The following is a 115,343-nucleotide window of genomic DNA, read 5'->3' on the forward strand; positions in this document are numbered from 1 at the left end:
TGACGGTGACCGCCACACGATTGCTGACAATATCGCCCAGGCTGGCCGTGACGGTGGTGCTGCCGATCGCCACGGCCCTGAGTTCGCCCAGGGTATCCACGGAGGCGATATCGGTATCGTCACTGGCCCAATTGACGCTGTTGGTGAGATCGGCGGTGCTGCCATCGTTATAGCGGCCCAGGGCGGTGAATTGCTGGCTGTTGCCCCTGGGCAGCTCCACCACCGCCGGTGTCACCTGGATACTGGTCAAGACCGGGTCGGTGACGATAATGGTTACAGCATTGCTGACAATACTGCCTAAACTAGCCGTAATCTGTGTACGGCCCGCACGGATCGCGGCAACATTGCCATCGGCATCCGCAGCCACTATCGCCGTGTTGTCACTGTGCCAGTCGACGCTGCTGGTGAGATCGGCGCTGCTGCCGTCACTGTAGCGACCCAGGGCAATCAGTGCCTGGCTGTCGCCCACGGTCAAAGACACCTCGGCCCCGATGTCGGTGGCGTCCTCGGCAGTCAATACCTGGATGGACTCCAGCGTGACCGCGGGGCGATTCCACTGCTCGGAATCACAGCCGGCCAGCATCGTGCTGATCAGGGTGGCCAAAGTGAGTAAAAGAAATTTGGTAAACGACATTGCCGGTCCTGCGGTGCTCACGGTGAGCAACACTTTTTCTGGTTAATTTTTGTTCTACACCACCCATCGGGTGCGGATGCGAGTACAGGGGTTCCTGGCCGCGAATGATGACGCAGTCTTTATCCACAGTGTTTGGAAGCTTGCCTGGAAACAGGCGAGATGTAAGAAGACCACAGGACCCGGATTCCAATAGTCGATTATATTGGAATTCAAATTGGCCCCGCAACCCGGGCAAGCCAAACCGCGTTCTAGGGTGCGGGTGGGGTGTTTGCTGTTGGCCGCTGAATAGGTTGGTAAAACAACAAACCCCGGCAAGTTGTCACTGCCGGGGCTTTGGCGCCACTTTTAGACCGGTTGGCTCAGGAAGTCTCTTACTGGTGACTGTATAGAAACAGCTTTAGGGGCTCTTCAATGTGTAATGTCAAGACTTGACCCCTTCATGGTACAAGATTGGAGAAATGGCCTTTTTAATTTCTTTTTTTGGTATTTTTACTGTTTTAGACTCGTAGCCACCAAGCATAGACTTTAACTCCAAAAAGAGACATATATCTCGCGGATTTTTAACAAGGTCAAAAGCCTCTAGCGTAATGCTGCCACCGTCAATTTCCGGGGAGTACAGTCCAATTTTTATTATATAAATGTAGTCCCCAGACCTATTAGTGTTCAGGCTATCTATTGGTGCATTGCTCAGCAAAAGATCATCCAACGATTTATCGCCTATAAAAACACCCCCTCTTTTCAATAAAACTTCCTCATTCGGATTTTCACAGAAATAAACATTAGCGCTTACACGAACCCCCTTTTTTTTGGCAAAAGAAAAAATATTTTCCTTAGAAGCCAGCTTCACCATAAGTCTCGGGATATAACCACTTCTCAAGGTATATCGCCCACGATCTATTTCTTTTCCAGTTACTTCAGGAACCTCAATAAGCTCCACCCCAGAAAAACGAAGGTCACCGGGCATCGTCGATATACAACCTAGAAGACCGAACGACAGCAAAATTAGAGCAGGAATTCTAAATAGGACTCTGGTCATAATCATGGCCTGCAATATTTAATACAGATGGACATATGATTTAGAGAGCTAGCCGTGTGGTTGGTTGCATATCCATCAGGGCGAGAATTCCATGCACCACCAACGGTGGCTATGAAATTACTCTGGTGTGACCACATACCGCCAGTTGAATCATAGTTATTCCAAATCACTGCATTTTTTGCTATCGCCTGCATACTGGGCCTAGTCCACCCAACTGGATCAACGGTAACCAACTTGTATACTTGTGAACCACCCGCAACTATATGCGTAGCTGTATCAGCACCATAGCTATGAGCTACAACTGTAACCCTGCCTTTGTGATCTGAAATATAGGTTGAAAGAGCATCGGAGTCAGTCCATTCAAAATACTTAGCACTCTCTTCGCCATATTCTTCAATGTATGCTTTGTACTTATCCTGGACAACAGGGTCGCTCAACCCGCTCCCATCCCCTGCACCGCCCACAAACGCCACTTTATCGCTCCCAGTAATATTGGGTTTTTCGGTGGGCGGTGTTCCTGATCGAGCTATCGAACCCATTGCCATTGCAAAGGCCGCGGTCGCTGCCCCATTGGCAAATTTGCCCCCGGTTGCCTCCGATATAGACCCCGACACCAGCATCCTTGTCGCCAGTTGGGTATCTTTGCCAAACCCGCCGCCGACACCGGCCGATACAAATCCGTGCCCGAATTTCCCGCCTCCAATCACAGACAGTACACCGCCAAACGTGCCCCGCAACGCAAATGCGGTTGGACTCCAGCCGCCCGGCATACCCGCGAATGCGCCCGCGGAGATGCCCCCGAGCACCCCGTTTTTGAAAGCTAACGCCCAGCTACCGGTAACCTGGTAGGTCTGCACGGCATTGTAACCAGCCAATACCGCCGGGCAGGCGGCCTGTGCCATTATACAAACGCCCACCTGGACTACAGCGTTCAGTGTAGGGTTCTGTGACAGCTTATAGTGTATGGCCCGGCCATTCAGCCAGCGGTCCCGAAAACGCGTCCACTTGCTGTAGCCGCTGGGGTCAGTGTAACTGAGGGGGTTATTGTGCACGTAGGCGTAGCGGTTGTAGCCCTGCACACTGGCCACATCATCAATCACGGGATCGGCGGAGACAAACCTTGAAAGTGTTGGGTCGTAAACCCGACCATTCATGTGTATCAGGCCCACGGCGTCGAGCATTTCGTGGCCGGTATAGCCCCGGTTACTGGTGAGGTGATTGAAGCTGCCCACCCCAAGTGTGGCGATGATATTTTCCGGTGTGCCGAGCTGTTCCCAGGAGAACGGGGCCCTGCGCTTGCCCCAGGGGTCAAAACTATAGACCAGCTTATTGCCCAAGTGGTCTTTTGCCACCTGGCCGGCTTCGGTGGTAATCACATCCAGGCTGCCTTGCAGGTCCTTGAGCAGGTAGCGGATCTCTCTGCCGGTAACCTGATCCGATTGATCCAGATCCACAGTTTCCATTGCCACTCCGGCAAGGCTTCTGCGGTAATAGGCTTTGACAAAGCTGCCATTTCGGGTCCGTTCAATGACTTTTTCAACACCGCCGAGCTGTAAGGTGGTAACGCTGCCATTGCCGTTGTCATCCACCCGCTTGTAGCGGTTGCGGTCCGGGCCGTAGAGAAGGCGGGTACTGTGGCTGCCCTTTTCAATCAGGGTGGGCTTGTCGAAAACGCTGTATTGCAGGATGCGACCGCTGCCGTCACCCACCAGGTTGCCATTGTTGTCGTACTGGTAACTGATGCTGCCGATGCTGGTGCCGGTGACGGCGTGGGGCTGTGGGCCGTTGTAGCTGTAGTTGCCCACACCGGTCTTGAAGGTGATGTTACCGCCGCTATCGTACCGGACCTCCTGTACATCTGCCTGGCTTCCGCTGTTATAGAGGTAGGCGTAGCGCAGGCGGTTGAGATCGTCGTACTGATAGACTTCTTCCAGACTTTTTTGGTAGCTGCCATCGCCGCTCTGGTCGGTTTTCGACATCAGGTTGCCAATGGTGTACCAATCATAGTGCAGGTTCTGTATCTGACCGATGCCGGGGGCAATATCGGTGAGAATATCGGTAAGACGATGGCTCCGGGGATCGTACTGATAGGTTGTGGTGAGACCGTTACCCAGCCTGACCTCCCTCACCTGGCCATGGGTGGTCATAGCTTCCACAGTGTAATAAAAACCGCTTCCGACCGGGGCCCGCAAGTCGCGCACGCCCTGTTTGTAGCCATAGGCGTTGTAAACGGTCTCCACACCATAGAGGTAGTCGCCCTGTTGGCCCACCTGCTGGTTGCTGGCGTCGAAGTTTTTTACAGCACGGCTGTACTTGTCGTAGGTGACTTTTTCGAAGAAGTCACCGTCACCGCCGATCAACCCCAGGGAAGTGGTGGTTTCCCCCAGGCGACCGTACTGGTCGTAATGCAGTAACTTGAGGTGACCGAGATCTTCCAGGTTGGGGCTGCAACCACCTTGAATGGCCACCGGCGCTTGGGCGACGGCCACCAGTTTGCCATCGAACCGGTAGAGGGAATCGCAGCCCGGGTCTTGATCGTAGTACCAGCGGGCGAACTGCTGCAGGTCACCGTTTTGGCTGAGCGAGTCGAAGTTTTTGTAATCCGCACGGGTGATCATACGCCCCAGGGCGTCGTAGGTCATGGCGGTACCCTGAGCCTTGGCATCCCTCTGCCAGTGCAGTTCGCCAAAACCGGTGTAGCCGTAGGTCCAGGTACCCTTGTCCGGGTCGATCATTTTGTCTTTGCGGCCCAACTGGTCGTATTCGATACTGGTGAGTGCCGTCTGCAGGCCGCTGCTGTCGAGTACCTTGACGTTTTTCAGCTTGCCGTCAGCGTAGTAGCTGTATTGCAGCTTGCCACCGATAGCGTCCGTGATTTCAACCGCCTCACCGAGGAGATTGTTTTGCGTGGTTTTACTCTGGCCACAATTGGTCACTGTGATCGAAAGCTCATTGTAAACCGTGGCAACATCGCACTGGCCGTCCGGTGCATCCACCAGGGTGGTACGGCCGAGTAAATCATAGTGGTAGAAAGACCAGCGCGGATTGCTGCCGGTGTGGGGTTCCGACACCGCCTTGACCCGCGACTGCGCATCGTATTGGGTATCCACATAGATCGGGTTGCCGTTGAAGCCCTGTGTCTGTTTGCGAACCTCCCGCCCCAGGCGGTCGTGATAGGTGATAACCCGGGTCTGGTCGATACCGGTCGTGGTAGATTTGTAATGGGCAGGAACACCGGCCACCGTGGGACAAGTCACGGTCGCACTGCACAGTGTTTTCAGGGTGGTGCTGTGGCTGCCGGTTTCAACATATTCAAAATAGGCATGGCCATATTGTGAATAAGCGCGGCTGGTGGCCACGCCACTGATATCCAGTGCTTTCCCTGCTGCACCGAAGGCATTGAAGTCCTGTAGCTGTGCGGTGGTCTGGTTCAGGGCGTTGATCCGGGTGGTCGCGTAGCGGCCATAGCCATCGTAAAGAGTCCGGGTCATGCGGCTGTTGCCAACGGCATCCGTGACTTTGACAGAGGTTCGATTGCCAAAGCGGTCGTGTTGATATTGGGTATGCAATTCGAGCCCGGTGCCCTTTGCTACCCATTCATCGGTGAGCAATCCGGTGATCGGATCGTAGCCGAAGTCTGCCTGGCGGGTAATGGCGAGCGCTGCCAGCCTGCCGAATCGCTCGGTGGTGACCGTGCTTTTGATTAAGCGCCCCGTGTGCCAACGGTTGCTGTCCGCCACATTGTTATAGTTGTTCTTGGTGGTCTGGTTTTGCAAGCGGTTGCCGGCTGCATCGAAGTTTTCAACGATCACCTCGGAGACATTGCCATACAGCAGGTCGGCCGTTTTGGCACGGTCGTAAATGGTCTGGGTGGCTTTATTGCCGAGGTAAGTGCCATCAAGCTCGTACAATTTATCGATGGCCTTACTAATATAGGGGAAAACCGTTTTACCGGTTGGCGCAAACGCATCCAGTTCGTTCACTGAGCAACTGATCAAAATTTGGCTGGTATCGCTACAGGCAGCAGGAACGGCAATATTGCCCAGGCTCGGTTCGATGACCTTGGCCGTTTCCTCTGGCATGCCGATATAAGGGTAGTCCTGGCGGTAGTAAGTGGTGGTCTTGACCTGGTTCTGCGGGTCGTAACTGGTGACCTGCTCGAAGCCCAAAAAGCCGCGGCCCCCGCCCTGCATGCGACCCTTGGCGTAGTGATAGTGCACTTCTACCGTGTTGGCGTCATTGTTGGCTGCCGGCGCATCCGAGGTAACCTTCTGTACCACATACATGGGGGAGTAGAGATCGAATACCGGCGAACCATTACCGTAATCCAACCCGGAGGCGCCCGTGGTGCGGGTGTAAACATTACTGGAAGCGTCATTCAGGCGGGCATACCGGATCTCGGTTTTCACCCCGAAACCATCGGTAATACGGCTCAATACATCTATTGGCCTGTTTTTGTGCTTGGGCTTGAGAATGCGCAGGTACTTCTCTGCAAACGGCACCCGGTTGTCGCAGGGATTACCCGAGGTAACGTCCTCAAGTTCCGAGCAGATTTCCAGAATTTCCCCACGGCCATCGCCATCCAGGTCCAAGGTGTAATGAAAGATGTCGGTCTCGTGCACACCCCAGACAAAGCCGGTATTCAAGGAAGTACCAAAACCGGTGGGCGTGTTGAGAAGAACATGCAGGGTGCCAAAGCTGCCGCTGACATCTTTTGGATACAGGATATCTGTAAGGCCATCATCATTCCAGTCATAGAGTAGAGGGTCTTCATCGACCTGGGAGGCCAGCGTTCCGGCACGAACAAAATTATCACCCGTAAAATGATATAAAGCCCATTGGGATTCATCATCTGAGCGATACAGCATATCTACCAGGCCATCCCCGTTAATATCTGCAAAACGCTGTTCTGATTTAAAAGCCTGCCAATGCTCTTGCTGCTGGAAGATGACACTGTGGCTGCCTGTTCCGGATGAGATAAGAATGGCGAAATGGTTCCAGATCAAAACCGGCGTATTGTTTGGGCATTCAAAGTGGGGGGGATCACATATCCATTTGGTGGTTACAATTGCACTGAAATCCGCAATGCCGTCATTGTTCAAATCAGAGACAATATCATTGTCCCTAATTGAGATGGCAACTCTCTGCCGGTCATAACCGGGGGGATAGGGAATCTCAGGCAGGTTCAGTATTTCCCGGGTCGTCTCTGCAGAGGCAAACTGGAGACCTCCACCCGGTTTCCGCTCCGTGAGCCGGACAACGGCGGCCACTTCTGCTTCATCACCGTACATCCCGTCATCGGCCTGAATTTTTAAATAATCCGGCAGTCCATCCCCGTTAAAATCATACATATTGCCTTTTTGATCGGGCTCATAGGGAATTGCGGTGGTGAGTTCGGTGCCGGAGAAGGCACTACCCAGTGATAGATTCACTTTCCAGGCGCTACCACTGCCTGCCGGTACGTGTAGCAGATCACTTTTGCCATCATCGTTGTAGTCCACCAGATGCCATTCTTTGTGGACATTGGAGCGCGCGCGGATCTGCGTATTCTGTGGGTTCAGGCCCCCATTGCCATCACCCAGGGCAATACGAAAATAATAGCGGTCATCATCATTGGTCCATGGATCTCCCGGCGATAATTTAATCCATACCAGGTCCTGTATGCCGTCACCGTTGATATCACCAGCCTTACCGCCTATAAAGTTACGGGAGAGCAAACTCGTATTGGGTGCATCGTCGCCAACTCCCATTGCGGTCAGCTCGGTGTACTTAAAACTGGTCGATGGCCGACAATTGTCACCAACACATTCCTCGATGGCCGCCATGCGCAGGCGGCCAGTGGCACCGGTCTCATAGGTGGGTACATAACGGCGCAGCTCGGTGCCATTGGCTTTAGAAGTGACGGAGGTGAGACGGCGTGTCAGGGATTTACTTTCGCCAAAAGCATAGCCATAAAGTTTGTCACTGCGGCTGCTGTCATAAACAAACCGGATCTCGTTGAGTGGGGCATCACTGGCATTGGCTGCATAATAAATAGTGTCAATCACATGTTCGCCAGTATCCGCATCCTTCAGGTAACGGTATTGAATATAGTTACCCGCGCTGTCCTCTTGCCGATTCAAGTGCCAGACATTGGCGGTATAGGCATCCTCGCTCAAGCCATAGTAGGAGATGGAACCATCCTTGCGATAAACCTCGAAGCCTTTGCCAGTGCCCACATTGGTGGAAACCAGTTTCACACGTATAAAGGAATCCAGCGAGGGTCGATACAGCGAGCCTACGCTACCCAAAGTACCGCTGATCAGTTTGAGGCGATGACCATCCAGGCAATACCGATCAAAGGCACTGCCGTTGACATTGTCCTCTTCCTGCGTGCGGCGACAGGCAGTGATTGCGGAGAGACCACTGATGCTCCACCCCATACCCAGAAGGCCATTGCCCCTTTCACTGTTGTAAGACAGTGCTACCGAGGGTACGGCGCCGCCGGAGGCGGGGCCGGTTATTATGGGAACGGTGTAGTTGGCCGCTCCGGATTCGGTGACCCGGAACTCACCGCCAACGATGCCTACCCGATCCGATGCCAATACCCCAGTAGCGGTATTGGGCAGTGCGGTCTCCCTGTGTGGCGGTACTTCAATAGCCACCGGCGGCTCGGATATTGCGACCTCCACAATGTCGGAGACGGTGTCTCCGGAACAGGGGGCATAGGCGGAAACCTGATTACAGGCGCGTACTTTGAAGGCATGGAAACCATCGTTAAGGGTATAGTCCCGGGATAAGCTCTGTAAATCCGTATGGGCACGCTTGTCGCCTTCATGCCAGGTGATGGGACCATCAGATGCATTTGCGCTACCGGGGATCACTTCGTAGTATTTTACATTGCCGCCGGCAGCCCCCCAGTTGAGATTGATGAAACCGGTACGGGTAAAAGTGGCCGATGGCTTGACTTCTCCCGGAGGGCTTGGACGCTCGGCAACAATCACACTGACGGCACTGCTGGTAGGGCAGTTGTTCTCACGTGAGCAACGTAAATTGAAAGCTTTGACCGTATAGGTATAGTTACCATCACTGCGCTTGGGAAGGGTGTAAGTATGCGGCGCATTGGGTGTTTGCGGGTCACTGGCCAGGGTTTTTGCTAATTGCCCGTTCTGATAGATTTCGTATTGATAGACGTCTTGGTTTTTTAAATCCGTCCACCGCAGGGAAATAACGCCGTCATCATCGTTGGGCAGTGACTCTATCGCCGGTTTGGTGGGTATAACCTGATTCCACACCTCAAGGGATACCGGATTGCTCCAGCTGCTGCTACAGCCGGCACTGTTACAGTTTTTGGTGCGAAATTCCCATGTTCCATCCCCCAGCCCGGTTACTTCGAAAGAATGGCTTGCCGCGGTGGAGTAATTACCCTCCCCTGGCCAGCTACCACTCTGGCGTTTTTGCCAGCGCACCGTGTTGATGGGCCCGGAGCTGTTGGAGGTAATAACAGTATTGCCATCATAGGAAACGGTGTGCTGAGCAGAGACTGTCGGCTTGCCCGGTGCCAGCACGATAGTAATTGAATCGCTTGCACGCCCTAAATCGATACATTCACTACTGGGGCATCGATAACTTTCCAGGCGATAGTGATAGGTACCACTGGCAGGCACTGTATCGATATAAACGCCGTTTTCCACTCCGGCGGCCCGAAACAATTGCTCGCTGTTGCGGGACAGCACGAGATATTGTCCTCCCGCCCATTCGGCATCCCACACCAGTGTCACCTTTGCGCCCTGGTGAGATTGTATAAAGAAATCAGGAAAATCCGTATTTACCTGCTTGAAGCCAGTAAAGTTTCCACAGGACCGTACCCCCGAATAAGTACTGCATGCGCGGACCCTGTAGGAATAGGTTCCGCTTTTCGTTTTGGTATATGACCTGGATGTCCCACTTTGAGTCCAGCTTGCGGAAGTTTCACCGGTTTCCTCGACTCGGTAGGTTATATCGCCATCTCCGCTAACGGCATTCCAGCGAATCGCATAAATGCCATCTGCGGATGACGAGGGTACAGTGAAACCGCCAGGGACCCCGGGGGCCCTGGAAACAATCAGGTTATCGGAGGTTTTATAATTCCCGGTTACACCGTTTTTAACCGCAGCAACCCGATACCGATAGGTGCCGGTTGAGCGTCCAGACAGGGTCTTACTGGTTGAGGAGCCGGTATAAACCGAAGACCAACTGCCACCGTTTCTCTGCTCCCGCAGTATATAGCTGTCGCGCCCGGATACGGCATTCCAGGAAACCGTGAAGCTGCCACTGGTTGAAGACCCGGGCAGGTTAATGGCGCCTGGGGTTCTGACAACGGTGATCGCCTTGATTGCCGTATAACCACTACAAGCCACATAACAGGCTCTGACTTGATATTCGTACACGCCGGAAAGACGGCCGGAAACCGAGGTTTGTCTGCCGGAACCACTATAAACCGTAGCCCAACTCCCTGCGTTTTTTCGCTCTCTCAGTTGGTACTTACCCGGATTTCCAGGGGCAGCGCCCCAGCCGATAGTAAATGCACCGGTTTTATTGTTGGCAGCAAGCGTGATCCCGCCGGGCTTTGGGATACTGACCTTGACCGTATGGCGACCACTCAATATCCAGGAACCCCCCGGATTATTGAATGTGCCCTGCGGTTCTGGGTTCAGCCTCTGCGGAGCCAGTGGTACATTTGCACCAATTTTATTGTCACTCCCAGGAATAGAAGAAAGCAGGCAGGTTGGGCACGGGTCGTACCAATTCTTGTAGTAAAATTCCACTTTGTAACTGGCGGAATTGGAAACTGAAAAAGTAAAACTGCCCCCTCTTGTGCTCGCGGTATGGGTTGACTTTAAACTGCCATTGCGAAAAAGCCGGAGTTCAGCAGCAACCGGGGTGGCGGAAGGATTTACAGAGTAATGGATTGTAAACTGGCCGGTGGTGTTACTGGCAGGTCCGCTTACATCAGCCAACACTGTGCCAGATATCAGCCCAAGGGCCAATATCAAAATAGATCGTACTACAAACACCTTACCCACTCCAAAACTTTCAAGCTGTTATTTTTTACGTACCCAATCCAGCAAGGTGGTTAAAATCAGCCTGTTTGGAGTGAACCGCGCTATAATTTTGAGCTTCCCAAATCACCATTTGGGAACCATCTTAGAATTTTTGGCTTTATGAATTGAATACCCGGAAATTCCCGCAACAGGAAAAGTGAAGTGGTAAAAGCGTACGCTTTACAGGCCCTTCAAGTACCGAAACAGCAGAACCCCTGGCAATCAGATGTTTCAATTCAGCAAACGCAAACTTATCAGATTTTTTTCATTTTACTTGCTATACAGATATCAAGGAAATGAAATAAGCGCCAAATTTAATTATTCCCCTATAACGAGATACAAATATTTTCCTAATTGCCACTCTTGCCAAGCCACACAACCCTGCCTATAAAGACAGTTATCTTGTTGATCCGCAAGGGAGTCTGCCATGGTCTACAACAAAGCGCAGATTTAGAAAGGTATCAACCTGAGTGTGTTCCACAAACAGTGCGGTACAGAAAAGCATTGCTTCGGCGCACTTCATTGCGGGTGGTGGTCGGAAGGTTTCCGCTGTCCTTGATCAGCCCCACCGTGGTGATCCAGTTTAAATGTTAGTGCATTGTGGGCCAGTGCTCTTTCTCTACAGTCGTTTCCGGGGCTGGTGGGCGGTAGCCCAATGCACTGTGTGGCCCCTTGGTATTGCAGTGCGCCTCCACTCTTCAATGATAATCTCCACCTCTTGTGGCATTAGGATATTTCACCGTTCAGGAACTCATCGCTTAGCCGGGCGTTGAAGCTTTCACAGTACCCATTCTCCCTGGGCGAGCCTGGCTCTGTGTAAGCCGCCTATGCGTCAAGAGAGGCAAGCCTCTGATCGCCTGTGCAGTGAATCCAGGACCACTGCCCAATACCTGCCTGCGATACAACCAAAATATGCACAACGCATCTGGCGGAGTTCCAGTAACATTTTAACCGTAGACTCGACCTGGTGGGTTTATTTCCCGGCTTACCTACATTTCTCTGCGGACGCCGACAACGCCATAAAGATGACTTAAGCTTGGCCTATCTTGGATGGTAATTAGATAAAATGATGAATTTCAAAAAAGCTCTCGGGTTTTCAGCAGCCCGCCAGGGTAATCGCAACCCATCCAGTGCGGTTCTACATTTTTGCAAGACACTCCCAAAGTGACAAGGCTACAGGCCCGATAGACAGTGCCGAGGACCGGAAAGCATATAGATTCAGCTCCACAGGATAACGTGTAAAGTTCAAGGGTATTTCGCGCAACCTGTCTGCGCACAGCTCGTTTTCAATAAGGTGACGTGGCAATCGCCCCCAACCAAGTCCTGCAAGCAGCAGCTCCTTTTTCATTTTCAGGTCACTGACATACCAGACACGCTGTCCCTTTTGAACCCCGAAATCTCTATCAAATTCTCCCTGCGGGGTTACAGAGTCGCTTATCAGGATTTGGTGAAACTTCCGCAAATCCTTAATATTCTTGATGTCGGTTGGGGAATTACAAGCCCTGGGTGCTGCAACATTGACTAATTCAATTTGTTTCAAAGGAATATAATCAAACTCTTTTTCTTCAAGAGTAGTCAAGTGAATGGGTGCGATGCCAATATCGGCGGTGCCGCTCTGTACACTCACGACCGCACCAGAGAGGATTTCAGTACGGATAATAACCCTTGTCTCGGGATAATCGGTTTGCAGCGATTGCAAACGGGGAGCGAGAACCGAAATGTCGCACATGGCATCCACTGCAATTGTAATCTGCTCTTCATTGCTCTGTTCAAAGTGCTCAATAAGCTGGCTAAGGTCATCGACTTCTGTCGTCACCCGCAGCGACTGCAGATACACCCTTTTTCCAATTGAAGTTAGCTCGAGGCGATAACCCGTTCTGTCGAATAGGTCTGTATTCATTTGGGCTTCCAAAGCCTTTACTGCCAAGCTAATGGCCGGCTGGGTTTTGTTGAGTTTTTCAGCTGCCGCTTTGACGGAGCCTGTTTCCACAACCGCTTGCAGAACCTTCAGTTGGTCTAGCTTCATAACGATCTTTATTAGCAAAATTAATATTAATGTTAAGTATTATTAAATATATTTTATACTATAGTTTATTTATGGTGGCCAGCAACAATAACCTATTAAGGGATAAACCATGAAAAAAGCCACACTGAAATCTGCCGTAATTATGGGCATTACCATGCTACTAGCGTTGACATTTCTTGCTGCAGGCCTGACGAAATTTGCGGGGGTCACACAAGTTGTTCTGCCTTTTGAGCGCCTCGGGATGCCGTTTATGGCCAAAGTCATCGGCTTGCTTGAAATCGCAGGTGCCATTGGCCTGCTTATCCCGCGCTTGCGCCATTTAGCCGCTCTTGGACTATCGGCGATTATGCTAGGGGCAATTGTCTATCACCTAACGCTAGACCCGGAGAAAGCAGCACTGCCTGGCATCATCCTCTTGATTTTTTGCGGGTCCCTGGCCTGGATTCAACGCCCTGCGCCCTCTGATCCCATTTTGGGCTAACTCAGCCAAAGGAAAAAGACAATGAAACACATTATTGCGAGGAGCACCGCCCAACCTGAGAAGGTGGGACCTTTTGATATTGTGCGAGCCCTGCCGAATCACTCAGTGCAAACTGTCGGGCCAGTCATCTTTCTCGACCACATGCCCGAAAAAGAATTTGCCCCTAATGCGCTACCTGCTTTAGATGGGTCTTTTGCACACCCTCACCGGGGCATCGCAACCTTTACCTACCTTATAAAGGGCGAGCTAGCTCACCTCGACAGCCAGAGTGGCCGCGGGATTATCCAGGAAGGTGGTGTGCAATGGATGAACGCCGGGAATGGCATTATCCATGACGAGGGCTTTCCGGATAACTTTCGTGCCCGTCGTGGATCTTTTTATGGTTTCCAGTTTTGGGTGAATCTTCCTTCCAAAAACAAGGCCGCAAGGCCCGATTATATGCCGGTACAAGCAAAAGATTTGCCTGTTATTGAGTTGCCAGCAGGAGCAGGTACGCTCAAAGTCCTGCTTGGGGAATACAAAGACCAGAGATCACCAATTCCAGCTTTCACCGAACAGTTTATTTGGCATATTCATTTGATTTCTGATCAGGTGGTGGAGGTTCCAACGAAATCCGGCTTCGAATATGGAGGCTATCTTCCCACTGCGACTGCCAGGATCAGCGGCGAAGAGGTTTCCCGTCGTGAGTTCTTTTTATTCGAAAATAACAGCGATGCAATTTCTCTCCAAAGCCCGTCAGGACAGAGCATGGATATACTGCTCTTTGGTGGCGAGCCTTATCTTGAATCAATCGTCTCGCATGGTCCTTTTGTTATGAATACACCTGAAGAAATCACACTGGCCTATTCTGATTTCCGCAGCGGAAAATATGGAAAAATCAACTATAAGGCGCTTTGAATTTATACTGCTTTATTCACAAAACTCAGCAGAAACGCATCTGGGAAATAGTTTGATAGCATCATATGCTGAAAACTCCAAGGCTATTGTCGTAAACGCCATTGGCGAATGCACCGTGTATCGGTATTGCATATCCCTATGAAATGTATGAAAAATTTGTGATTTAAAATTAATCCTGAAATCCCAAATATCTTTGTCAAAGCCCAATACATATAGCACTACTCAACCGCTATTTTTATTGACGCCAATCCATTTGAGTGAAATTGAAAAATAGGAAGTATCCATGAATAATCTACTCCCCGGACAAGCAGAAGCGATAGCGGAAGTCAATGCATTGCGTGAGCGAATTTCCAGGGCAGATATCGACACGATGTCCCTGCTTCTTGGTCAAGCCTATACGCACCATGCATGGACAGATAAGCCGGTATCCAATGCGAGCTTGAAAGATGCATATGATCTAGCCAAAATGGGGCCGACCGGTATGAATATTCAGCCGATGCGACTGGTTTTTTTACGTGGTGAAGCAAAAGAAACTCGACTTGTTCCACATATGCTGGATTCTAACCAGACCAAAACAAGCGCTGCACCGGTAACCGCCATCTTGGCAAACGATCATGCCTTCTATAAAAATATGAGTCGTACATTCCCGATTATTCCAAACGCCTCAGAAATGTTTTCAAACCATAAATCCTTTGCGTATGAAAATGCAGAGCGGAATGGTACCTTGCAAGCCGCTTACTTCTTGCTTGCTCTGCGCTCGGTTGGTCTGGACGTTGCACCCATGTCAGGCTTCGACTCTGACAAAGTCAATAAAGAATTCTTCGAGGGTACCGAGGTTACCGTCAACTTTATTATGAATATTGGATATGGCGACAGTAACGCCGTATACCCCCGGTTACCGCGCCTCGATTTCGAGGAAATTTCGCAACTGTTTTAAGCAATGCATCAAATTATGGGATTTAAATGAGGCAAACCCGCTTTGTTGGCACCCTTGGCGCATCCAGGCAGGAAGCAATCTTATGGGGCATGGTTTGTAGCAGGTCATGATTGAGGGCGGATCACGATGCCTTACCATCCGCGCCAGGAATTGCCTCTAGTGGTCCATTATTTCCCCCTAGTTAGCTAAGTTTATCCCCTGCCCTAGCGGGCGGGATACCATCATTGTACTGATGGAGACGCTGCCAGTTGTGGTAGATCATCAGCTAGTCACTGGTGTTTCGACCAGTCCCTGCGATAAAAAGTAACCCGGCACCAGTGCCCACCCGCCTTTCAGGCTGCGCAATAGCCGCTCCCTCGGGGCATGGTGCCAACCGTTTCCACGGCGACTCATACCCTGCGCCATCTGATACCCGCAAAAGCCAGCGTCCAGTTGCCGCTACCCGGGCCGGTCTGCACGGCATTGTCACCAGCCAATAGCCGGGCAGGCGGCCTGTGCCCTTATAACAAAACACACCGGAACTCCAGCGTTCAATGTGGCGTGATCCCTGTGGCGATCAGGGGGTGATCCGTATGCTGGCACAGGTCCAGCAAAAGGCCATGCGCCCCATCCCGAAAAATACGATACTCAAGGGGCGACCGCCTACCCGGATGCCCACGGTGGAAGCTTTCTGGCCTTTGCTGCTTATAAGATTGTGGCCTCACAGGAAACATTCAGGTTTATGGCGGACCCTCCCCACTGAGAGAGGCAACTTCTAAAGGGTTTCCATTGCCCAGCGCCCGCTCCTTTTGGATACGCAAATACACTTCTTCCCGGTGCACGGGCAGGGATTTAGGGGCCGCGATGCCCACCCTGACCTGGTTACCCGTGATACTCAATACGGTGACGGAAACATTGGTTCCGATTCTGAGGTTCTCGCCGGGCCGGCGTTTTACAACCAACATAAGCCTTTCCTTCCGGGTTGCAGATCCCGGGCTGACTTTTTTTGTGATGGGCGTATTTGAACAGTCACAAAAGAAAGCGGAGGGGCGCGGGAACGGTAAGCGGTAAAGCAGAACCGGCGGACGCAACGCGCCCAGGGCCTGGGTAACTGCGACAGGCGCTTGCAGGGGCCCCGCTTTATTGAAGACGAGCGGGCTTCTAGCGTATTATCCATATAGCCATTTTGATACTTAGGTTATCAATTTGGTTAGCTGGCCCTTTGGTGCTCCCACACCTTGGGTCAGCGCCTTTTACTTACGCTTAGGTCACGTACCGTTCTCCTGCTGTCGGGAAGGCTCTTTCAGAAAATGCCCGGGCTGGAAACTGCCCGGGCTTTTTGGGCCCCTTGCGCTACTGGCTCGCAAAAACCGGCCCAAATACCGATAAAAGTCTTAGGATTCTACGCCGCTTTGACACGAAAGAAAACGCAATGCAATCCAATAAGATCATTTGGATGCCTATATTTCTTACCGTAAGGACCCGGGAAAACCGCAGTGCCCTTTTAAAAAGAGCCGGTGCCACCAAGGGCTGTTCCCGCTTCATATAGGCAACCATAGGAAGGCACTGGCCATAGCGGCTGTGTTTGATAGCACTGTTTGAATTCCTCGAAACGTGAGGCATTCGCGTGGTTGTGCCTCAACCGTGCATCCGCATTCTCTACCAGAGGCCGATTTGGTAGAGTTCCCTACCGAAATCCGCGTTGCGTTGCGCATTGCGGGCATCCCCGCCTTGGCACCCTGTTGCGCTTTAGGGTAACGTCCATGCACAGAAACCCATTCCATCGCCGGATCTACAACCAGTGCTTAAAAGACTGTCTGTCTCTTGCCTGACGCGGACCAGGCATCGCTGCACTCGTACAGCGTATCTCAATATTCAAAGACTTTTGGTAGATTGCTCCAGGGGCAATCGGTACGATCTGGATAAAACCTGCCCATAAAAATCAAACCGAAACCACGTATTATATTGTAAAAACCTCCCCCCAGTTTTGACCGGTATGAATCACTGAATATTCATCCGGGCATTGCACGCTCACTTTATCGCGATGCCAGCACTTCAACAATGTGCGCTGGTTCTTATCAATTCATAAGCTACATCCAAACAAATTCAGCCCAAAGTACCTTATTTCATTACAGACTCCAATTTGTTACCTTATTTTTAAACAGACCACTAACTGTATGATAGGCAAGCCCCATGGGGGAGAGCACAGGCGGTAGCCGGTACTTATTCTGGGTAAGATACCCGTTGTGCCCCAAAAATTTATCGATTGGCGCCCGGCCAACCTGATCAGGAGATGTACAAAAGCAGAATGAAATAGAACGTCTGTTCCAGCGGCTGAAGCATTTCAAAAACGCTGCAGGCGCTTTGATCATCTGAAGGTAATATATCAATTTTTTTCGCATTGCTGGCAGGGTGATTAAGTTCACAAGAATTTGCCATCACAGAAAATTCTATTGCCCGCCTATATCCCCCGGTATAGCATTCTGTTATGACCAAGATGCATCTGCTCACTACCAGCCTATTATTGTGCTTGCCCATGGTTTGTTTTGCCCAACAAACCCTGCCACCTCAGATGTACTTAAAACATCATCACATAATTCCCAAACCCGAAGGTACTATCACTTACCATGGCAATAAACCGGTTTTTAAAAATTCAAGGGTTGATTATCAATCTACTCAAATAATATCAGATAGCCATGGCTGTAAAATAAAGATATTGAGACTTTCACCGAAAATCGCAGAAAAACGCTGTGCAAACCCCAAACCCTATACCAGCCTGCTATTTGGCCCCCAATCTGAGCGCTCTGTTCAGTTAGCGCCTGGTCAGTATTTATCTAATAGTGGAGCACGGTTTGTTTATTTGTCAGATGGAACCGTGCTTTCGAGAAAGACCGGTGACACTGTTAAGCCGCCTCTCAGTGGAAATCTCAAGCGATTGGTAAATACGAGTAAAAAAATTTATTGGCCCGGCAAAGATCGATTACTTTTTTATAGACTTTTTGGCGAAAAAAAACTCAGGGGCTGGTATCAATATGACTATCGCCAACGGCAGTGGCAGCATCTGGCAAAAATAGAAACCCATCGACGGGGTATTTGGTTTGGTATCCCGAGGGTGGTTGATTCTATGGTATTGGTTGATGATCAATGGCTGGTGGCACTGGAAAGCGATAATTTCAGAGGGGATACATGGCTGGATATCAGCCTGTATCACGCCGAAACCATGGAGCTGGAACAGAGAATACGCCTCGAAAAGGGCGGCACACCGGGGGTAAAAGTTTTGGAAGTATTTGGTGAAAATCAATTGGTAGCTGCCTACTACCTTGGAGGTACCTATCATCTGCGTATCTTTGAGTTGAAATAACTATGGCCTAGAGAATAACTGATAGATATTACAATCTTTGAGCAGGAAACTGAAAAATGATTCGTTGACAATAAATATCATGAGCACGATACGACTTAATGATAGATAGAGGGAGCCACTGACTATGGCTATTTTTTGCTGGTGGTTTCCATTTACATAGACTGACTTTATTCAAAGTTACATGGAGTAGTTATGGGTCTTACGATTGAGAGGCTGGCAACTATAGTTGCTTTATCCTGGGGGCTGCTGTGGAGCAGTGAATCTTTAGCATTCAAACAAAGATATCATGAAGAAATGACCGAACAACTCCTGCAGCAACAGGAGTTTGACCGGCAATCTTCTGATGAAGCAGGGGATGCCAACTGGTATACCGATGTCAAAGAACAGCTAGACCCCAGCGCCCACGCAGATAACAACCTCCTGGATTCGGCTTCTGCCCGCCTGGCAGAAAAACGCGATCTTATTGTTGAGGCCCTGTTACAGTGCGATAAGCGGGAAGCCCTGGATCAGTTGGGCCGCGCCTTGCACACAGTGCAGGATATCTATTCTCATTCCAATTCGGTTGACAACAATATCCCAGTGGGGGATATCTTTGAATTAGCAAACGGAAGTCAATACCAGTGTGACAGCAATAATAATTTTGCTCCAGACGGCCTTGTAACGGGATATTTTTCGCTTTCCGGAATTTTAAGTGGCAACCAATGCCGGGGTATGCCCGATGGCATGTGTTGTCACAGAGAACTCAACAAAGATAGCCCCAGTGAACCAAACGGCAACCAGCATGCAGCGGCCTATAGTGCGGCAGAGCAGGGTACACAGGCGTTTTTAGATAGTGTTGTTGAGCAATTAAATGCTCGCGCCTCATCACCGGAGCAGGCGCAGCAGTTGATTAAAATTCTCAAGAAACGTATGCGTCGCACGGCATTTGTTATTGATGTATCGGGCAGTATGGATACGGAAATTTCTGGCGTCAAAAGTTACCTCGCCGGTGAAATAGCCAACATGAAGACCAACCCGGAGGAATCTCATAAACTCGGACTGGTCACCTTTGCCGATCATGTAGACAGTACCGGATTCAGTTGTGATCTGGATGAGATTTTAACCGAAGTGAATGCACTGAAGGCGGGCGGAGGGAGCGGCTGCGGCGAGGCCTCGAACCGAGCACTGCTTTCTGCTTTAAGGGATTTTCCTCGCGGTCGCAGCGATATGTATGTACCTGGCGGATCGATAATATTCGCTTCAGATGAGCCAGCCTATAACCCTAGCCTGGGCTATCAGATTGTGCAGTTGGCCCGGCAAAAGCGCATTAGGATTAATACGATTGCCACCGTTGATACCTCCTGTGATCAGCGTTCAGCGCAGGCTAGATCTTTGTCAGCGATGGAGATGGCAGATAGTGTTCCTGATCCTCTGACTTCCGCTTCCACCTATGCCCAATATGGGGCTATTGCCAAAGAAACCGGCGGTATATTTCTCGGGGTCAATAAAGCGCGGGCGGAAGCTGCCATTGAGCTGTTAATGGAAATGGATAATGCCAATCGCGCTTTAATTTCAGAACAGGTGATCAACACGCAGGCAACCGACACACTGATGATTGTCATTCCTGTCGATGATTCTCTGAGTGATAAACTGCAGCTATTATTTACCAGCGATGAAAACACTGAGTTTCCGGATATCAGTGTCGAAGACCCCGCCGGGCAGTTGTTGGATATATCAGATCCTCAATTAAACCCACAGCGCCTGGGCTCTGCCAATATTATTGAAATTGACTCACCTCAGGTGGGCCTGTGGAAACTGCATCTTACCGGTGCCTTTGAAGCCCGCCTGCAGGCTTACAGTTACAGTGCTCTTCAGACACAAGATATCCGCTTATCCAGCCTAACGAATGGGCTTAACGCCAGAGATGGTTTGCTGATACTCGATCGCATTCCGGTGAGTGGCGAGTCATTGGCCTTGCAAATCGGGTTATCTGAAAGTGTCAGCGAAGCCAGGTTGAGTGTACGTAATTTGCAGGGCCAGGTTTTAGCACAACCGGCAACGGTGTTGGACACCAATGGCAGGGTTATCAGTGCCACCTTTACGGTACCGGATGAAGCATTCTTGTTAGTGGCCGAGGGCAACACGGAATTGGGAGAGGCTTTTGCCCGTGTCGCCGCCACTATTGAACCGGAGCGCTTGAGCCTGGACCTGTTGGGCAATGAAGAGTCGGATCTCAATCAGCGTACATTGGTTGCTTTGAGTCAACCTGTGCTTAAATTTGAAATCACCAATGGCTTTGCGACTGCACAGGAGATTGAGTTTAATCTTTCCGGAGCAGAATCTGTAACCCTGGAATATCCAGCTACGGTGACGATTCCGGCCAATCAGAGCCACACCCTTGAAGTTTTGGTCACCATTGATCGGGCGGCGGAATGGAATAAGGTCACTACCTGGGTTGCCACCGTATCTTCCGTAAACGATCCCACGGAACGCCAAAGCCTTGTGATCGACGTCAAACTGGTACCTCCTGTGGAGATCATTGGGGACGAACAGGAGAATGTACTCACGGGATTTTATAACGATAATACGTTAATGGGTTTTGCTGAAAACGATATCCTGAGCGGAAGAGGTGGCAATGACACTTTGCTCGGCGGTGAGGGTGATGATGTGCTTCATGGTGACTCAGGCAGTGACCACCTTTATGGTGAAACTGGTGACGATGAACTGCACGGCGGTGACGACGATGATCAATATTATTACCAAGCCGGCGACGGTAATGATCGTGTGTTCGATACCCAGGGTTATGACCTCCTCAATCTTATGAATATTTCGCCTTCGCAAACTCTGTTACGGCGTCGTGGGAATGACCTGCTTGTCACCTTTTTGGGTCCTGACAGCAGTACTGAAAACAGTGTTCGGATCAATTCCCATTTCAGCTATACCGCCGGCCAGGTCTCTGCTGGTGCTTTGGAAGAAATCACCTTCGATGGTGGTATGAGTTGGGATTACCAGACGATTTTTATCAAGGCCATTGAGGGCTATGACGCTGACGATATTATCGAGGGCCATGCAGAAGACGATGTTATCAACGGCGGTAACGGACAGGATCAGATCGATGGTGGCAGGGGTAATGATATTATTCATGGAGAAGCGGACAATGACACTCTCAACGACTATTTGGGCAACAATCAACTCAATGGCGGCGCTGGCGCAGACACTATAGCCGGGTCTGGTGTTTTGCATGGCAATGAAGACAATGATAGCCTGAGCGGTAGAGGGGAACTTTACGGTGATAACGGCGATGATACGCTGACCGCTGAATCTGCATCCCGACTCGATGGTGGCGCTGACAATGATCAGTTATACGGTAGTGATGGAAATGATCAATTGTTTGGCGGAACTGGTGACGATATCTTGCAAGGCGATGTAACGCCCTTTGATTACGGTGATAATGCGTTTACCGGTGGCCCGGGAAAAGACATTCTCTATGGCGGTTATGGCCGTGATACCTATTATTATTACCGGGGTGATGGTGAAGATATCTTGACCGAAACCAAAATCGATGAAGCCTATAGCAACTTTGAAGCCTCGATCGACAGCCTGGTATTCGGCCCGACTATTAAAACCGAAGACGTTGAGTTTTATCGCATTGGTGAAAATCTGGAGCTGCGTTTTTCACAAGCAGGCGACAAGATTACCATTACTCATTGGTTTTTAGGCTTTAGTAACAGTGATCAAGACTATTTTAAAGTCAACCGTTTTGTTTTTCACGACGGCACTATCTGGAGTGATGTCGATGTAGAAAATAACATCATCTATCTGGGGACGCCTGGTGACGATATTCTTTTCGGCTACCGGGACAGATCAGAGACATTAGTCGGCCAGGGTGGGAATGATCAACTGAGCGGTGGTTCAGGCAATGATATCCTACAAGGGGGCGATGACGATGATCGTTACTATCACCACCCGGGGGATGGTTTGGATGTGATTATCGAACAACATGGCAATGATATACTCGTGCTGCGCGGTGGCATCACGGCATTCGACGAAAGAATCGAATACCTGAAGCAAGACGATGACCTAATCATTCGCTTTGATCAAGACTCGCAACAAATGATTCGTATCAAGGATCACTTCGCTGACGAGGCTAATGAAATAGAGCTACTCGGCCATTCTGAACGGGCCGTTGACGACAATCGGTTTGAGTTCGATATAATCCCCATGAGTGGTATTTACTCGCGTTTAGTGGATTTCGAAACCTGAGAACCTGTGACACTGGATAACGGTGGCAGCAACGTTTGTGCTGGAACCGACCAGGGTGAGTAAATCACCAATAGTATCAATGCCAAGGATGGCAATACTAGGGTATTTTTATTTGCCGAAAACAATAGACACAGTGGTAAAGCCGGAGGCGATTGGCTTGATGGAGGCACCGGTCAAGACACGTTCAAGAATGGGGTTCACACTACTTCCCCTGTGGGAGTAGAGGAAGATGGCCAGTCAAGGGTGTATAAACACGAAAAGCGCCTCATTGATGGCATTGCGTCACGGGATTATTTCCCACTTGCTAGGGCTGTTCCCGTTTGGATCTCCCCTATTGCTCAATAAGGGCAGGCTCGCATTGTTGAGGTTCTAACAAAGCGAGCTTGCAATGCCCCGATTAGTGCTCAGCGATCAGCACTGGCCAAAACTGTAGAGAATTTTACGATATAACACTCCGGTCTCTTGATGACCATTGTGGGCATTTTCTAACATAGGCGTACCGGCTGCCCATAGAGAGGTTAACCGAAGGACTTCGTAGACTGGAGAAAGCTGTATAAGCGCTTCATTGCCTGGGCCGTTGCACGGTTGAAACACGATCGCACGACTGCCCCCCCGCAGACAAACTCAATAAGGACTTTCAAACACAGCCGCTATGTCTTGTACTTTACTATGGCTACCTAGTGAAACGGGCATAGCCCCTAAAATATCACTATTAAAGGCGCTGATTTTTAGAGCGCCGAAACTATTCTGAACTCCAGTGCTTTTTGTTTATCTCTCTGTCTGGCTTCCCTCAAAACGGCAACCCTGCTGCTTGCCAGGGATTGCCATACCGCCCAGCCCCTAAGCGCTGCTCTATAGCGGGAGGTCTTTTACAGCCCAGTCAGTGACATGCGCGATAGGCTGGCGCCGTATTACCGGGTTGTGTATTTTCTACATTCTTATACACTCGGTAATAGCATTTCTTTCGTGTTTCTGTTTTTCGATTTTATCGAATCTTCTGATCAAAAAATAATGATCATCAAGGCCTTGTCACTCACAGCACTGGCAGATATCTAAATTAATATACCTGCGCCGTGGTTGAAAGATTTGTTCAATAAAAAACGTGTAACACTTGCGCCAAGGCGTGACTTGGCGCCTTAATTTTTTAAATTGGCCCAACGGGGTTCAGGGAAATGACTTTAAGGCTCTTTTGGATTATTTTGCTCGGTGCCGTTCTTGTTGGCTGTGACTCCAATAATAATAACAATCAGGTTCCCAGACTGTTATCCATCTCAATATTTCCCGCAGAAAACGCCGCGCGCGACCTGACCCTGGCGCCGGGCGAGACACAACAATATATTGCCCGGGCCAATTTCAGCAATGGCACCAGCTCCAATATTACCAACAGTGTGAATTGGCGAAGTGAAGATACCGCAGTGGTGACCGTCAATAACAGTGGTGTGGCCACGGCCGTAGCCCCGGGGAGTACCCGTATCTTCGCCAGCTTGGCGGGTATTTTCAGCAACCGAGCGCCGATCACTGTGAGCGGTGTTGTGCTCACCAGTATTCAAGTGACGCCAGCGGTGGTGAGCCTGCCCAAGGGCAACAGCCAGCAGCTCACGGCTCTGGGAACTTTCAGCGATGGGAGTACTGCCGATATCACCGACAGTGTGGCCTGGCGCAGTGACAACACCACAATTGCCACGGTGGATAGCCTGGGTGAGGTGGTGGCGCTGGCAGTGGGCAGTACCAGCATTTTTGCCAACCAGGGGGGCATTGTCAGCAATGCGGTGTCGGCGACCGTGACCAATGCCGTATTGACCAGTATCCAGGTGACCCCGGCAGTGGTAAGCCTGCCCTCGGGCAACAGCCAGCAGCTCACGGCCCTGGGCAATTTCAGCGATGGCAGCACTCTTGATATTTCCACCAGCGTGGACTGGGACAGCGACAACACCGCAATTGCCACAGTGGATAGCCTGGGTGAGGTCGTGGCGGTGGCGGTGGGCAGCACCAGCGTTTTTGCCAGCCAGGGGGCTATTGTCAGCAATACGGTTTCGGTGACCGTAACCAATGCGGTATTGACCAGCATCCAGGTCACCCCGGCAGTGGTAAGCCTGCCCGCGGGTAACAGCCAGCAGCTCACGGCCCTGGGCAATTTCAGCGATGGCAGCACCCTTGATATTACCAACAGCGTGGACTGGCACAGCGACAACACCGCAATTGCCACGGTGGATAGCCTGGGCGAGGTGGTGGCCGTGGCGGTAGGCAGCACCAGCGTTTTTGCCAGCCAGGGGGCTATTGTCAGCAATACGGTTTCGGTCACCGTAACCAGCGCAGTATTGACCAGTATCCAGGTAACGCCGGCGATGGTGAGCCTGCCCGCGGGCAACAGCCAGCAGCTCACGGCCCTGGGCAATTTCAGCGATGGCAGTTCCCTCGACATTACCACCAGCGTGGACTGGCACAGCGACAACACCGCAATTGCCACGGTGGATAGCCTGGGTGAGGTGGTGGCGGTGGCGGTGGGCAGCACCAGCGTTTTTGCCAGCCAGGGGGCTGTTGTCAGCAATACGGTGTCGGTCACCGTGACCAGTGCCGTATTGACCAGTATCCAGGTGACGCCGACGGCGGTGAGCCTGGCCCAGGGCGATAGCGAGCAACTCACCGCCACGGGCAATTTCAGCGATGGCGGCAGCGCCGATATCACCACCAGTGTGGATTGGCACAGTGACAACACCGCAATCGCCACGGTGGATAGCCTGGGTGAGGTCACAGGCGTGGGTGTCGGCAGCACCAGTGTATTTGCCAGCCAGGGTGGCATTGTCAGTAACACGGTGCCAGTCACAGTGACCAGTGCTGTTGTCCTGTGTAATATTGCCTCTTTTCAGGGAACGCAAGAGGATGTGGACGGCAATCTGGTGACGAAGACTTTTTATTGTGCACCGACACGTGCCCAGGTCGAGGCTACGGGAACCTTCGCTTCCCTGGAGACCTTTACTGAAGGCGGTGTGGAGTTTGCCACACTCGATTTTGATGACATGCTGGACTATTGTTTCGCCGCCTTTGGTGGCCTTCCCCCCTTCTCTGACTCGGCCTCTTTTGTCAATGCCAATTTGGTGGCGGGGTTCGGCGCGCCGCCCTTCTCCTGGCCTGTCTCGGAACCCTACCTTACCGTTAATGCTGCATTCGAGTATGTACCCATTACCTTGACCGGCGCTGGAGGGGCAATTGAAGGTCCGCCTGAACCGATCACACCGGCAATCCGGGCTGTGCCTATCTGCACCACCTCCCCCTAGCCCGGATTGGCATCTGCCGTCAGGTTCCGAAAGGGGGTCGCCAGGACTCTAACGCCGGGCTGTCCAGCAACAGCCCGGTCTCAATTAGCGTGTTATCTTGCACGGCCTGCTGCCGATCCGGAAGGCAGTTTCGCCCGAAGAAGTCTGACAGAACCCACCCTGCTGCTTATTGCAGCAATGGGCGGTCTGTGCGGCATTGGGCATTCGGCGTCTCCTGTCCACAGGATACTACCTGGCCGCACCGCAACCTATGCCCGTCGCAATTTCGTGATAATCTCATCCAGCTCTTATGGTATTTGAATTGCCTATTTGGCTCTCTGTTTCTTATTTGTGTGGAATGACTATTTCAATCGGGAGGACCTGGTCACTATATAGGATTTTATTTCCTGAAATTTCAGTGAAAAGCACATACTCTATTCCCCACTCAGATTCCCTGAGTGCAGACCTCCATATTCCAAAATTGATGCATTGACGGCTTTCTGCTAGCCTGACAGGCATGAATGTTCGATACGGTACCCAGAGCCCCCCACTCAGGTGATACATTGCATGCCCATATGGCAGAAGCCTGCGATTTAAAGTTTTAGCTTTTAATGGTGATCGATGCCCATTAAAAACCAGGGAATTTCTGTTCAGTCAATTTGACTTGCGTAGTCCAGCATGGAAATTTATCAAATCAAAACGTTCGTTGCCGTGGCCAGAGAGGGCAGCATTACCCGGGCGGCAGAGTGCCTGTATCTCAGCCAGCCTGCGGTGAGTGCACATATCAAAGCCATTGAGGAACAGCTGGGACTGGTATTATTTGAACGCAATACCAAAGGCATGCGCCTGACTGACGATGGCAAAAGACTGCTGAACAAGGCAGAAAAAATCCTTGCTACCCATCGGGATTTTATTGATGAGTCGTCTCGCATCAAAGGCGCACTGACTGGGAAATTTGTTGTTGGTGCCGGGAGTGAATCCTCCACACCAGCCATTGGCCACCTCCTTTCGAGTTTATCAGAACGCTGCCCCGGAGTGGATGTCAGGCTTCAATATTTTGAGCAGTCTATTGAGATGCTGAAGAGTTTGCGCAATGGTACTTTAGATGCCTGCTTCTATAACGAACCCAATGACCCTGCCCCCGACATTCACACGCTGGAAGTCTCCCGGTTCGGCATATTTCTGGCGGCACCGGCCGGGCTTGTGGTGAATTCACAGCCCCTGAATTGGCAGAGTCTCAGTGCAATGCCCTGGATTTCTCCCAATGCGGCCACCTGTTGTGGCCGGGCGGCAGAGAACTTGTTCAAGTTACACAATTTTCGCCCCAAGCAGATCATCAATGTGGATAGAGAAAACGTAATCCGCACGTTAATTTCCGGCGGGGTTGGCATTGGATTGCTGCATACCGACACCGCCCGTGAAACCCTCAATAATGGAGAAATCGATTTAATCTGTGAGGTACACAAGTCTGTCAAAGTTCTGTTTGCCTACCTGCCCACAAGAGAGCAGGATCCCCTGCTTGAAATTGCCAGTTCGATATTGCGCAGCAAAGCGCCCGGGTAGTACTGCCCGCCTGCTTTTCCCCAAGCGGCAGGCGCGCAGAGAGTGAGGATGGCGGACACCGGCGTAACAACCCCTGTAATACAGCGATTGGGCGCACCGTTTGGAGCTTGATAACGCACCCTGGTGGCCATTACCACTACGCCTCTTTTCGCGGTGCTTTGGAGGCACGTGGTTTTCCTAAAAAATCACCACAGGGCGTATGCCCGCACCCCCCCTACGACTGCTGAACCTGCATACACTGCCGGATTGTGGCCTGTACTGTCCTGCAAAGCCATTTCTGCAAATTCGCCCAATATGCCATTACTGGTGCTATTGCCGGGTGCTTTCACCGTGCCGGCCTTTCGGTGCCGATACCACTGGCCAGGGTCACTGGCTCAGGAATGCTGAGGTTAACCCTCACAAAATCCAAATTGTTGGGCCGGGAGGATGGAAAGATAATGTGATCCCGTTCGGGTCTCTTTTTTTTCGCAAGGAAAAGAAACCATGGAGTCAAGCAGTATGAAGGCAAACATTCCGGGCACTATTGCGTTGCACCCTATTGGTACGATACATACGGATTTCAATGCCCTGGGGCAATGCCCGCGGTCTGGCCGGTTTAACACCAACCACTCGGTCATTGAAATTGATGCGCAGTATCTGGAGGGCCTGTACAAAATCGAGTCTGCCACACATTTATTTATTTTATACTGGTTTGATCAATCTGATCGGACGCAATTGCAGCGGTGTGGTCGAAACGGCAAGGATGTCCGCGGTGTTTTTGCGAGCCGGTCCCCCAATCGACCCAATCCCATTGCACTGAGCCCGGTCAAGCTGATCCGTATTGAGGGCACTCGCCTCACCGTCAGCGGCCTCGACTGCCTGGATGGCACCAAGGTGGTGGATATCAAACCGTATATTCCCGCCGACGACAGGATTGAAGAGGCAAAAATAGGGTGGGACTATCCGGGCACTGAAGGGGACAAGGTGGAAAAATCCTCATACTCCAGCAGTAATCCGGACAAATGCCAATGCCATTTATTCAGAGATTCCTGAGGGAGATACTATGGAAAATTTTATTGGTTATGCAATATCCGGGTTATTAGTCTTATCGGCGGTATTACTCGGCTTGCTAATTCCAGGTGGTCCAATTGAGAACAGAAATTTTTCACATATAGCGCCTGCAATACTCGGTATGTTTAATACTTTTTTAACCGTGTTAGGCATTGCCAGCTTGTCTTTAGCTTATTTTTCCATTGGTGCAGGTAATCTTGCGCTCATTGCTTCCGCTATATGTGGAATATCCTATTTTCTGGTCTATGCCTTGGATTTAGCGAAGATTTTTCCTGTATCCCCAGATAAGATGCCTATAACACTATTCATTATCGAGGTTGCAGGGCTTATTCTCGCTATTCCTCTTACACTTTTATCGCTCTATTACCTATCATTGCCTAGGTCTGGAATACCTGAAATGGATATCTCAGCTTCAACTATAAATTCAATTCTAGTTGTTTTGCTCATTATTGGTATTGGCATTATAGCTTTTGCTACAAAAGCAGCAATGAGAAAATAGCAAACGGTTGTTGTCGCCCCTTCGGTGATCAGCCCCACCCATTGGCTGACCTAACGGTGGCCAGTGGTGAAAAATGGTTGGCAGAACTATCAGTAAAGAGTTAAGGGAGTTGGTTTTTCCATAAGATTGTTGGTTTTTCGTAGATCTGTGTGAAACCCCGGTTATATTCCCATTGACGAAGTGCACTTGCTGGATTTGTCGGTGTTACGTAAACTGAGACTGCTGTTTGAGCGCTTTTTCGAAAAATTACAAAAAGCTGAGCGGAAGATTACTGGCTCGCCGTCCTTCAGATACGCTGCTTTCTTTCAAGCCCTCAAGCACCAGAATGGGTTATACCTCCCTGAGAGTGCAGCACGCCTGTTTTTATCCGAGCTACAGGCGCTCATGTAGAGTATAACTTTGGTATCCAGATCGTTAGAATGCTGGGCATCGGTTTAACTACACCCCCTTCATTATAGTGATTTAGATGTTTTTGGCTTTCCCGAAAAATCGCTACAGAGTGTATGCCAGCACCACCTTTTCGACTGCTGAATCAGCACGAACCGCCAGAATGGGGGGCTGTGTTGCCTTCCAAAGGCATCTCTGGGAATTCCAAGCATTGTGCAATCATTGAAGCTATTACCGGGTTCTTTCACCGTGCCGGCTTTTCGGTGCCGATACCACTGGCCAGGGTCACTGGCTCAGGAATGCTGAGGTTAGCCCTCACAAAATGCAATTTGTTGGACCGGGAGGATGGAAAGATAATGTGATCCCGTTCGGGTCTCTTTTTTTGCAAGGAAAAGAAACTATGGAGTCAAGCAGTATGAAGGCAAACATTCCGGAAACAATTGCGTTGCACCCTATTGGTACGATCCATACGGATTTCAATGCCCTGGGGCAATGCCCACGCTCAGGCCGGTTTAACACCAACCACTCGGTCATTGAAATTGATGCGCAGTATCTGGAGGGCCTGTACAAAATCGAGTCTGCCACGCATTTATTTATTTTATACTGGTTTGATCAATCTGATCGGACGCAATTGCAGCGGTGTGGTCGAAACGGCAAGGATGTCCGCGGTGTTTTTGCGAGCCGGTCCCCCAATCGACCCAACCCCATTGCACTGAGCCCGGTCAAGCTGATCCGTATTGAGGGCACTCGCCTCACCGTCAGCGGCCTCGACTGCCTGGATGGCACCAAGGTGGTGGATATCAAACCGTATATTCCCGCTGACGACAGGATTGAAGAGGCAAAAATAGGGTGGGACTATCCGGGCACTGAAGGGGACAAGGTGGAAAACTCCCAGCACCCCAGCAGCAACCCGGACAAATGCCAATGCCATTCAGCCGCAGAGCATTAATCCAATACACGGCGTTATGGCCGTTTCTGGGCTTTGCCCTATCCCCTACAGGTGCCAATGGACGTGCAAACCGCCTTGTCATTGCCGATGAGGGGGGGGATCGCGGCCTTCCGGCCCCTTTTTTGCACCATAAGGATGGGATTGGCTATCTCTATACCAGCTATATTTTCGATACCCTGATTGCGCAAGACCGCACCGGTAAACTGGTTGGGGGCCTTGCCCGTGCCTGGCAGTTGTCCAGCGATGGTTTGAGTTGCACGATTACCCTTCGGGACAATATACGCTGGCATGACGGGAGTCCTCTGACCGCAAAGGATGTGGTGTTTACTGTTGCCTATATGGCAAAACATCCCTACCTGTTTGTCTCGACAGTAAAAATAGCGCGGGCAGTTGCGCTCAGTGCAAACCGGCTGAACATCCTCTTGCGGGAGCCCGATGCCGGGTTGCTGTCGGGTACCCTCCTCAACCTCCCCATACTGCCTGAACACCTCTATGCCGGGCACGCTTCGCCAGAGCGATTTACCAGCGGTTCGGCATTGATGGGGAGCGGGCCATATCGCTTTTCAGGCTACGACCGGGCGGAGGGTCGTTATTTTTTCAAGGGCAATACTGATTACTACCGGGGTGATCCCCTGTTTGACCAGATGGCTATCGTCACTATGGGACCAGACGCCGCACTGCGCGCCATGCGCTCCGGCGAGGTCGATCTCATCCCATTTTTACCCTATGACAGAGTCACACAAGCCAGATCCATGGGGTTTCAGGTTGTCACGGCAGCGAGTAATCACGTGGTACGGTTGCTCTTTAACAACCGAAACCGGTTTCAGGATCGTGACAGGCGCCATGCCTTGGCGTTTGCAATCCATCGAAAAGCGTTGATTGAAACCGTTCGCCAGGGCGAGGCAGCCCCGGCCGAGACCGGGTTTTTTCAGCCAAATTCTCCCTGGGGGGGAGACACTGCACTGCCTCCCTACGCCTTTGATCCGCAACAGGCACAAACCCTGCTGAGCAAATCCGGTTGGAGCAGGGATCAACACAAACGGTGGTGCTCGGATGGAGAGGTGATCCATCTGACACTGGTGACAGATACCCCATTAAGGCGCGAGGCGGTTGTTGTCTCCGAACAGCTGGAAAGTATCGGCCTGTCGGTTGATGTCCGCATTCTTGAGCGCACAGCGCTGCGGGAGGCCTTGCGCTCGGGTAATTTCGACTTGTCACTGCTGTCCACAAGCACCATGGGGGATCCCAGCGATCTGGCGCGTTACCTTGCGGGTGATTTCTGGAACGGTGATTATTTTGCCGGCAGCAGGGAGATGACGGCGCTTTTGGAGCAGCAGGCACAGGTTGTGAGTCTTCACCAACGCAAGGCATTGCTGGCGAAATTCCAGGCGCTCTACGCCTATGAACTGCCTTCCTACATGCTGTTTAACCCAAACTACGCCACGGCACACAACCATAAGATTGCACCGCGCTTTTTACCCGATGGTGTCGCCATCGGTATTCCTACCTCCGTCCACAAATCGGTTCTTGTGGGTTGACCGCGGTGTGTTCGGGGTTGAGCAGATCCAGGGTATAGCCGGGCTTTCCGCAGTAACGATATGGGCAATCCAGCTGTTTTAGCGACTTTTACCATGGTATTGATTGGATTCGTCAATCGATTATTGATCTTTGCCCTTTTACTCGTCATTACCTTTTATCTGCCCCGCCTGCTGCCGGGCGATCCACTGGAGGTCATGGTCGCCTCGGAATACACCCGTGGGCTGAATGCAGGGGAAATACAACAACTGCGCATTCACATGGGGTTCGAGGGGTCGTGGCTCGATCAACTGGCAGCCTACGGCTTTGGTATTTTACACGGGGACCTCGGCTACTCATTCCGACACGCTGCCCCGGTTGCCGATATTATTATCCAACCGCTGGGGTGGACGCTGTTTCTGATCCTGCTCGCCTTGCCGATTTTTCTTGTTACCGGCGTTGCCTGCGGGATTGAAGCGGGGCGTCAACCCCATGGTGGGATTGATCGGTTTCTCACAGGCGCGATGACTCTGCTCGCAAGCCTCCCCCCCTTCGTTATGGCGATCGGCTTGCTACTGGTATTTGCCATTCTGTTGCCGATACTGCCGGCAAGCGGGGCTCAACCCCTGTTTCCGGCCCAGGGTATGGTTGCGCATGCGCTACAAATTCTCCGTCATGCCCTATTACCCGCCCTCGCCCTGGCGATGCATGAAATTGTCAGATTTTTTTTCGTGGCCCGTAGCGAAGCCATCAGTTTATCGACCCGGCCTTTCCTTTTGAACGCACGGGCGCGTGGAATTTATGGAGTGCGTGAAAGGGTTGACTACTATGGCAGAAATATTTTTCCCGCTATTGCATCGCGCTTGAGCGATGCTTTTTCAGGATTGATCAGCGGTGCCTTATTTGTCGAGATCGTTTTTTCCTATCCGGGCATTGGCCTCGTGCTCTATAAGGCCATTGGTGAGCGGGATTATATTGTTATTCAATCGACCGTACTGCTGCTCTCTGTATTTATACTGGGCTTCAACTGGATAATCGACACCCTTGTACTGCTTCATTCCCGGAGAGGATAGGCTATGGCGGAGAATCGGATGATACGGCCTGTCCAGGTTAAACTCATTGTCCTGTTCACCCTGGGCCTTTGTTTGCTGCCAGCGGTGGTTTATTTTCTGCCGGGCTATCAAACGAGCCTGGATACACTGGCAGCACCGAGTCTCGAGCACTGGTTGGGCACCAATGATATTGGCCAGGATATTCTCACGGGCCTGCTCATTGCCACACCGAACACCATTGGTATTGCTGTCATCGCTGCGCTGTTGACCTTGCTGCTGTCCATTGGCGTTGGTATTTTTGTGGCGACTGCAGGCAGAAAACTGTCTGGCCTGGTACTGAGGTTCATCGACATCCTTCAGTCCATACCCTCCATTCTCCTGATACTGCTGGTTTCAGTCTGGTTGAGCCCCGGCATGATTGCGCTTGTTGTACTGCTTGTTGCAACCGGCTGGTATGACGATGTGCGTGTCTTGCGTGCCGTGTTTTTGCGGGAGCTGACACGGGAAAATGTACGCTATGCCAGCATCGGGGGGGAAAGCGGGTATTACTGTATGACCGTGCACGTCTTACCGGCGGTATCCCCTGTGTTGGTGGGGTTGTTTATCCAGCATATCCGCCGCGCAGCCTTGATGACCGCGGGGCTCGGTTTCCTCGGGATCACAGATACGCGATTGGTCACCTGGGGTTCCATGATTCAGGATTCCCTCAACTATCTGTACACGGACGCCTGGCTGTGGCTGCTATTGCCACCGACACTGGTGCTTTGCCTGTTTCTCTGGGGCTGCCTTACGTTTGGGCAGAGATTCGAACGCTACGTGATGACAGGGGCCAGACTGTCGGTATGATTGCAATCAACCAGCTGTGTCTCTCTACCGGCGAAGACACAGTGCTCGACAAGCTATCCTTTGACGTGCGCTGCGGGGAAACGGTCGCCCTGCTGGGCGCCTCCGGTGCCGGCAAGTCAACCCTCGCAAAGCTCCTGCTCGGACTGGTTCCGGGCCGCTTGGCCGATTCCCAAAACCGCCAGCCCCTTGCGAAAGGACAGTTTCGCTGGTCAGGCAGCGCGTGGATCGATGGTGTGGATGTTTTGCGTGCAAAGCCATCGGCAATACGCGCATTGCGCGGTAGCCGGGTAGGCATGCTCATGCAGGGATTGTCTGATGCACTCAACCCGCATCGCACGGTGATTCAACATGTGCATGAGGTTATCGGTGTACATAATCTACATGGTGCTGATGCCCCATTGCTGTGTGAAAAATGCCATATCCCCAAGCGGCTCTACCACCGGTACCCGGCGGCACTGAGTGGTGGTGAGATACAGCGGGTTCTGATGGCGCTGGCCTGTGTGTGCAGACCACCGTACCTTATTTTTGATGAACCGACTTCAGCGCTGGATGCCATCACCCAGGCGCAGATTGTGCAGACCTTCAAAGAGGGTGCGGACAGGCGCTGCCAACTCCTGATTGCCCACGATGTGGATTTGATAGCGTCAATCGCCAATCGGGTTTGCGTGCTTCACAAAGGGCGCATTGTCGAATCCGGCACAACGGATGAGGTACTCAGCCGTCCACAACACCCCTACACGAGACGGCTTCTGGGCAAAAAACGCCCGAGTCCCAACCTCCCGATTGCGCACCGCACCCCCAACAGACCGGTGAATATCCGCCCCGGTGCCGGACTGCGGATACAAGGCCTGTCCCATCGCTATGGCGACCGGCCTGTCCTAAAGTCCGTGTCGGCCTTTGTACCGGCAGGGTCGTGCCTGGTCGTCACCGGTCCGTCTGGAGTGGGCAAGTCTACTTTAGCCCGCATACTGACAGGGTTTGAAGCAAAGCAGCACGGTCGTGTCTCTTGGTCATGGGGCCAATCCCCGCAGAACCTGAACGGGACACGCCATTTAAACACAGGGCCTGAAACCGCGTATGGCCTGTATGACTATGCGGCACTTGTTCCACAGCTTCCACACCGGGCTATGGCCCGTCATTTTACAGTGCAGGCAGTACTGAAAGAGGCACTGCGATTTGCGCAGCGACGCCGGCAAGTCGGTGACCCGCACCGTTCAAAAAAGGGCACGCTCACGATACAGGAGGTGCTGGATATGGTCGGGCTGCCAACCCATGCAAAATTCCTGCAGCGTCGCAGCGCCCAGCTATCCGGTGGAGAAGCGCAAAAACTCGTTATTGCCCGCGGGCTCATCCTGCAGCCACGGTACCTTGTGGCCGATGAGCCCACCGCGGCTTTGGATTTACTGTCCAAGTCCCACATGCTCAGTTGTTTCGACAGACTGAAAAAGGAGCAGGGCATCGCCCTCATTGTGTTTACCCATGATCTGCCCGCGACACGCCATATCGCCGATCAGGTCGTGTGTTTGCAAGAGGGCCGGTTTCACCCTGTCGCATCCCCGTAACTGGGGTTGTGATGTCATTGTTTGAAAAACCCGTGCCTGGTGGCCTCACCGGCAAAGAGATGCGCGGTATAAAATAAGCAATGGGTTTGCATGTTGAACCAATCCCCCCGCGCACTTTAGCGCAGTTATATTTTTAGCCAAAAGTGTTCCTTGAAAACTGCAGGTTGTGCTTTCCAAGCCCGCATTGCCCAGCCCAGGTTCCCAGAGATTATCTGGTGCGTTTGCCCTCTGTTATCTGGAGGTCCCACCTCAGGGAATACGAATTGATCCGTTGTTTTCTTTTCAATAGCATTTCCGATAATAGTAATCATTATCATCCAAGTAGTTGAGAGGGGGGTATGGAGAAAAACCGTTTTCGTCGTTGTGCTTTGTATCAGGCACTGCTGATTTGCGGCACAACGGCAGGTACCGAAACCATTGCACAGAGCGCGTCTGCCAGGGGGGATGACCGCTTGAACAATATGGAAATCATCATCGTCCAGGGCAGTCAACATACCCATGCACCAAACAGGTTGGAAAACGATGCCATCCTCTCGGTAGCACCGCAGGGTTTGACCGATGTGCTCAAGCTCTCTCCGGAAGTGGATGTCGGCGGGCCGAGGCCGAATGCAACCAGATACTATTTACGCGGACTCGAAGCAACGACACTTGCGGTGACATTTGACGGGGTACCGAGCGCCGGAGACCTGTTCCAGCACCGTGGTGCCGTATCGATTATTGATCCAGCACTGATTGATTCGGTTACCGTCAAAACGGCGCCTGTTGCAGCCGGTGATGGACCGGCAGCCCTGGGGGGCGCCCTGGAAATCCGCTCTGTTTCCCTGGACGATCTGCTGTCCGAAGAAAAACCGGGGCTTTTCGGGGTTAGTTTTTCAGGCGCTAGCACAAACAATGCCCTGGGCAGCTCAGCGACAACCGCCTATCGACTGAGTGATACCGTATCCGCGGTGGCGTTTGCATCCTATCAGGACTTTGATGATTACAAAGATGGCAAGGGCAACACCGTGTCCCTTTCCGCTTCCGAGAATACTTCGGGGTATATGAAAGTACAATTCCAGCCGAGCGCTGATCACACATTTGATGTCTCTGCATTGTATGGAAAAAATGCCGGGCTGCTCCCCTACGGAGCCGGTGATCTACCTACAGAATTTTATGAGCGCCAGTATTCACAGGGCCGTGCCGGTGGTGGCCCGGTTCGGCAATCGCTGGAGGAATTATCGCTGTCCGCACGCTATCAGGGTTCAGGTCCGGGCTCGCCCTATGCACTCATTTACGCTGCAGATTCCACCCTTGCTGATAAAGACCATGGGGATGCACACACGCAGATGCGATACGGTGGCCGATTTACACTGACTTTTGATCGCAGTATTGGTGATATCCATACAGTGATCACAACCGGTATTGACGGGCGGCTTGAACAGTACAAAACCGAATACCAGGGTTCAGACAATGAGAACGATGCCGTAACAGCAGGGCTGTTTGCCGATGTCAATTTCGATCTGGGCAGCCTACAGCTTAATTCCGGTCTGAGGGCGGAGTATTTGCAAACAGACTATGACGAAAAAAGCTTCGATCATATTCAGTTGTCGCCCTCACTTCGGGGCACCTTCGCATTGACCCCTCAGTTGGCGTTGTTCGCCGGCTATGGCCTGGCTTATCGGGCGACCAACACACTGCCGGCCAGTCGCGCGGGGCGCACTTCCGGGAAAACGATTTTTCCACACAAGGGGCTGCGGCCTGAGCAGGCCAGGCAGGCTTCCCTAGGGGCAAATTTTACCTGGGATGCGCCATTTTCCCAGGACGGCCAGCTGTTTGTGGAGGTTGAAGGGTTTGAGGTGCACCTGCGCGATGTGGTGGTTTTTGAGGGTGGTGCCAGGGGTGCCCCTTTTCGCCAGGTCTTCAACGCATCCGGTGATTATACATCGCAGGGGGTTTCCGCGACGATCGGGTGGATGGGTTCCAGACTGAGATCGACGCTGGCATTGAGCCTGGTTGCGCTGAATGATCCCGATGGCACTCCGGTTCTCGAAGTCCGCAGCCTGGCAGCGGCACGCGGTGACAGGCTGCGTTGGAACAATGAAGTCGAATTGGGAAAAGGATTCCGCCTGGGCTACATAATGACTGCGGTGGAGGATTTGACCCGGCTGCCAGAGGGGATCACGCCAAAAGCAGGGTATGTGGTTCACGACACGAGAATCGATTGGTCATCGGACAATGGCACATTTTCAGCGGCACTGGTGGCCAGAAACCTGACCGATGAATTTTATATCGACCAGACCAGTTTCACCTATGGGGGCTTTGCCGGCGTGCCGGAGCCGGGGCGCGATATCCGTATCGAGGCAAGGGCTACCTTTTAACCGAAGGCCGATGGCCGCGTGCCCCCTTCGGCTCCGGGCGGGACCATATCCAAATGGCGCCGCAACCGAGGCCAGCGATGGTGAATACCAGGAGGTACCCGTTGTTGATATGGTGCACGGCAATGGCCAGGGACAACGCCATGGTCACACTGGCAACCAGTTTGGTGCGACGACTGATGTAACCGCTGCGCCAGATCTCCAGACAATGTCCAAACAGGTGATGATCTTCAATCCACTGGTGCAGGCGCCGGGAGCAGCGGGAGGCTGCCCAGGCGCCAAGTACAATAAACACCGCCGATGGCAGCCCGGGCAGAATGGCCCCAATGACCCCGAGGGCAATAAAAAAGCAGGCGAGTCCGCCCCACAACCAACGCAGCCAGCCCGGGGCCAAATTGACTGCATACTTCGGCAGGCCTTCCTCGGTGGTTTCTTTCATTGAGTGCCTCGAGAAGATTCGTACACAGATCCGCTACTGTAGCATTTTATAGTTGCCGGAATTGCAATCGCAGTGAACCCTGTGGTTCAGCGTATAAAGAAATCGACTGGCACAACCATCGTGAGCGGGTCTCCAACAACCTCTTCCGGTGGCCTGGGCAAGGGCTCAGCGCGACGCACCAGGGCAACCACTTCACGGTCGAGCGTGGCCACACCGCTGGCGCGGTGCAGTTTGACCGCCAGTACCTTCCCCTGGCGGTCCATGGTAAAGCGCACCCAGGGCGTGCCCTGCTGGCGGCGGACCCGGGCCCTGCGCGGGTAGCGCTTCCTGCGCTCAAGGTGCACCTGTAGCCGGTTTTGCCAGGTCAGTCTGGCCTCTAGTTGCCGTTCATTCAGTGCGCCTTCTGTGGGGGCTGAAGCCACTTCGGCATGCCGGGTCCGGGCAGTCACAGGCGCGCTGGCTTCCTCTACGTAACGGTCTCCGGTGGCTTCACCAGTGGCGTCCTCCCGCCGGGTTTCCTGCGGCTTCGCAATAGGCTGTTGCGGTACCTGCTGCCGGGGTTCGCGCTCCGCCTTTTTCTGGGCAGCCCGGATGGCAACTTCGGAGATGCTTTCCGGCAGGGGTTCCGGCAGCGGTTCAGGTTCCGGTTGTTGTGGCGTGTTGTGCTGCCGGGGCGCGGGTGAGGACTCCTGCTGTTGGGGACCAACCGGGAGCTGCTGGAGGGGAGCCACCGGTGCGGCCACCAGGCTGATGTCAACAAGCTGCGGCAGCGCCGCTGGAGGCAGCGCCAGTGGTGTGTCCGGTTGCCGGAAGAAATAGAGCGCTACGGCTGCGTGCATCACCAGGGCACCGGCAATGGCTGCTAGCCAGGACCATTGCTGGCGCTGTGCGAATCCATGGCCGGGCCCTGCCAACTGGCTCATAATGCGGTTGCCGCCGGCTGCTCCCGCCCCACAAGGGCAATTTTGTGATAGCCGGCAGCCGCCAACAGGCGCATGATGGCCATGACTTCGCCGTATTCCACTTTGATATCCGCCCGCAACAGGATGCGCTGCCCGGTATTGGCGGCTTTGGCATTCAGCTGCTGGACAAGGTTATTGCGAGTCACCGGCTGGCTTTCCCCCAGGGTCAGGGTCAAATCCTTCTGTAAAGTGATATACAGGGGATCATCCTCCCGGGGTTGTGAGGCCGCCTCGACAGAGGGGAGCGCTACAGGCACACTCACCGTCGCCAGTGGCGCAGCCACCATAAAAATAATCAACAGAACCAGCATGACATCAATAAAGGGCGTGACATTAATTTCATGCTGTTCCGTCAGCGCCTCATCATGATCCTTTTGCAGGTTCATCGCCATTAGTGGGTACCCCGGGCCAGAGACGCCGAATGCAGTTTGCCGGCTGTGATCAAATCATCCATTGGCCGGGCCTGTGGGTGGTGGCGGTCAAGATCGCGACTGATCAAGACCAGAATTGCCGTGGCAATGTCGGAAAGTACCGCGCGGTAATTACCGATAGTCCGGGAAAAGTAGTTGTAAATCACCACGGCGGGAATCGCTGCCACCAAGCCGATTGCGGTTGCCAGCAGCGCTTCCGCAATCCCCGGCGCAACCACGGCGAGGTTCGTGGTTTGCGTTTGGGCTATACCGATAAAACTGTGCATAATGCCCCAGACCGTCCCAAACAAACCGACAAAAGGCGCCACAGAACCGATGGTGGCGAGCATACCGGTGCCCTGGCTCATACGCCGCACCAGTGAAGCCTGCACGCGTTCAAGCCGGGCCACCACCCTTTCCTTCAACCCCTCATCCGATGTCGGGCCATCGCAGGAAAGTTCCAGTTCATGGCGGCAGGCCTCAGCCAGCAGCAAGGCATCGCCAGCCAGTCCCTCAAGGCCATCGTGTGCCCTGGCGAAGCTGTTACTCTGCACCAGTTGTGTGAGCAGCCGTTGGGCGCGGCGGCGGGCCAGACGCAACTGAACCGTTTTCAGCAACCACACAGCCCAGGTCAAAACCGACGCGAGCAACAAACCGATCATCACCGTCTTTACCACAATGTCCGCTGCCTGGTACATGCCCCAGGGTGACAGGTCGTGGCCGCTGAAAGCCGTATCACCGATGGTTTCTGTGCCCCGGCCCGCGGCCTGATTGAAGGACCCGTCCCCCAACACCTCGGCTTGCGGGGAAGAGGCTGAAACCGGGGCAGAGGACTGATACGCGGCATTTGCCGCCTGGTTATCCTGCGCCAGGGCCGGCAACTGCACAAAAGTGCCACCCAGCAGACACCATAACAAAAGGGTCCGGAACTCCATTGCCAACTCCTGCCAAGCTCTTGGCTGAATTAATTTTCAGGGGATGCGAGCAGCTGCTCAACGTTCTGTCGGGCAAAGGCAAACGCGGCAATCGCGCCTTTCAGGGCGGCTTCCCGCTGCTCGCCGGCCAGTTCAAGGGCGTCGAGGGCATTTTTAAATTTGCGCCAGTGTAATCCCCGCCCCATCTCGTTTGCGGCCAGGTGGCGCGCACCAAACGTCTCCGACAGATCGAGTTTTTTGACCTGTTTCAGCAGGAATGCCGCGCCCAGATTGGACCCTTCAACCACATATAGCCAGCCCAGCGCGCTGTAGATATCGAGAATCTGCACTTGTGCCGCCACTTCCCTGTCCTCTGACAGGGCTTCGGATGTCAACCCGATATCCCGACAATCTTCTACCACTGCCCACAGGCGATTTCTTTGCGCTAACTCCGGCAGCCAGTTTTGCAACCGGACATTTTCAAACCAGCGGGCAACAGCGTGGTGCAGACGGGACTGGGTGCGCACAAACAGGGCATAGCGCTCGCGGCTGGAGAATACCGACAGCGACATAATGCGTGTATCCAGGCGCTCATGGATCGAGTGTGTGCCGGCTTTCAAGCAGGCGGAAAGTGCCGGCACCTGGAATGGGTCAGACAGGGTTTCAGCGGGTTCAGTCACAGGCAACTCCCAGCAAGGTCATCAGGGCTTCCTCACATTTATCTGGTGGGTTTGTAACTGGTGACGGACCAAACTGCACTTAACCCATCTCGATGGAGGCAGGGGAGTATACAAAGCTTTTCTTTAAATGAGAATGTTAATCATTTATAGTTGCAAAATATTTTACACCTGCAGCAGTATCCAGCGTGAGGTCCCCGCATTGGCCGTCAAAACCCACTCCAAGGGATTTAATGAACTGTACCAGTCGCATCACGAGTGGCTTGTGCATTGGATAGCCCGCCGCAACCCCGGTGGGAATAATGCCCAGGACCTGGCCCAGGACACTTTTGTACGGCTGCTGGATCGCCCCAGGCTGCCCGAGGCCATTCGCAGCCCGAGAGCCTGGTTGACCAAGGTGGCCGGCAACCTGCTGATTGACCAGATTCGCCGCCAGGTGTTGGAAAGAAACTATCTCGCTGTGCTGGAGAACCTGCCCGAAGCGACATACCCGTCACCGGAAGACAAATGGGAGCTGCTCGGTCTGCTGGAGCACATTGACCAGTTGTTAAGCGGCCTGCGACCACTTGAAAAAACGGTATTTTTAATGGCGCGGCTGGATGGTATGACCTATAGACAGGTCGCGGAAAGTCAGGGACTGAGCCTGTCATCGGTGGAAAAATACATCGCCAAGGCAATGCTCAAATGCTATGCCGCCACCTATGGGGACCGCTATTGATCCGGTCATAGAACCGGGGGTTGCAACCCCCTCCTATACCGCCCGCCTGATCGTGAGCGATGACCGGGGCCTGTATGCAAGGACCTATTCTCAGGATGACGGGCTTGCCAAGGTTTCCAATGCCGTACCGGAAATCCGCTCTGTAGTCTGGGCGCGCAACTGGGGAAGACGGTCACCGGGAGAGGACTATTTTCAAATACTGCCGTGTATGTCGCTGTTGCACCGCCCTGTGGTGGTTGACCCCGATGGCGATGAGGTGTTCACCCATGAGGAACTGGTCAGTGCACCGGATGGTGGAGAATTTACAAGTGACCCGAATTCAGAGGATTGTGAGGATGCCTACGGTCTTGTATTTACCAAACCGGGTACCTATACCTTCCGTTACTACGCCACGGATCTTATTGACGATGCACCGGAATATGATTTTGTGGTACAGGTGGAACCACTGAGCCAGGCCAGGGGCGTACGTCTGCGGAGTATTTCCAGCAGAGGGAGTTTGTGGCGGCCGATGCCATATGAAAATATTCCGCCCTATACCACCCCCTCCGGACTCCGTTGGGACCTCTCTGCCACTGAGGAGCAATCTATCCAGTGGTCTATGACTGCTGTGGATGCGGATTACACCATCGAGAATGTTCAAATACGCCATATCAACGGTGGCCTGGCCAGCCTGACGCCCTGGTTTGAAGGGCTTGCAGAAGGCCAGGTGATCAAGAAAGGGGCGTCTCTCAATTTCCGCACCTGGTTACCCGCAGTGCCCTGTATCCGCACCGATGACAAAGCGGAGGGATTTCATTTTTCCTTCAATATTAAGGAGCTGCCCGAACTCAGTTTTATTTATGAAAACTGGGTAGGTGCAGATGATGGTACCTTTGGTGACTGGAGACAGTGCGAAGCCGGGGAGCTCGACTGAGTTTGCACCGGATTGCGCATTTCCCTGTCCAGGGAAGGACATCTCCTTGGGAAAAATGAGCGCTTGGGGTTGATCATTCCCCGCTGCTGTCAGTAACTCCTGGTTGAAATCACTGTATTTACCCTGTGCAAGGGCCACTGGCGGCTGCTTTTTTTCTGTAATCCTGCCCGACATTGCACAGGGGCCAACGGAGTCTTTTCCCCCACTCCAGGCCCAGAGTATTCCGTAGCAAAACGCGCGCTGTGCCGATAGCGGGCGTATAACGATGCTGAGGGCCCCTCGAATCTCCAACCCTGCAGGGGGAAGCCTGTGCACTGCGCCGGGTTTGCAGTGCATATGGGCAATCCTTTGCTAATAACTTCAGCTTTTCACTGCTGGAGTTATAGTCCGAACCTCCCTGTTCGGGTCAGTGGATTGCAGCAGACAATGGGCTGGCTGAGTTGGTTCGGCATCGCCCGCCCATTGCTTATTGGGCTGTCCGGATGCTGAAGTTTTTTTACGCACACCTCCATGTATTTAGTAGTACCCACAAAGATTGTGATTTTCACACAAAATTTGTGCGCTTTTCTGTGGGTACCCCAGAGCCCCCGTTAGTATTCGGTTTGGGTGTCACCAAGCCGTCTCTGCCACGGCTATTTTCTACCTCTTCCGGGGTAGCCTCTTCCGATCTACCCACTCTGGTCAGGTGTTCCCCCCGACAGTCCCTTTTATATTCCCCGGTTCCACCGGGGCTCTAACGATTTTTCGATGGCCCCCGGTCACTGCGTCAGCGGTTTCCCACACCCAATGCAGCACCTCGAGAGACGATCACCACGAGAGGAAAACTGATGTCCGCAGCAGAGTCTCGATCCGCTATCACACCTGCAGGTCGCTCACCGCTCGGGAATCGCTATGGATCAGGCTTACCCAAAAGATTGTTGAAGGGGTTACTCCGTCGGCTGCAGCAAAAAAAGAGGACAATCGTCAGTGAATAACAGAACGGGTTACCGGGCGCTGCCGCTGGTTTATGCGTGCTCCGGTTGTTCCAGTGCCGCGCAGTTAGCGAACGCACTGGCCGTGCGGCTCGATCACAACAAACAGGCAGAAATGTCCTGTGTTGCCGGTGTGGGCGGCGATGTGGAAGCGCTGGTAAAAATTGCCAAATCCACTCGCCGGAAAATAGTTCTGGATGGCTGTCCGCTGCACTGTGCGGCCAATTGCCTTCGGCGCCATGGGATTGAACCGGAGGTGCATGTGGACCTGTCCCGGGAGGGGGTTCGAAAAAAAATGCATGCATATCCGGCAGCGGAAGAGGTAGAGCGTATCTACCAGACGGTGGTCACCCCGCGGCTGGCCGCACTTACGGGGCAGTGAGTCATCTACATTGCCGGATATTTACAGGTATTAGTAGCGCCTTGCCATAGGGTAGAAGCGACTGCAGAGAGCGCACCTGTACAAAACCCTGCCGCCTTTGAAAATGGCAACGGGGATCAGGGTTACAGGTGTCAGGAAAGCTTCCCGGACCACGCCACACGCTTCGCCGAGGCTGGACCCGGGCTGTCACCATTATTGCGGATAGGGAGGGGGACTATTGCTTGTCAGAAGATCGATTGCCCGCATAGGCTACCGGTTCGGCTGCAACCTACTGCCACTGTTGCCCAACTGGCCGGGCGAAGTCGTCTTTATCAAGCTGCTCAATCAGCGGCTATCAGAAGAGCTACAGGACGGACTGTTTGATTTCCTCGACAGCAAAGTCCTGGAGGTCTCGGTGACGGATTTGGGCGTATGCCTTCGTATCTCCAAGCGCGATGCCTATTTCGTGCGCGCACCTACGGATGCCCCGGCCGACTCAACCATCTCTGCCAGTATCTGCGACTTTCTCGCCATTGCCAGTGGCAAAGAGGACCCGGACACGCTGTTTTTTCAGCGCAGGTTATGCCTCGGCGGACAGACCGAAATCGGGCTCACGGTGAAAAACCGTCTGGATGCGCTTGATCGAAGCCGTATACCGCAATGGGCCCAGCGCTGGCTGGAAATGACTGCTGCCGAACTGGCAGCGATTGTTCCGAATTAGCAAGGAATCACTGTGGAATTGGTATGTCCCGCCGGAAGCCTTCCGGCCCTGGAAGCCGCACTCGATCATGGAGCAGACGCGGTTTATATCGGCTTTAGCGATGCAACCAATGCGCGCAATTTTGGTGGCCTCAACTTCAACGACAAAAATGCGCTGCGCGCCCTGGAGCGTATACGCGCTCGCGGCAAAAAACTGTTTGTGGCCATCAATACCTATGCAAAACCGGACAGCTTCACGCGCTGGCAGGGCGCCGTTGATCGCGCAGCCGCTCTCAGTGCTGACGCGGTCATTTTGGCGGATATCGGCCTGATCAGTTATGCGCGCGAGAAGCACCCCAATCTGGCCCTGCACCTGTCTGTGCAGGCCTCTGCCACCAGTGGACCGGCACTGGAGTTTTATCGACAGCAATTCGGTGTCCGTCGTGCGGTATTACCGAGAGTGTTGTCCCTCAGGCAGGTACAGCAACTGGCAGCTGCAAGTCGTGTGGAGCTGGAAGTCTTCGGCTTCGGCAGCCTCTGCATCATGGCCGAGGGGCGTTGTCACCTGAGCTCCTATGTTACCGGCGAGTCGCCCAACCAGAACGGCGTCTGTTCCCCGGCCAGGGCGGTAGAGTGGCGAAACACCGCGAGTGGATTGGAGACGCGATTGAACGGCGTGTTGATCGACCACTTTGCGGAACATGAAAACGCCGGCTATCCCACCCTGTGCAAGGGTCGTTTTATTGTGGATGGCAAACGCCAGCACGTGCTCGAAGAACCGACAAGCCTGAACAGCATGGCACTACTACCAGAGCTTAAAGCGACCGGTATTCAGGCCATTAAGCTTGAAGGCAGACAGCGCAGCCCCGCTTATGTGGCACAGGTGGTGCGTACCTGGCGAGAGGCAATCGATGCAGTGCTAGAGCCTGGTACGGAGTTTTCGGTAAAGGACCGCTGGCGCAAGACGCTGGCGAAAAATTCCGAAGGCAAACAAACAACACTGGGCGCTTATGACCGCCCCTGGCAATAGAGAATACACAATGCGGCTCGCTCTGGGACCAGTGCAATACTATTGGCAACGCACCGACATCAATCACTTTTATGAAACCATGCTGTCGACGCCGCTGGATAGTATTTACCTGGGAGAAGTGGTGTGCGGCAAGAGACACGCATTGCGGGCACCGGACTGGCTGGAGCTGGCACAGATGCTGGCACAGATGCTGGCAGAGGTTTCCGACAAGCAAATAGTCCTGTCGACACTGACATTACTGGAATCCAATGCCGACCTCAGTTGGGTGCGAAAAATCTGCAGTAACAGCAAGCTGTTGGTTGAGGCCAATGATATGTCGGCGGTACAGCTATTGTCGGAGGCACGCCTGCCGTTTGCCTGCGGCCCGGCTGTTAATATCTACAATCAGCACACACTGGCGTATCTAATGTCACTCGGAATGGTGCGCTGGACGGTGCCGGCGGAAATGAATTCGCGACAACTGGCAGCGGTGCTCAACGCCTGCGAAAAGAAACCTGAAGTCGAGCTGTTTGCTTACGGCCATATGCCACTGGCTTATTCTGCGCGCTGCTTTACTGCCCGCCACCTCGGCCTCGACAAGGATAACTGTGCCTACCGCTGCATGGAATACCCGAACGGCCTGCCACTGGAATCCCAGGAGGGCGAGGCGCTGTTTGTGATCAACGGTATACAGACGCTGTCCGGAAAGCCGCTCAATCTGCTGCACCACTTCCCGCAACTGTGTGAACGGGGCATTGATATCCTGCGGCTGTCACCGCAATGGCAACAGATGGAGCAGGTGATTGACGCTTTCGACCGCGCCCGACGCGGCGATCTGCACCCGCAACTACTGCCCCCCGGCGTCGATGGTTACTGGTGCGATCACCCCGGCCTCGAACTGATCGCCCGCAGTGGCACCGGCACACCGGCCTGAGGCAGAGATGCCGGGTGTCCACAAAGCGGGGGAGCTTACGCGACAGGTCGTTGGTGAAACCTATCAGTCTTTACCATTAAAATCTTTGTCCTCTCGCAGCGCCTTGACAGTGACATCCATAACGAAGCTAGGCTTGGTCATACTAGTCAAGCAGGAGGGGGTACTCTTTCCTTCCGGCCCGGTAGTAAGTCATCTGTTTTTTGCAAATGATAAAGAAATAACACAGAATTCTGAACAGAGAGTGTTCCGGGAAGACCTGCTCGCCTGAATAGATCTGTGGGCCTATCAACTCCCCTCTCTGAACGAACGGGGAGTGGACCTGTAACCCAATATCGATTTTGAACAGGAGACCTTTTCTGGCAAGTCCGGCTATCTGGTAAAATTCAACAAAGTCGCCCGTGGGCAATACCCTGCCTTCTGCCGCTCGCCAGGTGCCCTCTGGACAGCCAACTTCCACAACCTCAACGCCAGCATAACCCGCATGGGCACTCTCGATGACCGCGGCCATATTACAGTTGCCGTGGTCGAAGAGGAGATAGGCCGGCTGAGATACAAATGGCAATCTGCGCCCGGCACAGAGTTGAACCCCAGAGCCCCGATTGAGCCGTTACTGGGGCCTGGCAGCACCGAACAGCTGGATTACGACGAGCCACTGAAGCTCGCCAACCTTATCGAGGTGTGCCGGAGCTGCAACCCAATGGCAGAGGCTGGCAGAAAGCTATTCATTATCAGCCGGGAGCGCAAGAAATCCAGCAACGAATCACACCGGGTGAAGCAATTGCTGGAAAAACACGGGGTGCGGTTTGAGAAGATTAAAGCCGCTCTGTAGAATCACTCGGTACAGCCGATAACACAATTCAGCACTGCGAAAAATTCACACTGATCGCTCTGTTGTCCTTGCACGGTTAATAGCCACAAATACACCAGAAACCATGCAAGGCTTCAAAGCCTCACTCAACCCTCAAAAGGGCTTTTAACAACTCTTCTAAAACCATCCAGTCAATGTCAGTGCGCACTCACTGTGATCTATGCAGCTGTAGTTCAAAACTGACAGCCAGCATAACCTCTGGACAACCGAAATCGAGTTATAACCAATTCTGGTGTTTGAGGGTTTGAAAGAAAGCGGCGTATCTGGTTGATTTGTTGTTGCCAAACAGTCAACTGCCTCCGGCGCCATGGTATTGAACCGGAGATGCATGTGGACCTGTCCCGGGAGGGGGTTCGAAAAAAAATGCATGCGTATCCAGCAGTGGAAGATATAGAACGTATCTACCATATCGTGGTTATCCCCCGGGTGGCCACGCTCACGGAGCAGTGAGACATAGATCATTGTGGTTTTTTAGTGGTAATGGCAGCATGTTGCCATATGGTAGAAGTTACTGCAGATAACCCGCAAAAGAAATTGCGCATATCCGTAGGCTCGGTACACAAAAAGATCCTCGCGCGGGTCCCCATCGAGAACATCAGCGCTGGCTCAACTTCAGCTCTATGCCATTGCCCAGGCTCAGCACGATCTCTCAACTGGAAGATGAGCCGGAACTCAGCGTGGCGGGATCGATAAAGTCAGGTTTCTTTTTCCGAGCTTACACAATATTTTTATCTGGTACAGACATACGTTTGCGCCACTGGCAGAAGCTGACATAGCCAATAGCACGATCGATGAAAAACTGCACGAACATTGCGCTGCTTTGCCACTCATCGATTAGCGCTTGCCATTGCTGTGCGGATCCACGTGGGCGTGAAGTTAGAGTATCTGTAGAGTTCATGGCTGGCCTCCGTGTTGTTGACGATGGCCAGAATAGTGTTGGGGGTTGGATTGGTGAATGAGGCTCTACAACAACCGTTTACGCCACAGCTGACGATCCACTTCCCGGATCACCTGGAGAAATATATCAGTCCATGAGCCTACTTGGCTGACACAGAGTTTTGAACAACCTCTTCACTTCGATAAAAAACATGGGTTAGGAGAGGCGCCAACTCTACCAGTTGGCCTCCCTCTCACCAATTGCACTTATTATCTGAAACCGAAATATACAAAAATCCGCTAAATTTTTTTAGTTATGGAAAAAACTATTAAAACGGTTCGGCAATGATAATATCGCTGGAAATCTCATAAATTTGGGTACCATTTAAGCCTTCAAGTTCTAATTTGAGCTCTTTGCATTGTCCTTCAGTCTTACGAGAAGCATCAACCAATAAATTAAGGTTTCTATTACGCTCATAGGGATTACCAACAACAAATCCAGATACGCGATCAACACTATCCTCAATCGCTTGCAATTGTTCACTGGTTAGTAGAGTATTTCTATTTTCAGTATTTGTGCCAATAACCAAATTGCTACAGGTTACGTTCATTCTTACAGAAAAATAAAACTCGTTGCTCGGATTAACACTCGTAGCATCACAATTAGGAGGAATACCAGAACCAATCCTGATAGACCCATTGGGTTGAATATAAAATTTATGACATTCGAAACCTGTATCATAAAATCCATAGCCCTTTACTCTTGCGTCAATATCAAATATAAGTTGCTGACCTATGTCGCCCACAACAGGAATGATAGCAACATATTTTTGACCAGATTTTACAAATGAATTACTCCCTAATGTAAATTTTTCTCCGCTAATGTAAATAGAATCACCACTTGAAAACTCAGATAAATTCTCATAGCTATTGGCAGGAGAGTTTATAATCAGCAGCAAATAAATTATAATATATCGCATTTTTATTATTTTCATTTTGATTCCCTATGTTAAAAATAAAGATAACCAAGCGTATATATAGTAACTTGGATTTTACATTTCATATTTCTGGCTATAACAGTCTGTATCTGTATTTATCAGACATTTTTAAACTACCCACTTTCAATAAAATTTAAGCCCTATGACCCACCTACTTTTTAACATCAAAGCAACCGGGATATGCATTCATCGCTTTAAATATTTTTTATGTATGCCTTTTCTTCATTCCAGACTAAAAGCATAAAACACATCGCTTTGCTATAATTATAAGTTTAAATTTAATTAATCCTTGCACATTTACACTTCGCACACTCAACAGTATGTAGACAAATGCGCTGTTAATCGACCCAAGAATTAAAATTCATAAAAAATATCATTGATCAAAAGCATCTAAAATGGTTCAGCAATTATAATATCTCCAGAGATTTGGTATATTTCAGTATCTGGAAAGCCACTTAATTCTACTCTCAATTCTTCACATTTTGAACCTCCAGCATCACGATAACCATCAACTAACAAATTTACCTCTCTCTCTCGATTATAGGGATTACCAATAACACCATATGTTCTGTCGACACTATCCTCAATTGCAAGTGCTTGCTCAGGTGTAAGCAAGGCATCTCTATTTTGGATATTTGAACCAAGATTAAAAGTATTCTCAGCTATACAATCTACACTCATAGATACTGAAAAATAAAATTCATTGTCCGCATCAAAAACGTCTACCAAGTCACAGTTAGGCGGTGTGCCTTTATCCTGTAAAGCATCATCAGCGACCCATAGATAACATCGAAATCCAGAATCATAGAAGCCTAGCCCTTTTACTTTAATATCGACATCAAAAATTAAGGGTTGACCTATATCTCCTATGACAGGAATGGTTGCAATCAAGTTATACCTTTCAATTGGCCTCGTATATCTTGGGTTGGGGAGTGTCCAGCCATTTACCTCACCAACAGAATATTGGGTGAATGATTCATTATTTAAAGTGTATTTTTCACCACTGATATAAATAGAATCTACAGCATCTGATTTATCCACTGCAGCTAACGCACCGGCAATAGAATCGACACATAAAATCAATGTAGAAATATAAAAAAACAAACCCTTCATCATTTTCTAACTCTCTATTTATTTTATTATTTACTTAAACTACATATAAGTTTAACTTACATTTTATATATTAAGAAATTTCATTAAAAAGATTGGGCAATTATAATATCACTGGTAATTTCATGTATTTGATATTCTTCAGCATCGGAGAACCCACTTAAATAAATAGAGAGCGTTTTACATTGCCGCTCGCCAGCCTCAAGAGAACCATCAACAATTAAATTTAATTCTCTTTTGCGATCATAGGGATTGCCAATAACGCCATATATTTCGTGGATGCTATCTCTTATGGCACCAATTTCTTCTAAGGTCAATGTAGCATTTTTATTGGCTGCATTTGAACCAATAGCCATACCTGAACAAGCTACGTTCATGGATACAGAAAAATGGAATTCATTCCCGGGACCCACTATTTCTATTTCCACACAATTAGGTGGTGTACCTGAGTCAACTAATTTATATTTTATTGTTTTAGGAGAAGGAAATGGCAAATCTGTATCCTCCACATAAACGTAACAGTGAAATCCTGCGTCATAAAATCGAAGTCCATTTATTTTTAGATCGATATCAAATATTAATTCTTGCCCTATATTCCCCACAACAGGAATATCGGCAACATACGGAAAAAATCGCTTTTTTCGAATCCTTTAGTCAGATTATATTGCTTGTGAAATGATTCACTGTTTAAAGTGTATTTTTCACCACTAATATATATAAAGTCAGTATCTGGATGATTTTCTGTAAGAGCGGCACCTTTGGAGGATAAACAAACAAAAAACGTTAAAACAATAAGAAATAAGCTTAGATTTTTTATTTTCATTTAATAATCTCGCAATAATGATCATTATATATAACTTTCAAGGGTGAATAGAGGCCACTTCTCCATTAAACCGATCTATACGATAGACTTTGTTTTTCCATTTAGGTAAATTTAATTCAATAAATAGATCGTGCTCTTTTCTCAAAAAAGACCTTAATAATATTTCAAACTCCTGAACAATTTTTTGACTACAGCCATCTAAAGATATTTTATCCCTTTCCTCACAGGGAATAACTTCACCTATGTCATTCATTAAAAATGCAATATGGTGAAATCTTTTCCTTTTTTCGAGATATTGTGTAAATTCTGCAGTTGTATTATCTGGTATAATATCATTCTGCAAATTAGTGAAAAACGGGTTTTGTACACAATGAGAGGGTTTATTGGTAATAAAATTCGTGGATGTAATGAAATCCGGATCCTGTGCAATTCGCACTTTTATTGGCTGACAGTTACCCAACCAGTTATCTTTTAATCTGTTGAGAATATCACCGGGGATTAACTCATTAACTCTTTCAGAAAGCTCTACCGGCATCAACTCCCAAATTATTGAAAATTCATCATAGCTCCATTCAGCAGTTAAAAACCTGGGTGTGTTTTTATAGTATACGCCGCCTATAACATAATCTCCATAACCTAAACCATCTTTTCCGTAAAGAAATTTAAATACCTCTTGTGATTCACTATCATAACCGATCTGGTTTTCGCGAGCATCTTGGGACAACCAGTTAGTTAAATTATCATCAGTCGAAAGTAATAAATCATAAGAAAAATAACTAATTTCGTCTGTCAAAAAGCAACTTTCTATCTCAGCAAGCTGCGTTATATCCCGTCCTTCCAGGGTAGGATTGCTTTCCCAATCGTTAATCTCAAAATCCATATAACCAAGCCGCTGTAATTTAATGCTATCAGGAACAATTTGTAAATCTTTGCCATCTATTGTTTTCAATACTCCTTCACTTGAGGAAAGTATGCTTGTGAATTCCCTGGCAGATGCAGCATATGGTACTCCATGATCAAATATAGTAGTAGTCACCGATGCCAATGAGTTTGATAAATCGCTACAATCACTAATGGACATCTCACCTGTATATGGCACTGTATCGAGTATATGTATGCGCACCGTCTCTACAGAATCACAAGATTCAAATTCACTGGGGATGCAGATATCATCATTATCTGCACTCGCAACCAATGAAATTAAAATCCCTATAATCAACAATATTCTTTTCATGGGGAACTCATTAATTAACTTGTGTTTGATAAAGTGCAGCTTGTCTGCGGATCTCTGCATTTATAAGAATAGCTTCTCTACCTAAAATATTGGCAGCATTGAGTAAATCATTTTTTTTCTGGGCTAATTCAAACTGCAGATACTCTGGTATGTATGTATTATTACGGAGCATTTGATTTCTCTGCGCAACCAAAGATTTATAGTCTGCTAAATTTGTATTTTGTATTTTCACGTTAGCTTGATAGTGCTCGATTTTTTTAGCCATAGTTGGGAATAATACTTTAATTTCTTCTAAAGGGCCGCTATCGATTGGTGTTGTGTTCCCACTTAAAGCATCTTGTATTTTTCTGGAGATATAATTGTCAGCCGCATCTTTTATTTCTAGTTCGTCTTTTGAGATAGTAGATGCAAGGTCCTTAAGATTATCCTGCTGGGAACCGGCATGTTTTTTTACCGGATACTTTTTTTCAATCAATTTATTTGAACCAGTGATTTTACTATACTCTGTAACTGGCTCGCTATTATTGTCCTTATAAATAAAAAATATAACCGAGCAAGTCAGCAGTCCTACAGCAAGACTTATTTGATACAGGTAGCCTCTCATAAAGATCCTCTACAATTACAAAAAAATAATGATATACTAGGTACGGCAGCCGTATCCCACCGCACCTAGAATCCCTAAGAATCAATCACACTGATTTTGATCTACACAGACCTTGAGATTGACAAGTGAACTTCCGCCTTTAACCGTAAAGGTGTTTTTGTCATATCTCTTCCATATGGTACCGTACACTCTACTTTCACTTGAAGTTGTACCCTTTGCTTTAGAACCACCGATTTCATCAAGTGCCTTCAGAACAATACCCGTGAATTGGCAATACACATTGGCACCACACAGTTTCATAACGCCTGTTCCTAGTGCATTTCCTACTTGACTTTTTCCTGGATCTACAACATTCGGATCACTAACCTCAATTTTGTATTCTTTGGCATACACAGCCAAAAACATTTGCCACATATCGCTATACATATGACGCTCGAATTGCTCGGCAAGTTCTAGCGCTTCTTCAGGATCATTTGATGTGGGTTTTAAATCAAGGGTACATTGCATACCCATATTCTCTCTCGCCGTTGACTTGGTGATATCCCAGGATTTGGTCTTGGTTCTAAACCAACTCCAACCTTTTCTGACGCCAGTATTGCGCCAGTAACTATTCATACGGTCAACATCAATTGAGCATTGACCACGAAGCGGTCCTGGATAAGCATAATAATTATAGTTCAGACCAATCGACTCTGAAAAAATAACCCTATTTGGCTGAGGTTCATAATACCTTTGTTGAACAACCCATTCTGCTTCAGTACCATTTTCGGTTCCAGTATATGTTTCTTCTATATACTGAGTATACTCACCACATCGTGCTCCCTTGGTAACGTAAAAGCTAACTCCTCCAGAAGCAAAGGAATCTTCGTCCATTGTATCAAAATAAATAGTATCTCCGCGATCTTCTCTCTCAAATGGCATATCCCATTCCTTAAGAATGGATGATCGCATTAAAGTATCTGCTGGAAAGGACCAGGTATTTTTTCTATATAAATCTGCGCCATTATCCGTTGAAATAGTTACGTTATCCAGGGTAACGCCAGAATTCAAATTCACGTTAAATACTTCGAGCTGCTTTACCTCAAAATCGTTTTGGCCATTTTCTTTTAAGATTTGCGATAACAAGGTTGTTTCTTTATCGAACAGATTGTAGCCTGCAGTGGCACGACCAACAATTTTACCCTCTTCTGCTGCTACAACATCTTTTTCTATATCCCAGGCACCTCTTGCAATTTGTATTTGTGCATCAAATATAATCTGGGCGAACAACAAGTCATTGGTAAATTGCGATTCCTCTGCTTCATATGCTTCATAAAGGCCTTTAACAGAAAAGTAATCCTGACGAATCTCACGCTTTCTTGCGACTGGAGTCTCAAGTTGTGAATCAAGTTTTTCACTTTCACTAGTGTACCAGTTGGCATTATTCGTCAAACATTGAACGAGAGCTGTTTGATTGGACGAATTTGATGTAATGCAACTGCTAATATTAAGGGTATTCTGATCACTAAGATCATCCTTTTCATCTTCAAGGGCTGCAATGTCTGCTTCTAACTGAATCCATTCAGCTCGGAGCGTAAAATAGTCAGCTTTTAATTTTATATTTCCGTCATTCTCAAGGTCACGTAACTTAGTTCTTGCATCCTCAACCTGGCGTATAAGTCCAATACTACGCCATGGAATAGCAATGGATATTTGAAAATAATTACTAACATATTCCTTATTATTATACGCCTCCTGAATATCTGGAGGCAATAGATATGCCTGCTTGCGTATATTAACAAAATCAGTACACATAGGACCTGAACTGTCCAACTCACTATATATACCTTTAATCTCTTTTACATTTGCAGGCCCAACATGCAAGGTATTGGGTAATTCATGATCTCTTACTACATCTCCTACCCCATCTGGTGTTTGAATTCCCAGGGCACCAAGCGGATTTCCTTGGCGAGCATCTGGTAAAGCCTGTACAAAGGAAGTGGTAAGCGCTAGAGCTGTTGAGATAATAAATGAGAATTTATTTTTAAAAATCATTTTGTTCCCTAACTATATTTCTATTGAATCCATTATTACAGCAAAAATTAAAACCCATCATTTAGAATTTATTATGCGGCATGTGAGTAATGCAAGTTGCTATAAATATATAATACCTATACTTACACTTACACTTAATAAATTTCCATATATCCCCCTAATATTTTTCAATACAATACTGTCAACCTCGCATTTGTTTGTAGCTTATATTTAACTACCAGGCAGATTTTAAGTTATATCTTTAATCTTCATATGTGTTTATGAGCATCTATTTCGGGTCTTATAGAACTCATTAAACATTACTGCTACTATGAATTAATGGCATTAAGGTTTAATATGTTCACATTTATAAAGTTAATTGATCAATAAGCGCATCTCGAATAAGCTGTAATTTATTGAGTTCACTTTCTCGTATTATCTCTTGGAGAGTTAACCAGTTAATTTGTTCTTCAAGGTATTGACTTAATTCTATGATTTTAATCTCATTGCTAATAGACTCAGTTTGTATGATACTCCGTGTCTCAGCGATGGCAGCACTACAGAGCTGAGCACTTGAACCTGCTCCACAAGCCTGTGATAAGGTATCTTTTGCTGTTAATAAATCTGAAATGGTTTTATTAATAAGAATTTTTGTAATGATATCGCTCTGCGGTCTGAGAAATGATAACAATAAGATTGAATTGTCAATTACCCCAACAGCAGTTGCATAATCCATATCTGGATTTGTTGCCGAGAAAATATTTTTGAGCAGCTTATCAACATTAATTAAAGAATTTCCAAGCAATGTATAATACTCAGGATCCGGGTAAGATATAAAATTTGAAACGGTCATTTTGCAATCAGGCTTTATTGCTTGTATGCCAATTGCTCCAATAATTTCCTGTGTAGAAAATGTCGCACTATCATATTTGTGATTAAAATTTATTACTTGATCGTCCTGGTTTTTGATAGCAGAAACTGTATTTGTAATAACTGGTTCATTGTTGTCACTTACTTCATAAGAAATGCTTAGTGGGCGCAAGCTCTCACAACCAAATGTGAAAGAAAGGTTAGATTTGAAGAGCCCATTTAAAAGCTCTTTATTTTCAATTTCTACTTTATGCTGCTGGGGAAATATTGTTTTGGGTGTAAAACTACAAGGTGGAATATATCTGATTCCATTTTCTGTATTGCGGGCAATACAATTTTGTTCGGCATCAAATAATGTTACAGGAGATGCTTGTGTAACCAATGGTATAACAAATAAAAAAAGTGAAAAAACTTTAATTCCTTTCATAAAAAACCTTTTCAATATTTTAATTAAATTGATCTATTCAAAATATCCCATGTGTGCTGGAATTTATTAAATTAAAACTCCTTAAATCTGGTCAACTATAGCTGTTAATGTATAACGTTTTGTATCTCCTTTTGGATCGGTTAACTTAACAACTAATCTAACCTCTTCATTGCCTGGCGAACAAGCGGTATAAGCTGATTGTCTCAGTGTCAGTCTAATTAACTGTAACGCCGCAATAGAACCATTTGCATTAGGCAAGAGACTGCCCTTTATGGTAGAAATATCAGCTATTGCCGGAATCATATCCATCAAAGGAACAGTATCTGTCGGGGTCCAGTAATTGCCATTATAAGAAATAAATTCAACTTGGACTTGATACAAATCAGAATCCCAAAAAGAAGTACCATCATCAAGATTCCAGATAATGGTATTCTTTCTGTCCAATGAAAAGCGATTAACTTGAGATATCCTCTGGCTTTCAGTCGCTAGTGCTGATAATTGAGATACTAATTGCTCTAACTGTATTCTTAGCTCAAGAGAATGTCCTTGTTCGAGCATCAACTTAATAATATCTCCAGCTTCGTTGGCTATACGGATACTTTCTACTTGAATATTTTTAAGTCTTTGGTCGAGATCAGATAAGGTTCGGCATAACAGTATCTTTCTGTCCTCAAATGGTTCCAAGAAGCCTATCCCAGATAGTTGAGCCAGTGATTGTGACTTTAATGTTGTAAACAGCTCTTTCCCATCTATCCCCAGCTGAAGGAATGCTACATTAATTGCAACTTCTAATTCTTTTAAATTATTTTCACTTGGATTAATCTGATAGGCAGTGAGTTTTGAATTTATTAAATTGGTAAAATCTGGTTGATTGTATTCAGTTGCATTCACTACTTCTAAATCACTGCCGACAACTCTATCAAGGGACTCTGCTTCCCCCATCAAATTATCAATGAGGACTTCTAAATGTGTATGTTTCTTATCTAGCGTTTGATAATAGTTTACTTCATCTATAGGTATCTTATTGACACAAATCCCGGATTCACACTGTTTTAAATTAGCGGGTAATAATCCCACGCTTTTATCGACCATATATATAGCTATTGAACTGTCGAGAGCATTGATCTTGTCAGCTAAGTTTCTAAGTTTATTATTCAAATAGATTATGCGTGATTCATGGACCAAGGATCTATCTGCACTTTTGATGAAATCCCATAGTTCTAATTCTTGTTCTTTAATAGTATTTAGTTCTAACTGTAAGATCGCCTTTTCCACTTCAGAATAAAAGGGAAAGCTATCAATTCTTCGTTGAAGTTTACCATATTCCAGCTCTACGCTTCTTTCCAGGGATTGTCCCAAAGTTACCCTTTTAAAAATTGCCGCTGCTTTTAATGGTGTAATAATTTGCTTTGCATTATCAATTGATAAAAGACGAAAATTATCTTTTTTTATTTGCTGTGTTGAAGCACTAAATCCTTCTGAAACTGGCGGCTTAACATAATCTTTATACAGTTCTTGAAATAATTCTCTTCTTATTATATGTAAATCTGATCTCAGCGCAGGAAAATTAAGCAAATCCGATATATGGATCCAAGTATCCTCTCCCTGGGTTTGGATACTAGGAGAGCTATCAAATAATTCATCACGCAGATCGCATGGTAAAGATAGATCCATATAACAATTGGGGCTTCCAGTTGGTAATGTATTCAAACACTGATCTCTACATTCTATTTCAGAAGAATTGTAATAGCAGATGTTAGGTGTGAAATGCGTAAGTTGTACTTTTGTTGCGCAAAATGAATTATAGTTTTTATTCAAAATACCATCAACAGGGTAATCGTTTCCGCTAAAAGCATTCTTATACTTAGTTCTACTTATTAACGAATTTATTAAATTATCAGGTTTTTCACCACCCGATATGAATATGGAGGTAGGATTCTCATTTAACTGTGTTACCTCCAAATCAATATTCTTTTCCATCGCTCCGGCCATTGCGCCCCAAAGCAGACCCAAAAGTACCAGCCCAGGACGACCTGTCAACAATAATTGGTAAAAATTGTATTGTCTTTTAGGTAACAGCTTATTCAAAGTCCAAGTTACAATTTGAAGACTATACATTTTTATTATTCCTTGTCATTAAAAGCAGTAAATAATTATGCGATGCTAATTTTGACTATATTAATTTTGGTCCCTTGCTAAAAGCAAAAAACATTACCGCAACGAATTAAAATTTTTCCGGTATTTCTTCTACAAAAATGAAATCCGGTCTATATGTGAATTAAGTTGCTTCGTGGATAATTTTGGCATGATTGTATTCAAAGCAAAAATACACACTATTGCGCCACATGAGATTCATAAATTTTATGAAAACCATGAGCATCCTTATTCCGTATATAATTGGATTAGAATTTCTTCTTATTCTATTTTTTTGATTATTCCGAACATAGTCTAGCCTCCTTGTTGGGTTACACTAAAAGTGATAGATCCCGTTCCTTCTCCAGCACCTCAAGACCTAGTTTCAATTGAGATACACTTTTACTCAAATTACAATAAATAAAATTTTAATCTTATGTTACTATTCCACCGCTATTCAAGATTTAAACTGTCGATAACATCACAAATTTTTTATTCCGTCAGAATGTACAAGTTGGCTTATGCTTATTGGTATTTGGAAATTCCTTTTTCAAAATATCTGTATACATAGAATATGTAAATTAAAAAAAATTTCAAGCTTATTGTATAAATTTTTAATTCTCGGTTCATTATTATGATTTGATAAATGAACTTTTTTCTAGAATTATACCCAGTGAGATTTTAGTCAACTTTTTTGGAATTTAAAAATAAGTTCATCGCTGAATTAGTACCATTTACCCAATTAGAAGCTCATTCTAAGCAAACTTTTTGCAAAATCCATCGGTGTCATATGGTTAAGCATACCGTGTGGCCACTCACGGTTTTAGTGGTGCCTTCGGGCATCGATAATACTAAAAATAGTTATAAGGAAATGATGATGAAGTTTAGATCCGTTACTCTGGTATGTTCATTAATTGCCTCGCTTGCCAGTGCATTGAGTTTTATCCTTGATAAAGTTGGTATATGGTACGATCGTACTGTAGAGAATAATATCGCCATTGAAGCCACCATAGGTTGTGTTCGACAAGACATGATGTGAGAAAACAAATTGAAGAGGTCAATGGATCCAGAGCTACCATACTACATGGACCTTTGCCATTTATAACCACCAGTGTTCTGGCGTATTCTCGAGCGGGCCTTAATTTGTGCTTAATACTAATCGTCTACATGATGCTTCTGCCTCAACTGTAAATGTCCATGATAATGATATTTATGTGACTTTTTATACTGTACACTCCTATGAGATTAGGACCCAAGAAAGAGAACTAAACGCTAGAGATTTAGTAGGCTCCAACAGTGGAGATATAAACAATCTTCATTTCTCACAGACAGCTATAGGGCCGCTGGATGCGAAATGTGGTTTTTATTAATGGTTTTATACCAACCCGTAATACATAGCTTTTGACGGTTAAAATCAACTCTTCAGCAAGGTTGCAGTGGTCAAGGGTTGAATCTTTAAAAGGTCAGTACGTAGTTAATACCTAACAGCCCAGCAGGTTTATGAGTTCAGAAAACAACGTGACACGCTCGATGACCGCCTTGTAGCGGTTAACTGTTTAACGTTTCTGGGCGAAAATGTCATGCATGCACCCTTCGGTCATAACAAAAGCGCATTCACCGGTGCCCCAACCAACCGGTTATGGCTATTGTGGATAAGCGCTTTATGCCCTTCTGATCAGGTAGGAAAGTCAGTAATGACTTCCAACTAATCGCCAGTACTAACAGGGCCTGAGCCGGCAATCCCGAGAGGGCTTGTTCTGGAAAGACCTGCTCGCCCAAATAGATCTGTGGACCTACCAACACCCCCTCTTTGAACGAGCGGGGAGAGGACCTGGAACCCAATATCGATTTTGAACTGGAAACCTCTTCTGGCAAATCCGGTTACTTGGTAAAATTCAACAAAGTCGCCCGTGAGCAATATCCTGCCTTCTGCCGCTCGCCCGATGCCCTACGGACAGCCAACTTTCGCGACCTCAACGCCAGCATAACCCGTATGGGCACTCTCGCTGATCGCGGCCATATTACAGTTGCCGTGGTCGAAGAGGAGATAGGCCGGCCGAGATACAAATGGCAATCTGCGCCCGACACAGAGTTGAACCCCAGGGCCCTGATTGAGCCATTACTGGGGCCTGACAGCACCGAACAGATAGATTACGACGAGCCACTGAAGCTCGCCAGCCTTATCGAGGTATGCCGGAGCTGCAACTCAATGGGAGAAAGCTATTCAATACCAGCCGGGAGCGCAAGAAATCCAGCAACGACTCCCACCGGGTAAAGCAATTGCTGGAAAAACACCGGGTACGGTTTGAGGAGATCAAAGCCGCTCTGTAGAATCACTCGGTACAGTCGATTATACAATTCACCACTGCGAAAAATTCACACTGATCGCTCTGTTGTCCTTGCACGGTTATTAGTCACAAATACACCAGAAACCATGCAAGGCTTCAAAGCCTCACTCAACCCTCAAACAGGGCTTTTTAACAACTCCTCTAAACTCATCCAGTCAATGTCAGTGCGCGCTCACTGTGATCAATGGAGCTGTGGTTCAAAACTGACAGCCTGCATAACCTCTGGACAACCGAAATCTCACCTAGGCGGGAGATTTGCACCCACGGAAAACCTACCTGCAGTGCCCATTAAATTATCTCTCTATTACTCAACTGCATCTGAGCCTTACCCGCTGCATCCACAGTCTGGATGCTGCCTTTTTTTGTCATTTTTTGCAGGGTCCTGTCATTCCTGATAAAGTGATGGTATAACGCCGCTGCGATATGTCCCGCTATTAAAATCCATGCCAGCCAGGCCCCTAGTACGTTTTTGTGGACAAAATCTATTGGTTTTTCGAATTCCTCGAAGGAAATACCCAGTCCATTAGCAATTAAGAATTGGTATAAGCTTGTGTTTTCGAATTTAGGGATATCAAACATAAAAAAATACTCTGTATTTACAGAAGTACCCACATACCCGGTAATTGGCAGGATGATCATGATGGCATATAAACCATAGTGCCCTGTATGCGCAAGTAAATGTTCCAACCTTGTCCCAGGCTCTGGATCTGGTACTCGACTACCAATGCGCCAGATAACTCTGAGCACTACAATAACAGCAATCGTAACCCCTACGGATAAATGAATCTGGAGTGCAGTCCAATTTCCAGGGGTCTCCTCCTGTGTAAACCAATGTCGATAGTAGACACTAATATAGGATACGAGAAAAAGTACAGCCGTTACCCAGTGCAACCACTTGGCGATAACACCGTAGTTGCTGGCAGTATTTCTAATGCTCATCAAGTTCTCCTGAATTTTTGGATGTTCCAGCAAATAAACCAATATATGATACCGACTCCGTCGATTTTTTTAAGAAATTGAAAACGTTGTTGCATATTCCGTTATGAATCGGCCTGGTAGATTCATATTTCATGTCAATAAAGAATGATATTCCAGCTTTCCCTGATGCAGGTTGTTCTATATTCACAAGCTCACTCCAAATTGACAGTACTGAAGCCCGCCCCGATCTTATCGGTAGACTGTATTGGGATTTGTGGAGTATTTTTTTACCGTTTTTCCGGTGTACGCCTGAACAACAAGCGCACAGCGTGTATCGCCTCTGGCTCAAAAAATGGGTTTCACTACCAGACATTTACTGTGTCGGTTGTGTATTGGAAGCGGCGAGGCTGAGTAACTCAAATGGTTGCCCTACCTCGAGCGTTATAAAGGCGGAAGGGGAGATACCCGCCTCATGTTTAGCCTGCTCAAGAAGTTCAACGGGTTCTTTACGCGCTTCTGCACTCAGCTGGAAAGTGCCATAATGCATGCCTATCGATAGGTTCGCCTTTAGGTCAATATGCGCCTGGACGGCTTCAAACGGGTCCAGGTGAACGGGTTTGAATAAGTTTCTGGGTGCGTAGGCGCCGATCGGAAGCAAAGCGACATCTATAGGTCCAAAGCGCTCATAGGTGCGCACATAATGATCCGCGTAGCCACTATCTCCACCAAAGTAAATTCTCTTACCGCCAACCTCTAAAAGAAAGCCACCCCAAAGCGTAGAGTTTCTGTCCGTCAGTGAACGGCCAGAGAAGTGCTGGACATCCAGGAACCAGAGCCGGAAGTTGTCAGCAACCTGAATATTGTCCCACCAGTCCAGCTCGATGATTTTTTCAGAGACCGGCAAGCGGCGCCCCACACCAAGTCCCATATAGAGGAGTGGGTTGTCCCGTTCGATCAGCGTACTGATAGAATTCAAGTCCAGGTGATCATAATGATCATGGCTGATCAGAATGGCGTCGACCCTGGGTAAACTGTCAATGGTAATGCCCGGATTATGTACCCGCTTCGGTCCGATAAACGAAACCGGGCTGGTGCGCTCCGAAAATACCGGGTCAGTCAGGATATTGAATCCGCCCACCTGAATCAAAAAGGTGGCATGATTCACGAAGGTGATGCGTACATCGCTACCCTGAACCCGCTCAAGTGGGGCAGTATCCATCTCTGTTTCCACCCAGTCTGACCACTCAGCACGCTCTGTCTCGGCCTCTGTGGTAAGCCCACTCCATACAATTTCCCAGAAAGACTTGGTTTCGACCGGATTGGTATTGCTAAATACCCCATCGTTGAAATTTGCTGATTTTTGTCTTATATCCACTTTGCTTGCTGCGCAAGCAGCCAGTAAAGCGCCGATAAAAAGAATCATTAATTTCCTCATCCTGGCGACACCCATTTCGATATAGTTTTTTAATAACAACCCGCCCATGCTATTTAAGTAACGGAGCAGTAAGACTTTCCAACTGGCCCCAAAGACAAGAGGCCCCATTGGGGTCGAGGGCGGGATCACCGGCTTGTAAAGCAACAACACCTATGGTGTTGTGCCAATAGGTACCACGAGGGAGATCTTGCGTTGCACCTATCAACGAAGCTTGGGCGCCAGCTTCTTCGGAGATCAACTGAACGCTTCTCAACCAGGCAATAAAACCGGTTTTTGAGCCAATAAATCCACTTGCAACCACACCGGGGTGGACAGCAATTGGGTGCAGATTAGGATAACGTCTTTTAAGCTCGGCCACCTGCCAGAGATTTCCCAGCTTACTGCGGACGTATACCTTATTAGCCGAATCGTAGGGAATATCTGCTGAACACGCTTTTGCCAAAATGTAAATATCACCTGTCGTCATTACAATTCGCGCGTTCCGGGTCAACAGGTTCCTTTCGATCAAAAGCCGATAGAGAATATGATGACCAAGAACGTTCACGGCAAAAGTCTTTTCGAGTCCCATTACCGTTTTTTCCGCTTTTTTCGGCAACAGTCCAGCATTACAAATCACTAAATCAAATGGCGTATCACCCAAACAATCGATAGCGGAAACGATGGATAAGGGATCACCCAAGTCCACCATCAAAGTGTCTGCTTCCGGCAGAATACCGCTGCCATGGGACAAACCTCTGGCCATGGTTGTGACCTGGGCTCCACGCTCCATCAGTCCACGTGAAACAAATTCCCCGACTCCAGCAGCTCCTCCGGTGACGAGGGCCCTCTTGCCGTCGAGGCGGGGGTGGGCGGGACAGATTCGGTTTTTCCTTTTCTGGCCAAGCGTACAAGCCAAAATACGGCTAATCCGACCGGATCGCGGTATAGTGGGGTTCAGCTCAAAAGACATAAAATTTACTCGTTTCCACTGAAATCACAGGTTGAGCGCTCTGATTGACATTGGAATGACAATTTACAATAATTGTCATTCCAATGAAAGTCAAGCCCGACAAGGGTCACTCGATAAGATGCTTACTACTGAACAGATACTGGACGCCGCTGAGGATGTATTGCGCCGGTTTGGCCCGCGGAAAACGACAGTAGTGGATGTCGCGCGCGCACTTGGCGTCAGCCATGGAACCGTCTATCGGCATTTCGACACTAAGGCCGCGCTCCATGAAGCCATTACTACAAGATGGTTTGAGAGGGTCACATCACCCTTAGCCACAATAGCCAGGATACCCTCCCGTCCCTGTCACCGTTTGCGGGCGTGGTTTGAGACATTGATGGCTATCAAACAGCACAAGGCGCATGAAGACCCGGAGCTGTTTGCTTCTTATTTATTACTTGCAAATAAAAGTTCGAAAAAAATCGTGTTTGAGCATGTTGAAATTATGATCAAACAAGTTGAACGGATCCTGGCCGATGGCTGCGATGACGGTTCGTTTGAAATCAATAATTGCGCTGCCACCGCCCGCTCTCTGTTTTTTGCAACATTTCGCTTTCATCACCCACTCCATGCAAACGAGTGGAGTGATGAACATCTTAAAGAGGATTTCGACCACCTGTTCACTATGCTGGAACATGCCATCCAAAAACGCAGTGAATACTCAGTTGGTTAACCCAGAAAAGTGGCACTTCCCCGCGCTGTAGAGAGATCATCCTCAAGGTGCTTCAGTGGTCACGCACAACCAATGGCGAGGGTTTCATAACTATTTTTGCTGCCGCCCTAACGGACACCCATCAATGCAAAGAATCAGTATCCTGTGGCGATATGGAAGTAATTCTGGAGAGCAGTGCGGGAAGATATCTGAGTTCTTGAACGAGTCATCGGGGAAACAGTAAGGGCTTACGGCGCCCATAAAGCGCTAACCTATGGGGTCGTGCACCTATCCAATACGCTGTACGAGCGCAATATATGCCTTTTCAACATGGTGGAGTATTTCCGACATCGCACATTAAAAGATTACTGTTGTAATACACCAATAAAAAGGCCGCATAGTTCTATGCGGCCTTTTTGAAACGAAGCACTCAAGATAATTAAATTGCTGCCAGCTGCTCTTCGCGCGCCTTTTCATCCTCGACAAAGGAGATCCACTGCCTAGCGCTCCTCTCAGAGCGCTTGTCTTTCAGGGCTTTCCTAAGGCTGCTGAGCGCAGCGTCATATTGTTTCAGATTGGCATTGGCCATGCCTATTACGACATACAACTGATCCTGGCGCTTAACCCCGCCTTTGGCCAGGGCTTTCCTGCCCACCGCAACGGCTTTCTTATTCTCATCCAGATCCAGATAGATACTGGCCAGACGAGAATAGATTTGGCCTTTGTCGGACAGCTTGGCCGCCGCCTCCAATTGCGGAATCGCTTTTTGCAACTCCTGAGCCATCTGGTACGCCTGGGCCAGGGTTTCCAGATTCTTGGCATTGCGCGGAATTTTCTTCTCCTTGATCCCTTTGGCAATGACCTTGGCCCCCTTATAGGGCATCTCATACCCCATAAAGAGATAGCCCATATTCAGCAGGTCTTTTTCCTTCTGTAAAGCCCCGGCAAGGTAGGCCGCTTCCATCATATGCAACTGGTCTCTGTCACGCTTAAGCTCACCGTACATTGCCGCCAAAGTGAGGTAGTACACGGGCTTTGGGTAGTGTTGCAACAATTTTTCCAGAACAGCAGCCACTTTTTTGTAGTCATCGCGTTCAAAATAAATGTACTGCTGTAATCCGTACCAGTTCTCCTTGGGCACCTTGCCTGTTTTCTCATACATGGATACCGCCACACTGATATCCGCAAGCGCCTTGCCCTGGTCGCCAATCTGCTGATAGGCCTGGGCGCGCAATGCATAGGAATCCGCAGTGACGCGATCTGAAACCTTCATCCACTGGTTCAGATAATTGACCGCCTGCTTATAGTTCTCGGTCACAAAATACAGCTGGGCCAATGTGAACAAAGTGCCCTCTTCCAGCGCTACCGGAAGATTTTTCTCGCCCTGACTCAACACCTTCTTGAAGAAGGGGATCGCCTCCTTGTAGCGCTCCATACTGTAATAGACAACACCAAATAAGTTGTACATTTGCGCTATTTCGTAGCCATTGTAGCGCTTCTTACTGGCATCCATTTCCTTCAACGCAGCCAGTGCGCCCACCCAGTCTTCTGCGTCATAAGCTTCCTGGACTTTTTCCAGCTTTTTATACGCTGCCTGGCGCATGGCCGGCACCTTGCGGGTTTTCTTCTTGCTGGGTTTGTTTTGTTCCTGCGCCTGTGCTGAGGCGAAAGGCGCGGAAACACCCGCAGCTTCCAGTATGCTAACACTGACCGCCGGTGCCAGAACCAGGGGGAACGCTAGCGACACGCGCAGAGCGAGCCTGGACAAACCTTTAGCCATGGTTGTCAACTTCATAGTGCTTCCCCTTTAGTTTTCGGCCATAGTAAAGCTGATCTTGGTCTGCACATTGGGCACCTCAATCGGCTTGCCATCGACCACACGCGGCTTGTACTTGTACTTCAATGCGGACTTCAGCGCGTTCCTGTTGAAAATAGTGGTCGGCTTGCCTTTCGAAGTAAAGGCCTCAACCACCACCGGGTCGCGCACAGAACCATTGGTGGTCACTGTATATTTGACAATAACATAGCCTTCGATGCCGCGCTGCTGTGCACGGCGCGGGTACTGGGCCTGTACTTTGACGATGGGTAGATAATCGCCCTCGCCAAAGCTGAATCCAGACAGCTTGATACCGTCGTTGCCGCGGGGGGCTGAAATATTGATGCTACTGTCAATGGTTGGATCGTCAAATTCCGGTTCCAGCATCTCTGGCGGAGGCGTTTCCGGGTCTTCCGGCTTCTCCGGTTTGGCGGTGTCGTACTGAATTTCAAGTTCTTGTTCGGGCATCACCACGTCGGCAACTTTGAACTGCTCCTTTTCCTCCGGAGCGGTCATATTTGCCTCAATCAGCTGATGCATGGTGAAGATGAGGCCAAATGTCGTGGCGGCTGCCAACGTACCTGCCCCAAGGAGTCTTACCGGATTCATAGCTAACTCTTCTCTGTCGCGACCGAAACTTTCTCAATACCGATCTTCCTGGCCGCTTGCGCAATCAGGGCAATTTTCTCAATATTCGCGCCCTTATCGGGCTGAATCACCAACCACCCTTTCGGATTTTCGGAGTAGAGGCGCTCCAGGACGATTCTTACCTGACGCTCGTCAACTTTCTCCTTGGCAATCCAGATCTCATTGCTTTCGTTGATCGCTACCAGAATAGAAGCGGCCTTGAGTTCAGCGGTTGTCGCCTCCGGCTTCAGCACTTCGGCACCCGGCACTTTGATAAAAGTCGCGGTGACGATAAAGAAGATCAGCATAATAAACACCACGTCCAACATGGGCGTGAGGTCAATCGCTCCTGCCTCTTCTTCTGCCGTATTTTGTCTTTTGCTCATAGCAACTCTCTTGCGAACTTTTCCCGCGAGGGGCCCCAGGAGGTACCCGCGGCGGGAATCTCTGGCTTGGCTAAACCTTCACAGCAAATAAGCTGGCCTATTCGCTGATGTGTGCTAGTGATCCATGGTCAGATGATCTTCCAGCAGCTGGGTCTCCCGCTCTGCCTTGCGGGTAAGGTAGGTGTTGGCAAAAACACCGGACAGCGCTGCAACCATACCCGCCATGGTGGGGATAGTTGCCATGGATACACCGCTGGCCATCTGCTTGGCGTCACCACCACCGGTAATCGCGAGAACATCGAACACGTTGATCATGCCCCAGACCGTACCCAAGAGCCCGAACAGGGGCGCCAGGGCCACACAGGCCTGAATCATGTCCATATTGTCCTGAATCCTCTCGGAAACCCGGGAGACCATCGCATAACGGATCTGGTGGGAACCCCAGGAATTGCGCTCACCGCGCCCCTCCCACTGGTCCACAGCACCCTGAACGTCACTTTTCAACCCCTTGTTGAAATAGAAGATCCGTTCAAAAATCAGCGTCCACATAAAGAAGGTCAGACCGGCGATCAGGAACAGTACTGGCCCGCCCGACGCCATAAAGGCGTTGACAGCGGCCCATGCGTCGATTAATGCGTGCATGTTGCCGCCTCCTCTTATTTACGCTCGGCGTTTTCCGCCACGATACCGGTACTCTGCTCTTCCAGAATATGCAGGATACGCTTGGCGCGACCGTTCACGATAGTGTGCATCAACACAGTCGGGATAGCGACACACAGACCCAAAACGGTGGTAATCAGTGCCGAGGAGATACCGCCGGCCATGGCTCTCGGGTCACCGGCACCGAAGATGGTGATCGCCTGGAAGGTAATGATCATGCCGGTAACGGTCCCCAGGAGGCCCAGCAGCGGCGCCACCATAGCGATAATCTTCAGCAGGTTGAGGCCGGTCTCGATCGCCGGGCGCTCCTTCAATACCGCTTCTTCCATCTTCAGCTCCAGGGTTTCACCGTCAACCCCCTTATTTTCCTCTGCCACCGCCAGTACACGGCCCAACGGGTTGTTGGTATTTGGCGTGGCGGAACGCAGTTGGGCATTCACCTTGGCACTCACACCGAAGAGCACAACCAGGCGGAAGATAGCCAGCAGCATGGCGAAGGCACCGACGGCAGTGATGATATAACCCACAATTTTACCCTGGTGCCAGCGCTCGATAAGGTCCGGGCTGTTGATCATGGCCTTCAGGTAGGAACCGCCGGTAGGGCCTGTGGGATCAACCCCGAAAGCGCTGAAGCCGGCGCTGGAAGCCTGCAGATTCTCCGCCATCTTCTGGAACTTGGCGTCCGGCTGGCGAACCAGCTCAGCCATTTTATAGGCGTCGTTCATCTCCAGGTATTTGCCGTTGGAAACCAGATTGAAGTTACCCACACGAACAACTTCCTGCTGGACCTGCTCACCGCTGGGCTTGATCACAGTGGCATTGAACTTGACAACCTTGCCGGATTCGATTGTTTCCCGCTGGATTTCAAACCACAGGCGCTCAATTTCTGCAATAGTCGGCAGTTTAGTGGCCGTATTCATCTTGGCAAGCAGGCCGTCAATAAATTCTGTCCGGCCCGGGTATTGCGCAGAGACCAGGGAAGAGTCGATATTTGCGCGCAGGTCTGCGGCGGTAGAAGACATATGGCCGAATAGTTCTTTCAGAGAGCCCAGGCGCTCATCCAGTTGATCACGCTTCTGATTTATGGCGCCTTCCTGGTCCTGATATTGCTTTTCCAGTTCCTCGGAGCGCTTTTCCTCAGCGGTGCGAACATTTTTGGCCCTGTTCAGCAGCGTCTGCTGATTGGCTTTTTGGCGGCGAAATTCGGCTTCGCGCTGCCTGTGTTCCTGGGATTCAGCGATTTTGGATTGCCGAACCATCTTCAACAGATCATCGAGAGAAGCGGCTTTTTCCTGCGCAACTGCAGAGAAACTGATCAGGCCAGCCGCGGCTGCCACTAGTATACGTTTGGCGATAGAGGTTTTCATTGCGCTGCCTCCGGAGCCGGGATCGGCGTGGTCATGATGTCGATGGAGGCCTGTTTCCTGGCGATCTTCAAGCCGTTCATAAGGGCACGACGGTAGGTGCCAGTGTCGATTTCAACCCAGACTTGCTGGCCCTTGTCGTAAGCGAGGGAGATATTGGAATCAGTTGTCTGGGCGAGCAGTGCGATACGACCGATCTGCAGCACGTTTACCTCACGCTCCTGGCCGTTTACATTCAGGGTGTCGCCGTAAGTGTCGATCTTACGCGCGTACTCCGCTTCGTAATTGTACAGTTCCAGTACCTCGCGGAACTTCTCCGCAACCGTAATATCGGAACGGTCCATATTATTTTTTACGTTTACTAGATTGGCCATGCGCTCGTCCAGTTTGAAGGGCGCATCCAGTTCAATAAACTGCTCCAGGCCCTCCAGCATGCGCAATATCAGTGGCTGGATCTGGCGTTCAATGACGGTGACGTTGGCGATGGATTCGTCCAGGTCGTTGATCACTTCAAGCTGGTTGGCCAGTTGCTTTTCCAGCTGACGGTTGTATACGCGCAGACCGTCGATTTGCTTGTTGACCACCTTGAAATCCTGCAGCAGGCCGCTGGTTTCCTCGGCAATCTTGTCAATGCGTTTTTGCGATGCCCGGGCCGCAGTGGTTTTCTGCTGGCCGACGGCGAGGACGTTATCGAGAGTATCCGCGTTGGCTACGCTGCCATAGAGCGCGCCGGCAGACAGCACAGTGGCCAGCGCCACAGCCATGAATCGCTTGGTTTTCATTAGACCCCCCAGTGGGTTCAATATTTCACAACATGGTCGCGATGATTTAGCTGCCAAAACGCGGTGTCCTTTTGTTTTAAAAACATTGGCTAGAAGACAGCTAGGAGCCGCACATTGTAAACAGCCGATTTGATTATTCAAATGCCGATTGTCAGCATCGGCCAGCATGGGTAACAAGGTAACAACCGGGTAACACGATCGAGTCACTTTCACACATTAGCGGCGCCATTCCCTGTGCAGGCTGTCAGAGAATTTAACAGACTGATCAACTTTTAATCAAATTGTTTTTATTTAAATCTGTCGTATTGAACTAATGCGTAATTATACTCATTCCTGTCTGAAGCAGGGTAACACTCCCTTACAATTTCGACCCATGAGTCATCCAGCTTTGGAAAAAAGGCGTCAGCATCCACTTCAGCATCCACTTCAGTGATATAAAGGCGCGCCGCCAGGGGCAGGGCTAGGCGGTAAATTTGCGCCCCACCAATCACCATCACCTCCGCCGCACCGGCCTTCAAGGCCCACTTGCGGGCCCGACTGAGCCCCGCCTGCAGTGACGCCACCACCTCAACACCATTAGCCTGCCAGCTGGCATTACGGGTGATCACAATATTGTTGCGCCCGGGGAGGGGACGGCCGATGGACTCAAACGTCTTGCGCCCCATGACCACAGGCTTGCCCATGGTGATCTGCTTGAAGAACCGGAGGTCTCCGGAGAGCCGCCAGGGCAAGCCGTTGTCTTTGCCGATAGCGCCATTGCGCGCCACTGCAGCAATCAGGGCCACAGAAATATCCATATCCACAGCGCCCCTTTAAACCGCTACCGGTGCCGGAATATGCGGGTGGGCGCGGTAATCCCGCAGCTCGAAGTCCTCAAAGCGGAAGGCGAACAGGTCTTTCACATCTGGATTTAAGTGCATCGTTGGTGGCGGCAAGGGCTCCCGTTGCAACTGCATCTCTGCCTGCGCCAGGTGGTTGGCGTACAAGTGTGCATCACCGAAGGTGTGAATAAACTCGCCAGCCTGCAGCCCGCACACCTGCGCCAGCATCAGGGTAAGCAGGCTGTAGGAGGCAATATTGAATGGCACTCCGAGGAAGATATCCGCGCTGCGCTGGTACAGCTGGCACGACAGCTTGCCGTCCGCCACATAAAACTGAAAAAGCACATGACAGGGGGCAAGGGCCATGCGCCCTGCACGCACATTGTCCACAGGGGAGACGCTCTCGTCTGGCAGCTCAGCGGGGTTCCAGGCACTGACCAGCAGGCGGCGGGAGTCCGGCCGGGTCTTCAACTGGTACACCAGCTGCTCCATCTGGTCGATATGATGCCCGTGCGGCGCCGGCCAGCAGCGCCACTGGCGACCGTATACCGGCCCCAGGTCACCGGCTTCTGTGGCCCACTCATCCCAGATCCGCACCCCGTTTTCGCGCAGGTAATGGATATTGGTCTCCCCCTGCAGAAACCACAGCAGTTCGTGGATGATCGAACGCAAATGGCATTTTTTCGTAGTAATTAGCGGGAAACTCTCGCCCAGGTCGAAGCGTATTTGGTAGCCAAAAATACTCAGGGTGCCCGTGCCCGTACGATCTCCCTTCTCCGCGCCGTTTTCGCGCACATAGCGCATCAGATCCAGATACTGCTTCATCTACTGTGGCGCCCCACCCTTCGAATGGGTGCACGCCTGCCTGGCACTGCTCCTGTCCCGCCCCTCCGGCGACGGCTGGGTGCGGTAGCTCCACACCAAGAGCGCAATACCGGCCACGATCATCGGCAAACTCAGCAGCTGCCCGCGGGTCATCCAGCCAAACAGGTCAAAACCAATATGGCCATCGGGCGCGCGCACAAACTCCACCAGGAAACGGAAAACCCCATAAAGCAGTACAAACAGACCGCCAACGGCAAGACGTGGGCGCGGCCTGCTGGAGAACCACCAAAGAAGGGCAAAGAGCACCAGCCCTTCGAGAAAAGCCTGGTACAGTTGCGAAGGATGGCGCGCCAACAGCTCCGGATCCTTCGGGAAAACCATACCCCATGGCCCCTGGGTAGGACGCCCCCACAACTCCTGACCGATAAAATTACCCAGGCGCCCCAATCCCAGACCAATAGGCACCAGGGGGGCGACAAAGTCGATCAGGGCCGGGAAGGTCGTGCCAATCTTACGAGCGTACCAGGCTGTGGCCAGCATCACGCCAATCAGGCCACCGTGGAAACTCATCCCCCCTTCCCACACCTTCAGCAGAGACAGCGGACTTTCAATCAGCTCCGGCAGGTTGTAGAAGAACATATAACCGAGGCGTCCGCCGACCACCACCCCGATGGCACAGTAGAGAATCAAATCCTCCACTTCAGATTTGATCACCGGGGACCAGGGCCTGGTGCTACGCCGCAATGCCAGCCACCACGCAACAATAAAGCCGGCCAGGTACATAAGCCCGTACCAATGCACTTTAAAGGGGCCAATGGCGAAGGCCACAGGGTCAATTTCAGGATAAATCAGCATGGGTGAATCGAGATTGGCAGCGATAAAGGCGTATTATGCTCACAAAGCCCCCCTCAGCGAAAGGGGCGCATCCAGCCCTGCCACTTTGGAAAACTGCTATGTGCCTTTTGCTGTTCGCTTACCGCTGCCACTGTGACTACCCGCTGCTGCTGATCGCCAATCGCGACGAGTACTATGCCAGGCCCAGCGCACCCGCAGCGCTCTGGGAAGGGCTCGGCCTGGTCGCGGGGCGCGATCTGCAGGGCGGTGGCACCTGGGCGGGAATGGCCCGCGGCCGGGTCGCCGCAGTGACCAATATCCGCGAACCCGGGCGGGCCGTGCCCGAAGACCTGCTCTCCCGCGGGGAAATCCCCCTGCATTTCCTTGCCGGCAACAGTACACCCTACCAATTTGCCCTGGGGCTCCAGGGGCAGCGTTATCGCGGCTTCAATGCACTGCTCTTTGATCTGGAGGCCGATAAACCACTGATCTGCGCCGGCAATCGCCACGCCCCTTTCCCCATTCCAATCGGCGTACACGGTATTTCCAATGGCGCGCCGGACGCCCCCTGGCCGAAGGTTGAGCGGGGAAAGAAAGGGCTCAGGCGTATCATGCGGGGCATTGGCGATACCATCACCGAGGACAATTTTGTGCGCCCTGCTTTGGCCCTGCTGCGCCACAGTCAACCGGCGCCCGAGGCAGAACTCCCGCACACTGGCGTGGGTCCGGCAAGAGAGCGGGCGCTCTCTCCCATATTCGTACACATAGACAACCGAAAATCCCCCTCGCCCGGCACAGCGGCGCCAGACAATGACCAAGCCGGCTATGGCACTCGCGCCAGCACCCTGATTGCTGTTCGTAAAACGGGGCGCTGCCAGCTGTGGGAGCAGTCTTTTGCACAGGGAGAGCCCGAGGGACCACTGCGTCACTTCGCTCTCGGCTAGTACCCTTGCTTCTGAAACTAAAGGGCCATGGCAAAATAATTGGCCGTATCTGATCGCTCAAGTATTTACCCGCTAATCAAATATTCCCCTTCAAATCGACATCCGTGCCACAGGCGCTTCGGCGGTTATTGCCTCATTGCCGCCCTCCCCCCGGTGACTCCCAAGAGAAGAAGGAAACGCCAAGCAAATTCTGCATTTATTGCCATACTTACTCTCACAGACGGCAATTGGTTGAGTTACGCGCAAGTGCGCAATGCCAATCGGCGTCTGAAAAGAGGAGGTCGCGCGGGACGCATGACAAGTGCGAGCCATCGCTAAACACCGAGCAGTATCAGGTTAGGCTCGTCACAGGTTGGGAAGGTAACAACGATCTGGCGCCCGGGATTATCCACAAGACAACGCCGGGCCCCTGCAGTATCGCTGAGGTACCATGTCGTATTTCAACCCAGAACAGCGCAAACGCAAATCCATTCTGCCCCTGCTGATTCTCGGCAGCCTGTGTGTGTCCATTCTCTATTACGCCTTTGCGGCCAACCAGAAAACCGTGCCGGTACTGCCGGAAAATGCCGTGCGCCCCCACCTAGTACACTGGCTGGAAGAGAACCCCAATGCCTGGCCCGCCCAGGACCCCATTTTCAACCCCGCAGCGGTGCGCAAAATTTACCAGCGCACCGATTACCGCCTGCTCTGGTTCGACAATTACAGCCTGAGCGACAGCGCCAACGACCTGCTCAGGCAACTCACTGCGGCCAGCTCCGGCAATCCCAGCAGCATGGTCGACTACCGCTATCACCTCGGATATTTCGACCGCACCCTGCGCGATACCCCACAACGCCTGCAGATGGCCGCGGTGCTCGATGTCCTTCTGACCGATGCGTTTGTCTCCTACGCCCAGGATACCCAGTTGGATCGCATCAGACCCAAAAGCCGCCCACACCGCGGTATTACCCCGGTATTTCGCGAAGACCAGGGGTTTCGCATGGTTGCTTTGCCCAGGCCTCCCCAACAAGCCTCAAATGAGCCCAGTGGACGCAAGTATTTTCGCGGCTACGACCGGGCGCGCATCATTGGCAGCAGTCCACACAGCCACCCCTATTCCCAGGACTACAACACCGACGATGAACGCACCCCCTCAAACGCCGCCAATTCCGCCCGCAGCTTCAATCGGATGCGCCACAATACACACAGAGACCGCAGCGGAAGCGGCCCAGGCGCCAGTGGCAGCGACAGCCGGATCTATTACAACCAGAGCCGCAACAATCGTGGGCGCGACAATCGCGTTCGCAACAGCGCAGCTATTGCATCCCCGGTCAATAGCGAGGGTCGCTATTTCGAGGAGAATATCCCCTATGGCAGTGATGCCTATGCGTTGAGAAACCAACTGCAAAAATTGCGCAACCTATCCACCAGTGGACGCTGGCGCCCAATTCCCCCAGGCCCAGCAATGACGATGGGGGCCCGCCACCCCCATGTGGGCCGATTGCGGGATCTACTCTCTCTCTACGGCGACTACCAGGCTGACTACCGCTATCGCGGCGCCGATCACAACCGGTTCGACCGGAGCCTGCACCAGGCTGTAGCGCGCTTCCAGAAACGCCACGGCCTCAAGCCAGATGGCATCGTGGGACGCACCACCCGCAAGCGCCTCAACCTTTCTCCCGCTGCACGGGCGAAAATTGTGGAGATGAATATCCGCCGCCGCGAAGCCTTGCCCGCCAGCCTGGGGGAGCGCTTTATCCAGGTAAATATCCCTGCCTACCGGCTTCAATATGTTGAGAACGGCCAGGTCAAACTGGCCATGAATGTGGTTGTGGGGAAGAAGAAACACGCAACACCCGAGATCACCACACGGGTCAGCAAAGTGATATTCAACCCCACCTGGACGGTACCGCGCAGCATTCTCGTCAATGAAATACTGCCCAAGGCCCGCAAGAATCCCACCGGTATGGAAAACATGGGGTACCGGGTGGTCAGCGGAAGTGGTGAATATCTACCCCTCACCTCCGGCAACCTCTCGGCCGCGGGCGCCGGCTCCTATCTAATGCGCCAAATGGGAGGTGAGGAGAATGTACTGGGCCGGATAAAATTCGAGATACCCAACAAACATGATGTCTACCTGCACGATACCCGCGCCCGCACCCTCTTCTCCCTGACGGACCGCGGCTATAGCCACGGCTGCATTCGCCTGGAAAAGCCACGTCACCTGGCAGAGGCCCTGTTGCGTACCCAGGGGAGTTGGGACCAGTGGCGTATCGGCCAGCTCACCACCGGCGAAGAAACCACCGAGGTCGACCTGACCCGATTGGTGAACATCTACATCACCTACTGGACCGCCTGGGTCGACGGCCAGGGCAATCTGAATTTTCGCCCGGATATCTATGCGAAAGATGGCCTCACCGATAACCAGTTCTAGATCTGCCGCCGCATTCCACTGACCCGGCCCTGAGTTTCCGCATGGGCCACCACCCCTATATTCCTTTTACCTAGTAGAGCCCAGGGAACGCATTTCTCAAAAATATTAAAGAGTTCCGCAGTCACAAGTTACCAATGTGAGCAGAGTGTTTCAGTCTCTTCGATCCTTCCATTGCTGACATGGGTGACTTATGGGTATTCGCAAGCGTCCGCCCTTTGCACGTACACTGCACAGGGGCCCTGTGCACGTCAGCGCCCTCGTATTGTTGCTGGTCCTAACCCTAGGGTCCGGGCTGCACCCGGCCACTGCGGAGACCGGGGAGGCTATTGATACCAATACAGTTGCCGGCAGCGATCCCTTTTCACCAGAGGGGCGGCAATACGCGCTGCTCAGTGAGGAACTGGCGCGCTACCGGGTGCTGGCGGACAGTGACCACTGGCAACCGCTTCGTGCCGGGCAACCGATAGCACCGGGCAGTCGCGGTCCGCGTGTCGCGCAACTGCGCAGCCTGCTGATGCTGTACGGGGATTACCGCCCCAGTGATTTTGATACTGCAGGATCGAAGGACAACCTCCACGCCGATGTGTATGACAAATCCCTGCAACAGGCAGTGCGCAGATTCCAGCGGCGTCACGGGTTGAAAGCGAACGCACTGGTTGGCGAGCACACCCGCAAACGCCTCAATACCAATCCCGCCAAGCTGGTGCGTGTCCTCGCGGCCAATCTCAAACGCTGGGAGCAGCTGCCAAAAGATCTGGGACCGCGCTATATCGTGGTCAACATTCCCGATTTCAGTCTGCGCCTGATGGAGGGCGACCGCGAACAATTCCGCATGAAGGTGGTGGTGGGCAAGCCAAAACACAAAACCCCGCAACTGACCACCCGCATGACACGACTTGAGTTCAATCCAGTGTGGCGCGTGCCACCGAGTATCGCCCTGAAAGAGCTGCTGCCAAAAGGCGGCTCTGCGCTGGGCGCCAGAGGATATCGGCTGATCAACCACCGCGGCAGAGCCGTGCCCTTTACCCGCGGCAATATCGCCGCTGTGCGCCGCGGCAAGGTTATGCTGCATCAAAGGGGTGGGCCGGGAAACGCCCTGGGTCGGGTCAAGTTTATGATCCCCAACCGCCATGCCATTTACCTGCACGATACCAAAAGCAAACACCTGTTCAAAAAGTCCCAACGGGCCTTTAGCCACGGTTGTATTCGCCTGGAAAAGCCGATGGTGTTTGCCCGAATGATGCTGGGACAGCAAAACGGCTGGGGTAACGCGCGTATCAACCGCGCCCTGGGGAGCAGCCGCACCCACGGCGTAGCGCTGAAAAAGCCAGTACCCGTTTACATCGCCTACTGGACTGCCTGGATAGATGAAAAGGGGCAGTTGCAATTCCGCCCGGATATCTATCGCCGCGACAACCCCGTAGCAGGAGCAGGTCGTGGCTAACCCCAAGTACATCTACGGGCATTCATCGTGGCCTGTAACCTGCGCCAACTCGGTCTCGCCGCGCTGCTGAGCGTGATCGCGTCTGCGACCCCAAGCGGTGGCGCCCTGCTGGCAGCCAGGGTTCAGCAGGCACTCGACCCGGCAACTTCTGGCGAACAGCTGCGCAGAGCGGCCGCCCGCTACCGGGAACTGGTCAAACACTGGCAGCCAATCGCCCGGGGCGGGCCGCTACAGGCCGGCGATAGAAATGCACGGGTGTTGCAGCTGCGCAAGCTGTTGGAACTCTACGGAGACTATCGCGGACAGCCAGGGCCAACCGCCGCTCCCGCGGGAGACTCCCTGCGCTTCGACAGGGCCCTTCAGACCGCCCTGGAGCATTTCCAGCGCCGGCACGGGCTCGCGCCCAGCGGCGTTGCAGAAGGGGAGACCCTCGCTGCACTGGCTGTCCCTCCCTCGGAGCGGGCCGAACAAATGACCCTGAACGCCGAGCGCTGGGACAGGCTGTCTCTTCCCGCCGAGAGCCGCTACGTACTGGTCAATGTGCCCGACTACCGGCTGCAGTTGGTGGAGGACAGTCAGGTCGTGCTCGATATGAAAACGGTAGTGGGCAAAAGCAGTACCCGCACACCGGATATGCGCAGCCGTATCACCCATATCATATTCAACCCCACCTGGACGGTACCGCGCAGTATTCTGATCACACAGCTTCTGCCCAAGGCGCGCCACAACCCCGCTGCCATGCACCGGCGCGGGTATCGGGTTATCCAATACCACAGCGGGGCCACCTCCCCGATTACCACTGAGGGCCTTGCCCGCGCCGCAGGCGGCCACGCCACCCTGCGCCAGGTCAGTGGCCCCGGGAACACACTGGGTAAGGTAAAATTTGTCACGCCCAACAAGCGAGCCATCTTTTTGCACGATACCCAGGCCAAAAGCCTGTTTTCATTGCAGGTGCGCGCGCGCAGCCACGGGTGCGTGCGCCTGCAGCACCCGGAAGAGCTAGCCTACGCATTACTGGCGCCCCAGGGCTGGGACAGGATTGAGATTGCTCAGGCAGCGACCGGAGACCAGGCCCACAACGTGCGCATCAAGCCTGCGCCCCGCCTCTATATCGTTTATATGACCGCCTGGCTGGATCGCGACGGGCGCCCACAATTCCGGCGCGATATCTACCACCGCGACAAGAAAACCAGCCCCCCAGCCGAAGACTAGTTCCGCCCCCCATCCCCGGCGCTCCAGCGCAAGAAAAGAACCAATCAGTCACAAAAAAATGAATTTTTATGCTGTGTTCAAAAATGACAACGCTGTCCTCGCCACCCGCCCGGCGGCATCGGAATAGCTCCAGGGTGGAGCCTGGGCCCTAGTTCAGAAGCAACTATTTACCAACCAAAGCCTTCGAATCTTTTCAAATTAACAGCTTGCGGTTTGTAACATCTGGTTATTTTTTGTACATTTTCCGCTGTACCCGGATGCGCCGACCCACTGGCGCACCCAAACGACGAGGCGGAATTATGAAGAATCCATCCAGACGTCGGTTTCTGGCAGTGACCTGCGCAACGGCGGCGGCGGTCAGCGCCGGGCCAACTTTTGCCAAAGTAGGCAGCTCCCGCACCCTAAAAATGCGCAACTTGCACACCGGGGAGAAGCTGGAGGCCGCCTACTGGAGCAATGGAGACTACAGTAGCAGTGGTCTCAAGCAGTTCAACAAGCTGTTGCGTGACCACCGGGCCAACGAAGTGACCCGAATGGACCCGAAATTGCTTGATATCGTGTATAAATTGAAGGAAAAATTCAATTTTAAAGGCACTGTTGAGATTATCTCCGGATATCGCTCGGCCAAGACCAATGCCAAGCTGCGCGCCGCAGGCCGCGGTGTTGCCAAGCGCAGCTACCATACACGCGGTATGGCCATGGACATCCGTATGCCCGGTGTTTCCCTATCAAAACTACGGCAGGCGGCCCTGAATTTGAAAGCGGGTGGCGTTGGCTACTACCCTAAGAGCAACTTCGTTCACGTGGACACCGGCCCGGTGCGCCGCTGGTAAAGCGCTTTCAGGGATTCCCTCTACCCAATATAAAACCCCGGCCTGTACCGGGGTTTTATATTGTTGCGCCCTACTCTACCGGCAGAACAGCAGGCATAATATTCATTTCGGAAGCGGGGACCTGGGTAGTACCGGCCATCAGGCCCGCCATCTTCTCCAGCAATTTGCGCGCCTTGGCCAGCTGGCCCAATTCCGCTAGTTCAAACGGGTCTTCCATCTCCAATAACAAGGCTTCCAGATCGGCAAAGGTCTGCTCCAGCGCACTCACCTGGTGACGATCCAGCAACAATTCCGCCAGGCCGCCTCCCCCTGTGGGTATCCAGTTGGATTGTAAGGTTGCCATAGCCGCCAGCAGCGCCTGCTTGGAGTCCGCTGCGCGACTGCTCTCCACATCGCTTTCAGAGCCCTCAGGCAAGCGCGGCAATAGCAATTCGTCGATTACCTGAGTATGGGCGGCGCGAATCTGTTGCAACCGTGCCACAGGGCCAAGGGCGAGATACCGGCGCGACAGATTATTGGCGCTGCTGGGCCAACTGCGGGCCAGACCATCCATATCTTCTTCAATACCCCGGGCGATCAGGCGGGTCAGTACGCGGCGCCGATTGGCAGCCAGGGCCTCGGGCTTTTCCCCTCTGGAGTCGGCGGCAAATTGTGCCGCCATACGCTCGCTGGTAGGGCCCCAGAGCATGACCTCCAGCGCGTGGAAACCGATGCTCGCCTCCTCGTGGGCAGTGAGCCGGTGCTGCTTGCGCAGGTTTGCCAGGGTTAACTCAATGGCGGTGTCATTGACTATGCCGCTGTCCGAATAGCCCGGCACCGTATCCAGGTAGCCCGCCTGCGCAGGCCAGCTGTCCAGAGCCAGCAGCAGTTCGCGGCCCTGGTTGCGCAAAGCCACCGGAGAAAAGGCCAACTGGATGTAGGGCAGTGTCGCAGCGAACTCCCGGTGGGCATCCAGCCAGGCTAGCCTGGCTTTTTCCAGCTGGTCTTCTCCGGGCTGCTCCAGCAGTGCCACCACTGTGCGCTGAAGGGTCTCCGCGTGGCCGCGGGTGTGCACTACCTGTGCCTGGCCCGCCTGCCATATCGCCAGGGAGAGATCCGAGGCCGCCTTTTCACTGACGGGCTGTAGCGCAGCCCCCCGCACGGCCTTTGGCGGCGCTGCAGATTTTTGTTCACAACCCAACACGGCCCCCAGACTGGCCAGTAACAGCCCGCAGGCTATTTGCCGTAAGGTATCTCCGTTCACACAATTCCCCGTGTTGCACTTTGCCAGAGTTTGCAGGTTATCGGAGGCTGATCACCGGCCAGCCCCGCGCTTCCGCCTCTGTGCGCAGGCGGGCATCCGGATCCACAGCGACCGGGTGCTCTACTTCAGTCAGAAGCGGCAGGTCATTGATCGAGTCGCTGTAAAACCACTTCTGTCCACGCGTGTAGACAGCGTTGTGTGCCAGCCACTGGTGCAAGCGCACGACCTTGCCGGCCCGATAACAGGGCTCGCCGACCACGCGCCCGGTAAAGCGCCCTTCCAGCTCCTCCGGCTCTGTGGCCAGTAAGGTATCCACTCCCAGGTGTGCGGCAATCGGCTCCACAACAAAGCGATTGGTCGCTGTAATGATCATGATATGGTGCCCTTTGCGGCGATGTTCCCCGATCAGCGCCTGTGCGCGGGGCAGCCACAGCGCACTGACGACTTCCTGCATAAATTCCCTTTGCAGGCTTTCCAGCTGCTCGCGCGATAGCAGGGACAGAGGCGCCAGTGCGAACTCCAGATAAGCAGAGATATCCAGCTCTCCCCGCTGGTAGTCCCGATAGAAACGGTCATTGGTGGAGCGGTAGTGCTCGCCGTCCACATGCGAGCGCTGTACCAGAAACTCGCCCCAGGCATGGTCGCTGTCTCCGCCGATAAGCGTATTGTCGAGATCAAAAATTGCCAAGTGCACCGCTAATCAGCCCCGTTACCATCGATTCGCAAAGGAAGTTCCACCGCCAAAATCCAGCTACTGCCACCTCAGCGTCATACAATTTTACCCTGCATTCGCGCGCGTCACACAGACTGCGTCACCGAATTGCTGTAAACCCCCCTCTGTGGAACAATACGGGGCAAGCGAGTGCGGCGCACAGCAACACGCAACAGTATTAAGGACGGTATTATTTTGGACGACGGCAAGCCGGCTCAAGCCGGGAGAAGAAGCCGCCGTAGGCCCAACAAGCAATCAAATCGCAACGATCCCCCTGCGCTTAACAACAGGAAGCAGAGGCAGGGTGGCGAAGACAGCAGTAATATAGATGCAGAGGGCTTTCGCCCCAACGTCGGTATCATTATGCTGAATGCCCACGGCCAGGCGCTGTGGGCCAGACGGGTCGGTGGCAAGGACGCTTGGCAGTTCCCCCAAGGCGGCATTAATCCAGGCGAAACCCCGGAACAGGCCCTATACAGGGAGCTTTACGAAGAAATCGGTCTCACCCGCGATCAGGTCAGTCTGATCGCCTGTACACGCGGCTGGTTACGCTATCGCCTGCCACAGCGGATGATCCGTCGGCGTTCCGAGCCCCTGTGTATCGGCCAGAAGCAGAAATGGTTTTTATTAAAACTGGAGGCGGCGGAGACCCACATCAGTTTTGAAAACGGCTATAAGCCAGAATTCGATCACTGGCGCTGGGTGAGCTATTGGCACCCGCTCAGCAGGGTAGTGACCTTCAAGCGCGAGGTTTATCGGCGCGCGCTGACCGAACTGGCCCCACAGCAGATACAGCTGGAGAGGCGCTGGTTGCGCAAACAGGACGAATAGCGCGCCCCTTTCGCCAGTGATGAGCCCGGTGTCTGAACACCAAAGGCCCGAGCGGAGCACCCACCGGTTCCGGGCCTGAACTTTCTCCGTTGATTGGCGAGGACAGGCCATTGCTCGGATCTCTGCGCAGTATCGTACAGGAAGTCAGCACCGCCAGGGACCTCCCTGCGGTGCTCAACATTATTGTGCAACGTGTGCGTGAGGTGATGCACACCCGGGTCTGCTCTGTTTATCTTCGCGACAAGCAGTCCGGAAACTATGTGCTGATGGCCACCGACGGCCTCCACTCCAATGCTGTCGGTCAGGTACACCTGGCGCCGGGCGAGGGGCTGGTGGGCAGTGTGGTGGCCCGCGAGGAACCCATCAATCTGGAAATGGCCAATTCCCATCCCGCCTTCCAGTATTTCCCCGCGACCGGGGAGGAGCGTTTCTGCGCTTTTCTCGGCGCACCGATTATCCACCACCGCACCGTACTCGGGGTTCTTGTCGTTCAACAGGAGCAACAGCGTCGCTTCGATGAGGGCGAAGAGGCGTTTCTGGTGACCCTCTCGGCCCAGCTCGCCGGTGTGATTGCCCATGCGGAAGCCACCGGGATACTGGCGAGCATGGGCAAGCAGAAGCGCGAAACCCACTTTCGCGGCATTGCCGCATCCCCCGGAGTCGCGATCGGCCACGTGCGCATCGTCACACCCCAGGCCAACCTGGCCACGGTGCCCTATTGCCTGTGCCTGGATGTAGATTCTGAACTGGCCCTATTCCAGCAGGCCCTCTCTGCCGCCAGGGAGGAAATCCACCAGGCGGGGGAGCGCCTCAAGAGCGAACTCAGCCGCGAAGAGTCCGCTCTTTTTGATGCCTACATCAGCATACTGGACGACAACACCCTCGCCACCGAAGTCTGCGATCGCATCCGGCAACAGCAACTCTGTGCGCCGAGGGCCTGGGCCGAGGTTATGTTGGAGCATGTACGGCGCTTTGAAACCATGTCCGACTCTTACTTTCGCGACAGAGCCGCCGATGTGCGCGACCTCGGCGTGCGGGTGCTGGCTCACCTGCATCAACAACAGCAGAGCGAGCGCGACTACCCGGAAGACACCATTCTGGTGGGCGAAGAACTCACCGCCGCGGTATTGGCCGAAGTTCCCCGGCAAAAACTGATCGGCGTTGTTTCTGTAAAGGGCTCCGCCAACAGCCATGTGGCAATCATCGCGCGGGCGATGGGGCTACCAGCGGTTATGGGCGTGCAGGACCTGCCCTACGAGACCATTGATGGCATATCCGTGGTTGTGGACGGCTATCGCGGCGCACTGCATATCCACCCGGGCGAAGAGCTCAAACGCCGTTACAACGCCATTGTGGCCGAAGAGCGGGAACTCGCCCGCAATCTGGACTATACAGCCAGTCTGCCTGCCGAAACCACTGATGGCCACAGGGTGTGCCTGTTGGTCAACACCGGGCTGATGGCCGATGTCGTGCGCTCCAGGGAACGCGGTGCCGAGGGTGTCGGCCTGTTCCGCACCGAAGTGCCCTTTTTGCTGCGCGACCGCTTCCCCTCGGAGGAGGAGCAGCGGGAGATTTACCGGGAACAGTTGGAAAGCTTCGCCCCCCTGCCGGTTACCATGCGCACCCTGGATATTGGCGGTGACAAATCTCTGGCCTACTTTCCTATAGAAGAGACCAACCCCTTCCTCGGGTGGCGCGGCATCCGTGTTACCCTGGACCACCCGGAAATATTCCTGGCACAGGTCCGCGCCATGATGAAAGCCAGCCTGGGGCTCGATAACCTGCGCATTATGCTGCCGATGATCAGCGGACTCGGCGAGCTGGAAGCCGCGCGCAAACTGATAGAAAGAGCCTATCGGGAGCTTTTGGAAGAGGGCTACGATATCAACATGCCCCCTCTGGGCGTTATGGTGGAGGTACCCTCTGCGGTCTACCAGGTGCGCGAACTGGCCGAACATGCGGATTTTATCTCGGTGGGCAGCAACGACCTCACCCAGTATCTGCTGGCGGTAGACCGCAGCAATAGCCGCGTGGCCAATATTTACCACGCCTTGCACCCCGCTGTGTTACGGGCCCTGCAGGAAATCGTTACTGCAGCGCACGCTGAGGGCAGCAAGGTGGGTATCTGCGGTGAGCTGGCCGGAGAACCCGGCGGCGCCCTGCTGCTGGTGGCCATGGGCTACGATATGCTGTCGATGAACGCCACCAACCTGCCGCGTGTCAAAGCCACATTGCGGGCAGTGCGACAGGCGGATATGGAACGGCTGTTACAGCAGGTCATCTGTATGGATTGCGCCGAGAAAATCGAAACCACCGTGAATGCCTATTTGTTGAGTCTCGGCCTAAAAGGGGTTTTGCATCCGCCCGGCATACAGTAGCAAGTACGCTATTCAAGACAGGGGGCTCCTGCGGCTGGATATTCCCAGTCATTCAACCACTTTCACTGGTTGCGGTAGAAATCCCGGTTTACCAACACCCCTTACACAAATCCCAGCGTACACTGCTTACACACTGCCTCCTCATTTAGCCCAGAACTGATCTTGCCCAGCAACGACGGAAACCCTGTTACACGCCAGACGAGGTAACAGCAGTGAACCTTGGCAAGACCAAAGAATTCAAACCAGACTAAACGAAAACAAGCTTCCGATGCGTAGCGGGTTGGGGCTGTCAAGACACTATCCGTTCAGGGCTATCTATAGAGGTATCTAAATTCATTGTTCGCCCGGCGGTGCTGCCTGAGGTTGAAAAGCTAATTTATTCGACATTAGATCCATTTTTGTAATCTGCAACAACGGCCCCAACATGTCATACCGAAAACATATTGGCGGTATTACCCGGCACAATGGCCTCGAGCAATCGCGTTCTCACAGGCAATGAGACATAGATTTCCCTTTTTGATACCTGCCTATTTTATTTCTTGCTTTTCATCGCCGCCATCAACACATCACCCATACTGCCCCGAGCACCCTGTTGCTGGCGGTTGCCCTGTTGCCTGTTGTAGCGCTGGGCCTGGCGGTTCTCGTGCTGATCGCCCCTTTGGACAGTGCCGCCATCCTGCGCGCCGGGCTCGTCCGAGAGACGCATGGAGAGGCCGATGCGTTTACGCGCTGTGTCCACTTCCATCACTTTGACTTTAACGATATCGCCGGCTTTGACCACTTCGCGCGGGTCCTTGACGAACTTCTCCGACAGTGCGGAGATATGCGCGAGACCGTCCTGGTGTACACCGATATCCACAAAGGCACCGAAATTGGTGACATTGGTGACGGTGCCCTCAAGCACCATACCAACACGCAGATCCTTGATGCCCTCCACACCCTCTTCAAAGCGTGCGGTACGAAACTGCGGGCGCGGGTCGCGACCGGGCTTTTCCAGTTCGGCAATGATATCGGTCACTGTGGGAACACCGAATTGCTCATCGGTGTAGTCGGCGGGGTTGAGCCGGCGCAGAAAGGCGGCGTCCCCGATCAGGGCGTTGATTTCGCGGTTGTTCTTCTCGGCGATACGCCTGACTACCAGGTAGGCTTCCGGGTGTACACCCGACCGGTCCAACGGGTTCTCGCCATTGCCGATGCGCAGGAAGCCGGCGGCCTGCTCGAAGGCCTTGGGCCCCAGGCGCGACACTTTCAGCAACTGCTGGCGGTTTGTAAAGGCACCATGCTGGTCGCGATAGCTGACAATATTGCCAGCGATGGTGGCGGTGAGTCCGGAAACCCTGGTCAGAAGCGGAGCAGAGGCGGAGTTCAGCTCGGCACCAACGCCATTGACACAGTCTTCCACCACCGCATCCAAAGAACGCGCCAGTTGAACCTGGGAGACGTCGTGCTGGTACTGCCCGACGCCGATAGATTTTGGTTCAATTTTCACCAGTTCGGCCAACGGGTCCTGCAGGCGGCGGGCGATGGAAATGGCACCGCGGATGGTGACATCCAGATCGGGAAATTCCCGCGCGGCAGATGCAGAGGCCGAGTATACGGAGGCGCCGGCCTCGTTCACCATCACTTTCTGGGCGCTAAGCTTGTATTGTTTGATGGTCTCGCCGACAAACTTGTCGGTCTCACGGCTGGCGGTGCCGTTGCCGATGGCAATCAGGCCCACGCGGTATTTACCGCACAAAGCGGCGATAATCGCAGCAGATTCCTGTAGGCGGTTCTGGGGCGGGGTTGGGAATATGGCGGTGTGATCCAGCAGCTTGCCGGTGGCATCCACCACGGCGACCTTGACCCCTGTGCGCAGGCCCGGGTCCAGGCCGATGGTGGCTTTCTGTCCGGCGGGCGCCGCCAGCAGCAGATCCTTGAGGTTGTGGGAGAAGACCCGGATGGCCTCTTCCTCGGCCTTTTCGCGCAGAGATCCGAGCAGATCGGTTTCCAGCGCCGTGCCTAGCTTGATACGCCAGGTCCAGCGTACCACTTCGCCGAGCCAACGGTCCGCGGGGCGGCCCTGATCGCAGATATCGACATGTTTGGAGACCATGACCTCGCAGGGATGGCCAGCGGAGGCAGGTGCCTCCGCTTCCTCCGGCAGGCCCACACTGACCGCCAGAATGCCCGCATTGCGGCCGCGGAAAATGGCCAGGGCGCGGTGGGACGGCACTTGGGACCAGTCCTCGGCGTAGTTGAAATAGTCGCGGAATTTAGCGCCTTCTTCCTCTTTGCCTTCCAGCAGTTTGGATCTGACCTGGCCATCCCGCTTGAGGAAATCCCGCAGACGCCCAAGGAGCTCCGCGTCCTCGGCGAAGCGCTCCATCAGGATAAACTTGGCCCCGTCAAGGGCGGCCTTGCTGTCTTTTACCTGCAGAGAGGCATCTTCGTGATCGGGGTTAAGGTACTGCTGGGCTTCTGCGGCGGGGTCGAGGCCGGGATCCTTGATCAGGGCATCGGCCAGGGGCTCAAGGCCCGCCTCAATGGCGATTTGCCCTTTGGTGCGTCGCTTGGGCTTATAGGGGAGATAGAGGTCTTCGAGGCGGTTCTTGGTCTCGGCGTCGTTGATCTGCCGGGTCAGTTCCTGGGTGAGTTTGCCCTGCTCATCAATACTTTTCAGGATGGCCCCGCGGCGCTCCTCCAGCTCCCGCAGGTAACGCAGGCGATCTTCCAGGGTGCGCAACTGGGTATCATCCAGAGCGCCCGTTACCTCCTTCCGGTAACGGGCGATAAATGGCACGGTAGCGCCTTCATCCAGCAGGGAGACTGCGGAGGTGACCTGTTGCGGGCGCACATTGAGTTCTTCGGCGATGCGAACGTTGATATCCAGCATGTGATGTGTACATCCGTTTTGCGAGAGGGCTCATACCTCTGGGAGCGACATTCAGGCGGGTCGCGGGCCATCTGTTTTCATGGCTGTGACCGCCCACTACCCCACCTGTATCAGGGTAAATTGGGTAGGCATTATGCGCCAGGCGAGCACGGCGAGGAAGGTTTGCGACAGGGCACCCGTTTGTGCGGCGACCTGCAGCGAAACCCCCTCGTATTTGCATCAAACTCCAGTAAAATGCTCGCTAATCAAAATTTAACCAACTTCCATCATGAAATGGGGTAGAGGGAGCCGGTGAAAGTATCAAACAAGAACAAGCTGTTAATGATTGTTGTAGCCGTTGGGGCGATTGCCATTGCTGCAACGGTGCTCCTGAAGCCAAAACCGCAGGAAAAGCCCGCAGAGGCGGTGGTGCCACCGGTGGCGGATATCCTCTATATAGCACCTGGCCCCCAGGCCCTGCTGGTGCCCAGCCAGGGTAGCGTACATGCCCGCCATGAGATTGAGGTGGTGGCGCGTGTCGGCGGTGTGATTGAAAGTGTGAATGCAGCCTTCGTACCCGGTGGCTTTTTCTCGACAGGGGAGGCCCTGCTGCAGCTTGAGCAGGCGGACTATGTGCACAATGTCACCCGCGCCGAATCCCAACTGGCCAATGCCAACTCCGCATTCGCCCAGGAGCAAGGTCGCGCAAAGCAGGCCAAGCGCGAGTGGCGTGACCTGGGCAGCGAGACCGCCAATGCCCTGTTCCTGCGCAAACCCCACCTGGCCGCAGCGGAAGCCGCCGTGGCGGCAGCGCGGGCGGATCGCGATCAGGCCAAGCTGGACCTGGCGCGTACCACCATCACAGCCCCCTTCGCCGGTCGCGTGGTAGAAACCTATGTCGACCTGGGTCAATATATCGCTCCGGGCACCAGGCTGGCAAAAATTCACAGCACCGGTATCGCCGAAGTACGCCTGCCCCTGACGGATCAGCAGCTGGCACTGCTGAATCTGCCCCTGGGGCAATCTCTCAAAAACAGCCCTGCCGTACGACTAAGGGCTGTCGTGGCGGGGCGCGAGCACGAGTGGCGCGCACAGTTGGTGCGCACCGAGGCCAGCATCGATCCCAACAGCCGCTTTATTTACGCGGTGGCACAGGTACAAAATCCCTACCAGGGCGCGGCACCGCTGATGAACGGCCTCTTTGTGGAGGCGGATATTGCCGGCAGAACCTTCGAGGACGTGGTGATACTGCCGCGCCAGGCCCTGCATGAGGGAAACCACCTGCTGGTTTTGAATAAAGAGAACCAACTGATCTTCAAAGAGGTAGAGCTGCTGCAGAGCGTTGCGGACAAGGTGTGGCTGCGCGGCGATATCGCCATTGGCGATCGCGTGATTGTCTCCAGCCTGGGCTATTCCCGCGAAGGGATGGTCCTCACGCCCAATCCGTTAAACGCAAAACCCACGCACCTGACCAACAGCGTTGATGCTAAGGCTGAGTCCCCGGCCACAGCGGTGACCGGGACCGCCACAGACAATACCTACCCCGGGGGTCGCTGATGAACGGTATCATTTCCTGGTTTGCACGCAACAGCAAGGCCGCCAACCTGCTGATGATCATGATTATTATCGGTGGCTTTTTCGGCATCAGCGGTATAGACCGGGAGGTATTCCCGGCGATTCAACCGGGCATCGTCGCGGTAGAGATTTCCTACCCCGGCGCCGGCCCGGCAGAAGTCGAGCAGCAGGTGACGGTGCGTGTGGAAGAGGCCATCTCCGAGGTCAAGGGGATCAAAGAGGTCAATTCCGCCTCCCGCCGCAGCCACTCCTCGGTGGACATCCAGGCAGTGGATGGCTACGACCAACTGCGCCTGTTGAACGATATCAAGGCCCAGGTGGACAGTATCAACACCTTTCCCGAGGGGATCGAACGCCCGGTTATCCACCTGCAGGAGTGGGATACCCAGTTGATGATGATCGCCGTGGGTGGGCCTGTCTCCGAGCACCAGCTCAAGGAGACTGCGCTGGATTTGCGCGACAAGCTGATGTTGATTCCCGGCGTGCGCCGGGTGGATATCTGGGGCGATCGCTCGGATGAGCTGTCGATCGAGGTCTCCGAACTGGACTTGCGCCGCTATAACCTGAGTTTTAACGATGTCGCCAGCGCTGTGCGGCGCTCCTCCCTGGACCTGCCCGCAGGCATGGTGCGTTCGGATCGTGGGGATATCCAGGTGCAGACCCGCGGCCAGGCCTATACCGCCGAGGACTTCGAGCGTATCCCGGTTGTCAGCCGCGCCGACGGCTCTGTACTGCTGCTGCGGGATGTGGCCACCGTGCGCGACGGCTTCGAAGAGTACAACAACGTCATCCGCTTTAATGGCAATCCGGCCATGAACCTGCGCGTGAGCCAGGGCGAGCCCCTGGACGTGGTGGGTACCGCGGACCGTATCAAGGCATTTATGGCGGAAAACCGCGCGCAGCTGCCGCCGGGCATGGAGTTCGATATCTGGTTCGACTTCTCCAAGTCTTTTGAGGGCCGGATGAACCTGCTCACCAAGAATGCGCTGAGTGGCTTCGCCCTGGTTTTCATTCTGCTGATGCTGTTCCTGCGCCCGGCGCTTGCCCTGTGGGTCACCGTGGGGATTGTGGTGGCCTTCCTCGGCGCCCTCGCATTGCTGCCGGTCACCGGCGTCAGCCTGAATATGCTCTCGCTGTTCGCTTTCCTGCTGATTCTGGGGATTGTGGTGGACGATGCGATTATTGTGGGGGAAGCGGTGCATGCCGCCCATGATCGTGGGGTTACCGGCCTGGCGGCTGCGGAGGCGGGGGTAAAACAGGTCTCTGCACCGGTGATCTTTGCCGTGACTTCCACCATGGTGTTCTTTATCCCCATGCTGTTTCTACCCGGTTACACCGCGCAGATGATGCTGTCTTTACCCGTGGTGGTGCTGCTGTGTCTGGCTTTCTCCCTGGTTGAATCGCTGCTGATCCTGCCGGCGCATCTGGTGGGCATGAAACCGGAAAAGCCCGCCAGGTCCACACTGGGTATCAAGCTGCAGACGTTGCGCGGGCACTTTGCCGGGGCGATGAAAACCGCCGGGGACCGTTACTACCTGCCGCTGCTGAAAAAATCCCTCGGTAACAGCCGCACCACTGTTATGGGCTTCCTGCTGGCCCTGGGACTCTCGATTACGGTATTTTTGAGTGGCTATGTGGGCTCTTCCTTCGCCCCCCAGGTACCTTCTGACCTCTTGGAGCTGCAGGCCACCATGGCCTCCGGTGAGCCCTTTCGCGAATCCGAACGGGTGATGGAACAGATACTCGCGGCGGCGGACAAGCTCGCGGTGGACGAGGAGATGCTGGCACTGAACCAGGGCCAGCCCTTCCTGGAAAATTCACTGGTGTTCAATTGGCGCGGTAACATCTACGTCATACTGCAACTGGTGGATGGCGAACTGCGCGATGTCACTTCCAAGACCCTGGCGCTGCGCTGGCGCACACTGATCGGCGAGCTTCCCGCCAGTGTCGAGGACCTGAATATCGACTCCACCATCAATGATGGCGGCAATGGCATGAGCCTGAACCTGAGCACCGCCTCGGGGGATATGGATGAACTGCGCGCCGCCGCGGACGCAGTACAAGAGAAGCTGAATACTTACACCGGTATTTACGATGTGCGCGACAACCTCACCAGCGCCCGCCGCGATATCGAAATCCAGTTGAAGCCCTATGCCACCACCCTGGGAGTCAACCTCGCCGATGTCGCCAGGCAGGTGCGCCAGGGCTTCTACGGCGAGGAGGTGCAACGTATTCCCAGGGGCCGCGAAGATGTGCGGGTGATGGTGCGCTATCCCCAAGACGAACGCGCCAGCGAAGAGCAGATGGATCGCATCCGCATTCGCACCAATGCGGGCGAGGTGCCCTTTTCGGCGGTGGCCGAAGCGGTCTATGTCCCCGGTTATACCACTATCCGCCGCAATAACCGCGAGCGCACCGTGCGCGTCTCCGCACAAATCACGCCAAACACCTCTTCTACGCAGGAAATCCTCAAGGATATGCGCGAAAGTCTGGTGCCAGAACTGGAGCGCCGGTTCCCCGGTTTCTCCCTGAGAACCGCTGGAGAGATGCAGGAAGAAGAGGAGTTCAACGGGGCTATCCTGGCTTTCTTTGTGCTGTCCTTGTTCGCCATTTACGCACTGCTGGCGATTGCCTTCCGCTCCTACTCGCAGCCGCTGCTGATCCTCACCGCGGTGCCTTTCGGCTTCTTCGGCGCGGTGGTGGGGCACCTGCTGATGGGGCACGATATCAGTATTATGTCCATGCTCGGCTTTCTCGCCGCTGCGGGCGTTGTGGTGAACGACAACTTGGTACTGATGGATCGTATCAACCAACTGCGCGCCCAGGGGTGGGCGGTGATGGACGCGGTGATCCAATCGGGGCGCGACCGCTTCCGCCCGATTATCCTGACTTCCATTACCACGTTTATCGGGCTGGTACCGATTATGTTCGAGCGCTCCATCCAGGCGCAGTTCCTGATCCCGATGGTGATCAGCCTCGCCTTTGGCGTGCTGTTCGCCACCGCCGTCACCCTGATTCTGGTACCGAACCTGTACAAGGTGATCGAGGTGATCCGGCCCAAGCGCAGACGTGTAGAAGGGCCCGATGCACCGGTCTCCCTGGAGACGGTTTGATCCGAATCCAACCTGACAGCCAAATGGGTCCCCCGTGTCCCATTTGACTGCCAACCGGAAAATATGCACGCTTGCGCAGGGCTGCTTGTATCATGCGCGAGGGCTTAAGCGGTCATTGCGCCGTTTGAGCAGTCTTGCCTAAAATATCCACCCAAGCCGGCGCCCTGTCGGCTTTTTGTGGCGTTTTCACAGGATTCCCCCTCTATGCGCATCCCGCGTATCTTCTCCGGGCAACCACTCTCTGAACTCCGGGATATTGAACTGGACGAAGCCGCCTCGCGGCACCTGGTGAAAGTCTTGCGCCTGGGCAGCGGCCATCCACTCACGCTGTTTGACGGTCACGGCGGAGAGTACAGTGCCAGGCTGACGACAACAGGCAAACGTGCGCGGGTGCGCATTGAGACGTTTCTGGCGGAAAACCGCCAGTCCCCTCTGGCGCTGTCGCTGGCCATTGGCATTTCCCGCGGGGAGCGTTTCGACTGGGTGGTACAGAAGGCCACCGAACTGGGGGTCACTGTACTCCAGCCACTGCTGACCGAACGCTGCGAGGTGAAGCTAAGCGGCGAGCGCCTGCAGAAAAAACGCACCCACTGGCGCCGGATTGCCATCAGCGCCTGCGAGCAGTGCGGGCGGAATTTGCTGCCCGAGATTGCCGAACCGGTGAAACTGGCGCACTATCTGCAGAACCTCACGCAAAAGACCGCCCCGGCAGCCAAACTGGTGTTGCATCACCGCACCCGGTTGGATCTGCACCAGTGGCAGACCGAACACGGAAAGCCCGATTCCGCCCTGTTGCTGGTGGGTCCCGAGGGCGGCCTGTCACAGGTGGAAATCGACACTGCGCTGGCCCGTGACTTTATCCCGCTGCGCCTTGGACCGCGGGTTATGCGCACAGAGACCGCCCCCATTGCTGCACTCTCCGTCTTGCAGTTCCAGTGGGGCGATCTGTAGGCAGCGGTTTTTTACCCGGTGATCGGGTCGGCCTCCCCTGGCGACCGGATCATCGCCCTTGGGATACTGGTACATTGCGCAGCGTGTCTTGTATTTTAACGGCCTGCGCCCCATACAGCCGACAGTATGGGGTAAATATCCGCGAAAATTGATACCGGTGTACAACAAGGAAGGAAAATCATGATTAAAGCGATTGTGTGGCTTATGGGCATCGCCATCATCACACTGTCTGTTGCGATTATTGCGCGACCACATTTGGCGCGCAATCTTAGTGAGCGACTGAATAAAACCGGATACGCCTTTTCCGCCTGGGCGCGGATTTTAGTGGGCTTGGTCTTGCTGCTTATTGCCGATACGCGACACTGGTATATCCTGTTCAATGCACTCGGCGTACTGGTGTTGCTAAGTGGCGCCTATATGCTGCAAATCGGTTTCGAACGCGGCAAGGCGCTGGCGATTAAACTCTCCCGCGGCAATGAAAATTTCCTGCGCATCAGCGGTATTATCGGCGTGGTACTCGGCCTGATGCTGCTCTCTGCACGCTAATGCCTATTGGATATTATGCCCTCCACAAATTTGATCATTTTCGATTGCGACGGTGTGCTGGTAGACAGCGAGCGTATCGTCTGTCGCATACTGGCTGAAGAGATGAACAAGCTGGGTATGCCGGCCAGCGCAGAAGAGCTCGATGAACAGTTCAGCGGCCGCCCCGCCGGGGACTGCCTGCTGGAAATCGAAAAGCGCTATGGCGGACCCTTGCCGGATCACTATTTCGGTAATACCGAACGACGTATTCGCGAGGCCTTTCACGCAGAATTGCAGCCTGTGGCCGGAATAGAGGGCCTGCTCGAACAGCTTGTGCAGATGGGATTACCGAGCTGCGTGGCCTCTTCCGGTTCCCACCAGAAAATGCAGCTGACCCTGCGCAAGACCGGGCTCTACGAGTACTTCGACGGCAGGATTTTCAGTGCCGAGGATGTGTCCCGCGGCAAACCCTGGCCCGAGCTGTTCCTCTACGCAGCAGACACCATGGGAACTGCACCCGAACACTGCCTTGTAGTGGAGGACTCCATTGCCGGTGTACGGGCGGCCACCGCGGCGGGGATGCGGGTGGTTGGCTTCGCCCAACCGGCACGCGCGCCCCTATTGGAACAGGCTGGCGCGCAAGTGATCAACAATATGATGGCGGTGCTGGATTTTCTTTAATCCCCCGTCAAACAGACAGGCGATACCCTCGGCGCCCGCCCGTTGCTCTACCGTACTCCCCTCCCCCAACGGCACACCTGTACACGGGATAAAGGCCCTGGCCCTTGTTCTACACTGGAATTGACGTCGAGAAACCGGTAATCCTGTTATGGTGGGCAAATTCCCATCCGTCTGCTATCTCGCCCTGTCGACGGTGCTCTTGTTTGGCTGCCACGACCCCAACAAAAAGTATGCGCTGCAACCTGCGGCCGAGGTGCAGTCGGGGGAAAGCGAAAAGGCGGCACGGCAGGCAGCCCCTTTTGCCGATGCACTGGTGCGCTTTCTGCGCGGGAACGCACGCGAAAGGGGCGATACCTTTATCCTGCGCCTGGCATTCGAGCCCGGAGGCTTTGCGCCGCGCATGGAGACCATTGCCGACCTTGAAGCGCTGCTGGTTATCATGCGCGACTTTCCCGATCTGCAAATCGCCATCGAGGGCCATACCGACAATGCCGGTGATCCGAAGAAAAACCTGAATTTGTCCCAGCGGCGCGCCGACTGGGTTCAACATTTTCTGATAGAGCGCGGCATATCCGAAGAGCGGCTACAGGCCCAGGGCTATGGCGATACCGACCCCATTGCGGATAACAACAGTAAAACCGGCCAGAAGGAAAACCGGCGCCTGGCAATTCGGGTACTGAACTTCGACCGGATTCCCAGCCAACTGCCGCGGCGCTGACCGGGTGCGGCGGAACATCGATATTTGCGCTTTTGCACAGGAAAAATTTCACCCAGCATCGCTGCCATTGAAATCATAAACAATGCCGCGCTCAGCCGGTGGCCTTTATGGATCCCTCAACGCGCTTGGCGTCTGTCACACTCGGTGTATTGCCCAGTACCCGGCGCATCAGCTTTGCACCCTTGCGCCAGCCAAGAATACTCTGCGCAGTCAGGGTTCCCGAGATCATTGCACCCGCAACGCCACAGCTCATCACATCCTGGCCGGTTAAATACAGGCCCTTGAGCCGGGTCTTGGGCCTCAACCAGCGCTGCTCAAATCGACTGGGATCGTGGTCGAGCCCATAGATTTCACCGCGCGGGTAAAAGCAGAAGTACTCTGAGGAAAGCGGGGTTGACAATTCATAGTAATCAATCTGTCCCCGCAAGTGGGGAAACTTCTGGAACAAACTTTCCAGCAGGCGCTGGCTGAATATTTCCTTGAGTGCCTCGTAATCATCGCCGCGTTTGCCCCAGGGCTTGTCGCGCCACTGGGCAAACCACTCGTAATTGGCCGGCGCCACAATTTCTATCGTGGCCCGGCCCGGATAACGCTGGGCGAACGTGGGATCTTTGGCCGAGGGGAAGGAAATATAGGTCAGCGGTATTTCCCTGCTGCTGTCCTCAAGGAAATCGTACATATCCCGTTCATAATGCTCGCTGGTGTAGATCCAGTAGTTGGTTTTTGGCAGCTGCAACTCTTCCGCTGTTTTTTCCAGACCTATGTACAAACAGATATGTGCCATGGAGGGCTTAACGCTTTTCAGGCGATGCAGATACCCCATACGCTCGCTGGCACTCTGGGGCAGCAACCTGGCAAAGGTATTGAAAACACCGGCGCCGGAAATTACCAGCGGAGCCTCTATCTCAGTGCCATCTGCCATACGCACACCGCGCACACGATCACCTTCCAGGAGAATGGTTTCCACCGTGGCATAGGTGAATACTTCACCGCCGCCGGCCTGAATGCGGGGAATAATCGTTTCTGCAATCTTGCTGGCCCCACCCACCGGGTAATAGCCACCATACAGGTAGTGCTTGGCAATCAACGCATGAATAATAAAACTGCTCTGTGCCGGGGGCATGCCATTGTCGCCCCACTGACCAGTGAGAATCGCAATCAGTTTTTCATTCCTGGTCAGCGAGTTGAGCACTTCGCGGGTGGTCTTGTTTAGCCAGGCCGGATCGCGCAGCTTTCTCCACAGGCGCACGGCCGGTCCGCACCAGGAAGGCAGCAGCTTTTCAATCGCCAACCGGCGCATGGACTTGGCCACCGTATCGAGGTACAGCAGATACCGCTCTATCGTTTCGCGCTCATCGGGGAAGTCTTTTGCCAGGGCATCGACAAAGGCCCGACGTCCGGCACGCAAATCAAATTGCGCCTCGCCGATACAGATTCGGTCATAGGTGTCGTCCATGGGCGCCCAGTGCAGCTGGTGATTGGAGATAAAATCGAAAATCCTGCGGGTCATGGTGGGATGTTCACCCACATCACCGATATAGTGCACGCCCACGTCCCATTCATAGCCGTTGCGATCATAGGCATGGGTGTAACCCCCCGCTGTATAGTGCTGTTCCAGCACCACAACCTTCTTACCCGCGGCACTGAGCATGGCTGCTGTAGTCAGGCCGCCAATACCGGAGCCAATCACCAAGGCATCATAGGGCCCGTCCAGGCGGCTGGCGCGGTAGCGTCGGCCGATGCGCAGGCGGCTCGGCTTGGGGGCACTGCGTTTCTTATTTCCAGTGTCTGTCATGGTGGCACCTTCACTATTGTTGTTATTTTCTCACCATAGCGCGCCTATGGCTCTTATGCAATAAGTTGCATATTCTACGGTTTGTTTCGTCTTGCCCTCATTGAATTAGATTTATATAATTCATTAATGAAACATATATGGAATATATAAAATGGGTATTGTTAAAATCTCCGATAGCCTGCACAACGAAATTCGCAAGGCGAGCACAATTTGGACCCGCTCAATCAACGCCCAGGCCGAGTACTGGATCAAGATCGGCCTGCTGGCCGAGCTGAATCCGGAGCTGAATTACAACCAGTTGTGCAAAAAGCTGCTGCGCACACAGCCATTCACCCTGGAAGCGCTGGCCCATGAATAACATCAGGGTCAAAACTGCCCTGGAGCAAACATTGATGCGCGATGCCGGCAGGCTTTTAAGCCGTGTCTTTGCCATGCTCGATAGTGTTATCTCACCCGGTATCTCCACCATGGAAATCAACGACCGGGCAGAGGCGTTTATTGTCGGGCAATTGCGGGCGCGACCGGCCAGTAAGGGGCAGTACAACTATCCCTACGCCCTCAATACCTCTGTCAATGACGCAGTCTGTCACGGCCTGCCACAGCGATCCCTGCGCTTGCGCAATGGCGATATCGTCAATGTGGATATCACACTAGAAAAGTCCGGTTATATCGCCGACGCCAGCAAGATGTACATGGTTGGCCGTGTCACCTCGCGTGCAAAAAAACTGGTGCATTGTTGCTATCACGCCCTGTGGGCGGGTATCCACGTCGTCAAACCCGGCGCAACACTGGGCGATATCGGCCACGCGATACAGAATCATGCAGAGCGTGGGGGATTCAGTGTTGTACGCGAATACTGTGGCCACGGCATTGGCCGGGAAATGCACGAGGCGCCCCAGATACTGCATTATGGCCGTGCCGGCACCGGGCTTGTCCTACGCGAGGGGATGACATTTACCATTGAACCCATGATCAACCAGGGTAATCGCAAAACCAAAGTCAAAAAAGACGGCTGGACAGTGGTTACCCGGGACGGAAAATTATCGGCACAGTGGGAGCATACCCTGTTGGTCACTGACCGTGGCTATGAGGTACTGACCTTGAGGGAGGAAGAAAAATCGAACGATAACACCGGCAGCCAAAGAACACCTGCTCGGGCTGTTTGATTAGTTGCCTTAAAATAGGTACACGGCTTCCCCGAGCATGCATCAGAATCCAAATCCGGATTATTGGTAAAGGGACTCTTCCCAGCCCTATGTATACCGGGTTTAGCCTAACCATACACACAGAGGTGCTATTTCAAAACGACACCCCGTCATCACCCACCCACCACACTACGATACAATACGGTGCGTCCGGTTGCGCATACCCAGGTTTATTAAAATGCTCCGTTTGGGGGGTAAAATTTCCCTTCTATATCCTTTACCGAAACAGGCCCTGGATGTCCAGAGCGCGAATTACGGATAGCTTGATGCACGCAAATAGTTGCGTCGCTGGCGGGGGAACGGAACCTGGTGTCGTGTAAAGCTCCGCCTTAAGCCTCACCTTGATTGTATTTATTGCAAAAAGCGATTAGGGTAGGTCAATTGTCCCGTTGCCCAATCCGTAAACCGGTGCTTATGAAGAAAAAATAAAAATAGCGCAACAATCATCATTTCACCCGCGAGCGCCCTACAATACGAACGCTCGCGGGAAGCTCATAACCACAACCAATAAATTGATCAACCCGTCCATAAAGAAGGATCACATCATGACCCGGTGAGTAAGACGTAAGCGCCACCTCCCAGTGCAAGAACACCGAGAGATGGCTAACCCCAATAGATAACGTGATATCTAGCGAGGCTGTCTTGAATGATACGCCATACACTCGTTCGCCTTCAATTAACGTCTCCCTGAAGGCGAGCTTTTCGAGTCACTTTCGCCCCCGGCGGCCATGGCAAACGCATTCAATTAGTCTATTTTATGATCGTTTGATCGGCAGTCAGTACTTTCCATAAATAATCACGATCCCACCCTGCGCGTTTTCTTCGACTCTCAATACCTCGTTTATGGGTGGTCTCCTGTTTCAATAAATTTAACGCAATACATCGAATGAGCCCGATATTCTCTGCCGAAAAACCCACTCTCATTCTGCTCGCATCCTCCCTAAAAGCCACATTCAGGGGCCAGTGTAAATTAATTTCAATATCCCAATGCTTGCGAGCCGAGTGCATGAAATTATCGATATCGTCATAGGCTAAACTTGTGATAAAATATCTGACCGACTCCGTTGTTTTATGATTCCCCGTGCGTTTGACAATGAGCCGCCCAATGCTTCTCAAGCCTGGCCACCGATGCTCAAATTCAGGGCAGTCCCTAAGCCTAATCAAACTATATTTTCGTGTCTCCATTCGACTGCGACCGCGTACTTTTTCTATCTTATGCCGGTTGTAGATCTTTTTATACTGGAAACTGCCCCCGTGAACAAAGAGCGCCTTGATTTCTTTTCCCAAGCTACCTTGGTTTCCTTTGGAATTGACTACATAGTCAGTATGCTGATTGATAATTTGTTGTTGGATTTTGGTCTGACAGCCCATGGCATCCAATGTGACGATACTGCCCTCAATATCAATTTTTTCTAATAATTTAGGAACAGCTGTAATTTCATTGGATTTTTCTTCTGTTTTGACTTGCCCTAGCATGATCTTATGCGAAGAGGCCCACGCAGCAACGGTATGAATCGGCTTGATTTTCTTTGTTTGACAACCTGAACCACGGCTCGCTTTACCATCAATCGCAATGACCTTTTTAAAGGTCCATCTTGAGATAAGTCCAAAGAATTAATCCAGTTTCTAAAGCATTCCTCAAAGAAAGTAGGATTTATTTTTGCGAATACTCTTTCGAAGGTGTCATGGGTCGGTATTCCATTTTTTAGATCCAAAAAGCTTTGTAACCATTCCAGATTGGCTTCGGTAAACTCACAAACTTCAACCATAGTGTTGGCGCCGCATATGGTCCCTTAAATAGATAGAGCAACAATGTCGATTAGGCTGTGTTTGAGGTGATGATTCTGCTGCCTTGGGTCTTCCAGGTTTTCAAAGTGGACAAAAAAGGTTTCTTCAAGGGACATAAGACACTCGTTTCTAAAGGGTCAACGAGTATCTTATTGGATTAGTTGTCCTGAGAATATTTCAACGTTAGAAAGCAGGCGGCCTGTGGGTGCGTTTGCCATGGCCTCTGACTGCGCACCCCTACTCTAAACTTCCCTTTCTTTTTCCCACAAGGACTGCGCCTGTGGCGAAACAAACGGCGCGATGCGCTGTTTCCGAGCGTCTCTGTCACAGGTGAATCAAGAAGCCTATAAAGATGCCTATATTACCTTGTCGATTGTTTCAGCCACTGCGCCTGGGTGGGTATTTTGTTATTACGCTGGTCGCTATCACAGAGAACGCGGTGGATCTGCATATTGCTCCCGGCAAGGGTAACCGGGTGATGCGAGCCGTGCGTTTACTGCGGCTATTGGAAGAAGCCTGGGCGCTTGAGGAGACCCCAACCGATCAGACCCCAGCCATCCTCAGGCCATTCAAGCACCGCCCCAATAAAAAGACGTAGCGCTGAGCGGCAGAGCGGGCGCTCTCGAAAGCCTGTGCAGCCCCGAGCAACACCGCAAACGCCTACCTTCTCATACGCTCCCTGGAAAGTTAAGCGCAGTCAGGACGGCAAGACAGTGCTCTTCTGCTTCGCCCTGGTGCCGTTGTAGATTCGCAAGGCCCGATTGCTGCAGGCGGCACTGCCGTGGCTGCACCGGAAAGGTGTGTCAACGGACGAGAGAGAGAAGGCCCTGGCGATACGCGTATCTGGATAGTGGTGCAGTTTCACAGGCAATAGGACCAGATGCGAGCCGGAATTTTGGTCGCCGTGACTGTTATTTTAGCGGGAAAGAGAATTGAGCTGAAAAAAACGAGTTAATATAGAGCCTTACAAATGATAGTCTATTCCGGGATAGTAATCGCGATGACCGTTTTTCTATTTTGTACGACCGTATCAAATTTGTCCCATTGCTTAATTTCAATAGAAATTCTGTAGTGGTTACGCAGAATTGCTTTTGAAATAGTAATCAGGATAATAGTGGGCATGGTGAACACTATATAAATGTTAGGCTACCAGATGTAGCAACTTTTCGAATAATTTAAACCAAAAGGAATTGTAATGCCAAGAATATTAGTGAACTGTCATGGCGGGCGGGTTGTTGGGCCTCCCATTAACCCTCCTCAGTTTCTAGTTCCAGCTGGCGTCTCAATACATTTTTATATAGTGGATGGAGGAATACTTCCGAATAATAATGGATGGAATATATTAAATCATAGACTTCAACGGTTGCCTGGAAATCCGGCAGGTATAACTACCATTGGCCCCAATCTAATGTGCCAAGATTATTATGGTGTTCCGTATGCTGCACTGGGCGTTGCAAATGGTATCCAGCTAGAAGTAGCCGGGAGAAGAGGTATACCATATTTCGATACAATTCTTGCAGCGGGTGGCGGACAAAATTGGGCGAACCCTGCTGCCAATACTGTACAGACTCAACGTGTCGTTTTACCTGCTGTTCAAGGTGGTGCACCTTACGCTAGATCAGTTGTTAGCTTGAGTAATATAGCAAATTGTCCCGGCATCACAGATGTCGACTGGATATCCTGTCGCGAACATTGGTAATTCTACTCATCTATGCTTAACAAGCACAGGCGCTCGGACAGAAAAAAGTGCCGCTCCTTCCTCACTCTGTTTTTTGCTATCGGTGATCTGAGGCGTTATACGTAAATAATGAAATACATTCAAAAAGCAGTTTTACCGGGGAGGCATCCAATGATAATTTTGAGTCGGTTACCTACGAAGATAAGCTGGATGAATATATAGAGGCCCAGAAAGGCTTGGCTAAAAAATACGGCATGAGTCATCTCTGGTCTGAATCTCATTTCATTGAAAAAGCAAAGCACAGTATTGAATTGTGTACTTCATGTAATGAATGGACTATGGACCGTATAGCTAACCCTGTAAATGAAGTTGAGAGGGTGTTCAAAACTCTGTGTCAGCCAAGTAGCCTCATAGGCTGATATATTTCTCCAGGCGATCCGGGAAGTGGATCGTCAGCTGTGACAGCGTCAAGTTCCAGTTCTGGATCGGGTGCGTCCAGCGCTCGGAGGCTTTCAGTATACCGGCGTAAAGCAGCTTGAGTAAGCTGTTCTCAACTGTGTGATTCTCCGTTGTGCCAAGCCTTAGATGCTCATACCAATAAATCTAAAAAGGTGGAACTGATGTCACTTTTATTTTCAATGTTTTTATTTTCACTTGCGATGTCTATATCGCCAGGCCCTGTAAATTTTGTGATTGTAGCTTCTGGTGCAAACTATGGGGTTAGAAAAACATTTTATTTTTTCAGAAACTACTATTGAATTTATACTATAACTGGTGTTTATTGGCCTTGGCTTTTATAAAATAATTAATCTATATCCATTCCTCTTGAAATATATATCTATTGCTGGATCTTTGTTTATAATTTACATTGGATACTTGATCGCAATCTCAAAACCTGAAACGAAAAAAGAAAAACAAAAAAGGCCAACATTTTTACACCCCAAAAAAATTAGGTGATCACAGCAGTTGGATTAAAATCAAACACATTGCATGCACTGTCATCGCGCATGCAAAAAGCGTATTCTGAACTCACAAACTAAAGCCTTCTCACCGCTGCGGTGAGGGTTAGCCCACTCAATTTTGAAATAAATGATGAAACTTTACTACACCCCAAGTTCGCATTTTTCTCGAAAGGTAAGGATAATAATCGACGCGTTAAATTTATGTATCGAACTAATCGATATTGGTAACGTAGCTGAGCAAGCTGTTGGTGTTTTTGGTCCTAATCCACTGATGAAAGTACCAACACTTATTGATAACGGTGGTCCAGTCTTTGAGTCAGACTATATTGTTCAGTACCTGATACAGCAATTTGACAGTATCGACCGATTCCATGTTTTAAAAAATAATACAAAGGTATTAAATGCACGTGCAGTGATGGATAGCATTATGTCTGCCGAGGTTGAGTTGATTCTTGCAGAGCGAACCGGGATAAATACTGATGCGTATCCGCGTTTTGATAAGACAAGAAGCTCTATTAATAACGGGCTGGATTGGTTGGAGTCGCATGCTGAGGTGTTTCTCGGCCAGCCTTCATACTTGCGCTTTCAGTTAAATTCCATGTGGGATCATTTAGCGTTGTATGGACTTGTCTCTTTCGACTACCCCAGGTTGCGTGATAGCGTCGAACGGTTGAGAACTCTCACATATGTTGAGAAAAGCGCCCCTAGATGAAATGCCACCTGCAAAATAAGGATAGGTTGTCAAACGAGTCCGGCCAGCTCAACTGGTGTAAATATATCGGGTGGGAATGAATGTTGGAAGGTTGACGTTAGTTTCGGGTTCTTTTACGGGTGGGCAATGCCATGCCCGATAAGCGATAAGAAATCGTTGCCACATGGTGAGATAGCTCCCTGTGCATCGCCCCGCAGCTCGCATTATCTCCCTTCCGCCGGGGTTTTACCGGGGCTCGATTTTACCCAGCGCCCAAAAAGAATGCCTACCTCAAACAACAGCCACATAGGCAGAGCCAACAGAGATTGGGAAATCACGTCCGGTGGTGTCAGCAGCATACCGAACAGAAAACATCCCACAATTACATAGGGGCGTTTTTGCGCCAGAACCCTGGCATCCACCACGCCGCTCCAGATCAGCAGCACCGTCGCAATGGGAATTTCAAAGGCGAAGCCAAAAGCGAAAAACAACTTGAGTACCAGATCGAGATAACTGCGCATATCCGGCATGACCTTAATACCCGCAGGGGCAGAACCCACAAAGAAATCAAATAAAATGGGGAATACAACAAAATAGGCGAAGGCGATGCCCGCGTAAAAAAGCACTACGCTGGTCATCAGGATCGGGATGGCTATCCGTTTTTCATTCTTGTACAGCCCGGGGGCGATAAAGGCCCAAGCCTGATACAGTACAAACGGGATGGCAATAAAAAAAGACAGGATAAATGTGGTTTTAAACGGGGTCAAAAAGGTGGAGGTCACCTCCGTGGCAATCATCCCCGCATCGCCAAGCAACCTGCCCTGCAAGGGATTGGCTATATAATCGTAAATTTCCGCGGCAAAAGGCACCATGCCGGCGAATAAAATCACCACCACCAACAGAATACGCAGCAGGCGATCACGCAGTTCGATCAGGTGGTCGATAAACGGCTGATGACTGTCCTGTGACTGGTCGCTCATGGCTGGCTGTCTTTTTCCTGTTGCGATTCTTTTTCTGTGTCCTGGGCGATATTCTCTGGGTGGTCCGGATTCATGTCCGGATCGCCGAAATCGTGCCAGTGTTCCGGGTATTCCGGATCCTGAAGCTCCTCTGCCGTTTCATCCTGCTCGGGTAGATAGTCCTCTTTTTCCGCTCGCGGATGGGTGGGACTGGGCTCGGCTGGAACAGTGCCTTCGGCAGCTTCCGTCTGCGTCGGTTCTCCTTTAGGGAGTGGCGTCCCGGAGGCGGTTTCGCGGGCCTGCTGCTCTAGGGAGCCGGTGATTTCCTGATTGGTTTCTGTGAAGGTCTGCTCCATTTCCCGGCGGCTCTCTTCGATTTCGCGCAGGATACGCTCATTGTGCAGTTCACGGCGGATATCATCGGCACCCACTTCTTTTTCCAGTTCCTCGCGAGCGCTGTGCAGGGTGCGCTTCAGCGCGGACCACCAGCGCGCAGTGGTACGGATGGCGTCGGGCAGGCGCTCGGGGCCCACCACAAGCAGAGCCACCACGGCGACCACCAGTAGTTCAAAAAAGCCGATATCAAACACGGAGTACCACTCCCGTAATGGTTGCGGTTTACTTGTCCTGGGACTGCTGGTCTTTTTCCTTGGTCACACTGCCCTGGCCGGGCTTTGCCTCCGCATCCTGCTGCAAGCGCTCGGGATCTTTGTCCTTATCGGCATCCTTATTTTTATCATCGCCCTTGCTTTTGTCATCGTCCTTGATCGCCTTGCGGAAACCCTTAATGGCGCCACCCAGATCTCCACCGAGATTTTTCAGGCGCTTGGTTCCGAACAGCAGCAGGACAATCACCAGAATAATCAACAACTGCCAGATGCTAATTCCACCGAATCCCATAATTGTCTCCATATCATTTGCTTTAACAGTCAAGCCGCGCTCTGCGCGCTTCGACCGCCAGGGGTTAAGCCGTAATTTTTCAGAAGCCCTTTATAACCCAGTATCACAGGAGGCGCCCAATCCGTATTCAGCCCTCGTTAGATCGCGCTGCTTTTTCCTCCAGGCCGGAAAGATCGAAACGACGGCCCAGTTCACACAGCACATCCTGCGAATTCGCGCCCAGATGGGACAGCATCACCAGGGTGTGAAACCAGAGATCCGCTGTTTCGGCAATCATATCCCGATTGTCACCGCTGGTCTGCGCATCCTTGGCTGCGAGAATGGCCTCTGTGGCTTCCTCTCCGACCTTTTCCAGAATCTTGTTCAGTCCCTTTTCGTGCAGGCTGGCCACATAGGACTGTTGCGCGCCTCCTGCGCGCTTGCGATCTTCCAATACAGCGTCCAGTTGTTTGAGCAGGTCTCTCATGGCGGGGCTCACTTGTAGATGGCTGCGGGGTCCTGGATCACCGGCAGGTTTAACTGCCACTCCCCATCGCTAAAACGCTGGTAAAAGCAGCTGCTGCGCCCGGTGTGACAGGCAATGCCGCCTTGCTGTTCCACCAGCAGCAGTACCGTGTCACCGTCACAGTCAAGGCGCATCTCGTGCACCCTCTGCTGGAAACCGGAGGACTCGCCCTTGCGCCACAGGCTTTTGCGCGAACGCGACCAGTAAACCGCATAACCCTCGCTGGCGGTGAGCGCCAGGGATTCGCGATTCATCCACGCCAGCATCAACACCAGCCCAGTATTAAAGTCCTGGGCAATGGCGGGCACCAAGCCGTCGCTGTTCCAGCAGACCTGGTCGAGAAAACCACTCGTCGCTTTTGCCTGAGTCAATGTCTCCTCCTTCGGAGTTCCAAGTGTAGGCCGCTCCGCTGCCGCTCAGCCGGCCTGGCCAGAGCTAGGGCCAGAGTAACAGCACCAGGGCAGCGAAGCCCAGGGCCCAGCCCGAGGGCGGCAGCTGCTCCAGCCACTGCGGCTTGCTCAGGGCCACGGCACCGGCGGCGAGAAGCACACCGCCCACGCGGCGCAGGTAGCGCCAGCGCCCCCGGCGCTGACCGCCCGCCAGCTTCTCGCCAATCGTTTCCAACTGGGGCGCCAGTTCCCGCGACTGCTCCAGGGCGGAGTACACCAGCTGCGGCATCTGCGGGAATTTCTCCAGCCACTCGGGACCGTAGCGCTTTATTTCACCCAGGAGCGTTTTCGGGTGAATACGGTCGCGCATCCAGCGCTCCAAAAATGGATGGGCAGTCTTCCACAGATCCAGCTGTGGATAAAGCTGCCGGCCCAGACCTTCGATATTCAGCAGGGTCTTCTGTAACAATACCAGTTGCGGCTGCACCGCCATATCGAAACGGCGCGCCGTCTGGAACAGGCTGATGAGCACCCGCGCAAAGGAGATCTCCCCCAGGGGTTTTTCGAAGATGGGCTCGCACACGGCACGGATTGACGCTTCAAAGGTGTTCACCGGTGTGTCGGCCCGAACCCACCCGCTCTGCACATGCAGCTCCGCCACCATGCGGTAATCGCGGCGGAACATGGCGAGCAGGTTGCGCGCCAGATAATACTGATCCTCCCGCGACAGGCTGCCCACAATAGCGGTATCGATGGCGATATATTGCGGGCGATGCGGGTGCTCGCGGGACACAAAGATATTGCCCGGGTGCATGTCCGCGTGGAAGAAATTGTATTCAAATACCTGCTTGAAGAAAATTTCCACACCGCGCTCGGCGAGCAGTTGCATATTGGTATTCTGGGCACGCAGCTGCGCCAGGTCGGTAACGGGGATACCCTCAATACGCTCCAGCACCAGTACGTTGGTGCGGGTGTATTCCCAGTACACCTCGGGCACATACAGCAGTGGAGACGCGCTGAAGTTGCGCCGCAATTGGGTACCGTTGGCGGCCTCGCGCACCAGATCCAGCTCACCCTCGATGGTATGCCGATAGTCCTCTACCACCTCCACCGGGCGCAGGCGGCGTCCGTCCGGCACAAAGCGCTCAATAGTGCGGGCGATCACCCCCAGCAGGCGCAGGTCCTCCTGAATCACTTCATGAATGCCGGGCCGCAATACCTTCACCACCACCGATTCACCGGAGTTGAGCACGGCGGCATGTACCTGGGCCACCGAGGCCGCGGCAAGCGGCGCGCGCTCAAAACTGGCGAAAACCGCATCGACACTCGCCCCCAGGGCTTCCTCGACCAGCGCGATGCACTGTTCGCTGGGAAAGGGGGGCACCTTGTCCTGCAGGTCGCCGAGCTGTACCACAATATCCGCCGGCAGCAGGTCGGGACGGGTAGAGAGCAACTGGCCAAATTTGACGAAAATAGGACCCAGGGCTTCAAGGGCACAACGCAGGCTCTCGCCGCGCGCCGCCTTTGGCTTCGGCAACAGGGTGAGTGGCGCCAGCAACACGCGCAGCCACAGTGGACGGTGCTCCACCGGCAGCAGCCGGTCGAGGCGGTAGCGCAGAAAAACCCGCGCAATAGTAAGGCTGCGAAGAAGGGGCAAAACTACTCTGCCTCCCTGCGCGCAAATTGCGCCTGCAGCAGATGCACACGTGCCTCGAGACGTTCTGTGGCCAGAGACAGTTCGGCGAGGTCTTCCACAAAGGCCTCAAACTGCGCCTGCGGCGGCGTCAGCTGCCACTCTTCGCTGATGGTTTCCGCCGCCGCAGCCGGTGCGCGGTTGAGATTGGCACTCAGCCAGCTACTGGCACCGCGCAACACAGTGCCGATCGTGTGTGCGGGAATATCGCCAACCAGTTGTGCCAGCGGGGCCTCCCAGTCGATATCCAGATCGCGCAGGATCTCCTGCAATTCCGCCAGCAGGGTGCTCGAACCACTGATGGACACACCCAGTGCCGCAGGGGTGGCATCCGGGTCTTTCAGCAGGCGCACAAGAGAAATCGCTGAGCCGCCTATCCGGGTGGTCACTCCCCCGTCCTCTTGCTGGCGCACATACACCCGGTCGCCTGCAAGGCACAGATAACACTGTATTTGTGGCGCTGTCAGATCAAGCGCAAGAGTTCTGCCATCTAGTGGCTGCAGGCGCGCGCGGGTGGCCGGATCGTATTGCAGGGCGGTGTTGATGGCGGTTTCCAGCGCGAGATCAAATCCCGCGCGAAAAGTTGGGTCGCTCATGACGGTTCGGCCTCGTGCCTGGAAAAACACGGGTATCCCTCGGCGCAGTTCAGGGCTTGATCCCCCGGTGCAGTGCCACGATACCACCGGTCATATTATGGAATTCACATTCGACAAAACCCGCCTCCACCATCATCTGCTTGAGGGTTTCCTGGTTCGGGTGCCGGCGAATACTCTCTGCCAGGTAACGGTAGCTGTCCGCATCGTTGGCCACCAGTTTGCCCATCAGTGGCAGCAGGCGAAAGGAGTACTGGTCGTAGATTTTTTCCAGCAGCCGGGACTGTGGCTTGGAAAACTCCAGCACCAGCAGGCGGCCACCGGCCTTCAGCACCCGCAACATGTCGCGCAGGGCCAGATCCTTGTCGGTGACATTGCGCAGGCCGAAAGCGATGGTGATGCAGTCGAAAGTATTGTCGGGAAAGGGTAGATGCTGGGCATCCGCCTGCACCGGCACCACATTGCCGGCGATGCCGCGGTCGATCAGGCGATCGCGGCCCACCTCCAGCATTGATGCGTTGATATCCGCCAGCACCACCTGACCGCTGGCACCCACGATACGCGAGAAGCGCGCGGTGAGATCGCCGGTGCCCCCGGCGATATCCAGGATCTGCTGTCCCGGCCGCGCGCCGGACAACTCGATGGTAAACCGCTTCCAGAGGCGGTGGATGCCACCGGACATCAAATCGTTCATCACATCGTAGCGCGACGCCACCGAGTGAAACACTTCCGCCACACGACCGGCCTTTTCCTCCACCGGGACCTCTTGGTAGCCGAAGTGGGTGGTCTTGCGATCCTTCATGTCCTGCCTGCCGAGTCAACCTTGGAGGCGCTATTGTACATTGGCCGGGCCCGCCGGGCACTGCCGCCGGCTAAACTGTAAACCCGGCCATTCGGGCTGCCGAACGGATTGCACCTCGGCGCAACGTCAGGCTGCCGGCACAGCTCAGCGGTCACCCTGCAAGGCCGGCAAACCGGCCCTCGAACCGATTGGCGTTCAGTGGGCAACAGCGGAAACCATGGTCTACCGACTCAACAGCAAGCAAACACTTGCAGCGGCCCTCGCAGCCACGGCACAGGCGGAGGTTGCCGACGCCATCTCGGCCCTGAACACACTGCCCGAGCACGAGGCGGTGCACGAGGTGCGCAAGCACTGCAAGAAAATGCGCGCGCTGCTGCGCCTGATACGTGCAGACCACAAGGCGCTGTACCGGCGTGAGAATGCCCACTACCGCACCCTCGCCAACCAGTTGTCCGCCAATCGCGATCTGGTGTCGATCCGAGATGCCTTTTCCGCGATTGCCACCCCTGTCGATTTTCCCCGCACCCATGCTTTTATCACCGGGCGCAGCGGCCGGCTCGGCGACCGGGCAGCACTGGGGCAGGTCGGTGAGTTGCTGCTGCAGGGCGCCGGGCGTATCCCGTTCTGGCCCCTGGCACAATTGCGCTGGAAGCACAGCCAACGCGGGTTTCTGAACACCTATCGGCACGCCTGCAGCCTGAAAACGGTGGCGATTTCTCGCAAATCCGCCGAGACCCTGCACGAATACCGCAAGCACACAAAAGACCACTGGTACCACTGCCGTCTGCTGCAAGAGCGCTATCCACCACTGGCTGATCGCTGCACTCCGCTCGAAGCCCTTGCCCAGGCCCTGGGCGATTGGCGCGACCTGTACCTGCTGTGCACCCTGCTAAAGGCTGAAGAGGAGGCTCTATCGGGCGAGTTGATCCCGCTGCTGGAGGCCACCAGTCAGCGAAGGACCGCACTCTTCCACCAGATCAAGCACCTGAGTGCGGATCTGTTCCCGAAAGGGAAATTCGTGCTGTTCCGCGCACACACATAGCAAGTGTTCAGGCGGAACGATTTGCCCGGCGAATCACCGGCCCTGTGGGTGCCGAGTTGTAAGCAAACAACCCCAACAGGGTAATTTATCGACCATCGAGGGCTTTTGGCATAACATTCGACAGAAATACATAACACGGTGAAACTGGCCATGCTGGATTGGTTGAATACTCATATCGCTTACTGGCACTGGCTGGTGCTGGGCCTGCTGCTGGTGACGGCGGAAATCTTCGTTTCCGGATTCGTTCTGTTCTGGTTTGGGCTGGCCGCGCTTCTGGTGGGCGCATTGCTCCTGGTCGCCGACCTGTCGATCGCCCTGCAACTGCTGCTGTGGATCGGTGCCTCCATAACCGCACTGTTGCTTTGGCTGACGTTTATCAAACCCAAATGGCGCGATCGTACCTCTGCCGGTATGGCGGCTGAGGCACTGAACGGGCAAGTGGGGATGGTGATTGAATCCAACACGGGCAGAAACCGCGGCAAACTGAAATTCCCGGCACCCATTCTCGGTGAGGAGGAGTGGCTGTTTCTCTGCACTACAGATATGGCGGTGGGCGAGCGGGTTCAGGTCACGGACATTTCCGGTAACACGCTGATTGTTACAGCACTTTAATTCAAAAAATTACACATTTATTCGGGGAGGAGAAACTGGTGGAAGGTTTGTATGTTGTTGTGGCGCTGGTGGTACTGGTGGTCATTACCATCGCCAAAGGGGTACGTATTGTGCCGCAGGGTTTCAAGCACATCGTCCAGAGACTGGGCAAATACCACAAGACACTGAAGCCGGGCATGAACGTGGTGATCCCCTACATTGACCAGATTCCCTACAAGGTCACTACCAAGGACATCGTACTCGATATTCCGTCACAGGAAGTCATCACCCAGGACAATGCCACCATCATTGCCAATGCGGTTGCCTACATCAATATCATCGCACCGGAAAAAGCGGTTTACGGTGTGGAGGACTATACCATTGCGATTCAGAACCTGGTGCAGACGGCGCTGCGCTCTATTGTTGGTGAAATGTCCCTGGATGCGGCACTTTCGTCACGTGAGCTGATTAAGGCAAAACTCAAGGAAGGGATTTCCGACGATATCGCCGATTGGGGCATCAACCTGAAAACCGTGGAGATCCAGGACATCAACCCCTCGCCAACCATGCAAAAGGCCATGGAGGAACAGGCTGCGGCGGAGCGCCAACGCCGTGCGACCGTGACCCGGGCCGAGGGGGAAAAGCAGGCGGCGATTCTGGAGGCGGACGGGCGCCTGGAGGCTTCCAGGCGCGATGCCAAGGCCCAGGTTGTGCTGGCTGATGCGAGCCGCGAGGCCATCGAGCGGGTGACCCAGGCCATCGGCAACCAGGAAATGCCGGTGATGTATCTACTCGGTGAGCGCTATATCAGTGCGCTGTCCGAACTCTCCCAGTCCGACAACGCCAAGAATGTGATTTTGCCGGCAGACCTGCCGCAGGCGGTAAAGGGATTGTTAAATCGCTAACCTGGCCAACACCGGTGCTGGGGGCTGCCCCGCAGTGCCGGGTTGATCAACGTCGCCCGCGCCCTGCCAATCAGCCCGGCAATATTCCGTGAATCCGGCGGCATGAGAGCCGCCGCTCGGCCAGCGCGGGCCCTGCATGGGCACCACGATACGCAGTTGCAATCGAGTATTGCCAGGTAAATCAAACAGGCCCCGGAAGACCGGTTTGCCGGGCTGTTAATACTCCAGCAAGCCTCCAGCGCGGGCCATAACGTGGAACAGGTAATTCTGCTCATTGGTGCCGCTCACCAGGTGCGCGCCGGGGCCGCGCGCCCAGACTCCCACATCCTCCCCCGCATGGGATTCACTGCCTGTGGGCACCAGGGCATCCTGGCGGTAATCCACGGCGGTGGTGTCGGTGCTGGTGAGATCCCTGCGACCCCCATGATCATCGGCACTGTGTCCCGGGCCATTGGCATACGTCAGCGTGGTGTAGGGAAGGCCATCCGCTGCCAGGGCGTAGGCGGTTTCCGCTTCACCACTCCTGTCGTTACCCACAACTTTGCCGAGAATCGGATTGCCGCGGGTCGGGTAACCCGCAATGGTCATCACGTGACTGTGATCTGCGGTCACAATGATCAGGGTGTCCTCTGCACTGGTGTTATCCATTGCATACTGGATTGCTTCGGCAAACGCCACCGCATCCGTGAGGGCGGTATAGGCATTGCCGGCGTGATGACCGTGGTCAATGCGGCCGGACTCCACCATCAGAAAATAGCCATTGGTATTTTTCTGTAACAACTCCAGGCCTGTGGCTGTCATCTCGGCAAGGGAGGGTTCACCGGCAGCGTCATTACCGCGATCGGCCTCATAGCGCATGTGCGAGGGGTGAAACAGGCCCAGCAGCTTGTCCGTGGAGGCAATATCCACGGCCTCGAAACCCGCACTGTCTTCCACATAGATGGCATTGGTTACCCCGTCGCCATAGCGCGCCTGCCATTCCCGGATCAGGTTGCGGCCGTCTGCACGACGGCCTTTTTCGCCCTCCAGATCGGTCTCTTCAGCGGGCAGAAAATTGCGGCGCCCGCCCCCCATGGCCACATCGATTCCATCACCGGCCTTCAGTGCAACAAATTGCGCCGCAATGTCGCGACAGCCATTCGGAGCAGAGGCTTCCCACCCCCGCTCGGGTACCTTGGCATAAGTGGCCGCCGGTGTGGCATGGGTAATACGCGCGGTGCTGATAATACCGGTGCTCTTATTCAGCGCCTCGGCCAGTTCAATGACGGTGGTCAGCGGGCGATCCAGGCTCGCGCTACAATCCCCGCGCGCCACATCCTCTGCCACACTCAATACGCCGGCCTTGGTCTTCACACCGGTGACCAGTGCCGTCATAGTCCCGGCGGAATCGGGGGTCTGCTGGTTCGTATTGTAGGTTTTCACCAGGCCCGAGAAGGGCATCCTCTCAAAGCTGAGCTGGTACTCCTCGCCACTGAGACCCCGCTGTTGCCCGGCGAGAATTCGTGCAGCGGTGACCGTGGAAATGCCCATACCGTCGCCAACAAACAAAATGATATTTTTCGCAGCACCGGGAGTATTGTTGATGGCCTGTGCCCGGGCTGCTTCCACAGCCTGCTGGCCCTCCTTAAACCAGTGGCTGTCACGCTGGACCTGTGGCAGGCCCAGTACCGACACCTGTGCTTCAGGCAGTTCTGCAGGGCCCTGGCTGCTGGCATCGTCATCACTGCAACCTGCGAAAAGCAGGGCTATAGAGAAAGCCAAAACGGTCTTTTTGATTACTGTCATGGTGAATTACCCCCAATCTACTCTTCTGTTACCGGCAGGGCCGCCGCGCCAACCATCAGGTGAAAAACCGCATTCTGATCGAGGCTTCCCTGTACCAATTCGGCACCGGCGCCGATCGCGTGCAGACTGATATCCTCACCGGCATGGCTCTCCGCGGCGAGCGGCACCAGCGCCTCCTGATGGAAGCCAGGCGCCTGGGTGTCCACTCCGACCAGATCCTTGCGCCCGCTATTGGCCGCTGTACCATAGCGGTCATCTGCATCGGTGTTGTCACCCAGGTCCGCAAAGCCAAGGCCATTGGCGTAACTCAAGGTGGTATAGGGCCTGCCATCAGCTGCTGTGTGCTCTTCGGGTTCCGCCGCACCACTGCCATCATTGCCGATGACTTTTCCGAGAATCGGGTTGCCCCTGGTGGGGTAGCCGGCGATGGTCATGACGTGGCTGTGGTCCGCAGTCACCAGAATCAGGGTTTCCTCCAGATCCACTTTCTCCAGGGCCGTTGTTACCGCATCGGAAAAGGCAATGGTGTCGTGCAGTGCATTGTAGGCATTACCGGCATGGTGGGCGTGATCAATACGGCCGGACTCCACCATCAGGAAGTAACCCTCCGCATTTTTCTGCAGCAACTCGATCGCGGCATCGGTCATTTCGGCAATACTGGGCTCGTCGCTGCCCCTGGCGATACGGTCCGCATCGTAATGCATATGGCTGGAGCTGAAGAGACCTAACAGCTTCTCCGTGGAGACGGGGTTCACATCGGCCAGTGCTGCCCCGGTCTGCACATATTCGGCGCGCTGATCATCTCCATAGCGCTCCAGCCATACACGGGTGAGGTCGCGGCCATCTTCACGCCGACCGCCAACAGCGGTGGTGGTGAAGCTGCGGCGACCGCCTCCGAGCATGACGTCTATGCCGTCTCCGTATGCCAGCTCAACCATTTGCGTGGCGATATCCACACAGTTCCCCTCAGCGCTGTACTCCCAGTTGCGCTCCGGGCTGCGCGCATAGGTGGCGGCGGGAGTCGCATGGGTGAGACGGGCAGTAGAAACGATACCGGTGGATTTTCCACGGCTCTCCATCAATTCGAGAAAGGTGTTCAACGCCCTGCCCTCGCTGCTTGGGCAATCGGCACGCAGCGCAGTGCCATCAATATTGATAACGCCGGCACGGGTTTTCACGCCGGTCATCATCGCGGTCATGGTACCAGCGGAATCGGGCGTCTGCTGGTTGGTGTTGTAGGTCTTGATCAGGGCACTGTACGGAAACTGCTCAAACGATAAATAGTTCTCTTCACCCGGCTCACCGCGTAACTGCCCCTCACGGATGCGTGCCGCAGTCAGAGTGGATATCCCCATACCATCGCCAACAAACAGAATGACATTTTTCGCTATTTTTCCCTCGCGGGAGTGGCTTGCACGCGCTGCCAGACGATCGACACCATTGGTGAACCAGGCGCTGCCTGTCTGGTAGCCGGGTAAATCCGCCGCTGTAACTGCACAAGCGAGGGGAATAATGAGGGGAACGATAC

At 52.5% G+C, this 115,343-nt stretch carries 94 protein-coding genes and 4 pseudogenes (1 of these 98 running past the window's edge); 47 read left to right on the top strand and 51 right to left on the bottom strand.

The window, feature by feature from the left end; translation table 11 throughout:
- The 5 genes and pseudogenes from Q1A48_RS00005 to Q1A48_RS00025 all read right to left on the bottom strand — a co-directional run.
- A partial coding sequence (locus Q1A48_RS00005) for an Ig-like domain-containing protein (protein WP_299939492.1) occupies window positions 1-634 on the bottom strand: 634 nt, incomplete at its 3' end.
- 421 nt (window positions 635-1,055) lie between these two features.
- A complete protein-coding gene (locus tag Q1A48_RS00010) occupies window positions 1,056-1,598 on the bottom strand; it encodes a hypothetical protein (protein WP_299939495.1) in 543 nt (180 codons plus the stop codon).
- A gap of 74 nt (window positions 1,599-1,672) precedes the next feature.
- Window positions 1,673-10,294, bottom strand: a complete 8,622-nt coding sequence (locus Q1A48_RS00015; protein ID WP_299939497.1) for an RHS repeat-associated core domain-containing protein — start codon at window positions 10,292-10,294, stop codon at window positions 1,673-1,675.
- A gap of 1,028 nt (window positions 10,295-11,322) precedes the next feature.
- Window positions 11,323-11,542 (bottom strand): annotated as a pseudogene (locus tag Q1A48_RS00020) (transposase); the annotation flags it as partial.
- Between the two features lie 328 nt (window positions 11,543-11,870).
- Window positions 11,871-12,758: a LysR family transcriptional regulator gene (locus Q1A48_RS00025; RefSeq protein WP_299939499.1), complete on the bottom strand. Its 888-nt coding sequence runs from the start codon at window positions 12,756-12,758 to the stop codon at window positions 11,871-11,873.
- A gap of 109 nt (window positions 12,759-12,867) precedes the next feature.
- Between Q1A48_RS00025 and Q1A48_RS00030 the strand changes: the two genes are divergently transcribed.
- The 3 genes from Q1A48_RS00030 to Q1A48_RS00040 all read left to right on the top strand — a co-directional run bounded on the left by Q1A48_RS00030 (window position 12,868) and on the right by Q1A48_RS00040 (window position 15,073).
- Window positions 12,868-13,239, top strand: a complete 372-nt coding sequence (locus tag Q1A48_RS00030) for a DoxX family protein (protein WP_299939501.1) — start codon at window positions 12,868-12,870, stop codon at window positions 13,237-13,239.
- Between the two features lie 21 nt (window positions 13,240-13,260).
- Entirely contained in the window at window positions 13,261-14,136 is an 876-nt protein-coding gene (locus tag Q1A48_RS00035; RefSeq protein ID WP_299939504.1) for a pirin family protein, read from the top strand.
- A 283-nt stretch (window positions 14,137-14,419) separates the two neighbouring features.
- A complete protein-coding gene (locus Q1A48_RS00040; RefSeq protein WP_299939506.1) occupies window positions 14,420-15,073 on the top strand; it encodes a malonic semialdehyde reductase in 654 nt (217 codons plus the stop codon).
- A 719-nt stretch (window positions 15,074-15,792) separates the two neighbouring features.
- Here Q1A48_RS00040 and csrA read toward each other — a convergent pair.
- Window positions 15,793-16,017 (bottom strand): carbon storage regulator CsrA, encoded by a 225-nt coding sequence (gene csrA, locus Q1A48_RS00045; RefSeq protein WP_299939509.1) that lies wholly within the window; start codon window positions 16,015-16,017, stop codon window positions 15,793-15,795.
- Window positions 16,018-17,540: 1,523 nt separating this feature from the next.
- On the opposite strand from csrA, the gene Q1A48_RS00050 reads away from it, so the two are divergent.
- From Q1A48_RS00050 to Q1A48_RS00105, 12 genes are all read left to right on the top strand, one after another.
- Window positions 17,541-18,413 (top strand): hypothetical protein, encoded by an 873-nt coding sequence (locus tag Q1A48_RS00050; RefSeq protein ID WP_299939512.1) that lies wholly within the window; start codon window positions 17,541-17,543, stop codon window positions 18,411-18,413.
- Window positions 18,414-18,944: 531 nt separating this feature from the next.
- Complete coding sequence (locus Q1A48_RS00055; protein WP_299939514.1) at window positions 18,945-22,655, top strand: calcium-binding protein; 3,711 nt, start codon at window positions 18,945-18,947, stop codon at window positions 22,653-22,655.
- A 1,172-nt stretch (window positions 22,656-23,827) separates the two neighbouring features.
- Complete coding sequence (locus tag Q1A48_RS00060) at window positions 23,828-25,930, top strand: Ig-like domain-containing protein (protein WP_299939517.1); 2,103 nt, start codon at window positions 23,828-23,830, stop codon at window positions 25,928-25,930.
- 657 nt (window positions 25,931-26,587) lie between these two features.
- A complete protein-coding gene (locus tag Q1A48_RS00065) occupies window positions 26,588-27,472 on the top strand; it encodes a LysR family transcriptional regulator (RefSeq protein ID WP_299939519.1) in 885 nt (294 codons plus the stop codon).
- Between the two features lie 498 nt (window positions 27,473-27,970).
- Window positions 27,971-28,504: a tRNA (N6-threonylcarbamoyladenosine(37)-N6)-methyltransferase TrmO gene (tsaA, locus tag Q1A48_RS00070; protein ID WP_299939522.1), complete on the top strand. Its 534-nt coding sequence runs from the start codon at window positions 27,971-27,973 to the stop codon at window positions 28,502-28,504.
- A 10-nt stretch (window positions 28,505-28,514) separates the two neighbouring features.
- Window positions 28,515-29,021, top strand: coding sequence for a hypothetical protein (locus Q1A48_RS00075; protein ID WP_299939525.1), 507 nt, complete (start codon window positions 28,515-28,517; stop codon window positions 29,019-29,021).
- An 802-nt stretch (window positions 29,022-29,823) separates the two neighbouring features.
- Window positions 29,824-30,357, top strand: a complete 534-nt coding sequence (gene tsaA, locus Q1A48_RS00080; RefSeq protein WP_299939527.1) for a tRNA (N6-threonylcarbamoyladenosine(37)-N6)-methyltransferase TrmO — start codon at window positions 29,824-29,826, stop codon at window positions 30,355-30,357.
- Window positions 30,333-31,895: an ABC transporter substrate-binding protein gene (locus Q1A48_RS00085; RefSeq protein WP_299939529.1), complete on the top strand. Its 1,563-nt coding sequence runs from the start codon at window positions 30,333-30,335 to the stop codon at window positions 31,893-31,895. The genes tsaA (Q1A48_RS00080) and Q1A48_RS00085 overlap by 25 nt, the downstream gene beginning before the upstream one ends.
- A 60-nt stretch (window positions 31,896-31,955) precedes the next feature.
- A complete protein-coding gene (locus Q1A48_RS00090) occupies window positions 31,956-32,945 on the top strand; it encodes an ABC transporter permease (protein WP_299939531.1) in 990 nt (329 codons plus the stop codon).
- Between the two features lie 18 nt (window positions 32,946-32,963).
- A complete protein-coding gene (locus Q1A48_RS00095; protein ID WP_299939534.1) occupies window positions 32,964-33,770 on the top strand; it encodes an ABC transporter permease in 807 nt (268 codons plus the stop codon).
- A complete protein-coding gene (locus Q1A48_RS00100; protein WP_299939537.1) occupies window positions 33,767-35,332 on the top strand; it encodes an ATP-binding cassette domain-containing protein in 1,566 nt (521 codons plus the stop codon). The genes Q1A48_RS00095 and Q1A48_RS00100 overlap by 4 nt, the downstream gene beginning before the upstream one ends.
- 338 nt (window positions 35,333-35,670) lie before the next feature.
- Window positions 35,671-37,689, top strand: a complete 2,019-nt coding sequence (locus Q1A48_RS00105; RefSeq protein WP_299939540.1) for a TonB-dependent receptor plug domain-containing protein — start codon at window positions 35,671-35,673, stop codon at window positions 37,687-37,689.
- Here the strand turns inward: Q1A48_RS00105 and Q1A48_RS00110 are convergent.
- The 5 genes from Q1A48_RS00110 to Q1A48_RS00130 form a co-directional block, all read right to left on the bottom strand.
- Window positions 37,679-38,125: a YbaN family protein gene (locus Q1A48_RS00110; protein ID WP_299939542.1), complete on the bottom strand. Its 447-nt coding sequence runs from the start codon at window positions 38,123-38,125 to the stop codon at window positions 37,679-37,681. The two genes, Q1A48_RS00105 and Q1A48_RS00110, sit on opposite strands and share 11 nt — an antisense overlap.
- 86 nt (window positions 38,126-38,211) lie before the next feature.
- Entirely contained in the window at window positions 38,212-39,048 is an 837-nt protein-coding gene (locus tag Q1A48_RS00115; protein ID WP_299939544.1) for an energy transducer TonB, read from the bottom strand.
- Window positions 39,045-39,479 (bottom strand): biopolymer transporter ExbD, encoded by a 435-nt coding sequence (locus Q1A48_RS00120; RefSeq protein WP_299939546.1) that lies wholly within the window; start codon window positions 39,477-39,479, stop codon window positions 39,045-39,047. The genes Q1A48_RS00115 and Q1A48_RS00120 overlap by 4 nt, the downstream gene beginning before the upstream one ends.
- Window positions 39,479-40,432: a tonB-system energizer ExbB gene (gene exbB, locus Q1A48_RS00125; RefSeq protein WP_299939548.1), complete on the bottom strand. Its 954-nt coding sequence runs from the start codon at window positions 40,430-40,432 to the stop codon at window positions 39,479-39,481. Before exbB ends, Q1A48_RS00120 begins: the two co-directional genes overlap by 1 nt.
- Before the next feature lie 29 nt (window positions 40,433-40,461).
- Window positions 40,462-41,091, bottom strand: a complete 630-nt coding sequence (locus Q1A48_RS00130; protein ID WP_299939551.1) for a biliverdin-producing heme oxygenase — start codon at window positions 41,089-41,091, stop codon at window positions 40,462-40,464.
- Window positions 41,092-41,290: 199 nt separating this feature from the next.
- On the opposite strand from Q1A48_RS00130, the gene Q1A48_RS00135 reads away from it, so the two are divergent.
- From Q1A48_RS00135 to Q1A48_RS00165, 7 genes are all read left to right on the top strand, one after another.
- Window positions 41,291-41,806, top strand: coding sequence for a sigma-70 family RNA polymerase sigma factor (locus tag Q1A48_RS00135; protein WP_299939553.1), 516 nt, complete (start codon window positions 41,291-41,293; stop codon window positions 41,804-41,806).
- Entirely contained in the window at window positions 41,790-42,719 is a 930-nt protein-coding gene (locus Q1A48_RS00140; RefSeq protein WP_299939555.1) for a hypothetical protein, read from the top strand. The genes Q1A48_RS00135 and Q1A48_RS00140 overlap by 17 nt, the downstream gene beginning before the upstream one ends.
- Window positions 42,720-43,685: 966 nt before the next feature.
- Entirely contained in the window at window positions 43,686-44,072 is a 387-nt protein-coding gene (locus Q1A48_RS00145) for a putative zinc-binding protein (protein ID WP_299939557.1), read from the top strand.
- Between the two features lie 217 nt (window positions 44,073-44,289).
- The gene (locus Q1A48_RS00150; RefSeq protein WP_299939559.1) at window positions 44,290-44,772 is read left to right on the top strand and encodes an SCP2 sterol-binding domain-containing protein; all 483 of its coding nucleotides are present in this window, start codon (window positions 44,290-44,292) and stop codon (window positions 44,770-44,772) included.
- A 12-nt stretch (window positions 44,773-44,784) separates the two neighbouring features.
- The gene (locus Q1A48_RS00155; RefSeq protein ID WP_299939561.1) at window positions 44,785-45,780 is read left to right on the top strand and encodes a peptidase U32 family protein; all 996 of its coding nucleotides are present in this window, start codon (window positions 44,785-44,787) and stop codon (window positions 45,778-45,780) included.
- 10 nt (window positions 45,781-45,790) lie between these two features.
- The gene (locus Q1A48_RS00160; RefSeq protein ID WP_299939563.1) at window positions 45,791-46,693 is read left to right on the top strand and encodes a U32 family peptidase; all 903 of its coding nucleotides are present in this window, start codon (window positions 45,791-45,793) and stop codon (window positions 46,691-46,693) included.
- A 481-nt stretch (window positions 46,694-47,174) separates the two neighbouring features.
- Window positions 47,175-47,522: a hypothetical protein gene (locus tag Q1A48_RS00165; protein WP_299939565.1), complete on the top strand. Its 348-nt coding sequence runs from the start codon at window positions 47,175-47,177 to the stop codon at window positions 47,520-47,522.
- Between the two features lie 754 nt (window positions 47,523-48,276).
- Here Q1A48_RS00165 and Q1A48_RS00170 read toward each other — a convergent pair.
- From Q1A48_RS00170 to Q1A48_RS00215, 10 genes are all read right to left on the bottom strand, one after another.
- On the bottom strand, window positions 48,277-48,459 hold the full coding sequence (locus Q1A48_RS00170; protein ID WP_299939567.1) for a hypothetical protein: 183 nt from the start codon (window positions 48,457-48,459) through the stop codon (window positions 48,277-48,279).
- Window positions 48,460-48,766: 307 nt separating this feature from the next.
- A complete protein-coding gene (locus Q1A48_RS00175; protein WP_299939569.1) occupies window positions 48,767-49,432 on the bottom strand; it encodes a hypothetical protein in 666 nt (221 codons plus the stop codon).
- A gap of 393 nt (window positions 49,433-49,825) precedes the next feature.
- Window positions 49,826-50,551 (bottom strand): hypothetical protein, encoded by a 726-nt coding sequence (locus Q1A48_RS00180; protein ID WP_299939571.1) that lies wholly within the window; start codon window positions 50,549-50,551, stop codon window positions 49,826-49,828.
- 80 nt (window positions 50,552-50,631) lie between these two features.
- Window positions 50,632-51,147 (bottom strand): hypothetical protein, encoded by a 516-nt coding sequence (locus Q1A48_RS00185; RefSeq protein WP_299939573.1) that lies wholly within the window; start codon window positions 51,145-51,147, stop codon window positions 50,632-50,634.
- Window positions 51,135-51,368, bottom strand: coding sequence for a hypothetical protein (locus Q1A48_RS00190; RefSeq protein ID WP_299939575.1), 234 nt, complete (start codon window positions 51,366-51,368; stop codon window positions 51,135-51,137). The genes Q1A48_RS00185 and Q1A48_RS00190 overlap by 13 nt, the downstream gene beginning before the upstream one ends.
- 37 nt (window positions 51,369-51,405) lie before the next feature.
- Window positions 51,406-52,602, bottom strand: coding sequence for a hypothetical protein (locus Q1A48_RS00195; RefSeq protein ID WP_299939577.1), 1,197 nt, complete (start codon window positions 52,600-52,602; stop codon window positions 51,406-51,408).
- Between the two features lie 10 nt (window positions 52,603-52,612).
- Window positions 52,613-53,206, bottom strand: a complete 594-nt coding sequence (locus Q1A48_RS00200; protein WP_299939578.1) for a hypothetical protein — start codon at window positions 53,204-53,206, stop codon at window positions 52,613-52,615.
- Between the two features lie 81 nt (window positions 53,207-53,287).
- A complete protein-coding gene (locus Q1A48_RS00205; protein WP_299939580.1) occupies window positions 53,288-55,240 on the bottom strand; it encodes a hypothetical protein in 1,953 nt (650 codons plus the stop codon).
- Window positions 55,241-55,586: 346 nt separating this feature from the next.
- Window positions 55,587-56,516, bottom strand: a complete 930-nt coding sequence (locus tag Q1A48_RS00210; RefSeq protein WP_299939582.1) for a hypothetical protein — start codon at window positions 56,514-56,516, stop codon at window positions 55,587-55,589.
- An 81-nt stretch (window positions 56,517-56,597) separates the two neighbouring features.
- Window positions 56,598-58,634 carry a hypothetical protein gene (locus tag Q1A48_RS00215; protein ID WP_299939584.1) on the bottom strand — a complete coding sequence of 679 codons (2,037 nt, stop codon included), beginning with the start codon at window positions 58,632-58,634 and terminating at the stop codon, window positions 56,598-56,600.
- Between the two features lie 709 nt (window positions 58,635-59,343).
- Here Q1A48_RS00215 and Q1A48_RS00220 point away from each other — a divergent pair.
- From Q1A48_RS00220 to Q1A48_RS00230, 3 genes and pseudogenes are all read left to right on the top strand, one after another.
- Window positions 59,344-59,688: a hypothetical protein gene (locus Q1A48_RS00220; RefSeq protein ID WP_299939586.1), complete on the top strand. Its 345-nt coding sequence runs from the start codon at window positions 59,344-59,346 to the stop codon at window positions 59,686-59,688.
- 505 nt (window positions 59,689-60,193) lie between these two features.
- Window positions 60,194-60,358 (top strand): annotated as a pseudogene (locus Q1A48_RS00225) (hypothetical protein); the annotation flags it as partial.
- Window positions 60,359-60,459: 101 nt separating this feature from the next.
- Entirely contained in the window at window positions 60,460-60,924 is a 465-nt protein-coding gene (locus Q1A48_RS00230) for a hypothetical protein (RefSeq protein ID WP_299939588.1), read from the top strand.
- A gap of 361 nt (window positions 60,925-61,285) precedes the next feature.
- Here Q1A48_RS00230 and Q1A48_RS00235 read toward each other — a convergent pair whose 3' ends face one another.
- The 4 genes from Q1A48_RS00235 to Q1A48_RS00250 all read right to left on the bottom strand — a co-directional run bounded on the left by Q1A48_RS00235 (window position 61,286) and on the right by Q1A48_RS00250 (window position 64,299).
- Complete coding sequence (locus Q1A48_RS00235; RefSeq protein WP_299939590.1) at window positions 61,286-61,936, bottom strand: cytochrome b; 651 nt, start codon at window positions 61,934-61,936, stop codon at window positions 61,286-61,288.
- Window positions 61,926-62,123: a hypothetical protein gene (locus Q1A48_RS00240; protein ID WP_299939592.1), complete on the bottom strand. Its 198-nt coding sequence runs from the start codon at window positions 62,121-62,123 to the stop codon at window positions 61,926-61,928. Before Q1A48_RS00240 ends, Q1A48_RS00235 begins: the two co-directional genes overlap by 11 nt.
- 165 nt (window positions 62,124-62,288) lie before the next feature.
- On the bottom strand, window positions 62,289-63,338 hold the full coding sequence (locus tag Q1A48_RS00245) for an MBL fold metallo-hydrolase (RefSeq protein WP_299939594.1): 1,050 nt from the start codon (window positions 63,336-63,338) through the stop codon (window positions 62,289-62,291).
- 61 nt (window positions 63,339-63,399) lie between these two features.
- Window positions 63,400-64,299, bottom strand: a complete 900-nt coding sequence (locus tag Q1A48_RS00250) for an SDR family NAD(P)-dependent oxidoreductase (protein WP_299939596.1) — start codon at window positions 64,297-64,299, stop codon at window positions 63,400-63,402.
- Window positions 64,300-64,417: 118 nt separating this feature from the next.
- Between Q1A48_RS00250 and Q1A48_RS00255 the strand changes: the two genes are divergently transcribed.
- Window positions 64,418-65,011: a TetR family transcriptional regulator gene (locus Q1A48_RS00255; protein ID WP_299939598.1), complete on the top strand. Its 594-nt coding sequence runs from the start codon at window positions 64,418-64,420 to the stop codon at window positions 65,009-65,011.
- Between the two features lie 418 nt (window positions 65,012-65,429).
- Here the strand turns inward: Q1A48_RS00255 and Q1A48_RS00260 are convergent, their stop codons facing one another.
- From Q1A48_RS00260 to lgt, 9 genes are all read right to left on the bottom strand, one after another.
- On the bottom strand, window positions 65,430-66,785 hold the full coding sequence (locus Q1A48_RS00260) for a tetratricopeptide repeat protein (RefSeq protein WP_299939600.1): 1,356 nt from the start codon (window positions 66,783-66,785) through the stop codon (window positions 65,430-65,432).
- 12 nt (window positions 66,786-66,797) lie between these two features.
- On the bottom strand, window positions 66,798-67,415 hold the full coding sequence (locus tag Q1A48_RS00265; protein WP_299939602.1) for an energy transducer TonB: 618 nt from the start codon (window positions 67,413-67,415) through the stop codon (window positions 66,798-66,800).
- 2 nt (window positions 67,416-67,417) lie between these two features.
- Window positions 67,418-67,819, bottom strand: a complete 402-nt coding sequence (locus Q1A48_RS00270) for a biopolymer transporter ExbD (RefSeq protein ID WP_299939604.1) — start codon at window positions 67,817-67,819, stop codon at window positions 67,418-67,420.
- Between the two features lie 114 nt (window positions 67,820-67,933).
- Window positions 67,934-68,461, bottom strand: a complete 528-nt coding sequence (locus Q1A48_RS00275) for a MotA/TolQ/ExbB proton channel family protein (protein ID WP_299939607.1) — start codon at window positions 68,459-68,461, stop codon at window positions 67,934-67,936.
- A 14-nt stretch (window positions 68,462-68,475) separates the two neighbouring features.
- The gene (locus Q1A48_RS00280; protein ID WP_299939609.1) at window positions 68,476-69,846 is read right to left on the bottom strand and encodes a MotA/TolQ/ExbB proton channel family protein; all 1,371 of its coding nucleotides are present in this window, start codon (window positions 69,844-69,846) and stop codon (window positions 68,476-68,478) included.
- The gene (locus tag Q1A48_RS00285; RefSeq protein ID WP_299939612.1) at window positions 69,843-70,625 is read right to left on the bottom strand and encodes a DUF3450 domain-containing protein; all 783 of its coding nucleotides are present in this window, start codon (window positions 70,623-70,625) and stop codon (window positions 69,843-69,845) included. The genes Q1A48_RS00280 and Q1A48_RS00285 overlap by 4 nt, the downstream gene beginning before the upstream one ends.
- 287 nt (window positions 70,626-70,912) lie before the next feature.
- Window positions 70,913-71,422 (bottom strand): dihydrofolate reductase, encoded by a 510-nt coding sequence (locus Q1A48_RS00290; protein ID WP_299939614.1) that lies wholly within the window; start codon window positions 71,420-71,422, stop codon window positions 70,913-70,915.
- A gap of 15 nt (window positions 71,423-71,437) precedes the next feature.
- Complete coding sequence (locus Q1A48_RS00295; protein ID WP_299939616.1) at window positions 71,438-72,271, bottom strand: thymidylate synthase; 834 nt, start codon at window positions 72,269-72,271, stop codon at window positions 71,438-71,440.
- Window positions 72,272-73,126, bottom strand: coding sequence for a prolipoprotein diacylglyceryl transferase (gene lgt, locus Q1A48_RS00300; protein WP_299939618.1), 855 nt, complete (start codon window positions 73,124-73,126; stop codon window positions 72,272-72,274).
- A 98-nt stretch (window positions 73,127-73,224) separates the two neighbouring features.
- Between lgt and Q1A48_RS00305 the strand changes: the two genes are divergently transcribed.
- From Q1A48_RS00305 to Q1A48_RS00325, 5 genes are all read left to right on the top strand, one after another.
- A complete protein-coding gene (locus tag Q1A48_RS00305; protein ID WP_299939620.1) occupies window positions 73,225-74,049 on the top strand; it encodes an NRDE family protein in 825 nt (274 codons plus the stop codon).
- A gap of 430 nt (window positions 74,050-74,479) precedes the next feature.
- Window positions 74,480-76,462, top strand: coding sequence for a L,D-transpeptidase family protein (locus tag Q1A48_RS00310; protein ID WP_299939623.1), 1,983 nt, complete (start codon window positions 74,480-74,482; stop codon window positions 76,460-76,462).
- 190 nt (window positions 76,463-76,652) lie between these two features.
- On the top strand, window positions 76,653-77,906 hold the full coding sequence (locus tag Q1A48_RS00315) for a L,D-transpeptidase family protein (protein WP_299939625.1): 1,254 nt from the start codon (window positions 76,653-76,655) through the stop codon (window positions 77,904-77,906).
- A 27-nt stretch (window positions 77,907-77,933) separates the two neighbouring features.
- Window positions 77,934-79,118 carry a L,D-transpeptidase family protein gene (locus Q1A48_RS00320; RefSeq protein ID WP_299939627.1) on the top strand — a complete coding sequence of 395 codons (1,185 nt, stop codon included), beginning with the start codon at window positions 77,934-77,936 and terminating at the stop codon, window positions 79,116-79,118.
- A gap of 299 nt (window positions 79,119-79,417) precedes the next feature.
- Window positions 79,418-79,951, top strand: a complete 534-nt coding sequence (locus tag Q1A48_RS00325; RefSeq protein WP_299939629.1) for a DUF882 domain-containing protein — start codon at window positions 79,418-79,420, stop codon at window positions 79,949-79,951.
- A 70-nt stretch (window positions 79,952-80,021) separates the two neighbouring features.
- On the opposite strand, the gene Q1A48_RS00330 is transcribed toward Q1A48_RS00325, so the two are convergent.
- Both Q1A48_RS00330 and Q1A48_RS00335 read right to left on the bottom strand, forming a co-directional pair.
- On the bottom strand, window positions 80,022-81,194 hold the full coding sequence (locus Q1A48_RS00330) for an imelysin family protein (RefSeq protein WP_299939632.1): 1,173 nt from the start codon (window positions 81,192-81,194) through the stop codon (window positions 80,022-80,024).
- Between the two features lie 37 nt (window positions 81,195-81,231).
- Complete coding sequence (locus tag Q1A48_RS00335; protein WP_299939634.1) at window positions 81,232-81,888, bottom strand: HAD family hydrolase; 657 nt, start codon at window positions 81,886-81,888, stop codon at window positions 81,232-81,234.
- A gap of 342 nt (window positions 81,889-82,230) precedes the next feature.
- Between Q1A48_RS00335 and Q1A48_RS00340 the strand changes: the two genes are divergently transcribed.
- Window positions 82,231-82,737: an RNA pyrophosphohydrolase gene (locus tag Q1A48_RS00340; RefSeq protein WP_299940384.1), complete on the top strand. Its 507-nt coding sequence runs from the start codon at window positions 82,231-82,233 to the stop codon at window positions 82,735-82,737.
- A 110-nt stretch (window positions 82,738-82,847) separates the two neighbouring features.
- Window positions 82,848-85,115 (top strand): phosphoenolpyruvate--protein phosphotransferase, encoded by a 2,268-nt coding sequence (gene ptsP, locus Q1A48_RS00345; RefSeq protein WP_299939638.1) that lies wholly within the window; start codon window positions 82,848-82,850, stop codon window positions 85,113-85,115.
- 532 nt (window positions 85,116-85,647) lie between these two features.
- Here ptsP and Q1A48_RS00350 read toward each other — a convergent pair.
- Entirely contained in the window at window positions 85,648-87,990 is a 2,343-nt protein-coding gene (locus Q1A48_RS00350) for a Tex family protein (RefSeq protein ID WP_299939640.1), read from the bottom strand.
- A 291-nt stretch (window positions 87,991-88,281) separates the two neighbouring features.
- On the opposite strand from Q1A48_RS00350, the gene Q1A48_RS00355 reads away from it, so the two are divergent.
- From Q1A48_RS00355 to Q1A48_RS00380, 6 genes are all read left to right on the top strand, one after another.
- A complete protein-coding gene (locus Q1A48_RS00355; RefSeq protein ID WP_299939642.1) occupies window positions 88,282-89,526 on the top strand; it encodes an efflux RND transporter periplasmic adaptor subunit in 1,245 nt (414 codons plus the stop codon).
- Window positions 89,526-92,657 carry an efflux RND transporter permease subunit gene (locus Q1A48_RS00360; RefSeq protein WP_299939644.1) on the top strand — a complete coding sequence of 1,044 codons (3,132 nt, stop codon included), beginning with the start codon at window positions 89,526-89,528 and terminating at the stop codon, window positions 92,655-92,657. Before Q1A48_RS00355 ends, Q1A48_RS00360 begins: the two co-directional genes overlap by 1 nt.
- A 204-nt stretch (window positions 92,658-92,861) precedes the next feature.
- Entirely contained in the window at window positions 92,862-93,608 is a 747-nt protein-coding gene (locus Q1A48_RS00365) for a 16S rRNA (uracil(1498)-N(3))-methyltransferase (protein ID WP_299939646.1), read from the top strand.
- A 180-nt stretch (window positions 93,609-93,788) separates the two neighbouring features.
- Window positions 93,789-94,154, top strand: coding sequence for a hypothetical protein (locus Q1A48_RS00370; RefSeq protein WP_299939649.1), 366 nt, complete (start codon window positions 93,789-93,791; stop codon window positions 94,152-94,154).
- Window positions 94,155-94,169: 15 nt separating this feature from the next.
- On the top strand, window positions 94,170-94,814 hold the full coding sequence (locus tag Q1A48_RS00375) for an HAD family phosphatase (protein ID WP_299939652.1): 645 nt from the start codon (window positions 94,170-94,172) through the stop codon (window positions 94,812-94,814).
- A 148-nt stretch (window positions 94,815-94,962) separates the two neighbouring features.
- On the top strand, window positions 94,963-95,532 hold the full coding sequence (locus Q1A48_RS00380; protein ID WP_299939655.1) for an OmpA family protein: 570 nt from the start codon (window positions 94,963-94,965) through the stop codon (window positions 95,530-95,532).
- Between the two features lie 91 nt (window positions 95,533-95,623).
- On the opposite strand, the gene Q1A48_RS00385 is transcribed toward Q1A48_RS00380, so the two are convergent.
- Window positions 95,624-97,327 (bottom strand): NAD(P)/FAD-dependent oxidoreductase, encoded by a 1,704-nt coding sequence (locus tag Q1A48_RS00385; RefSeq protein WP_299939658.1) that lies wholly within the window; start codon window positions 97,325-97,327, stop codon window positions 95,624-95,626.
- A gap of 151 nt (window positions 97,328-97,478) precedes the next feature.
- Between Q1A48_RS00385 and Q1A48_RS00390 the strand changes: the two genes are divergently transcribed.
- Both Q1A48_RS00390 and map read left to right on the top strand, forming a co-directional pair.
- Window positions 97,479-97,685 (top strand): ParD-like family protein, encoded by a 207-nt coding sequence (locus Q1A48_RS00390; protein WP_299939660.1) that lies wholly within the window; start codon window positions 97,479-97,481, stop codon window positions 97,683-97,685.
- Complete coding sequence (gene map / locus Q1A48_RS00395; protein WP_299939663.1) at window positions 97,678-98,493, top strand: type I methionyl aminopeptidase; 816 nt, start codon at window positions 97,678-97,680, stop codon at window positions 98,491-98,493. The genes Q1A48_RS00390 and map overlap by 8 nt, the downstream gene beginning before the upstream one ends.
- A gap of 789 nt (window positions 98,494-99,282) precedes the next feature.
- Here the strand turns inward: map and Q1A48_RS00400 are convergent.
- Both Q1A48_RS00400 and Q1A48_RS21715 read right to left on the bottom strand, forming a co-directional pair.
- Window positions 99,283-100,134 carry an ISAs1 family transposase gene (locus Q1A48_RS00400; RefSeq protein WP_299940386.1) on the bottom strand — a complete coding sequence of 284 codons (852 nt, stop codon included), beginning with the start codon at window positions 100,132-100,134 and terminating at the stop codon, window positions 99,283-99,285.
- 26 nt (window positions 100,135-100,160) lie between these two features.
- Window positions 100,161-100,319 (bottom strand): annotated as a pseudogene (locus tag Q1A48_RS21715) (transposase family protein); the annotation flags it as partial.
- A 353-nt stretch (window positions 100,320-100,672) separates the two neighbouring features.
- On the opposite strand from Q1A48_RS21715, the gene Q1A48_RS00405 reads away from it, so the two are divergent.
- Window positions 100,673-100,918, top strand: coding sequence for a hypothetical protein (locus Q1A48_RS00405; protein WP_299939665.1), 246 nt, complete (start codon window positions 100,673-100,675; stop codon window positions 100,916-100,918).
- 597 nt (window positions 100,919-101,515) lie between these two features.
- Window positions 101,516-102,019, top strand: coding sequence for a putative adhesin (locus Q1A48_RS00410; RefSeq protein ID WP_299939668.1), 504 nt, complete (start codon window positions 101,516-101,518; stop codon window positions 102,017-102,019).
- A 387-nt stretch (window positions 102,020-102,406) separates the two neighbouring features.
- Here Q1A48_RS00410 and Q1A48_RS00415 read toward each other — a convergent pair.
- A pseudogene (locus Q1A48_RS00415) lies at window positions 102,407-102,550 on the bottom strand (IS256 family transposase); the annotation flags it as partial.
- Between the two features lie 540 nt (window positions 102,551-103,090).
- Between Q1A48_RS00415 and Q1A48_RS00420 the strand changes: the two are divergent.
- Complete coding sequence (locus Q1A48_RS00420) at window positions 103,091-103,672, top strand: glutathione S-transferase family protein (protein ID WP_299939671.1); 582 nt, start codon at window positions 103,091-103,093, stop codon at window positions 103,670-103,672.
- 203 nt (window positions 103,673-103,875) lie between these two features.
- Here the strand turns inward: Q1A48_RS00420 and tatC are convergent, their stop codons facing one another.
- The 8 genes from tatC to ubiE all read right to left on the bottom strand — a co-directional run bounded on the left by tatC (window position 103,876) and on the right by ubiE (window position 109,492).
- Entirely contained in the window at window positions 103,876-104,631 is a 756-nt protein-coding gene (tatC, locus tag Q1A48_RS00425; protein WP_299939674.1) for a twin-arginine translocase subunit TatC, read from the bottom strand.
- Window positions 104,628-105,200, bottom strand: coding sequence for a Sec-independent protein translocase protein TatB (gene tatB / locus Q1A48_RS00430; protein ID WP_299939677.1), 573 nt, complete (start codon window positions 105,198-105,200; stop codon window positions 104,628-104,630). The genes tatC and tatB overlap by 4 nt, the downstream gene beginning before the upstream one ends.
- 28 nt (window positions 105,201-105,228) lie before the next feature.
- A complete protein-coding gene (gene tatA / locus Q1A48_RS00435) occupies window positions 105,229-105,510 on the bottom strand; it encodes a twin-arginine translocase TatA/TatE family subunit (protein ID WP_299939679.1) in 282 nt (93 codons plus the stop codon).
- A 127-nt stretch (window positions 105,511-105,637) separates the two neighbouring features.
- A complete protein-coding gene (locus Q1A48_RS00440; protein WP_299939682.1) occupies window positions 105,638-105,976 on the bottom strand; it encodes a phosphoribosyl-ATP diphosphatase in 339 nt (112 codons plus the stop codon).
- An 8-nt stretch (window positions 105,977-105,984) separates the two neighbouring features.
- On the bottom strand, window positions 105,985-106,386 hold the full coding sequence (hisI, locus tag Q1A48_RS00445) for a phosphoribosyl-AMP cyclohydrolase (RefSeq protein WP_299939685.1): 402 nt from the start codon (window positions 106,384-106,386) through the stop codon (window positions 105,985-105,987).
- Between the two features lie 64 nt (window positions 106,387-106,450).
- Window positions 106,451-108,061, bottom strand: coding sequence for a ubiquinone biosynthesis regulatory protein kinase UbiB (gene ubiB, locus Q1A48_RS00450; protein WP_299939687.1), 1,611 nt, complete (start codon window positions 108,059-108,061; stop codon window positions 106,451-106,453).
- Between the two features lie 2 nt (window positions 108,062-108,063).
- Window positions 108,064-108,693, bottom strand: a complete 630-nt coding sequence (locus Q1A48_RS00455) for an SCP2 sterol-binding domain-containing protein (protein WP_299939690.1) — start codon at window positions 108,691-108,693, stop codon at window positions 108,064-108,066.
- A gap of 49 nt (window positions 108,694-108,742) precedes the next feature.
- On the bottom strand, window positions 108,743-109,492 hold the full coding sequence (gene ubiE, locus Q1A48_RS00460; protein ID WP_299939693.1) for a bifunctional demethylmenaquinone methyltransferase/2-methoxy-6-polyprenyl-1,4-benzoquinol methylase UbiE: 750 nt from the start codon (window positions 109,490-109,492) through the stop codon (window positions 108,743-108,745).
- Window positions 109,493-109,709: 217 nt separating this feature from the next.
- On the opposite strand from ubiE, the gene Q1A48_RS00465 reads away from it, so the two are divergent.
- The 3 genes from Q1A48_RS00465 to Q1A48_RS00475 all read left to right on the top strand — a co-directional run bounded on the left by Q1A48_RS00465 (window position 109,710) and on the right by Q1A48_RS00475 (window position 112,030).
- Window positions 109,710-110,534, top strand: coding sequence for a CHAD domain-containing protein (locus tag Q1A48_RS00465; protein ID WP_299939695.1), 825 nt, complete (start codon window positions 109,710-109,712; stop codon window positions 110,532-110,534).
- Window positions 110,535-110,684: 150 nt separating this feature from the next.
- Window positions 110,685-111,146, top strand: a complete 462-nt coding sequence (locus tag Q1A48_RS00470; RefSeq protein WP_299939697.1) for an NfeD family protein — start codon at window positions 110,685-110,687, stop codon at window positions 111,144-111,146.
- A 38-nt stretch (window positions 111,147-111,184) separates the two neighbouring features.
- Window positions 111,185-112,030, top strand: coding sequence for an SPFH domain-containing protein (locus tag Q1A48_RS00475; RefSeq protein WP_299939701.1), 846 nt, complete (start codon window positions 111,185-111,187; stop codon window positions 112,028-112,030).
- A gap of 216 nt (window positions 112,031-112,246) precedes the next feature.
- Here Q1A48_RS00475 and Q1A48_RS00480 read toward each other — a convergent pair whose 3' ends face one another.
- Window positions 112,247-113,815: an alkaline phosphatase gene (locus Q1A48_RS00480; RefSeq protein WP_299939704.1), complete on the bottom strand. Its 1,569-nt coding sequence runs from the start codon at window positions 113,813-113,815 to the stop codon at window positions 112,247-112,249.
- Window positions 113,816-113,832: 17 nt separating this feature from the next.
- Window positions 113,833-115,343, bottom strand: partial view of an alkaline phosphatase gene (locus tag Q1A48_RS00485; RefSeq protein ID WP_299939707.1) — the 3' portion only. The gene runs 37 nt beyond the window's last position; 1,511 of the gene's 1,548 nt are visible here — the last part of the coding sequence; the start codon falls outside the window, past its right edge; it ends in the stop codon at window positions 113,833-113,835.

The sequence above is a fragment of the uncultured Microbulbifer sp. genome, from assembly GCF_947489355.1.
Classification (GTDB): Bacteria; Pseudomonadota; Gammaproteobacteria; order Pseudomonadales; family Cellvibrionaceae; genus Microbulbifer.

Excerpts from the sequence above, each read along its gene's own strand:
- Q1A48_RS00205 (WP_299939580.1), bottom strand. The coding sequence starts at position 55,240 with ATGATTTTTAAAAATAAATTCTCATTTATTATCTCAACAGCTCTAGCG.
- Q1A48_RS00310 (WP_299939623.1), top strand. The coding sequence starts at position 74,480 with ATGTCGTATTTCAACCCAGAACAGCGCAAACGCAAATCCATTCTGCCC.
- Q1A48_RS00085 (WP_299939529.1), top strand. The coding sequence starts at position 30,333 with ATGCCATTCAGCCGCAGAGCATTAATCCAATACACGGCGTTATGGCCG.
- Q1A48_RS00285 (WP_299939612.1), bottom strand. The coding sequence starts at position 70,625 with ATGAAAACCAAGCGATTCATGGCTGTGGCGCTGGCCACTGTGCTGTCT.
- Q1A48_RS00365 (WP_299939646.1), top strand. The coding sequence starts at position 92,862 with ATGCGCATCCCGCGTATCTTCTCCGGGCAACCACTCTCTGAACTCCGG.
- Q1A48_RS00405 (WP_299939665.1), top strand. The coding sequence starts at position 100,673 with ATGCCTATATTACCTTGTCGATTGTTTCAGCCACTGCGCCTGGGTGGG.
- Q1A48_RS00210 (WP_299939582.1), bottom strand. The coding sequence starts at position 56,516 with ATGAAAGGAATTAAAGTTTTTTCACTTTTTTTATTTGTTATACCATTG.
- Q1A48_RS00090 (WP_299939531.1), top strand. The coding sequence starts at position 31,956 with ATGGGCAATCCAGCTGTTTTAGCGACTTTTACCATGGTATTGATTGGA.
- Q1A48_RS00065 (WP_299939519.1), top strand. The coding sequence starts at position 26,588 with ATGGAAATTTATCAAATCAAAACGTTCGTTGCCGTGGCCAGAGAGGGC.
- Q1A48_RS00200 (WP_299939578.1), bottom strand. The coding sequence starts at position 53,206 with ATGAGAGGCTACCTGTATCAAATAAGTCTTGCTGTAGGACTGCTGACT.
- Q1A48_RS00190 (WP_299939575.1), bottom strand. The coding sequence starts at position 51,368 with ATGAAAATAAAAAATCTAAGCTTATTTCTTATTGTTTTAACGTTTTTT.
- Q1A48_RS00030 (WP_299939501.1), top strand. The coding sequence starts at position 12,868 with ATGAAAAAAGCCACACTGAAATCTGCCGTAATTATGGGCATTACCATG.
- Q1A48_RS00050 (WP_299939512.1), top strand. The coding sequence starts at position 17,541 with ATGACCAAGATGCATCTGCTCACTACCAGCCTATTATTGTGCTTGCCC.
- tsaA (WP_299939522.1), top strand. The coding sequence starts at position 27,971 with ATGAAGGCAAACATTCCGGGCACTATTGCGTTGCACCCTATTGGTACG.
- Q1A48_RS00245 (WP_299939594.1), bottom strand. The coding sequence starts at position 63,338 with ATGATTCTTTTTATCGGCGCTTTACTGGCTGCTTGCGCAGCAAGCAAA.
- Q1A48_RS00115 (WP_299939544.1), bottom strand. The coding sequence starts at position 39,048 with ATGAGCCAGTTGGCAGGGCCCGGCCATGGATTCGCACAGCGCCAGCAA.
- Q1A48_RS00175 (WP_299939569.1), bottom strand. The coding sequence starts at position 49,432 with ATGAAAATAATAAAAATGCGATATATTATAATTTATTTGCTGCTGATT.
- Q1A48_RS00060 (WP_299939517.1), top strand. The coding sequence starts at position 23,828 with ATGACTTTAAGGCTCTTTTGGATTATTTTGCTCGGTGCCGTTCTTGTT.
- Q1A48_RS00215 (WP_299939584.1), bottom strand. The coding sequence starts at position 58,634 with ATGTATAGTCTTCAAATTGTAACTTGGACTTTGAATAAGCTGTTACCT.
- Q1A48_RS00325 (WP_299939629.1), top strand. The coding sequence starts at position 79,418 with ATGAAGAATCCATCCAGACGTCGGTTTCTGGCAGTGACCTGCGCAACG.
- Q1A48_RS00235 (WP_299939590.1), bottom strand. The coding sequence starts at position 61,936 with ATGAGCATTAGAAATACTGCCAGCAACTACGGTGTTATCGCCAAGTGG.
- tsaA (WP_299939527.1), top strand. The coding sequence starts at position 29,824 with ATGAAGGCAAACATTCCGGAAACAATTGCGTTGCACCCTATTGGTACG.
- tatA (WP_299939679.1), bottom strand. The coding sequence starts at position 105,510 with ATGGGATTCGGTGGAATTAGCATCTGGCAGTTGTTGATTATTCTGGTG.
- map (WP_299939663.1), top strand. The coding sequence starts at position 97,678 with ATGAATAACATCAGGGTCAAAACTGCCCTGGAGCAAACATTGATGCGC.
- Q1A48_RS00140 (WP_299939555.1), top strand. The coding sequence starts at position 41,790 with ATGGGGACCGCTATTGATCCGGTCATAGAACCGGGGGTTGCAACCCCC.
- Q1A48_RS00390 (WP_299939660.1), top strand. The coding sequence starts at position 97,479 with ATGGGTATTGTTAAAATCTCCGATAGCCTGCACAACGAAATTCGCAAG.
- Q1A48_RS00480 (WP_299939704.1), bottom strand. The coding sequence starts at position 113,815 with ATGACAGTAATCAAAAAGACCGTTTTGGCTTTCTCTATAGCCCTGCTT.
- Q1A48_RS00270 (WP_299939604.1), bottom strand. The coding sequence starts at position 67,819 with ATGAGCAAAAGACAAAATACGGCAGAAGAAGAGGCAGGAGCGATTGAC.
- Q1A48_RS00180 (WP_299939571.1), bottom strand. The coding sequence starts at position 50,551 with ATGATGAAGGGTTTGTTTTTTTATATTTCTACATTGATTTTATGTGTC.
- Q1A48_RS00360 (WP_299939644.1), top strand. The coding sequence starts at position 89,526 with ATGAACGGTATCATTTCCTGGTTTGCACGCAACAGCAAGGCCGCCAAC.
- Q1A48_RS00010 (WP_299939495.1), bottom strand. The coding sequence starts at position 1,598 with ATGCCCGGTGACCTTCGTTTTTCTGGGGTGGAGCTTATTGAGGTTCCT.
- Q1A48_RS00260 (WP_299939600.1), bottom strand. The coding sequence starts at position 66,785 with ATGAAGTTGACAACCATGGCTAAAGGTTTGTCCAGGCTCGCTCTGCGC.
- Q1A48_RS00075 (WP_299939525.1), top strand. The coding sequence starts at position 28,515 with ATGGAAAATTTTATTGGTTATGCAATATCCGGGTTATTAGTCTTATCG.
- Q1A48_RS00295 (WP_299939616.1), bottom strand. The coding sequence starts at position 72,271 with ATGAAGCAGTATCTGGATCTGATGCGCTATGTGCGCGAAAACGGCGCG.
- Q1A48_RS00105 (WP_299939540.1), top strand. The coding sequence starts at position 35,671 with ATGGAGAAAAACCGTTTTCGTCGTTGTGCTTTGTATCAGGCACTGCTG.
- Q1A48_RS00250 (WP_299939596.1), bottom strand. The coding sequence starts at position 64,299 with ATGTCTTTTGAGCTGAACCCCACTATACCGCGATCCGGTCGGATTAGC.
- exbB (WP_299939548.1), bottom strand. The coding sequence starts at position 40,432 with ATGGAGTTCCGGACCCTTTTGTTATGGTGTCTGCTGGGTGGCACTTTT.
- Q1A48_RS00255 (WP_299939598.1), top strand. The coding sequence starts at position 64,418 with ATGCTTACTACTGAACAGATACTGGACGCCGCTGAGGATGTATTGCGC.
- Q1A48_RS00470 (WP_299939697.1), top strand. The coding sequence starts at position 110,685 with ATGCTGGATTGGTTGAATACTCATATCGCTTACTGGCACTGGCTGGTG.
- Q1A48_RS00165 (WP_299939565.1), top strand. The coding sequence starts at position 47,175 with ATGGGCACTCTCGATGACCGCGGCCATATTACAGTTGCCGTGGTCGAA.
- Q1A48_RS00315 (WP_299939625.1), top strand. The coding sequence starts at position 76,653 with ATGGGTATTCGCAAGCGTCCGCCCTTTGCACGTACACTGCACAGGGGC.
- Q1A48_RS00385 (WP_299939658.1), bottom strand. The coding sequence starts at position 97,327 with ATGACAGACACTGGAAATAAGAAACGCAGTGCCCCCAAGCCGAGCCGC.
- Q1A48_RS00120 (WP_299939546.1), bottom strand. The coding sequence starts at position 39,479 with ATGGCGATGAACCTGCAAAAGGATCATGATGAGGCGCTGACGGAACAG.
- Q1A48_RS00035 (WP_299939504.1), top strand. The coding sequence starts at position 13,261 with ATGAAACACATTATTGCGAGGAGCACCGCCCAACCTGAGAAGGTGGGA.
- Q1A48_RS00380 (WP_299939655.1), top strand. The coding sequence starts at position 94,963 with ATGGTGGGCAAATTCCCATCCGTCTGCTATCTCGCCCTGTCGACGGTG.
- tatC (WP_299939674.1), bottom strand. The coding sequence starts at position 104,631 with ATGAGCGACCAGTCACAGGACAGTCATCAGCCGTTTATCGACCACCTG.
- Q1A48_RS00305 (WP_299939620.1), top strand. The coding sequence starts at position 73,225 with ATGTGCCTTTTGCTGTTCGCTTACCGCTGCCACTGTGACTACCCGCTG.
- csrA (WP_299939509.1), bottom strand. The coding sequence starts at position 16,017 with ATGTTGGTTGTAAAACGCCGGCCCGGCGAGAACCTCAGAATCGGAACC.
- Q1A48_RS00170 (WP_299939567.1), bottom strand. The coding sequence starts at position 48,459 with ATGAACTCTACAGATACTCTAACTTCACGCCCACGTGGATCCGCACAG.
- lgt (WP_299939618.1), bottom strand. The coding sequence starts at position 73,126 with ATGCTGATTTATCCTGAAATTGACCCTGTGGCCTTCGCCATTGGCCCC.
- Q1A48_RS00375 (WP_299939652.1), top strand. The coding sequence starts at position 94,170 with ATGCCCTCCACAAATTTGATCATTTTCGATTGCGACGGTGTGCTGGTA.
- ubiE (WP_299939693.1), bottom strand. The coding sequence starts at position 109,492 with ATGAAGGATCGCAAGACCACCCACTTCGGCTACCAAGAGGTCCCGGTG.
- Q1A48_RS00410 (WP_299939668.1), top strand. The coding sequence starts at position 101,516 with ATGCCAAGAATATTAGTGAACTGTCATGGCGGGCGGGTTGTTGGGCCT.
- Q1A48_RS00040 (WP_299939506.1), top strand. The coding sequence starts at position 14,420 with ATGAATAATCTACTCCCCGGACAAGCAGAAGCGATAGCGGAAGTCAAT.
- Q1A48_RS00265 (WP_299939602.1), bottom strand. The coding sequence starts at position 67,415 with ATGAATCCGGTAAGACTCCTTGGGGCAGGTACGTTGGCAGCCGCCACG.
- Q1A48_RS00195 (WP_299939577.1), bottom strand. The coding sequence starts at position 52,602 with ATGAAAAGAATATTGTTGATTATAGGGATTTTAATTTCATTGGTTGCG.
- Q1A48_RS00025 (WP_299939499.1), bottom strand. The coding sequence starts at position 12,758 with ATGAAGCTAGACCAACTGAAGGTTCTGCAAGCGGTTGTGGAAACAGGC.
- Q1A48_RS00095 (WP_299939534.1), top strand. The coding sequence starts at position 32,964 with ATGATACGGCCTGTCCAGGTTAAACTCATTGTCCTGTTCACCCTGGGC.
- Q1A48_RS00350 (WP_299939640.1), bottom strand. The coding sequence starts at position 87,990 with ATGCTGGATATCAACGTTCGCATCGCCGAAGAACTCAATGTGCGCCCG.
- Q1A48_RS00100 (WP_299939537.1), top strand. The coding sequence starts at position 33,767 with ATGATTGCAATCAACCAGCTGTGTCTCTCTACCGGCGAAGACACAGTG.
- Q1A48_RS00370 (WP_299939649.1), top strand. The coding sequence starts at position 93,789 with ATGATTAAAGCGATTGTGTGGCTTATGGGCATCGCCATCATCACACTG.
- Q1A48_RS00160 (WP_299939563.1), top strand. The coding sequence starts at position 45,791 with ATGCGGCTCGCTCTGGGACCAGTGCAATACTATTGGCAACGCACCGAC.
- Q1A48_RS00280 (WP_299939609.1), bottom strand. The coding sequence starts at position 69,846 with ATGAAAACCTCTATCGCCAAACGTATACTAGTGGCAGCCGCGGCTGGC.
- Q1A48_RS00440 (WP_299939682.1), bottom strand. The coding sequence starts at position 105,976 with ATGAGAGACCTGCTCAAACAACTGGACGCTGTATTGGAAGATCGCAAG.
- Q1A48_RS00290 (WP_299939614.1), bottom strand. The coding sequence starts at position 71,422 with ATGGATATTTCTGTGGCCCTGATTGCTGCAGTGGCGCGCAATGGCGCT.
- Q1A48_RS00110 (WP_299939542.1), bottom strand. The coding sequence starts at position 38,125 with ATGAAAGAAACCACCGAGGAAGGCCTGCCGAAGTATGCAGTCAATTTG.
- Q1A48_RS00420 (WP_299939671.1), top strand. The coding sequence starts at position 103,091 with ATGAAACTTTACTACACCCCAAGTTCGCATTTTTCTCGAAAGGTAAGG.
- Q1A48_RS00455 (WP_299939690.1), bottom strand. The coding sequence starts at position 108,693 with ATGAGCGACCCAACTTTTCGCGCGGGATTTGATCTCGCGCTGGAAACC.
- Q1A48_RS00465 (WP_299939695.1), top strand. The coding sequence starts at position 109,710 with ATGGTCTACCGACTCAACAGCAAGCAAACACTTGCAGCGGCCCTCGCA.
- Q1A48_RS00275 (WP_299939607.1), bottom strand. The coding sequence starts at position 68,461 with ATGCACGCATTAATCGACGCATGGGCCGCTGTCAACGCCTTTATGGCG.